Consider the following 115,343-nt stretch of genomic DNA (forward strand, 5'->3'; position numbering starts at 1 on the left):
CACCTTTGTTTCATTAAGGGATAAAAAATTCATTTCTATTTTATCTCAAAATGAAGCTAATCCTCTGCTACCTATTTTTAAACGTATTGAAACACAAATGGCTATAGGCAAAACACCTAATACACTCGCAGACCTTTTCTTTATTGAGCATAAGCGAAAGAAGGCACAACAAGCTAGAATGGATACTAATAATGGATAATAACAAGCGATTAGCTGGTAGCGAATTAGATAAGTACAATAATACGTTGTACTGGGACTCACGCCGATTGAGACAACATTGAAGACTTGAGGTATTATAACGTTATTGAAGACTGATGTTGGTATGAAAAAGGGTAAATATGCGAATCAATCAAATTGAGCTGAGTAATTTTAGGAAATACGCGTCAGCACGTATTAATTTTCACCCACAATTTACACTCCTGATCGGTAATAACGCATCAGGTAAAACAACGATTCTAGATGCGCTTGCAATGTTACTTTCGACCTATTTTCAAGGTGCACGAATCACTACTGGTGGAGCAACATTAAAGAAATCCGATGCTCGGTACATCGTTGTTGAAAAAGAGGGACAGGTTTTCCTCGAACCGCAACCTAACGTCTGGTTAAAAGCAACAGCAGTTCTTTCTGAAGTAGAAAATTATGTTGAGTGGATTCGTGAACTGGGTGATCGCGGAGGTAAAGCTAAAGAATTAATAGCACATGGTGCTGATATTAGAAAAAAAATTGCAAAAGGATATAGCCCCGACCTACCATTACTTTGTTATTACGGATCCGGTCGTTTGTGGGAACTTCACCGGGATATGAAAACTGGACATCCCGGTTCGCAACTGGATGCTTACCGCTATTGCCTTGACCCAAAGTCCGATCAGTACGTTTTTCAAAAATGGTTTAAACGTTTAACTCTATCTGAATTGCAGCGTAAAACTGAAATACCTGCCTTACAGGTTGTAAGAAATGCCATAATTCAGTGTATTCCTGGCGCAAAAAATTTTATTTTTGACATTAATGAAGATACTTTATTGATTGAACTTAAAAGAGAAGGAATTGTTAGGTTTAGTGATCTGAGTGATGGTTTTCGTAATATGGTGGCGATGGTGGCGGATATTGCTCATCGTTGTGCCAAACTTAACCCGCACTTTGGCCATACAGCCGCGCAACTGACGCAAGGTACAATTCTTATTGATGAACTTGATCTGCATTTACATCCCAAATGGCAGCGCCGGGTCATCCCTGATTTGAGATCAACATTCCCTAAAATTCAATTTATAGCAACGACACATTCCCCTTTCATTATTCAATCTGCAAATGTTGGTGAAGTTATTGATCTTGATAGTTTTGAGAATATGCAAAATGACACCAAGGCTCTTAACAACGTTGCTACAGTTGTTCCTGAAGCGCTTTATACCGGTAAATCTATTGAAGATATAGTTGAGGCAATTATGGATGTACCCGTACCTCAACGCAGCCAACGATATCAGGAAATGTATGATGCGGCTAAAGAGTATTACGCACTGCTTGAGGGAGGAAAAAATGCAACAAATGATGAGAGAAATGAGATAAAACGAAAGCTTGATAAACTTACTGCGCCATTCAGCGATAATGTTGCGTATCACGCATTTCTCGAAATGGAAAGGGTAAATGCAGGGCTAGGACGAACCCAACAAGGTAATGATGAGTGAGACCAGTTAATAGGGGGCCATGTCCCAAAAAAGACGACGGAACCGATGTTGCCTATACAGAATATAAAAATGCGCGTAGGGCCTTAATTAATAGAATGGGTGAATATTGTTCTTATTGCGAGGCGCGCCTTTCTGCAAGTCTTGCTGTTGAGCATGTTAGGCCCAAAAAGCCCCAAGGAGCAACACAAGTCGATCTGACTCGGTTATTGTCCTGGGATAATTTTCTTCTAGCTTGTACTAACTGCAATTCAACAAAAGGTAATACTGATGTTGTGATTACCGATTATCTCTGGCCAGACTGTGACAATACTTTTTCTGCTTTTATATATTCTGAAGGAGGAATCGTCAGTGCCAGAGAGTCAACCGTTACTATCAAGGCTCAAAATATGATTACTCTGGTTGGTCTTGATAAACGTCCGGATACAACAGATGCTTCAGATCGACGATGGCTGAATCGAAAAGAAGTTTGGGACATTGCTGTATTGTCCAGAGAACGACTTGCAAATAACGATATCATCGCTCTTCGTGAACAAATTATTGAGACTGCCAAAGGTTATGGGTATTGGAGTGTTTGGATGACGGTTTTTGCAAATGATGCAGACATGCTGGCACGTTTTTTTGTATGCTTTCCTGGTACTAGCCCTGAATGTTTTGATAATCATTATGCGCCGGTTACAAGGCCTGGTGGGCAATGTTGATTTGTTTATAGTCATCCTTTTCTATGACGAGCCCCCGTCAACTCGCATTTTAGTCGTGTAAACAACGTCGGCTTTTGGCACAGAGCGGCCTTTCAGATTAGGATACCTTAAAAGCAAAAATGGCTTCGACATTTTTGCTTTTCCTATGATTTATGGCTTTAGGCTGTTTACTTAAACATAAAATCACCCATTTTACGGGGAGCTAGTGCAAAATCTGTTTATTGTATACCATATTTCAGCTCACGAGCTTCGAAAGCATGCTGCCCACCTTCTAACACATCACAGATAGCCTTACGCATGCTATTTTCTTGTCCATAATCGCCATACTCAAGCGCACCGCTACGATAAGTGATTACCTCATCTGTATTACTAGCAATTATCACTTGTTCCGCATCACAGTTCACAACAAGATTAGCATTATGTGTGACAATAATTACCTGACGGTATTCCTTTATTTTACGAAAAAGAGGGACAAGTTGACGCATAATAAATTCATTATCGAGGTCATCCTCAGGTTGATCAAACACAAAAGGAGAACCAAACGTATCTGTTGCAAGTTTGAGACAAACATAAAAGGTACCACGTTGTCCTGCAGAAAGTTTCTCGACTGTTTTTCCCTTATATTCAAATTCTGCTCGGACTGTAAGATAACGTGATACTTGCTCAGGGCTATATAAAAAAGCTAATAGAGCGAACGGTCCCTGGCTGTTGAAATAATCAGACCGCCAAAAAAAGGTCTCTAGTGTGATTTTTTTACCCGGCTCTTCAGGTAGCTCAATAATTTCCTTTCCTTCAATTAACGCTATAAAATCGTTAATAGTTTCAACACCGAAAACAACCGAAAGTTTTTCAACACTGGACTGCTCACTTGAAGTCCTAAATCGACTTCGGTTAACTCTTTCAAGGATTCCATTATAAAAAACAGTTAAATCAAAGTAAGGTTGCCCATAAATACGAATGTCTGTAAGTATTTCCCTTATCAGCTCTTTTTGATCAGTCGTAAAGTGCTCCTTTTCAGCTAATGAAGCAAAACTTGTATCAATCGTATTTTTTTGTTCTAAAAATTGATGGACAAAGGCCCCCATCATTTTTTCTCGTTTGCCTACATCTTCACCTGCCTGAGTGATCCGGCTCTGAATTTCTTCTACTTTTAATTTTGCTTGCTCGATCTGAGATTGATAACCACGAATTTTATCTAACACACCAGAAATATCCTGCTCAATGCCTTGAGATCTAAATTCGCCAATTATGCGGGTATTATCCTCGTTGACTAATTTAAGTTGACCTTGAATAGTTGATACATAGTTTGTGGTGTGATCTTTTAGCTCTTTCAGCTCTATTTGCGGTATGAGAACAACTCCTGTAGGGATCGAGTTCATTTGCATAATTCGGGTGTTAAGATTTTTTTCTACTTCTTCAGTGTCTTTCAATAAAAGCTCACCAGAACTTATAGCCTGCGTGAATTCAGCTATCCGGGTACTATTTATCTGAAACTTTTCAATTAGAGCCTTATTTTTTTCACTAGTTAGTGTTTTGATTTTTTCTTGTGCAACTCTTATGATTTCGGAGTGATATTCCCGTGTATTTACTTTTTGGTTGTATCCATCGCAATAAGAGTAATAATCTCGGAAGCTTTTGTAGTTATTAAGGTTTTGGTCAAGTTCATTGCGAAGAGATTCAGGAATATGTTCATCGGGCAGCCGTAGCATTTTTTTTATTTCATCACTAATTAGACCTGGTTGCTGGCAAAGGGTTTTGATTTCACCTTGTGATACATGAAGATAGTCATAGCTTTCTGTACATGAGTCAAACAGAATTTTCTCTCCATTTGCCTTATCTAGCTCTATGGTCAATTGTTCTACATTTACTGCCCTTTCTTCACTTCCGCGAGTTGCTGAGCCAATGAAATGTGATCGAATTGCATCTAGCAGTAGACTTTTTCCAGTACCACGTCCTCCTATAATGGCTACCATATATGGACTTAAAGGAATATTTAATTTTTTAAATCGAATCGATTGACCATCGAATATAGAGCCGCCAACCTCAATGCGGCTGAAATGCACTTTAGAAAGATGCTGATCTATCCAACTCTCTTTTAATCGTATGCGGGAACTAGGCTCTAAAGTAGCCTGCCGTAGCCCTTCAAATGTTGGTAGTGCTTTAACCCAAGTATACTTACTACCGATATCTTCTAGGCAGTGGGCATCTGAGCAATGAAAAACAGGCTTACTACTTGCGCCTGGATAGCGGTCAGTCTTCAAAAAAAACTCTCTATCTCGTAAGTTTCCGAAAATAATCTGTCCTTGTCTGTCTATCCATGTGGCAAGTTCTCTGGAGCGACCATTAGCATCAGGGCGATACCCTCCATAGCCATTTGGGCATATTGCAATAAAAAAATCTCGATATGGTTCCAAGGTAGAATTTAAATGCTCAAGCAGTTGACTATAGTCAATCACAATAGTTTCGACACTTAATCCGCTAGATAGCACATCTTTTTCGCAACAATATAGTATTCTCCCACTACCATCAGTAAGCTTCAATCGCAATCTAGCCAATACTTCATTAATACGGCTAGTACTTAATTTATCCGAAAATAGGACGTGAATATTGATGTATTCACCTTCCTTATTTTGTTGATCTAAACGTAGTTCTATGTTTCCCAAAACCTTGATGTCGAGCCCCTGTCTGGTAATTTCATCTCGGATAGTTTCGAGCTCATTCTGTCGAAAATAGAAGTAATTGGTTACACCTATCAAAGAAAGTTGCTGTTCACCAAGTTTTTTAACATAGGCTTCGACATTATCATTATTGGTAAAATTGTTAGCCAACCACGTCATTGGACTGTGAATATGTAAATCCCATTTATTCCATGTTGATCCTTTCACTCAAACAACCTTCTTTTTTATTAGATAGATGAACTAATGGTATTGGATATAGACATTATTATCTAGTGGAAATATGTACTTAGTGATGCAGCTCACTATCTGATATCAAAACCAATATTCCAGCAAACAACTTGAGCTTCCAATGGTTTTTATGCGCCTTACATATGTTATATTTATCATGTTCACCATATAACGAATACAGGATACATATTTATGATAAATGAAAATGATTTAAGAGACCTTATTTGTGAAAATATCACTATACTTGGGGACGATCTAGAACTTCTTAATAAAGAAAAATATATTCCAAATACTTTAGGTACGAGAGGTTTTATCGATATATATGCTAAAGATAGAAATAATAATCATGTGCTGATTGAGTTAAAGCGAAGTGACCAAGCATCAAGACAGGCAATCCATGAGGTTATTAAATATGCTGAGGGTGTAAAATCACATTTTGGTGCTAATGATGACGAAATAAAATTAATCATTGCCTCAACAGAATGGAAAGAGTTATTAGTACCGTTTTCAAGTCTAGTATACAATACTCCCTTTTCTCTAAAGGGAATTAAACTACAACTAAGCAATGAAGAAATAACAACAGAAATAATGAAACCTCTTATTTATAATAAAGGACGTTTCATTTCTCCAAAATATGAAGTTTTTTGGTATAAAGATGAATCAAGTTTAAATCAAGGGATTAATTCAATAAATAAAGAGTTAAATAAAATTGGAATTAACAATTACTTACTAAGTATATTAAAATCTTCTAACCCAATTATTTCACCATCCAAAGAAAGACGGATAGAGGTTTTAAAAGAATTAGCTCATATTATGGGGACTGAAACGAAAAATGTCCCTACCGATTTTTTTTCGTATATTGTTTTTCTTTCAACGCAAATAATGTCATCAACCAAGCAGCTAGCTATAATCAAAAAAAATCATTCTGAAGAGACCATTCAGGAAGTTATGGGTTATATTGATGGTATGACTGAGGAGGAGATGGTTGATGTATTACACGATTATACGCTCGAATTAAAAGATATACATAGTGATGATATGGAGATTGGAGATCCTGCAAAATTTTCACTTTATCTAAATGATAGTGAAATTAGTCTTAATAAATTGGTTAGGAAAGGTTTTTTCGAACTAAATACTAATTTGACAGATGAGAATCTTATAACTGAACTTACGGGAAACAAAGGAAATTCAATACAAAAATTAGAAATTAGTATATTGACCAGTGATAAACAACAACTTAGTAGTTTAAAAGATAAAATTAAAACTCTATTAGAAACAAATGTGGTTTGGAAAAATCAATTATTACAAATCTTAAATGAAATAGAGAGTAATCATGATTCTTCAAAAATTGAACTGACCATATACCACCCAAGAATGGCTTTGTTTTCCATTTATTATTCAATTAAAAAACAAACAGATATGGAGAGTTATATACCATACTATACCCTTGCAACTAAAGACGCTAATGATAATCCTATTAAAATATATTACGGTTGCTTACAAAATAATGGTTCAGGTATTTCATTTAAAGAATTACTATTAAAATATTATAGTAATAACATCCATAACTTGATTCATACTATAACATGGGGTGGGACTGACAATCGTGACAATGAGATTCTTGATGATGTTGGTTTGTCTTATATGAGTTTTCATCATGATTTATTAACCGATAAAAAATATTCACTTATTAATAATAAATGGCGAGAGCAACGGATAAATACAATTACAGGTTACTTTGATGAATTCATTAAAAACCATTTGGAATTAATTAATGAAATTATGGATGAAATCTCATTTTTTGATATGGAAAATAGATTTTCAACTCCTAATATAGATACTCATATAATAATAGAAAAGAATGAGGTTCAATCACTTGATATATCTAAGCTTCATGAGTTCTTTGAGTTTGCCACATCAACCATCCCACATATTCGATTTTTTCAAGGGAAAGTTGACGTGACATTTAACGGCTATGACTCTGATGATGAACTTTACATGATTGATGAAGTAAGGCAATTCATACGTAAGGTTAATAATGAAATAAATTATTTATTCTTTTTTATAAACCCAAATGGAATAAGCCAAATTTTAAGAATCTTCTTTCTTTCTTTTTGCGAAATAAATAGTCAGATACGTAATTCAAATGGAAGAATAGAATTAGATCTAAACTTTGCAGATTCACCAAATTTTATTGAAAATCAATTTAATGGGTTAAATGAACTTACTGAAGCATGCGGTCTGAGTATTGATGATAATAAAAAAATAACTTACTCTATACTCGATAGCATAGGAATACCTTACGAATAAATATTTTGTATATACCCATAGATTTATGCATCAAGCTCCCAATATATAATATTTAGGGGGGCTATTTCGCTAATATACATATTTCCTTCACTGCATATCAATTTTTATTTGCGACATATATTAAGTCAGATTGCAAATTCAACCATCAAAACGGTGAGTAAAATCACATTATCATTAAATTATATAAAAAATAAACTCATGAACTATTGATTGTCATATCACCTTAAAAACAAGCAAAAATTGACATCTCATGAACTAAAATTCACTTCGCGAATGGTAACGATATAATATTTAAAGAAAAATAGGCGTGAACCTCATCAAATTCCGTAGAAGTTAAATAGAATATAGTGACTCAATAAATGCCATAACATGGCTTACTCCAAGTACACATCTTCATCCCTATCGGTCCGATAGCCTATTTTAAAAATTGAATAACTTAATCTTCACAAATGTATCCTTGGCATCTAAAACCTTTCCATCTTTACTTACTGGTAATATCAATCCAATTTCTGAATGCGTCTCCTTATCTACTAATATGGAACGTGGCTTATTAGACTCAAAAATAGATAAAAGCGGCTAACAAAATTGTTGCCGCTTGGTCATATAAAAATCTTTAATTCTCTATAAGAAAGTCTTTTCTCATCGGGACAAATATATCTAATATTTCCCCGCTCTCTAAACATTCACATTGGTGTTTTTCATTAGATGGAATATAAATAACATCACCACTATTAACTCTATTTTCTATTAAACCAACACGATAATTAAATGAGCCGGATATGATATAACTCATCTGTTCGTGTGGATGTTCGTGAAGTTCACCAATTGTTCCTGTAGTTAATGACACCTTTGCTATCATAATGTTTTCACTACCAAAAAATACCTTCCGTAATGTTCCAGGCGAAATATTCTTGGCATTTATAGTCTTATCGAATAAACATTATTTAAAATCCAATATTTTTGTTCTGCGGTCATTTATTTTATATTAACGCACTTGTTCTTCATTGTTTTCGATGGGTACAATTGGCTTAATATCTCTTAACATAATTAAATAAACCAATGCGCCTATAGCACAAGCAATTCCTGAAACAATTAAAGCCCATATAAATGATCCCGTTGCTGCAATAATATACCCTGTTACTATTGGGCCTAATATTCCACCGCAGTTAGATACAGCACTTTGCATGCCACCTAATACTGAAGTCATATTGCGTGGGGCGACATCTCCCGGTAAAGACCAAATAGCAGATGCGGCAAATGCAAGAGCAGCGTAAGATAAACATAATAATGTCATCATTAACGTCACTGATTCAACTAAGCCTGAAAATGCAATACTCGTAGCAATTAACATTCCTCCTACAATCGGGATTTTGCGAGCGAGGCTGACATTATTATATTTGATAAACAAATAGTCAGTAACCCAACCGCCCAACCACTGCCCAGCAATACCACATAGTGGAGGGAGCATTGCTGCAAACCCCATTTCTTCAAGGCTCATCCCCCGCTCCATCATTAAATAAGCAGGAAACCAAGTAATAAAGAAATAAATAGCATAATCCAACATGAAAAAACCAATACACATTGCTTGAACATTACGATAGCGAATTAATTGGTACCATTTCATTGGTTGGATATTATCGATGCCTTCTTTTTTAACTTGCCCTTCTCGAATATAAGCAAGTTCTTCGGCACTAATTTTAGGATGTTGTTCAGGATCGTGATAAACCTTAAGCCAAGCAAATACCCAAATAACGCCTAGGGCTCCACAAATAATAAATGCCGCTTCCCAGCCCCATTTAGCAATAATCCACACCACTAATGGCATAGCAAAAGCAGTACCAAATTTAGCGAGCTTCTCGATATCCAACTCAATACCCAGACCTGGTGTATTTGGTATTGTAAGGTAACCTTGTTCGTCAACCTTGAAAGGCGTTTTAACGATGCCATCAATATATTGGCTACCACCAATAAATTCGACATAATCCACTTGTGGGAAAGCGGCTGCCATTTGTAAGTCAGCAGCAAGCCCCATTGCCGTATTCCAGCCATGGCCGACATATTTCACGCCAAACTCATCCGCTAGCCATGCGATTCGGCGTTGCTCAGAAATTCCACCGACTTTAGTCACATCCGGCTGAACAATATCAAACGCTCCTTGCGATAACCATGGCAAGAAAGCTTGACGGCGAGTTAACACTTCACCTCCTGCAATGGCTACAGGGCTCTCTTTACGCAGCACTTTGAAGTCTTCAATATCATCAGGTCGTAAAGCTTCTTCAAACCAACCTACCTGATATTCAGCTAACATGTGTGAGGTTTGGATTGCCCATTTTAAGCCATTCGGCCAATATGCATCGCTCGCTCCTGCATCAACAAATAGTTGGGAATCTTGCCCTGCTGCATCCCTTGCAGCTTCAACAATTGCGCGGTCTAATTGTTGGTCATTACAGCGGCCAAAAGGTCCCCAACCAATTTTGAATGCTTTAAATCCTAATGACTTATATTCTAGGATCACCTTGTGCATAACATCTGGCTTTTCCATCAGCAACGAACAATAAGGTTGAACTTTTGACCGGTAGTTCCCTCCTAATAGAGTGCTTACTGGTAGCCCTGTTGCTTTACCTAGAATATCCCACAGTGCAATGTCGATCCCACTAATTGTGTGTGTTAGTGTACCTCCACGTCCCATCCAAAAAGTATTTTGTCTTAACTTTTCAGATACTCGCTCCGGCTGCAATGCACTTTCACCAAGACACAAAGACGCTAATACTGGGATAGCAGCTTCAACCAAACGACCATCAGTAAATACACTGCCATAGCCTGTAATACCCGCATCAGTATGAACTGCAATGATGGCATGAATAGGATCTTCTGGCTTTATTTCATTTGACCAGCCCCCCTTAGGGCTTTCTCCAAATAGTGGAACGGCAACAATCTCAGTAATTTTTATCTCTTCCAATCGTTTATCCATCATTTTTTCCTTCACTCTTTCTTTCAATAACAGCTTATTAATTGGGTGCATTAAACTAGATTGTAAGATTGTATACAATATTCAATTGCTTTAATTGTGATCTAAATCGAGTTTGTTCGATATAGCTTCTGACTGCCATTCTTATGTTTTTGTGGTCTATGATTTGATGATGTGGTAGTTTTATTAGAGCAAATTTTGAATAACTAAAATCATTACTACTTGATTAATAAAAATTTTATAGGCATTCACGATGACTGATAGTAAAAAAAATCTTTTTTTAGATAAAACGGCAAAAGACGATTACTGGCAGCCTATTAAAGCAAGAACACTGACTGACGATGTAGTTGACAGGTTGGTTGAAGCTGCCACTCGTGGTTATATTTTGCCCGGTGATCGTATTGTTGAAAAAGAAATAGCTGAAAAAATGAACGTAAGCCGCGTTCCAGTTAGAGAAGCTCTCCGCGTTCTCGAAAGTCAAGGTATTGTTATCAACGAGCCTTTTAAAGGCATTCGCATGGCACCCGTTTCTGAAGCACGTCTTGATGAGCTTATAGAGGTAAGAGTTCTATTAGAGTTACATGCCGTCAGGCGATTTATTTCTCAGGAAAAACATTTAGATACGCAATGTATTACTGAGTTAACAGAATGCATTAATCAAATGACCAAAGCGGCAACACTCGAAGATAGCTATCTTTTTTCTTTAAGCGATGTCCATTTTCATCGTACATTATGTGAACTAAGCGGTAATAAGACATTAACGTCTTTATGGGAAAATGTGGCAAAACAACTCACTATTATTATTGGAATATCAACATTCACTAAGCCAATGGAAGAAATTATCCAAGAACACCATGTGCTATTAGACAAAATTCGTACGGGTGATTTACCTCTATTAGAGAAAGAAATTAAAGAACATATCCGTAATCAGAATAAAAAAGTTAATTTCAATCTAGCCGTCAATAAAAAAAGAGAACAATAGAGCCACCAGCAATAACAGTCGACGACTTTTTTAAGGTCGTTTCATAATTTTGATTGAGCGAGTTTTTTGGCTATATCCTAGCGTATTGTGCGAACCGCCCATCTCTGTATGGTATTTGCCAGTATAATTATCGCCTTCGTAAAAACGGACAATCCAGCCGTCAGGGATAGTATAAGAGGCTATTTTATCTGAGAAATGGTGACGGGAAAGATACGGAATATCGTCAAATACTTCAATATAATCGCCCTTTTGCCAGGATTTAGCGTAAACAATTAGGCTTTCTTCAATATATTGATCACCAAACGATAATTTACTGGTGCTGCATTTCGCATCTTGAGCTTTACAAAAAATACTACCTTGCCCTTGCCCTAATTCACAGCGTCGAGAGGTTTTGTGTCGCGCTGTTTGTTCAGACATTGCAGCTTCTGCATAGAAATTAGAAAAAGGAGATAAAGCGCAAACATGCACAACAACAGAATCATTACGGGATGGTTTCCCATGATAATTAGATTTTGCGACAGTAAAACTACTGAATAACAATAATAATAACGCAATCTTTTTCATTTTTGAGGTCTTTTAATGATTTGAATAGCGTAAAATTACAATTACTTAATGCAAATCACTAGCGGAACACTCTGATTAAAAATTAGCGATACCCTCTTTTATGATTTTGAGAAGACCAACTGTAACTTGCATCGCTGGGAACTAACTTATCTTTTTTCTTTTCTGCCCGTAATTTTTTCGCTTGCTTTTCGACTTCTTGAGATATTTCGGTAATGATTTGTTTCCTTACTTTGCTCTGCTCGGAATTTGTTAATTCACGGCCAAGTTTTTTCCTTTCTTGAGCAAGCCTTGTACGCACTTGGATTTTTTGAGTTTCGGTCATTTCTTGAATCGTTAACATCTTCATTGTATTACCCCTTACTCATATTAAAATACCTAACAACAATATATCATTATTAGGCAATAAAACACTAACCATTGTTTTAAGCCTAACATTAATGCCAAGCAATAGGATTAAGAGTATAGTAACCTCATTGCAACTTTAAAGAATCTCGCTGTTATTATGGAATTAACCTCGTCTTCGCAAAATATTCGCCAAATCTTAACTACTGACACACCACTCATCGATGTCAGAGCTCCTATCGAATTTCAACAAGGGTCGATGCCTAATGCGATTAACCTTCCGTTGATGAATGATGATGAACGTGCTGCCGTTGGTACATGCTATAAACAACAAGGTTCTACTAAAGCCGTTGAGTTAGGCCACCAACTTGTCAGTGGTGATATTAAAATTGCGCGGATCACAGCGTGGAAAGAAGCCTGCCAACAAAATACCCATGGTTATATTTGCTGTGCGCGTGGTGGAATGCGCTCCCATATCGTGCAATTTTGGCTAAAAGAGGTGGGAATTGAATACCCTCTTATTAACGGTGGATATAAAGCTTTACGACAAACCGCAATTGATGCCATCAATGAACTGGTCCAGCGCCCTATCATTTTAGTGGGCGGCTGTACCGGTAATGGTAAAACCACTTTAGTCCATCAACTCGCGAACGGAATTGATTTAGAAGGTCTCGCACACCACCGTGGCTCTTCTTTTGGCCGTACATTACAACAACAACACTCACAGGCCACATTTGAAAATTATTTAGCGGTCGCTTTATTGAAGAAAGCCCAACACTGTCAGCGTTGGGTACTGGAAGATGAAGGACGTGCCATTGGTGCGAATAGCCTACCTCTTGAACTACGCACACAAATGGAAAAAGCGCCAATCGCTATTATCGAAGACCCCTTTGAGCTACGTCTTGAGCGTTTAAAATATGAATATTTTGACCGTATGACGCAAGATTTTTTAGCAACTTTTGGTTTCGAACGAGGCTGGCAGGAATATAGTGACTATCTACACCATGGCTTATTAGCCATTCGCAAACGTTTAGGCTCACAGCGGACAATCGAATTAACCCATTTACTTGATCTTGCTTTAGCAGACCAAAAAACAACCGGTGATACCCAAACACATTTTTCGTGGTTAATTCCATTGTTGAATGAATACTATGACCCAATGTATTGCTATCAATTAAGTAAAAAGCAGCATCGCATCATTTTCCGTGGTAATTATAAAGAAGTTGAACATTGGCTAGCTCATCAACAATGATGCATTTTCTTTCACTGCAAATAGCCTCATCGTATGGGGTCTGAGGCTATTTTATATCGTAATGGCTTGAACATGATCATAAAACCTAGAATGGTGATTTTTTTACTACCAGCTCGCTAACCCCTTGGTAAATCAACCTTGTTGCCAATCCTCCAAGAATTAGCCCGACGCCTTTGCCGACAACTTTATGAACGCGTGAATAAGTTCTACGCACAGAGGTTAAAGAGAATGTTTGGCATAAAATTATCCGCCAAATTAGTGATGCAATAACAATTCCCATCCAAATAACTAACTTAGTCCATAATGGTGTTGATGGGGAAATTGTCGTTGAAAAAATACTCATAAAAAATAAAACGGTTTGTGGGTTTGATAAATCAGAAATCAAACCCCGTCTAAAGTAGACACCTGATGGAAAACTTTCCATGGTATTTTCGGTGGACAGATTGAGTTGTGTTTTGTTATTGAAAACACTCACTGCGTAATAAAGTAAATATAAACCACCCAGAATCTTAATGAGTGAGAATAATGAGCCGAACTCCGCCATTAATGTGACCAAACCAAATAAACCGAGACCTGAATAAATGGCATTGCCTAATACCACGCCATAGCCACAGGTTAACCCCGCTTTTTTACCTGAGCTTAATGTGGTTTGCACCACAATAAACAAATTTGCCCCAGGATTAAAAAAGGTCAGTATAAATAAGAATAGCGTGATGATAATGCTGTGTAATGGATCCATTATTTTTCTTCAAAAATTTAAGGTTAACCATTATAGTCACGGCATAGAGAGTAATTCTGTTTTACTATGCACATTTTCTGAGCTTAAATCAGAAAATGTGCTGGCTTATGATGACGCTAATGATTTTTTACGTTGCAACAACCATTTATCTAATTCATTAGCAAATTGCTGCCTGTCTTTCTGGTTTAAACTTGCAGGCCCACCCGTTTGGATGCCACTGGCTCTCATGGTATCCATAAAATCACGAATATTAAGGCGCTCACGAATGGTAGCTTCGCTATAGCGTTCTCCTCGAGGGTTTAATGCATTTGCGCCCTTTTCTATAACCTCTGCGGCCAATGGGATATCTGCGGTGATCACTAAATCATCTTTTTGGGCTCGCAACACAATTTCATTATCAGCTACATCAAACCCTGCAGGTACCTGTAAGGTTTTTAAAAAAGGTGACGGAGGTACCGTTAAACGCTGGTTTGCAACAAATGTTATTTGCACTTTTTCTCTATCTGCTGCGCGGTATAAAACTTCTTTAATTACTTTTGGACATGCATCCGCGTCAACCCAAATTATCATTATGATTTCCCAAATAGTGATTATATATAATGAGATATGATACCAGACAACAAAATAACGGGCTTAAGAAAATACATTTTACAATTTCATCACCATTTCATGCCACGTCATTCCACCATGATCAGATTCTGACGGTTTAACATATTGATAGCCAAAATGCTTATACAGGTCAATATGGCGTTCTTTGCACATAAGATGAATTGTTTCTTTACTCTTCTCCTTCATGGAGTTAATAAATGTTTTCATCAGTAAAGACGAATAACCTTTACCTTGATATTTGGGATGCACGACCACTGACATAATAACGACATTCGGTGCTTTTGGGTCATGTCCAATGAGTTCTTTAAATTCCTCATCAGACATCACAACATCCCATGCACAACCCGCATTAATAAAACCAACTACTTCTCCAGCTAATTCCATACATAAAAAACCGTCTGGATATTGTTGGATACGCGTGGCTATTTTTTCTCTTGTCGCCGCTTCATCCCCTTCATAGGATTCGACTTCAATCGCATAACAGGAGTCAACATCACCGAGTGTGGCCGCTCGAAATACTGGAGAGTGCATTAGGTTACCTCATTAAATTATTTTTTATGATTTTATCACTACATGGTTTATTTTTTCGTTGTTTTTAATGGCCATTTTCGCATTCAACTGCTACTTTTTGTTGGGTTTTATCGCGTAAGTAACTCAACCATGTTGAAATTAAAACTAAAACACCGCCAGAGATAGCAACGGCATAACCTGCGTAAGGACCGTAGGTATCCACCATTTTACCCGTTAACATTGCACCAATTGCAACACCGATATTTAACCCAGCAAGTAACCAGGTCATTCCTTCTGTTAATTTATTTTGCGGAACAATTTTCTCAACTAATGTCATCGCAATGATCATCGTCGGTGCAAAGAACAACCCGGAAATAAACACCACCACAGATAAAGAATAAACCCCTACGACCCACCACATTGGCACAATAGAAAGAAACGTCATTAAGCCGCTGAGGAATAGTAAACGTGGCAAAGGCGTGTTAAAGGTTAACACCCCAAATACGATCCCCATTGCACATGAACCGACTGCATAGGCCGATAACACTAAACTGGCCATCGCCGGTTGCTGTTGTAATTGAGCCAAAGTGACACTCAAGATATCCACACTGCCAACAATCACACCTAAAGCAATCATCAAAACAATCAATAACTGCAATCCAACCATTGAAATAATTGATTTATTCGGCATTACAAGATGATCAGATACAACTACTTTAGGTTCAGTGCTGCGTTGTGAAATAAACAATGCCATCCCCACAGCGAGTAGAATCGCTGCAACCAGTAAACCTGCTTGAGGAAATAAAGCAACACTGATCCCGACAGATAACGGTGGGCCAACAATAAAAGTGGCATCATCAAATACGGTTTCTAATGAATACGCCGTTTGTAATATGGGCTGATCTTTATACTGTGCTGTCCACCTTGCCCTCACCATGGCAGACATACTTGGCATTGCTCCCGTTAACAACGCCCCGATAAATAAGCCAATATCGGGTAATGATAACCACGTATTGATGATGATGATAAATACACCGAGTACACTGACAACAGTTACCACCGGCAAGACGCGAAATTGACCAAATTTATCCACTAAGCGGGAGACTTGTGGAGATAGCAACGCATAAGTTAATACAAAAGTTGCAGAAACAAGCCCTGCCAAGGTATAGCTCCCTTTCAATTGTGCTAACAGGGTAATGATCCCGATCCCCATCATTGGTAACGCTAAACGTGCCAATAACCCTGCTATCACAAAGTGCTGGTTTTCTTTTGCCTGAAATAACTGCTGATAGCGACCTATCATATGAACTCCAAAATGAAATTTAATTATACATACGATGCGTATGTATAATTATGATATAATCATACACATTGAATGTAAATAATTATACGCCATGTATGTAAGAGGTTTTTAATGGCAAGAAGAACACAAGCGCAAATGGCGGAAACACGTGCAAATTTGCTAACTACAGCACAAGAGCACTTTAGCCGGCTCGGCTATGCAGAAACTTCAATGGATGAAATTGCAGCAAGCGTTAATCTCACACGCGGTGCCCTTTACCACCACTTTGGCGACAAACAAGGCTTATTTACTGCCGTTGTTGAGCAAATCGACTCACAAATGAACGCACGGTTACAAGGAATTACTCGCCATACTGAAGACTTATGGAACAGTTTTTGTCAACGCTGTCATGCTTACTTAGAAATGGCATTAGAGCCTGAATATCAACAAATTATTTTGCGTGATGCGAAAGCTGTATTAGGCGATTTTTTAGCTAAATCAAACTTACAGTGTACCGAACAGATTGAACGCTTACTTTATGAGCTTGCCAAAAAAGGCATTATTAAAGATATTGATACCCATGCATTGGCTTTTTTAATTAATGGCGGTCTCGCAGAAGCAGCATATTGGATTTCACAAAGTGATAGTCAACAGCGATTAAAGAAAAGTATCGCTGCCATCGATATCATGTTATCAGGGTTATTACTCACGAAAGGCTAACTTTGCGTGGCCTTTCGCTGGCGCTGATATTTTATCAGTGCAAACAATATACTTGCTGTAAAAAAAACAGGAACTAGCAGTGTTAGCTCTAAATATACAAAGCGATTGAAACTAAGCACATCCCCTTTCATGGCTAATTTATAGGCAAATGGTAAGGAAATACATCCTGAAACAATGGCAATCTTGAGTAATGCCATTAACTTTTTCGCATACTCTTGCTGCTGAATTGCAGATTGCCGACGGTAGTACTGCGTGTATTTTATCAACAAGTACAACGCTCCCAATAAAGAGCCAAGGTGTTGCAGTAATTTATAAATAGCAATTTCTTGGCTATCCGTCATGTTAAATACGACAAGCTGCAAAAACTCAGCGTGCCGAACAAAAGCCCCTGACTGATGAGTAAAAGCATCCCAGATAATATGGCTTGCCGCACCGATATAAAAGGAAAGCACGACAATACAAAATTGTCGAAATGAACCTACACTCCTGTTTTTCAAGGGAAATGGCACAGCATAGTGGAGATAAAAAACACTTTTTTGTACAAAAATAGTGATGAGTAAACATAATGGTAAGCCAGTATATAACCAGCCTATCAAGTCATGAGCCGTAGTGGCTGCCGAGTACCACATCATTGAATAAAATAGATCTGGGCTTAGGCTACCTAAAATTAAGGCAGGTAAGCTTAAAAAATGCCCAAATCGACTTTGTTTTATCGGAAAAACGACTGCAGGATGGGAAAAAGTCCAAGGCATGGTAAATTGCTCATTAACGTCATCAATAAGCCACTATCATGATAAATAAAACCCAATAAATATAGGCGAAATATCGGAAATATTTACTGGGATGATAATTACCTAAAGTAAAGCTTGGAAAGTCTGCTTTAATTTGTCTACATCTTGCTGAGTTGTTGACCACGAGGTACAAAAACGAATACACGTGGTTTCCGGTGTCGGCTTACAAATTAAGCTTAACTGATAGTGTGTTAATAATTTATTCGCCAGTGCATTTGGGAAAATAACGAAAACTTGGTTTGACTCTACGGGCGCAAGAAATTGGAATCCCTTTTCAGCAAAAAATGAAGCGAGTTGTGATGCCATCTCATTAAGATGACTTCCCAATTTAAAATACAAATCATCATTAAACAGTGGTTCGAACTGGGCGGCGAGCAGCCAACCTTTTGCTTGTAGCCCACCTTTTTGCTTAATACTAAAACGGAAATCTGATTGCAATGCAGGGTTTACAAGCACCAAAATCTCCCCAGTTAATGCACCTATTTTCGTTCCACCGATGTAAAAAATATCGGTCAACTTCGCGACATCTTCAATGGTTAAATCACTATATTTCGACATTAAACCAGAAGACAAGCGAGCACCATCCATAAATAACAGTAAGTTATGAGCGTCACAAACCTCGCGTAGCGCAACTAACTCTTGTTTACGGTAAACAGTGCCAATTTCGGTTGAATTACTGATATAAACAAGCTTAGGCTGGACAGTATGTTCATCATTATGTTCAGACAGCACCTTGATGATATGCTCTGGTGCTAGTTTTCCTGATGGTGAGTCAACAGTAATAACTTTATGTCCTGTCGCTTCAATTGCCCCCGTTTCATGAACGGCGATATGCCCACTATCTACGGTGATAACCGCTTGGTGAGGTCGTAAAACGTGGGAAATCGTTGTCAGATTAGTAATTGTACCGCCATTAAAGAAATGAATATCCGCACTAGGTTGGCCAATTCTCAATCTAATTTGAGCTGCAACCCTGCTACAAACCTCATCAGTGCCATAACCTTTGAAACGTTTCCCTGATAAATCATTTAAAGTCTGCATAACTGCAGGGTGAGCTATTTCATTATAATCATTTAAAAAGCTATACATTCACTTACCTACCAATACCTAGTTATATTAATTTATAACCATCATTTATAGGTGCATCTAATTTATTATTCAATGATATTTTTTCTATATAAATACTAAATTTAACGATTAGTATTATTTAATCTACTGAGATGAAATATTAAGTCATTCATGGTCTATTTAATTGATAAATTGGAATATTGTAAAAGGCGAATTTAAGGTTGAGAACGCCTAAACGTCAAGTTATAGCGGTAAGGCCCTAACAACGGGTGTACACCTGATTTAATACGACGTACTCCATGATAATTTAACCGTGACCGACCGCCCCATACCAAGACATCCCCATGTTCTAAATAAACAGCGATTTTAGGCGCATCACGGGTTGCCCCACCAAAATCAAATATTGTGGGTAGCCCTAAAGAAAAAGAAACAATTGGATGAGTGAAATCGGCTTCGTCTTTGTCTTGGTGCAATGACATTGCAGCGCCAACTGCATACCGGTTAATTAAGCAAGCATCAGGGATAAAATGTTCGAAGCCAGCGGTACTCGCTGCTGAAGTTGCCAATTGAACAAACGAAATAGGCATAGGTTGCCACGGCTGGTTCGTGACAGGGTCACGCTGACTGTAACGATAACCCTTTTTATCTGTCACCCAACCCCAGTCGCCGCAGTTAGTCATTGCTGCCGACATTTGATAACCATTGGGTGTTGCCATATGCCTTAATGGATTAGCAGTAATAACGTTGCTTAATGACTGCAATAATGCATCACTTTGCCCCAGTAAAAAACCTTTGAGTAAAAAAGCCTCTGGTGCAATTTGTACGATATTATCTTCATCAGGAAATAACATATTAGTCACTAGTCACTTTTTTATAATCCAAGTGAATACTCTAATGGATATTAACACAGGAAAAAAGGTTGCTTAGCACAACAAATAAGCAACCATCAAAATACCTTTAACGTTGATAAGCTAAAGTGACTTTTCTTGTTTCCGCTCGTTGGCTCGCCCACACACTGAGTAAAATGACAACCATACCAATAAATTGCAAGGTGCTAAGTTGTTGATTGAGATAAAACCACCCTAAAACCACCGCACTCACAGGGCTTAAGAAACCCAGTGACGCAACTGAACTTGGGCCTAATATTGCAAGCCCACGGAACCATAAAGCGTAAGTCAATGCTCCACCAATAAGCGTTAGATACCCCAACCCGATTAAATTTAATGAACTTAACGGTGGCAAAGCCGGCTCAAACACAATGGCAAATGGTAATAAAACTAAGCCTCCCGCCGTTAATTGCCATGAAGTAAAGGTTAAAGCGCTCACTGGTGGCTGCCAGCGGCGACTCAAAACCGTCCCTGCGGCCATTGAAAATGCGCCTGCTAACCCTGCAACAATGCCTAGAGGGTCTAAGGCGGCATTCGGTGTTAAAAGTAATATTGCTACCCCGAATACCCCCGCTATTGATGCGATAATGGATACCGCTGATAACCGATTATTTAACAACCAGTAGCTTAGAAATAGTACAATTAATGGCTGTACGACGCCAACCGTTGCAGCTACACCACCAGGTAAGCGATACGCAGCAATAAACAGTAACCACCAAAATAAAGAAAAATTTAAAACACCTAATATCACCACACGTAACCACCAAATACCCTCGGGAAGTTTTCGCAGCACGAGTATCAATAGTAACCCTGCGGGTAAAGCGCGCAATACCGCCAATGTTAATGGTATCCCTGCGGGTAACATTTCTGTTGTCACTAAGTATGTGCTCCCCCATACAATCGGTGCCAATGCAGTCAATCCTAAAACTGTTATACGACCCATATTTCTACTCTCTTAATTTATCTTGACCTCAAGATATGTGCATTTTACCTTGACGTCAAGATAAATAACCGCCATTATTTACCTATGGATAGAATAGATAAAATCACTCAACAGTGGGAAAGAGAACGCCCTGACCTCGATATTAGCCCAATGGGATTAATTGGTCGGTTGGGTAATGTCGCGTACCACTTAACTCGGGAAATGGAAAAGGTCTTCGCTCAGTTTGGTCTTAACCGTTCAAGTTTTGATGTGCTTGCAACTTTGCGCCGTGCAGGAGCCCCCTATACGCTAAGCCCAGGGGAAATGCTCTCAACGTTGATGGTTACATCGGGGACAATGACTAACCGAATAGACCAATTAGAAAAAGCGGGGTTAGTCATCCGCCATACCAACCCGGATGATGGCCGCGGTTTTTTGGTTTCATTAACAACTGAAGGCTTAACGCTAATCAACCAACTTATTGAAGTACATACACAAAACCAAGCTCGCCTCGTTGCTAAATTGTCACCACAAGAGCAACAAGCATTGAATCAGTTATTGCGGACATTCTTAGCGTCATTTGAGCCTAATGAAAAATAACACGCAGTCTTGAGCGTAATACAAGGGGAAAAAGTCCCCCTTTGTATTATTCATTGAATTGAAAAGGCAATGGCATTTGTAACCTTTCAAAACGGTCACATAAATAGACTAACCGCAATATTACTTGGGGTTGTAAGTCACTGGAGGTAATCAATGGCTTGAACTGATTAGCCAGCCAAAGAGCCCCCAAATCCTCAAGCGTTGTAATGACATACGTGACTTCACTTTGTTGAGTTTGGGATAAACATTGCCTTCCTGTACACGCTTGCGTTTCTAGTACTGAAAGTATCGGCCGAACAAGTTGGCTAGCTAACGTTAATTCAGGCACAAAAGTTTGGCTTTTTTGCTGTTTTTTCGCCATATATTCGATAATTTTATTAAAAAAACCGGAACGTTGCTTCTTACGTGGTGTACTTTCAAAGTCTAAGTAAAACAACTCAATGCCGTGTTCCTTTTTTAACCATAGCGTTTTAGGTACCAACTGAATCGCCTCTTGCGAATGATTTACCTGCACCGTAACAGCACAAATTGGCCATTGCTGTTTTGTAATGAAACGCAATTCTTCAATTTTATGGTCATCACTCCCTTGCCAATTTAACCGTAAAAATGCTCGATTTTTGTGTGTGTCAGTCACCACCCATAAGACACATTGTTCCGTTTCATCCCAATAAAGCGGCTCATAGTCATCAATATGCAATAAAACGGGGGAAAACCTGTTGTCTTGTATGAGTGTTGGCAACTCATTCGCCGCTAACTGCCAATCGGTATAACCAAATTCAGCTTTAATGTTAAGGTAATCATTGGTTGTTATCCCATTTTCTTGACTGCTAACGGCATAGCTTTCGCCAGTGGCTGATAATTTCCCCTCCTCTGATAACCGTGGTGAATGCAATTTAAAGGGAGTTTTCATCAAACTCTCGGCGGTATATTTCCATAACGCCAGAGTTTGCCAAACGTTTTGTCGATTAAACGTTGGGTCAAGGCTATTACTACGACCTTGCGTGCATTGAATGATTTTTTTATTTTGTCGATCCCAAAAACTCAATGTAGCACCAATCGCACCACTTTCGGTTTTCCACCAATTTGCATCGATAGGCAATAAATCAAATTCTATGGGTTGATCGCTATACTGCCGCCTTTGCAACCCTTTGAGTTCAATAAGCTGATGTTCATTTGCTACTAATAATTGATGCAAATAAGCTGATATTTCAGCTATCAACCGTAAAACTTGCCCTTCATCCATTGTAAAGTGCTTATCAGCTAGTCGTTTGACTTGCTGGCTAAGGCGTCTCATATAATTGGCTAAGCGAGGCAACCCTTCCGCACGCGCTGACATATTCAGTAATTGCAACTGGCTAGCACTGCTTTGGCTAATATGCGATAGCCCTTGTCGTAACATATCCTGAATGAATTGTTCTATTGAACTCATCACCATTTTATCATCTTGGCTAAGCACCTGTTGATGAGTTTGACTTGCGGTTAGTTCCTCAGGCCAACGCCACTCTTGGCCATGCTGAAGCATTAATTTTGCAATAATAGCGAGATGAACCGCATTTTTTTGTTTTTCGGGTAATGATGAAATCATACCCTGCAAACCACTACCACGCATATAAATAATTGGCTCATCATATTCTGGTAGAATGATTTTTAACTGGTTCGATTGCGCTTCATAAACTAATTCTTTTTCTTGCCACTCCTGTATAAATCTAAACGCTAAACGCATATCAGGCTTAGAAGCCTGCTTGATTAGGCTTTCTGGTAACAATGCTAATAATTCGCTTAGCACCGTTTCACTGGCTATCGGCTCCGCTGAATCAATTTCTGTGGTTGCATTCGATTGTACCCACAAAACGGCCGCTAAAATGTGTTTACAGCACCCTGTTGCTGGGCAATCACAAGTGGCTTTTTGGATCCCTTGTGCATCTAAAGAAACACGTTGCCCATCACTCGTGAATGTTCCAGCGTCTAAGTCTGTTGGGTTAACTTTTTGGTTTTCAACGTCTTTACGTGCACGTCGAAGTAACCCCACATTCGCAAATACGGCTAATGCATCGTCGTCATACTGTAAGTAACTGTTTTGCCAGCTCATTGCATGACCTCTGCTAACCATTGTGCAAAATGTTCCGGTGTTAATGCCGCAACATGCATCCCTCTATCTGCAAGTTTTTGGGCAATGTCTGGATCATAAACGGGCAGTGCCTCATCATCCAACGCCGCTAGACCCAATAACTTCACTTGTTGGCTATGTAGGCGTTGTGTGCAATTGAGTAAATGATTGAGGGCGCCCCCCTCTTCAAAATCACTGATTAAGCTAATCACGGTACGTTTTGGATTGCGGATTAAACTTTCGCAATATTGCATAGCTTTAGCGATATCCGTTCCGCCCCCCAATTGCACTGTCATTAACACTTCAACAGGATCATGAGCAAGGTGGCTTAAATCAACCACTTGAGTATCAAAAATCACTAAAGATACACGTACTGCTGGTAATGCCGCTAATATACTCGCGCATACAGCCGCATACATAATAGAACTCGCCATCGAGCCACTCTGGTCCACACACAGGATCACATCCCACGGTAAGTGTTGTTGTTGACGAGAATTAAAGTGAGGCGTTTTTATCACTAATCGTTGATTTTGTTTATCATAATTTTTCAAGTTGGCGGCAATAGTTCCTCGCCAATCAAAATTACGGCTGTTTGGTACCAGTGAGCGTCGAAAACGGTTACGCCGCCCTGTTAATGCATGACGAAATTGGTTACGCATTTGACTCAAAATATCATCCACCACTTTGCGTATAATATTTTTAACGGCATCACGGGTTTCTTCGTTCATCTTCCCGCGTAGGCTTAACAAAGCTTTTGCGAGAGATTTTGTTGGCTCCATGGCATTTAGCGCTTGTGGGTCCTTTAATAAGCTACTGATCTCATAACGTTCTAATGCTTGGGATTGCATGCGCTCAAAGGTACTATTGGGGAACAATTTACGCGCTTGGTTTAACCAATTAACCGCCGTTAATTGAGAAGCATCTAAGGAACCATGGCGCCCAGCTTCTTGCTTTAAACCTCGGCGTTGGTATTCCCGACGATATAAAAAGTCCAAAGAACGTTCTATTTTTAACTCTTCAGCACTAAAGGTGGCCTGACCAAGTGCGTTATCGGCATATTGCCCAAGTATTAAACGCCAGCGCTTAGCCAATTGAAGCTGTACAGAGGTTAATGTGACATTTTTTTGACTCATTATTTACCTTCCCGAGCGTGAGCAAACCAATTTTGTAACCCTAATTCAGTGAGCTGACTTTGTAATTGTTGTTCGAGTTGAATCACTTGCATCATTTGTTGTTCATTAAATTCTGTTTGGTGCAGTGTGAGTTCTTTTGCCTCAATCGCTAAGTCTTGTGCCACATATTGTGCCATTTGTGCATTTTGTTTAGGTGTTAGCTGGCTAAACGCAAACCGTAAATCAGGTAAAACCTGAATAAAACGCCCTTCATCCCATTCACTAAGTAACTGATTTAACATATCAATGAGTAATGGTATGCGTAAGACTAACTCGGGTGCAGTTCGCATCACACCAATAAAATAGCCAATTGCCATTTCGGGATCACTACCGGTGCTGAACGCGCGTTTAATTTCCTCTATCAAGATGGTTTCATCAATTTTCGCCCCAAGGTAACGCAAAGCATCAACGGCACCTTTTAAAAGAGGCGCATGGCTTAACTGCCCTTCACAGCGGTCTAATTCATGATAAAAATCGATGCTATAATCATGATTTTTATTAATTTCAGGCATAAAAGTGATTAATTCACGGCAAGCAAGTAATGCTGAAAAATGGTGTTCCTGCTGCTGTTCATCCCCTTGTGTAATTTGTGCAAAACAATAAAACGCTTGTTGCAACAGGGCATCTAAACGTGCTTCGATAGCAAAACCATCTTCAATATCAAAGAATTGGCGCCCTCGCCACAGATGAACAAGCTTATGACCACAAGCTATCAAGGATTCAAACTTTGCATCCTGTTGAATATAGCCATCCAACAATGAAAATAATGCAGGCATCCGTTGATGCAGCCCAATTAATGCAGCTTGCATAAGTAGTGCGACCGCACTTTGGCTTGAACGACTAACGCCTTGCTGTTCTAGGTTTTTTTCCATTTCAAACAAACGGTTTAGCGCGATAGTTTTTAATTGTGTTCCTTGTTCCGATAAGGCAATCAATTCCCCTTCAACATTGGGCGTCCACGCGTATTGCCATTCTTCAAACAATAAATCCATTTGGTTACCAGACAAAAAGTTTGGCCCAGATAGATGCTTAGCAAAATGGATATCAAGAAATGCTAATAAATGCAGGAATCGGCTACGCGCACGATGTTGTTGATTACGATAGACATCTAAGCGACTCACCTTACTTAAGGTGTCATCAAGCTTGAAACGAAAACTTTTTGCTATTTCATAAGTTTCAGTGACCAACGGAGGCGTTGCTGTCCCTTTGGGGATTTTCCCGAGTAAAAAGCCAGAGAAACAAGTTTTTATTTCCTGCCAAAGCTCAATTTGGCTTTCATCTAAGCTACCTTTGATAAAAACACTTTGTAACCCATCTAACAGATCATATCGCCCAGGGCCTGCATGCCCACGAAAGGCGGCAAGACGAATGCTTTGCTCTGCGGCCAGTTTAACCGATAAAAAACCAGGAGCAGCTTCAAATTGCTTTTCACGTAAAACATTCGCAACTTTAGAAAGATAGGCAACACCTAGACGATTTCGATAAGCTTGCGTAGGCTGGTTATCTCCTGCTATCTGCGCTTGGCGTTGTTGTAACAATGACAACCATGATTGTTGGTAAAATGCGGGGGACGGCATTCCTGATGCATAGCCATTTAATGCATCGAGTTTGTCATAGCTATAGCGAATGAACCAAGCCTTGTCTTGTTCACCCAGTTTTTGCTGTTGGATAAACGTTTTTTGTTGTGCCGCAGAAAGCTTAAATTGTTGTTTGTGAGCCACTTCCAACCCTTCAAGAAGAGCAAGGGTATGGAAGCCCCCCGTTACCACCACAATTTTAGCCTGTGGATGTTGGGCTTTAATGGTTTGGATATGCGCTTGCATATATTGCTCACGCTGTATAGAACCTTCTGACTCAAGGACTTGGGGTTCATAATCAAGTCGTGCCAATGCACACCATATAAAGCTGTCCATAAAAAATGCAGGCCAATCTGCCAGTTGTTCAATCGTTCTTAATTCAAAAATTTGTTCCCATAATTCATCATGGTCACGGCAACCACTTTTCTTCGCAAGCTGGCTAATAAATAAGCTATGTGCTAAGTAACGCTCTTTCTGCAAACTTTGAGATTGCATATCATTAGCTTCGTCTTCATTAACTTGCGCTGTCCATGGTAAGTCAATAAAACGTAGCTGGGCTTGGTATTGCTGACCTATTTGTAAAGCCTGCCATTCTGGGGAATACTCACAGAATGGGAAATAGGCAGAACGAGTGACAGTGTCACTTTTATCATCTGTCTGTGTCGGTTTTAATTCTGTTTGCGCCATAATGGCGACGGGGGGCTGGGTATCATGATGTAATAAGCTCGTCAGTAGCTCATTAAAACTATCGGGTCCCTCGATTAAAACATAGTCAGGTTTGATTTGTTCAATCAAAGACAACGTGCTGTATGCACATGCGGGACTATGATGCCGAATAGGTGCAAAGTAGATACCGGCTGATTCAAGTTGTTGCCTGTCGTGTAATGCATTTTCAATGCGTTCTGGTAAAGGTATAGATAGCAAGCTCACCGCTGATTTCCCTAAGGGTTATTCGCCTTGAATGGCCTTTGCTGATTTAATCATCGTGACAATAAATGGGTAGAACCATAGCGGTTCTACCCTTGTTATGAAAACTTATTGCCAAAATGCCCTCGATGCATCAAAAAAGGCTTTCCAGTCTTGGCTATGTTTTGCCCTTTCTCTCGCGACATTATCAATGTAATAACGCATCCGTTTAATATCATCAGGGTTATCTTTTAAAACCACGCCAATGAGCTGCCGTGCAACTGCTCCTGCATTGAGCGTACCATCACCTAAGTAATGGGCTTCAAGCGCACATGCATAAGCAATATTAACGGCCTCGGCTGTCGACATAACCGCGTCTGGCGTTTTAATATTGCCACCATCTTTAGTATTTCCTGAGCGCAATTCTTGAAATGTCGTAACCAACAGTTCGATCACGTTGCTTGGGATCGTCACTTGGCCGTTCAGGTCAGCTAACTCTGTGGCTAATTGCTTATTAATCAGTTCAATTTCAAATGCAGGGTCTTGGATTGGCCGCACGGTTTCAAAATTAAATCGGCGTTTTAGTGCTGATGACATCTCATGAACACCGCGATCACGCAAGTTTGCTGTACCAATTAAATTAAAGCCTTGTTTCGCGCTGATCCGTGCATTGTCTTTCATTTCAGGGATCATCATTTGCTTTTCTGACATCAAGCTCACCAGCACATCTTGTATTTCAGGGGGGCAGCGTGTGATCTCTTCAAAACGCACAATTTTACCTTCTTGCATACCTTGGTATAACGGCGAACTAACCAGTGCTTTCTCCGTCGGGCCTTCCGCCAATAACAATGCATAATTCCATGAGTACTTAATGTGATCTTCTGTTGTGCCCGCGGTTCCTTGAATGGTTAAACCTGAATCACCACTAATTGCAGCAGCTAATAATTCAGATAACATGGATTTTGCCGTCCCGGGTTCCCCTACTAGCATTAGTCCTTGCTTACCTAGTAACGTCACAATTGCACGGTCAACCAAAGCATCATCACCGAAAAACTTTGCAGAAATATTGAGTGATTCATCACCTAAAATAAATTGCCTAACGGCACGAGGTGAACGCAGCCACCCTTGTGGTTTCGGGTTTTGTTTATCCGCTTCGGTTAAACGTGCCAATTCATCGGCAAAACGAATTTCTGCGCTTTCACGCAGAACATTCCCTTGTGTTGTTTTATTTTTAGTCATTCCAAAATCCTACGTTAAACCCGCTTACCAAGGTGTTTTCTTTTCCCACTCAGGGTCAAAACCTGCACACGCATCCGCAACTTTTAAATAATCCGCATAGCTTTCAGCTAATAAAATAGGCGGGATATCTTTTAACTCGATATAGCTGCGGTTCCATGAGCTTTGTTGTGATTTTTCAAAGCTTAGTGAAAATAAGACGGCTGGGATATTTTCCTCTGGCACATAGCTACCACTAAACTCGATATAGACATAAAAACCTAAACTAGCGAAATGTTTTGCATAATGGGTAAAGCTTCCACCATCTTCCGCTTGCCCACGTTGGTAACCCATTTTTGTCAAGACGCCACGCAAGGTATAGGTGTCGGTTAACCAGCCTTTACGGTCTTCAATTTCAGTTAATTTCAGATCCAGTTCAGGGATTTTATGTTCCATCTGCGAGAATAAAAATTTCACTTTGTAATCTTTAAAATGCGCTATCCACGCTTTTCGCTCATCTTCACTGACCAATGCCGCATGGGCTAATTTGATATAAGAATCAGTGGATAACGTAATTTCATCGTCATCTAAATTTAATAAACTGCCATCGTCTGATGGACGAAATACATTTAGAATGTTGTTGTCTTTCGTTTCTATCCAAACTAATTTTTCGATAAGCCCACGCATCACTGGGTGTGCTTGAATATATTCCTGCCAGTCTGCGGTTGTCCAAAGGCGCTCTGCACACATCGCTTCGTACAAACGTGCAGTTTGTAATTCAATCACTTGCTTGAGTTCTTTTTTACTCGCAGTAAATAGTTTTTTAGATTCTTTAGCTAATTCTTCATTGTCTGTTTTGCGTGCAGCAGGTAATGCTTTGATTTCTTTACCTTCAGGATTAAACAAGACGAGTTTTTGCTGTGCGTCCAGTTTCGCAGTAAACGTACGGTCACCATATTCAAGTGCCAAGATACCTGTTTCATCCATTCCGGCTGTCGGTATTGTTCTATCTGCGAGTTCATCTGCGCTCCAACCATTACGTTCGGCAATTTGAGCAACAAGCCCGCGTGCTTTTTCCTGAACTGACGCGGTACGATAACGACGAGACAGAGACAATAATAGTTGGATAATCAGTGGGTCATTACTCGCTGCAACCGCATCAATCATGGCTTCAATTTGTGCACGGCGCTGGTAGTGATCACGCATATAGTTACGCAATGTGGTCACGGCAAGGTGCCCTTCAATACCACAGATCAGGGCTAACATTCCTTTATCACTAATAGCGGAACCTAAATAACGGCGCAGAACTTCATTTTTTATCTCATTAAATGTCTGTTCTAAAGTATAGTTTTCATACTGACTATAATATTCAGGCCAGCGTTTCACCCAATCTTGATAATTAGCTAAGCGTTTTGGCGCATCACGTTCTGCTTCCGCCATTGCCATTTCTAATGACGGCCCAGCAATATCTTGGCCGATAAAGCTATTTAAAATAAAACTGCCTAGTTTCTTTTGGCTCTCCACCGAAAGCAAACCAATATAACGTTGTAGCAGCCCATTCCCTGCTGGCATTTTTAATTTAACCGCTAGGATCACCCACCAGCGAATAATATCTGCTTCTACGGGTTTATTATTTTGCCAAGTTAATGCCGGCAAAGAATCTAGGTTAAACCATGCCATGCTGGCAGGCGCTTTCGCTTTTAGCCCTTTTTGCGCTTCAGCTAATAACACTTTAGGTGCAAGGTAACCAGAAATATCTTCCCCAAATTGTTCCAAAGCGGTTAATAAGGCCGCCCGCACAACTTCCCGTTTTTCTTTCTTTAATAAGGCGTAGAGTGGTTTTAATGAATCTGGATTATTCAAGCGTGCCAGCCATTCAATGGCAGTGACACGAATTTCTTGTTTGCCTGAGTCTAACCCTTCTGCCGCATTAAGATGAATATTCGGTAATGTCTCTAGTAGTTTCTGCGCACTCAGACGATGGGTTTTATTTTCCCCTAGGGCCAACTCCATAATACGTGGAATAAATCGCGCAGGAATGGTCGGCAACATTGCAAGCACATCAATTCCACTCGCCGCATCATATTCTTGGTAATAGCGCTGAGTTTCTTGTTGAGGGATTAAACCCAATGCTTCTGCAATAAAATCTGGGTGTTGAATGAAAAACGGCCAAACTTGTGCTGGCTGGTTAAAAATGGCTAACCCATTGGCATATGAGCGTAAGCAAAGGTCTGCAATCAACCGTGTTGCGTTTTTAAAATGACATTGTGTTAACGTTTTTTCTAATTGGCGCAATTCTATTTGCCCAAGAATTCTTGGTGGAACTTCCCGAGTAAGATGATAATGGGATAAATGCTCTTCATTTGTTCGGTTATGGCTAATCAGACGTAATGCATGGAATAACGTAAACTCAGGCAAGTTAGTAATACGTTCTTTAAATTTCACCACGCTATATTCATGGTCAGTAATAATTTCTTTACCTGAATTCAGTTTATCAATCACTTTGCAACAAGCTTGCGCATTGAGTTTTTGGAATTCTTTGTAATGGCGTTGCGCCCAATTGTAGCTGTGCTTCTGTTTCTTATTTTCTTCAATTTCGTTTTCTGCATTTTCTTTTGCTTTTTGCAGCATTTCATTGAAATTATTAACTAAAATTTCTTTTGCACTTTCAGGCAGTGGTGTATCTTCTAATTCAACGAGTTCAGGTAACTCAGTCTCTTCAACTTGGCTGGCAGTATCCATGACTGAGAATCTCGAAATCGCACTTTCAATACTTTTAAGTACCGTTTTATTGGTTTCAGTTGTTAGTGCAGCTTCTAATATCTCACGGTGTTCCCCTATACGGGCAAATAAATCCGCGGCTTGGGTACGCTGTTTTGGTGTTCCCTCTGTTAGAATTTTTGTTAAATGTTGTGTGACCGATTGCGCAGGTAAAATTGCCATTGTCGGTTCCGCAGCCGAACGTACTGTTTTTAAAGAACTAGTAGCAAAAGCAACTAATATATCTGCGAAAAGCGTATAAAGCTCAACATCTTTCTTCAAAGTGTTGATTAATTGAATTTGCCCAGCAGCGGATAAATGATTGGCTAACGTATGCTTAATAAATGCTTGCTCTGCGATTAAATACGCTTTGAAACCTGGAATGGAAAATAGCCGATTTAAGTTATCATAATGGTAATCGGATAAATGATGACGGTCGAAAATAATATATAAAATAGTGTTAGCCGGTTTATCAGTCTCTTTTGCGATGATTTCCGTTAATAGGTCAAAATGCCAATGTTTTCGATGTTCTAACTTAGTATCTCGCGAATTATCATAGGTTTTTGCAAAAGCATCGCCCATTAAATAACTCATCCATGACGGTAATTCAGGTGTTAATACTTTGATATTGATATCTTGGCATGCCGCCGCTAACACTTTAGCAAAACGGGCTATCTGTGATGCAGTAATGCCATCACCCACTTTTGAATATAATTTATGCCTTGCGTTTGCCCCTTGGCGAATTAATTTATTATATTGGCTCGAGTTAAAGTTATTTCCCCCCCACCACCAATCTACGGTGCCAGGTTTATCGAGTAAAATAACCGCTTTTTCGTTATCCAATTGGCTTAGTTGAACCAATACTTCTGGCGATTTTCCATCTAGCACATACTCTAAAACAGTTTTAGGCAATGCTTCATCTAATACTGACAAAGGCAAAAGCGCTTCTTGTAAATATTGTTCTGCAACAGGTGATTCTTTTTTCCCAAAAATTGAAAGAAGATTAAATGTGAACTTCGCCATGTGATATCCCTAAAAGTATTTATATAACAACTTCTTATCATTTTAATGATATCGTCACAATTTGATTATTCTTAATCATTTTTAATTAAGATATATCGCTCAATCTGCCCTGCCAATTTAAATTCTGCCTATAGGAATATCCCAGTGGATTTACTCTTGATAATTAACTTTTGCCCAGTAAATAATTTAATTAACTGTCTTATATCTCTATTTTTCTTTTTATTATGTTGATGGCAATTCTGATAACAGTTTGTTGTTATTTACATCAAATTTATTTCGCGAAGAAAAGCGTTGACTAAACATATAATCTAATATTAGACTAAAAATCCAATCAGGGTATTTTATGCATAATGAGGTAAATATGAGTCAACGGATTGAGTGTGTGAATGCACCGACACTCATTGCCCCCAAAGGGCATTATTCACACTGTGTTACTGCAAACGGTTTGGTTTTTATCTCAGGACAATTACCGGTTGATAAGCTCGGGAATGCGGTGATTGACGTGTCATTCCAAAAGCAAGCCTCGCTTGTGCTTGATAATTTACAAGCATGTTTAGATGCCGTTAACTGTAGTAAAGCACAGTTGGTTCAAGTCCGAGTTTATATCGCAGATATGGAAAATTGGCCGTTGTTTAACCAGATTTATGCTAATTGGATAGGTGACCATCGCCCAGCCCGTGCTGTCGCAGGTGTTGCTGAACTGCATTTTGGTGCAGCCTTAGAAATTGAAGCCGTTGCAGTGTCTGCTTAATTAATTATTATTCATTGGGGTTATATATGTCAGAATTAATATTACCGACTTATCAAGATGTGGAAGCAGCTGCACGACGCATTGCGGGTTTTGCGCATAAAACCCCTGTTCTCACATCAACCACCGCAAATAAAGAATTTGGGGGTGAACTGTTTTTTAAATGCGAAAACTTCCAGCGTATGGGGGCTTTTAAATTTCGTGGAGCCTTTAATGCCTTGAGCTTGTTAAGTCCCGAGCAGAAAAAAGCAGGCGTTATTGCATTTTCTTCTGGTAACCATGCGCAAGGTATCGCTTTAGCCGCGCAACTTTTGCGTATTCCAGCCACCATTCTGATGCCCAATGATGCACCTGCCGTTAAAGTTGCAGCTACGCAAGGTTACGGGGCCACCGTTATCCGCTTTGATCGTTATAAAGAAGATAGAGAAATACTTTGCCAGCAACTCGCAGCCCAACAGGGGTTAACCATTATTCCACCTTATGATCACCCTGATATCATCTCTGGCCAAGGCACAGCAGCCAAAGAACTGATTGAAGAAGTGGGTGAATTAGATGCCCTATTCGTTTGCTTAGGTGGAGGAGGTTTACTCTCAGGGTGTGCCATTGCAACCAGAGAATTATCGCCTAATTGCCAAATTTATGGGGTTGAACCTTTAGCGGGCAATGATGCACAACAATCATTTCGTCGAGGGGAAATTGTACATATAGACACGCCAAAAACTATCGCAGACGGTGCCCAAACCCAACATCTAGGTAACTACACCTTTGCAGTAATCAAAAATAAGGTTGATGATATTTTCACTGTAACCGATGAACAGCTAATTGACCGCATGAAATTTTATGCAGAGCGCATGAAAATTATCGTTGAGCCGACAGGTTGCTTGTCCTATGCTGCTGCCCTTGCCCACAAAGAACAGTTCCAAGGTAAGCGCGTGGGGATCATTGTCAGCGGTGGCAATGTTGATATTCAGCACTTTGCACAATTAGTTTCATAAGTAGCTAACTAGTTTTATAAAGAATTAGTTTCATAATGATCACCACCCTTCATCTATTAGCAATACGAAAAATAGGTTAAAATTAGGGATTAACGCTTGATAGATGAAGGGAAATTGCATGTCAGATCAAAAAAATAATTCATTACTGGCTCAAGTTGAAATTATTGCAAAAGGTCTTAGTGAAACATTCGCCCCTTTTTGTGAGGTTGTTGTACACGACCTTAAAAATCCAGAGCACTCAATCCTGTCGATTCATAATAACTTATCTGGTCGCCAAGTTGGTGAGCCGACTACCGAACTCGGCCATGCAAGAATTGAATCTGCAGATTTTCCGAACATCATAGCCAATTATACCAACCAATTTTCCGATGGGCGCCCAGTAAAAAGTACTTCGATTGGTATTAAAGATGAGTCAGGGAAATATATCGCAGCATTGTGCTTAAATCTGGATATGACGTTATTTAGAAGTATGCAAAGTATGTTATCGCAATTTATTGATGTGGGAAATAGCCCAATAAAAGAGCATATTGAGCCTAATGGGACCGAAGCGATTCGCATACGTATTGACCAATATGCAGCAGCCTTAGCAGCAACCCCACGCACATTGAAAGCGGACGAAAGAAAAAACTTAATTGAAGTGCTACGCAATGAAGGCCTGTTAGATGTAAAAAAATCCATGGAAACGGTGGCACAGCACTTAGGGATATCAAGGGCTTCAGTTTATTTGTATGCCAAAAAAGAAAGTTAACTATTTGCCTTTCTTAATATCTGTTTAATACTGATAGGGAGAAAATCATTCACATCTACGCCGACATTAATGGCTCGGGGCCCTAATACCGCTAAACGCTTAAACTGCTCAGGGTCTTTACCTGAATTATGAACATGTCCATATAAATGAATCGCATCACGGAAGAAGCCTTGCCATTCTAATATTGGGTAATGAAATAACACTAATTTCTGTTTTTGATATTCCAACTCATAATAGCTTTTAACCCATTCAAACAATGATTGGTCGAATTCAGGGTCGTCTAAAAATTTATCATGATTGCCGCGGATCAAATATTTTTTCCCCGCTAAACGGCGTAATATTTTATTGGCATCCGCACCACTACCCTTGTATAAAAAATCACCTAGTATGTAAATCTCATCATGATCAGTAACATACGCATTCCAGTTATGAATTAATGTATCATTCATGTGACTGGTGCTTTTAAACGGGCGATCACATAGGTTAATAATGTTCGAATGGCAAAAATGGGTATCTGAAATAAAGTAAATCATATAAAACCTAAAAATATATTAATAATTATTCTACTCAAGCAAACGATTTGCTTGCTAGTTATCATATCTCAATGCTTTTTAATTGCTTTACAGAATTGACTGAAAAACAGACTTATATTGCGTTGCCATGGTATATTTCAATTATATCATAGGTAATCATTGCTAATTTTTATGGCTCGCAATTGCAACGAAACTACGGCATATAAATAGTACTATTCATTAATAACGATTCCGGAAGAAAAATGACTAAAACCAATTCAGTTCCGCTTTTTTACGATTCATTTGGTACACCAAATAACCCCACTATTGTTCTGATCCCTGGCTTAGGTGGCCATAACATTAGTTGGACGTCAGACTTTTGTCAGGAGATTGCAGATGCCGGTTTTTATCTCTTACGTATAGATAACCGTGATGCGGGTTTATCTCATCATATCAATGAGTTCCCACCTATTGATTTAGGGGTATTGATTGAAAAAATGCAAAAAGGTGAACCTTTCCCTATTCCTTATACTTTATTCGATATGGCTGAGGATATTATCCACTTCTTGGATACATTATCTATTGATAAAGCCCACTTTATCGGCCGTTCCATGGGCGGAATGATAGCCCAAATAGTAGCCGCAAAATTTCCTGAGCGCACACTCTCTCTTTGCGCGATCATGTCATCAACAGGGAACCCAGCACTGCCACAAAGTGCTCCCGATGTTATGCAAATGCTAATGAGCCCAAGTGCTAACCCAAAAGAAGATTTAGAAGGGTATTTATCAGGACAGCTCGCGTTTTATCGCCGGATCAGCTCAACGTTTGGCCCATTTGATGAAAGTTATTACCGTGAATATATACTGCAATCACTCGCACGCAATCATTCACCAGAAGGAACTAAACGCCAAATTGTTGCAGTTGCTGTCACCGGAGATCTGCGTCCTTACATTCAGAAAATCAACGTACCAACATTGGTTATTCATGGTTCAATTGATCCGCTCTTTCCTTTAGCTGCTGGAAAAGATATTGCTGATAATATTCCTAATGCAAAATTGGAGATTATTGACGGTATGGGCCATGAAACGCCACCGATGATTAATCCACTAATCGCTAAATTGATAATTAATCATTTAAACCAATAGATTAGCGAACTAAGGCTCTAAAAATGAGCCTTAGTTACCCTTATAACCAACCTTGTTTCTTATGCTGTGCACAAATTGGGCAAGTATGGGTATTTTCTTCCCAAGAAGAAAAAGGTAAATGGCAGGTATGACACTGCGCATCATAATAATGGAAGATTTTCGACACGTTATTTTTAGCTGTATAGCTTTGTACATGAATAGATTTAGGAAAACAAACGACTTGGCAACTCATACAACCAGTACAACGTTTTTCATCTATCAAAAATTGGTTATTTTCAATTTCTATCGCATGCTCATCACACATCTTGGCACAAGCGCCACAAAGAATGCATTTTTCCGTGTCTAGTTCGACCTTAAACCAGCTATCTTCAGGGTAAAATTGTTTTCTTGCATTTAATCCTGTTTTCACCTGCCCCTTATCTAACGGCTTTGAATCCAATTTTTGACGAAATAGCATCATCCGACGACCGCTATCGACTTGTTCAGGCTGAACAATACGTAATTGCCAAATAGGTTCTTGTAATGTTTTGAGTTTTAAATTTAATGCCGCAATCGTTGGCAACCATTTATCAACCCAGGGTTCAGCAATTTGCATACCACGAATACCATATTGCCGGTGCCAAACAATCAGTTCGTCCGCATTAGCAATCGGCTCATCATGGTTTACTATCAAAAATTCCCCTTGATAACTACGTTCATGGGGTTTGATATTTTCAATGGCATCGACAGGGCAAGCAAATAAACAATTACCACATTGAAAACATAATTCATTATTAATTTCTGCATCCATATGGCTAAACGATACCGCCCCCACAGGACAACTGGTGGCACAATTATCACAGATGCTATTTTTCAGGCGTTTTCTTACGCACTGACCGTTAATTATGGGTTCAGGAGGCAGCTCTAAACTAATAAAACGTCTCATTGCTCTACACTCTCCCGTTACAACAAAAATAACTTATTTAAAAATTGTTATATTTAATAGTTAAATTCTAGCATTAATTTTTACACTATTTTAGTACAACACTCTGTAGATAAAGATGATTTGGGCTAAATAATTACTTAAAAACCACAAAACTCTCTGTATTTTGGAGCCTTGTGGTTTACGCCTCCTTTCTAACTCGCTTTTTTCATATAATTATCAACAAGGTTGGTGGGCTCCCAATTCTTCTGTAAATATTCAATATCCTGAATACCAATACAGTTTTCTTCGTCTTGTAGGCGTAGTGTCGCTAACGTCTCCACTAAATGATTCAATTTTTGTTGGGTGGAATGCTCATTTTGCCCCTCTAAAGACTGCACATGAACTACAGTGGGAGCTATCGTATTCGGATACTGAAATATTTTCACACTACGTCCCTGATCTGAAGTATAAATATATCGAGTTGCATTACTTCGGTGGTCAGGTTCTTCTCGAATAACGTTCTTATTAAAATTAATGAGGTAAATCGTGTTTTCACCGCCAAGGCTATACAACGAATTCCAGCCTACAATTTCGCCATTGATAATAAAACTATTTTTTCCGCTAGCGTCTGTTAACAACCCATTTGAACCATTAGAGATGAAGACATCATTCCCTTCACCTCCATATAAATTGGTATCACTTGTTGATGCATAAAGAACATTATTTCCGTAAATACCATCTGGAATTGAAATGGCTCCAGTTACCGCTTGCGCTTTAAATACTCGCCCGAACCCACTTTTATCCCAAACTTTTTGTTCTGCTCCTCTTGTCCGAATAAACAAACGCCTAAATGGCGTATTTTCACTAATACGTATATTTTTTGTCTTTGTATCAAGAATTGATGGAAAACTTAACTCGTTAGAAAAACGTTTAAACTCATCCATAGGATGCCAAATCTGTTCTGGCGCTAATTCTTTTTTATATTGACGCTGTTCAGCAAGGTAGCGAACTAGATGTGCCATACCATCATTATGAATATGGGCGGGCATATGGGAGGGTAACCGCTGATGATGATAAACTTGATTATTGCTATTTTTATTATTTTGGGGCATTTTTACTTTGACTGTACGCAAATTAGATTGCGATGTGTAAAGATGATAAGTATCTTCCCGTTCGTCTATGACTTCATACTGTGTTTTAAAATTAAATAAATGAATATTATTAAATCCAACTTGATCTAATATTTCTGTATTACCGCCCCCTTTACTTCCATCAATTAAATAGTGGTCATCCCCTCCTTGTCCATCAAGTTTGTCATTACCCAAGTCAGATAGAATTAAATCACTATTTTCACCACCATATACATAATCATCACCGTTACCTCCATACAAAACATTCCCTCCTCCATTTGTAATAATAATATCATTACCTTCCCCTGAATTTATGATATTTCCTATCATACTGTTGTCTTCAATTAAGTCATCACCATTATTTGCATCTAGAATAGGATAACGAAAATTATATCCCTTAGGAATTTTTATGTAATCATCATTTTCTGTGGGTAATTCCAAACATTCAATTGGTTCAATGTTATAATAATCCCTCCCCATTTTTATCCTAAATAAATTTCCATGACCGTCTTTAATATAAATTCCTTTACTTATTGGGTATGATAAATTAATGAAGCTAATTTCAATTTTTTCATTACTGAATTTATCATATAAAAATATTGATGTTCCCAGTGCCTTGATATCAAATCCATTCTCATAAGGTAATAAAATGGTCATATCAAACTCATTTTCCATTTCTGATTTAATATTTGAAAAGTCAAAAATGATTTTACCTTGAAAAATCTGATCTGGGTTAACTTGATAAACATCTCTTCCTTTAGTAACCATAATATGACTGTTTCTACTGACCATTAAAAGGTGGTCATCATTACTCTTTCCTTTATATTCTAACTTACTCGCTAAACCATGAAATTTAAAATCTCCCCATAAAGGTTGACCATATATTTTATTATCAACTGAAATTGTTTTTTCACTCTCATCGATACTTATTGTAGAGCTAGCGCCTCCCTGATAAGTAATATTAAAAATATTTTCACTTATAATGTGTGAAGCACTTGAATCCAAATGGTTTAGCTTAGTATTTAATACAAATCCGTCCTTTGTATATAATTGATATCTATGAAATATTTCCCTACCATTATTATCTATTTTATACGTGTTTTTTAAAGTAACATTCAGTGTTAAAACTTTCGTTTCTGACTCTGCCGATTTTATTTCAATATTTAATATGAGATCATTACCAGAAATACTGGCATCCTTTATTTCGCTTAACATATACCCTAAATTTACTCGGCTTTGGCCTTGTGTATTTTCAATAATTACAGCTGATAATTCTAATAAATTATCATTTAATTCATCTTGATTATTGTGCCAATCAACACGACGTAGAAAATAACTATCATTACCTTCTCCACCATTGACTATCCCTGATTCAAATATTAATTGATCATCCCCCTCCATACCTTGAATAAATGCAGTCATTGCCCCTGCATCTAATGTGTTGGATTCTTTATTACCTAATAATTCTGCTGTCGTAGAGCTATCTCCAATTAGCATCACATCATTAACATTGCGTAAATGAATCTTCTTAACTTTATGATTAATGAAGGCCACCTCTGACGTTATATTGTTCAAATCGATATCTATTTTACTGTTGGATGGAATATCTTTAATGATTATACTATTATCCCCCCCATTGCCATCAAAATAAATTTCGTTACTTTCTTCAATGTTATTATCAAATAATAATGATAAGTTTATAATATCATCTTTTTCGCCGCCTACGAGAAATTTACTCCCTGCATTGATGTTAAATAAATTTTTTGAATTTTTTTTCCCAACGATAATATCTGTTCCATTCCCTGGGTTAAAACTAATGTTTTTTTGCTTTGCTTCATTTTCATACCGGTAACCAATATTTTGCATGCCTTCATAAATAACCCTAGGCTTCTCACTTAATAATTCTCTTGCAATATCAATAGGCTGGTTTAAAAATTCATTCCCTAGTCTATTCACTCTGATATCATTATTTATATCAGGGTGAATCGTATTGGTATAATTATTTCTGGCCTGGAATAGCCGTAGCTCTGATGCTGATAATGAACTTAGTTGTGTAGCAACCGACTGTTTTTTCTTTATGTTATAAAAAGTAGTTAGTTCGTTTTTATGTAAAAATTGTTTTAGTAATAAGCTATCATACTCAGGATTAAGTACAATAATGTCATTGGCAACCTCCTCGCCAATATTTTTATAAGCGATAGGAGCCGTTTTATTCACTAGTCTAAAACGATAATTAAAATTCAGTTCATTGACCCTCTGTGTTTGAAAGCTTTTTACCCAACGATTATCTTGAGAGTCATAATGATAATTTTCCCGAATAAAATTAATTTGCTCGATGGTATAGTAAGGCCCTATTTCATCACTATCAATATGACTAAGAGGTCCACGGTTATCCACATCAGCAAACTCTGCACTACTAATTATTTTTGAGTTATTTCTATAATAAATATAATGTTTGATATGTTCAACAAGGATCGGTTTACCAACCAATTGTAAGTGTTCATCAAAACCTTGATATAAAAATGACGACTTGAACGTATCTAAGTCTTGCTGCCAATTTATATTTTTGAAGTATGCTAAATGCTGTTTATAACTAAATCGATTTAATATATTGTCTGATGGAGGAAAACCAAGTGCAGCACGAATACCTTCTCTGGCTTTTTCATCCCAGCCTAGAGATTCACCGAGTTCCTCTTCAATTTTTTCTACTGCGCGAATACCTGTATATACCATCCCTCCAATTAATAAGGAACCCGCAACAATTAAACCAACGACAGGTATTGCCGATGAACCAATGATTATACCGATCATGGTTACACCCCCCACAATAATGTTAGCAATTGACAAAGAACCATTCACAATTAAGTCTTGGCGCTCTTTATCATTTGTAACCCTGTCTAGTTGTTCAAATGCTTCACAAGCTTGATAAATATCTAACCCCATTCCAATTAAATTAAATATAATTGTAATACGAGCTGTAATTTTTGATGATACATTAAACGATCCAGCTTGTTTATAAGCGAGCTTAAGTAGAATAGGTTGTAAGACCATATCCCCATAATTAAAGAATGCATTTGCGCAGGCTAGATCAAGGTTTTTCTGTATTTCTCGTCTTTCTTTTTCTGATAGATTAGGATTATCTAATTCATCTATTAACTGGTAAACAGAGTTGATTGTTAGAAATATCCCTGTAGAACCAATTCCTTGCCCAAAATAATTAGCTATTTTTGCATAAGTTGGTAATTTAATACCGATGCGTCGTAAATCTTCTATAGTCTTATTCATACCAACTGGATTATCGAGTTGTGATTTCTGAATAATTTGGAGCTGTTCTTGTAGTACGGCCCTTGGTTGGATCATTGAATTAACATCAATTCGTCTTGTTATATGATCATCTTGTAAACTCTTATTAATCATTTTAATTAAATTAATGTCTTTTTCATTTTCAGTTAAAAAGGTTAACTGAAATGCTAATTTATCAGGATTAAATTTAACATTATCCTCCCAGTTTGGAAGCTGAGTATGTTTAAAATCTAATGGTTCGCTATTTATTGTAGCCCCAATATCTCTAAGTTTTTTTAATGATGTTACCTGCTCGCCAAAAATAATTTCCGAGTCATTAGTCACTGATATTTCTGATGACTTGAAAAAGGTATCCAGCTCACTCATAATGCTTTGCCGCATACTGAGGTATGCTTCGCTCTCTGTATTTATGATTTGCACTTCACCAAACAGGGCTTCGCCTACTTTGTGTTTAAATCCCGCAATACTTCCTCTGGTTAATACTGAGCCATCCTCTTGCGTTATTTCTTGGTTAATATAATCATTAAAAACATTAGATAAGTGTTTCTTTGCTTGGCTAAATTCTGAATGACTAATAATAAGCTCAACACCAGTAGTATCGGATAAAGTTAAAAAGTACTTATCATTACGAGAATAGCTTGTAACTGTATATATTTCTTCATCACTTTGAAAAGTGATAATCTGATTATTCCCTATACTTTCAAATAATAATATGTGAGATTGCTCGTTTATTTCATTAGAAACAGCTCCTAATAAATCAAAATTCGATTGATATATTTCATCAAATCTATTGAGAACTTCTTGTTCTTTATCAGTAACATTATCTATCTTTTGTTTTCGTGTTAGTTTGGTTAAAACTTCAAATTTTTCCTTAAGTTGTGAACTTTGTTCGTTAGTTAAATTACTATGCTGCAAAAGGCGTAAAAAGCAGATATTCTCAAATGAATGTATTTCAACTGGCAATTTATTTACTGTAACATCGAACCCCTCTTTATATGATAACTGAGATAATGCTGCATAATTAGATTTTAGTTTTTCATGTAAATCTAAAATTAATCTAAATTCTTTTTTTAATGACTTTTCGTTTCCAAATGGGGTTTCAATATCTATATAGAGCATTAATAAATCATCAATATATTGATTATATTCTCTTAATTTTATTGGATCTTGGACTAATTTTAAAACTTCTGCATGATTAAAGCCTTGCCCACTAGGAAATAACGCACTCAAACGGTTTATAGACAGCTGACTTAGGTAGTTTAGTTTTTCAGGCTGGTGGCTCAAAAATTCTAAAATATCTTTTGCTTCAATGGCTTGCTGTTTAATTCTAGTGGTGTCATCATCAATAAATATTGAATTCCACATATGAGAGAAATCATTTTCATTCTCAGCGTCACAAATTTTATTAATTTTTTTACTGATAATGGGGTCATATGCTGCAATATTTAATTTGTTCTTATCGACACTTCCATCTTGGAATGTAAAATACCCTTTTAAATAAAGGTGTTTATTAATATCAATATGCTCTGCTAGTAAATTACCTATACTAATATCTTCGAGTAATGCTTTTATTTTATGTCTTGGTTCAAAATTATTTTCTAAAAAAATTTTAGTATATATCCCATTTATTTTTAGCTTACTCGTCAACTCCTCGCCAAAAATCGCCTTTTCTTCTTTTGTCAAAAGTGCCTTTTTATCGGTTAAATATAGAATAATATTTCCTGGCATTTTAAAAGCATATCTTGTTTTCAATACATTCAATGAGTTAGCATAGTTTTGAATAAAACCAGGTTCAGAATGAAGATTATCTATTAATATCCACTGTTGTTTAGATGCTTTTAGTAAATGTTCTATATCTCCATACTCTGAAAAAAATTCCATCGAATTCGGGTTTACCTGAAACACTAGTGTATTATCGGGGGAATATTTTACTAGTTCTTCTGCATATTTTTTGCCTATAGAGCCTCTCCCTGAACGAATAATAATTTTGACAGTATCATTAAATTTCTGTGGATTAGCATTGACATCGTTTTTATTAATCATTAACCATAATGGTGTTTCTAATATTCCAACATTTTCATATTCACGAATTAGTTCACTTCTAAAATCACTATTAAATTGAGTATCTTCCGCATTTAACTTCTGTTTAAAAATAGCGTATGCATCATGATTAAAAGCCACTTTTTTAATCAAATCAATATCGATTTTATACTCATTATTTGGATCCCTAAAAATATCCATAGTAATAGAATGGTCATCTTTGATTAATTGCCAAACTTCTAACTCACCACTTCTTAGCTCATCGATAAAATATAAACTGGCATGCTTTCCATTAATATAGCTCTGTTGGTTAGTTTGGTTAACATTAATTTCCAACCGCCAATTCTTAGTAGACTGTTTTTCCCCTGCTAAATTATATGGCCAAGTTATTTTTTTACTGTCACTCGTGACACCGATAGGTCGATTATAACCTACTACTGGAAGATATATTCCATGCTTAGCTAATTCGACACTTGCCCTAAAAACAAAGTTTTCATTTACCCCCCCGCGTCCTAATTGGCAGCCTGCCAAAACAATCTTATTAGGTGGATATACCTTCAGTACATCATTTTTAAGATACTTCAACCCTGTAATAAGTTGGTAAGCTTGGTACCCCTCAAAGAGACTTTGCTGGTTATGCCCGTTATACTGACCATGACCGATAACCGTCCAACGTATTTTTCCGTTAACTTTCGTTTGTAAATCACCATGTAGCACTTTCCACTGCTCACTCTCAATATCAAACTGTATCACAAGTGAATTACTAGGAAATTTTGCTAATAATCTCCCCGTTGATTTAGCTGCTGTGTCATCACCACCTATTTGGATTAAAACATGATAATTATATGTCGAGTCACTTGTAGGCCGACTCATTAAATGATGAAAAATTGTAAGCCTTGTGAATTCATCTATAGGATTAAACCAGTTAGATATATTTTTAAGTTCGGAGGACTGCTCCCCTACTAATGGCCTACCATCTATGTGTTCCGTTAAAAATATCAAATCATCATCTTTATTAATTATTTTATCATTAGTTTTCTTATCATTTACATTTATCATCTGAATTTTCTTTCCATGTCAAATTAAAGCCCACCTTCAACTTAACAAGATTGCCACATCAGTAAAATATATAAAAAAACAATTAAGATTAACTACAATTAACAACGCTCAAGATAATTTCCCTATTAAAATATAAACCATCAAATCGATATGATACACAATCATTTTAAGATTATATTATGTTTACTTGTAATTATATTATATGCATGTAATTATTTGGATTCATTTCTACTTTCTACGAAGGCCATATATGAACAATTTCGAATTTTATAACCCCACTCGTATCATGTTTGGTGAAGGTAAAATCAGTGAACTTGACCGAGTTGTCCCTAAAAATGCTAAGGTTCTTATTTTATTTGGCGGTGAAAGTGCAAGAAAAACAGGAACCTTAAATGAAGTTGAGCAAGCTTTAGGATCTCGAACATTCGATCATTTTGGTGGAATTGAGGCCAATCCTCGCTATGAAACATTGATAAAAGCTGTCGATAAAATTGAAAAAGAAGGTTTCGATTTCTTGCTGGCGGTGGGTGGTGGCTCCGTCATTGATGGTGTTAAATTTATCGCAGCCGCGGTAAATTACCCAGGCGATAAATGGGAGGTGGTCACAAATAGAGGCTCGACTATAAAAACTGCGCTGCCCTTCGGTACAGTGTTAACATTACCTGCTACTGGTTCCGAAATGAACAAGGGTTCTGTAATTACTCGTGAAGAACTGCATTCTAAACTTGCTTTTATGAGCGACCATGTATTTCCTCAATTCTCTATTCTTGACCCAGTAAAAACCTATACTTTACCGACTCGCCAAATAAGTAATGGTGTTGTTGACGCTTTCGTTCATGTTATTGAACAATATTTGACTTACCCAGTGAATGCTTACGTACAAGATGCATTCGCAGAAGGCTTATTGAAAACATTAATAGAGATTGGACCTAAAGCGCTTGAGACTCCAAAAGATTATGATATTAGAGCCAATTTAATGTGGACAGCCACCTTGGCTTTAAATGGTTTAATTGGTGTTGGGGTACCACAAGACTGGTCTACTCACATGTTAGGCCATGAAATCACTGTGCTGTATGGTTTGGATCATGCACAAACACTCGCTATTGTTCTACCATCCATGCTGACGGAAAAATTAGCCCAAAAACAGGCCAAATTAGTGCAATATGCAGAACGAGTTTGGGGAATTACGTCAGGTTCTGACCAAGAGAAAGCATTAAAAGCCATTGAGTTAACTCGAGAGTTCTTTGAAAAAATGCAAGTAGGTACTCGTTTTAGTGACTACCAACTGACCCAAGAGGTTATTGAACCATTAGTTAATAGCTTAGCTGCACACAATATGGTGAAATTAGGTGAGCACCAAGATATTAACTTAGAGGTTAGCCGCCGCGTATATACGGCCGCTTTATAATCTCCTCCCTCTCGAAAAGGTGCAAACTTGCACCTTTTTCTTTTTTATCACCGAAAGCGCTTTTCCTTATAAGTCATTTAAATTTATCGGTTATTACAACAGCATATAACGTTTAATTGGCTAGATTGTATTTCATATTGCCAGATTTTTAATTGAGAATGGCACATTAGCATCAGCAAAATATTGTTTTCAATTTTGAGCATCAATCACCATATCTCACCACTGTAAATTTAGGTATTTTATAGCTTACAGATAGTCCGAAACAAATATATAACAACAATTAATAAGTTAGGTTGTGAGCCATGTTATCTAAATTTAATATATCAAACAGTGCATTACTTGCATCATCTCTGCTCTTAACGATTGGGCGTGGTGCAACATTGCCCTTCATGGCTATTTACCTAACCCGTGAATATAAGATGGCTATTGATATTGTCGGTGTTGCAATGTCAATGGCTATGGTGGTTGGTGTTTTATTTAGTATGGGCTTTGGTATGTTAGCAGACCGCGTTGATAAAAAACGCTGTATGCTATTCGCAGTTATCGCCTTTATTTGTGGGTTTATTGCGATACCTATCGTGAATAATGCTATTTTAGTCATTATTTTCTTTTCGTTAATAAATTGCTCTTATTCCGTATTCTCAACGGTACTAAAAGCCTATTTTGCAGATACCCTTACGGTTACATTAAAAGCAAAAATATTTTCCTTAAATTATACCTTCATTAATATAGGCTGGACTGTTGGCCCGCCCATTGGCACCTGGTTATTAATGTATAGTATTAACTTACCATTCTATTTAGCTGCAATTTCAGCCGCTTTTCCAATCTTTTTTATACAACGGTTTGTACAGAGCATAAAACCGACACCATTAGAAGAAGGCCAGATCCGCAAATGGAATCCTGTCTCTATGCTACGAGACCAAGTGCTGGCATGGTTTATTTTATCAACTTTCTTAGGTTCATTAGTTTTTGGAACTTTTACCACTTGGATATCCCAATATGCCATCACCGTTGCTAACAGTGATTTTGCCCAAGTGGTTATCGGTGTTATTTTGCCCGTAAATGCTATTGTCGTAGTGACGTTACAATATACAGTTGGCAAACGTATCACTCCAGATAACTTAAGAAAATTGATGACATTAGGTAGTCTATTTTTTATTTTAGGGTTGGCAACCTTTATGTATGCCCATGAAAACTTATACCTATGGGCTCTTGGCGCCTTTATTTTCACTTTAGGTGAGTTAATCTACGCCCCTGGCGAATACATGTTAATTGATAGTATTGCTCCAGACGGAATGAAGGCCAGTTATTTTTCGGCTCAATCTTTAGGGCTACTTGGCGGTGCATTTAATCCGATGTTAACAGGAGTTGTATTAACTGAACTTCCCCCCTATTTTATTTTCATTATTCTTATGTTTATTACATTTTTAGCCTGGCTATCCATGCTAAATGGAATGCGTCTAAGAAAAAAACAATTATTAGTTACCCAATAGCATTTTTTCTCCACTGAAAAACATTTTCGGTGGAGAAAAATGACAAATCTACTGCCTTTTTATTCTCTTTCTTGTCGGTAAAACTAAACAAATAGCTGAACTCAATAATACAATAGTCATGATTATAGAAACGTTAAGATAACTTTTCGAAAAGAGTAAAGAAAATATTGGTAATGCAGATAATAAAACCAAGTTGTTAACACTCTCGGATATAGACAAGACAAAACCTTTATTCTCTGCACTTTGCCTTGCTAACATTGCGGTGCTTATCGGGGAGGCCAATCCTAACATCCCACCAATAATAGTTAAGCATAATCCATGACCAATTAACGAAAGCCACCCACTAAGAAATAAGATAATCGTTACTATGATTATTAAAATAATAACCACGAGTTTTGTATTATTTGATACTTTAATTTTTTCAATTTTTGCAACGAATCCATTACCAAATAATAATCCCATCCCAAATAATCCCATTAAGCTACCAACCTCCGCGCTTTCTAAGTGGGATCGTAGCCTTAATATTTCACCTGCAAGCAAAAACATACAAACTGATACCCCATTCCATAAACCTTTCGCTAATATGAGTCTGGTAATACCTACATGTTTAATCGCTTTAAAAGATAATTTTTTTCCGACAGTTTTTTGAGAGTGCGGCAGTATAAATAGCCCTATAATGAATACGACTAAGCATCCTATCGCGGTATAAATAAAAGGGGCGTACCAAGCAAAATACTGGACTAATATCCCTGCAATGATTGGCCCCGTAATAATACCGACAGTCATTCCCACCATAATACTCCCCATTGCTGTAGCTTGTTTACTTTCACTAATTACATCAGCAATAAGTGCGAAGATAACGGGAACAAGTGCAGCAGAAGCCAATCCTCCGAAGCCCCTTAAAACAAGTGCAGTCAATAGATTAGGTGAAAAAATAATGACTAAACTATCGAGTGATAATAGTAAAAGAGCCATAAGCACAATTTTTCGTCTATCAATTCTATCTGATAAAAAACCAATAATAGGAGCTGCCAAGGTATAGGCCAACGCATAAGCCGATACCAACCACGTAATTTGGTCAGGTTGAACATGAAATACCGTTGCTAACGGCGATAAAATAGCCGATAACATAAATTCTGCGGTACCAACAAGGTATACCGCTACTGCCGACAAAAGCAGTAAGTAATGAGTAGAAGTCATAGTTCTCTCGTTTTGATATATATTGAATATTCTAATCACTTGTTATAATTGAATTTTTCAATTCATTGATTTATAAGTGAATTTTTTTAGAATCGTAAACTACTAGGACGCAAAGAAAGTTTAAGTATTGGAGATATTGAAATAGTTAATTGGATAGTGAATTTGAAGAGGCGGGTGACTAGACGTAGATTAAAACTTAAAACTTAATGCATTTCAACACTTAAAAGTTAAATATATATTAACTATTTTTCCACTATCTTAAATTTAAAAATGCTAATGATAACCTGATTTTATTATTCCCAAGCATTTTTATACGTGACAACACTTATAAAATAATACTAATTCCGACTATTAATCGACGCTTAGCCACTTCTATATCAAAAAAAACTCTCATTATCTATTTTATAATGCACAAACAATAATATGATAGATGCTTCAATATTTAGTTATTAAATCAATTAAAAGAACAGTTTATTTAATAATTACATTCAAGCATGTTTAGGCTAACGGAAGGTATATAAACATGAATATTATCACTCGGCTTAAATTCGTTTCATTTCTACAATTTTTTATCTGGGGATCATGGCTAGTTACTTTTGCATCTTACCTCTTCAATACATTACATTTCAAAGGCGGTGAAATTGGCTTAATTTTTAGTACATTAGGTATCTCAGCCTTATGCTCACCGATTATCATCGGATTTATCGCAGATAAAATTAATAACAGAAAACTGGTATACATTACATCACATATTATTTCTGCTGTATTTTTAATCTCAATGGCTCATAGTGATTCAATAACCCTACTATTTATTGTGACATTAGTTCATCTAATGTTTTATATGCCGACTATTTCTGTTTGTAATAGTATTGTTTTTGAAATGTTGAGCGCTGAAAAACTCGATTCTGATGTTTACTTTCCCAAAATACGCGTTTACGGTACCTTAGGCTTTATTGTCGCTATGTGGACAATTAGCTTATTAAAATTGGAAATGAGTTTTTATCAATTATATATAGGTGCTATTGCATCGATTGTACTCAGTATTTTTTCTATTTTCTTTATTGCAACACAGAGCTGTAAAATTGAGAGAAAAGAAGAAAAACCCAGCTTTAGTTGTCAAAATATTATTTTACTCTTTAAAAAAGGACGAGTTGCAGTATTTCTATTCTTTGCCATGTTATTAGGCTCTGTTTTACAAATTACCAATACCTTTGGCGTTCCCTTCTTACAAGATATGGCATTAATGCCTGAAGCAAGAGGCTCGGTTTTTTCTGAATACCCCACAATTTTTTTATCAATATCGCAATTTTCAGAAATTATATTTATTTTGCTTTTACCGTTATTACTCAAAAAATTCAAAATTGAAGCTATCCTATTTATGAGTATGATTGCGTGGATTTTACGATTAGGTTTATTTGCTTACGGTGATTTCACTGTGATTGGTACTATCGCTTTATTTTTATCCATGGTTGTATACGGCTGCGCATTTGATTTCTTTAATATCGCGGGAGCACTATTTTTGGAAAAAGAAATTGCACCTGAGTTTCGCTCAACTGCTCAAGGTGTATTCACCACATTAGTCAATGGTTTTGGCACATTTTTAGGTGCTGTATTATGTGGCTGGGTTATCGAACTTAATACGGTCAATGGCGTGGTGGATTGGAAAACTTTCTGGATGATTTTTACGGGTTACACAACCAGTTTTACGCTTCTTTATGTGATTTACTTATTCTATTCTAAAAATAGCCAACCGAAAGCAACTATTTAACCACTGATAGCCCCCTTATTCATTAGATATGTTCATAGAATAAGGGGTTTTATATTATTTCAAATATATGATTTTGAAATAATCATATTAAGGTTACTCTTCATTTTTAGTGCGATTTAATTATTATCTGCCTTAAACTTCGCCTCTTTTAGCAATAGCGCTTGTTTTCGGTCAATACCCCAACGGTAGCCAGAAAGGTCACCATTACTTCTAACAACACGGTGGCATGGTATTGCTACCGCTAACATATTTGCACCACAGGCATTAGCGACTGCTCTGACAGCATTAGGCTGGCCAATTTTTTCTGCAATATCACTGTAACTCTTTGTTTCCCCAACTGGGATATTACGTAATGTTTGCCAAACGCGTTGTTGAAATGCAGTACCTTGAATGTCCAGTGGTAAATTTAAACCAATTTCAGGTGCTTCGATAAAACCCACCACCTGAGCTACCAGTTGCTCAAAGCCGTCATCTCCTCCGATCAGCTCTGCTTTTGGGAATTTATCCTGTAAATTATTCAATAACTGCTCAGGGTCATCCCCTAACAAAATGGCACAAACACCTATCGGACTTTGTGCAACTAATAATGTTCCTAATGAGCAAACCGCAAGAGCAAAATAAATTTTACTGCCTACCCCTCCTGATTTCCATTCACTCGGCGTCATACCTAGTCGTTGAGATGAGGCTTCATAGAAACGACTATTTGATTGATAACCCGCATCATAAATAGCATCCGTAATTCGCTTTTTTTCTTGAAGCCGTTGTTGCAATGTTTTATGCCGAAATGCATCCGCATAGGCTTTTGGTGTTAACCCTGTTTGCGCTTTAAACAAACGGTGGAAATGGTAGCGACTCATACCAATATAATCAGCTAAATCTGCTAAGCTCACCGTTTGCACCTGCTGCTCAATATAACGGCAAGCCTTTTCAATTTGTTCTTGATAGAACTGGGTTAATTGTGACGTTTCTGTCCGAAAGCGTTTTCCAGCACGGTAGCCTTGTTCAATAGCTTGCTGCTCATTATCGAAAAACTCAACATTCTCTCTATTTGGTAAACGCCCTGCCGCAGATGGATGGCAATAAATAGCAGAGGTTCTTACACCGTAAATAAAATGACCATCTGCGGATTTATTCCTTTCAACCACCGCTTGCCATCTCTGTTCTGGCGTTTTCCACAAATTATTATTTGTCATCATGTCACCCTGCACTGGTTAATTACATTAATTATGACAAACTACAATTGTAAAAAACTCCGAACATTGCTTTTTAATTCAAGCTTTATCCATTCAGGTAGATAATCATCTTAATCCACTTAATGGTGATTTTACAATAGTCATCAATTGAAGAAAGAATGCAGTAAAATTAACTACATGTAACTTCATCCGTTATTCTAATATCAGATTTTTTGCGAAAAATGACTAGAATAACCAAAATACCTAAAACACCAACTATTGCTCCCATAAAACTAATCATTGAATAACTATAACCATAAGATAAAACTATTCCACCAATTGCTGCACCAATGGCATTTCCTAGATTAAAAGCTCCAATATTAACAGAGGAAGCTAAAGCTTGAGCCCCTGTAGCTGCATTCATAACTAACATTTGAATTGGTGGCACAATACCAAAACTAAAAATACTCCATATCATTAGGCCGACACCCGCACCAAATTCATTTACAGCAATAAATGGGAATATAGCCATACTTAATGCCAACATAATGAAAAATATTATTAAAGTGCCAAAGAGTGACTTATCTGCAAATAATCCACCAATATAATTACCAATAGTAAAACCTACACCGATAATCACTAACATCATCGTGATCATTTGGTCTGAAGCCTGGATAAAATTCATTAACATTGGTGTAATATAGGTATACAACGTAAACATTGCGCTCGCACCTAATACAGTAGATAACATGCCTAATAGGACTTGAGGGCGTCGTAAAATACGCAATTCATTTTTTACATTTACTTTTGTCCCCATGAGATGGTTTGGTAACGCCAAAATTAGGCTAATAATGGTTAACACTCCCAAAGCAGAAATAAAATAAAACGCCTGACGCCATCCCACAACTTGAGTCAACTTAGTCATCAATGGCACGCCACCAATGTTAGCAATCGTTAGCCCCATAAACATAGCTGCAATCGCACTAGCTTGTTTGCCTGCAGGTACTACACTCGCGGCAACAATGGCTCCTAAACCAAAAAATGCACCATGATTCAAACTCGTCACAAATCGTGAAAGTGACAGCGTCACTAAATCAGGTGACATTGCGGAAAGTAAATTTCCGACAGTAAATATCAACATCAAAAAAACCAAGGCGGACTTTGGCCGACGATTAGCTAATAACAGTGTCATGATGGGGGCACCAACCATAACGCCAAGGGCATAAATAACCACTATCACACCCACAGATGGAATACTTTCTTGTATATTATCAGCAATATAAGGAAGCATTCCCATTGGCGAAAACTCTGTTGCTCCAATAGCAAAAGCCCCTATTGCTAATGCTAGTAATGCCGTGTTAATTCTCATATAAAAACCTTATTGAAATAAATTATTAACATTTTTATTAATGTGCAGGATTTTTTCACATTGATACTCAATGAAAAAGGCGTTAAGGTGAAAATAACTTTTGCCGGATATGCAATAATGAAAATAACTTTTGAAGAGCTTCAGGCCTTTATTAGCGTTGTAGATTGTGGTTCTATCACCGCAGCAGCAGAGCAATTAAACATGACAATATCGACAGTAAGTCGTTTATTACTCAGGCTTGAAGAAAAAATAAATACGACGTTAATCTACCGAACAACTCGTTCGATTAAACTTAGTGATGAAGGCGCTGCATTTTTGCAGAAATCGCGAAAAATAGTTGAGCTAGCTCAAGAAGCTGAAGATATGCTCTCAATACGACAAGCTGTTCCTTCAGGTAAGTTACGTATAGATGCATCAACCCCCTTCTTGACTCATGTTATTGCCCCGTTAATTCCACAGTTTTATGCACTTTATCCACAAATCGAACTGGAGATCCATAACTATGAAGGAATTACTAATCTGTTAGAAAAACGAATTGATGTCGCATTTCGTATTGGCACACTCAAGGATTCATCGCTCAATGCAACTTTACTGGGCTTTAGCCAGAAGCGTTTAGTTGCTAGCCCTTCCTATTTAGAAAAATATGGCGTACCACAGAACGTTGATGAATTGAAAAAACATTACCTATTAGGTTTTACTCAACCAGAGTCCCTAAATACATGGCCTATCAAGTTGCATGATGGACAGTTATTAAAAATTACCCCCGATATTGCTGGCACCAGTGGTGAAGTTTTATTTCACCTTGCTATTCAAGGTTCTGGAATTCTATGTTCTGCTGATTTCGTCACGAAAGATGCCTTCGCTAGTGGGGAATTAGTACAAGTGTTAACAAAAGAAACTATTGAGATCCGTCAGCCCATAAATGCAGTTTATTACCGTAACCAAGCTGTTTCGCCACGACTACGTTGTTTTATTGAATTTATAAAAAAATACTCAACAAAAATTGAACCGCATTAGTCTTATTTATTTTTCCGCTCTTTCTGTGCAATGCGTTTTTTAAACCCTGTTAACGTCATCCCTGTATGCCGTTTAAAGTAACGGCATAAATAAGATGTATCTTCAAAATTTAATTCATCAGCAATTTGCTTAATGGGTAGACTACCAATTTCTAATAATGCTTTTATTTCTAGGATAACTTGCCTATCTATTAATACTTTTGGTGGGTCATTAAAAAAATTTTGACTAATTTTGGACAAGTAGAATGGTGTAATAGACAATTGTTCAGCATAAAATTTCACTTCTTTATGCTGCTTACAGTGAGTTGTAATTAAGTCCCAAAAACGCCAACACAGCTGCTCTTGGCGGCTTTTATTTTCTGGTTTTATAGAAATGTGTTGTGCATGATTACTGATTTCTAAAAATAAATTTTGTAAATGGTTTTTTAATTGTAATACCCCATATTTACCCCAATTAGACACTATAGCTAAAAGAATATATCTCCAGCTTTCAAACAGTGCAACTTTTTCTAATGGCATTGAAATAATAGGAAAATCATTAAAAAAAGCAAATAATTGATTTGGTAATACATAGGCAATTTCTGTTGCTAGCTTTTTATCAATCAACCAATATTCCAAACGAAATTTACGTGATTTGGCTTGCAGCATTGCAAAAGAATCATCGTATAAAATGATAATATCGTTTTTGCGTATCAGATGCCGTTTGAAATTAATATTGAATACTCCATATCCTTGCTTGCACACACAAACCGCCACATAGGATGTTTTAATTGGTTTAAATTGCATTTCATCCATATCGCTTTCGCCAATCCGAATGGCTTCCGGTAAATCAATTTGATGATTTTTTAAATGCTGCATGATTGTTGTGCTTTGATTTGCTTCATATAACGCAATCATAACAAAAAAGTTGTCATAAGTACCAATAATGTACAAGTTATGCCCTTATTTTATTTTCATAAATACCTAAAATAGCCTTCAAATTAAGGGATACCATAACGGGGGAGATTAGAAAATGGTACTTGCAACAAATAGGTTAGTATTGCGTCCTTGGCAAGAAACAGATGCAGCTGATTTATATTTCTATGCAAAAGATGAAAGAGTTGGCCCTATCGCAGGTTGGCCTGCCCACAAAAATGAAGAAGAGAGTCTTTCTATCATCAAGAATATTTTTATGCGAGATGAAATTTACGCGGTAACGTTAAAAAATGAAAACCAAGCTATTGGCCTGATTGGATTATCATTTAGCCATGAAAGTAATTTTCCCATTGGGAAAAATGATGCAGAAGTCAGTTATTGGATTGGTGTACCGTTCTGGGGTAAAGGCCTTATACCAGAGTCAATTAACGCCATAATGCACCATGCATTCACTAATTTGAAATTAGATAATTTATGGTGTGGTTACTTTCAAGGTAACGAACAATCTAAAATTGCCCAAGAAAAATGCGGCTTCAAATATTATGCAACTCTTGAACCACAATTTATTGAATTAATTGGTGAAACTAAGACAGAAGATATTAGTAAAATAACCGCTAAAGAGTGGCAAGCTCGACAGTAATATTTGATTCTATCTATACATGTGGCCAGCATTTATCTGTTTGGCCTTTTTCTTATTAATTTATTGTCACAACTCATTTCAATGATGAATAAAATTATTCTACCGTGTTCCTATTAATGCTATGATTTTTCAATAATTATAAAATTCATACTTTCACTAGGATCACAGGTAAACACATGCAGGACTATGGTATTTGGACCGTTATCACTCCCATTGTGACTATAATTTTGGCGATATTAACTCGCCAAGTCATGCTTTCATTAATGCTAGGAATATTCGTTGGTTTTACTGTCATTAACGATCACAACCTATTATTAGGTGTGCAAGGTACCGTTGATGGTATTATTGATACATTTTCATCTGCAGGGAATACGCGAACAATTGTCTTTATGGTCATGATCGGAGGGATAATGAGGCTTGTTGTTGTGACAGGCGGAGTTCGAGCATTAGTTCAGCTACTAACCAATAAGACAAAACTGATTAAAAACCGTAAATCTACCCAGTTTCTTGCCATTATCATTACTTCTCTTATTTTTATTGAAAGCTCAATTAACCAATTAGTCGCTGGCGCCTCAACTAAAAATCTAGCACGACAATATGGTGTTGCTCCTGAAAAAATGTCCTATATTATCCAAACAGCATGTGTTTCTGTTTGTTCCTCCGCCATCATCAATGGTTGGGGTGCAGTAATAATGGGGTTAATCGGGGTACAAATTTCCCAAGGTCTGATTCAAGGCGAGCCCTTTGATATTTTAATTACTTCGATTGGTTACAATTTAATGGCATGGTTATCTATTATAACTATCCTATTCTATGTATTTACCAATATTTCATGGGGTCCCATGAAAAAAGCTGAAGATAAATATCAACAAAATTTTATTGAGGGGAATATTTCCCAGTTACAAAGCCAAGATAATGAAGAAGAGATTATTGATCACCCTAACGCTCATTCTTCATTAAACTTCTTTATTCCTATTTTATCTACGGTGTTAATGGTCCCTATCGCACTATATATCACTGGTGACGGTGACTTTAGCAAAGGAAGTGGTTCGACATCCGTATATTGGGGAGTCATGTTTGGTACTGTGGTATCTTTCTGTTGGTTTATCGGTCGACGGTTACTAAATATTGATGAATTCTTTAAAGAATTATTTATCGGCTACGCCAATATGCTAAAAATCAGCTCAATTATGATCTTAGCGTTCTTGATGGGAAATGTCTCTGCTGAGTTAAACACGGGAGCCTATATTGCTGAAGTCACTCAAGGAGTTATGGCCCCAGGTTTTTCTATTGGATTTATCTTTATAATTAGCGCCATTATGTCTTTAGCAACAGGCACCTCTTGGGGAACTTTCGCGATAATGATACCTATCGGGGTTCAATTAGGTTTATCTGTAGGAATGCCTGTTGAATATATGATTGGTGCAGCAATTTCTGGCTCAATATTTGGCGATATGACCTCCCCAATTTCTGCGGATGCTATTGTTGCTTCAATGGCGACAGACTGCGAACATATTGAGCATATTCGTACTCAAATGCCTTATGCGTTAGTAACTGCCAGTATTGTTCTTGCTATTTACCTTTACCTTGGTTTTTCTTATTAATTATTGGGAGTTTAGATGTCTATCCAACAACAACTAACACAGTACGCAAAAATAGATTTACTTAACTCGTCGACTCCACTTAATCGATTGAATAATTTATCGCATAAGTTTGGTCGTGAGATTTATATAAAACGTGATGATATGACTCCCCTTGCTATGGGGGGAAATAAACTGCGTAAACTAGAATTTTTAATGGCTGATGCATTAGCCAAAAAAGCAAAAATTATTGTTACCGCGGGGGCAATTCAATCAAACCATGTCCGCCAAACTGCAGCTGTTGCTGCCATGTATGGGCTTGAATGCGTTGCGTTATTAGAAAATCCAATTAAAAGTGATAACCCTAACTTTCTGCATAATGGTAATAAATTATTAACTGACTTATTTTCCACCCGTTGTGTGATGTGTGATGAATTAACCGACCCACAATCCCAAATGGAAGCGCTAATTAAAACACTTTCTCTTAAAGATGCCTATATTGTCCCTGTGGGTGGGTCAAATACATTAGGTGCTTTAGGCTATGTCCAATGCGCTATTGAGATAGCTCAACAGAAGCCAGAACATATTGAATTTGATAAAATTATTGTTGCTTCAGGAAGTGCTGGAACCCATGCAGGGCTTGCCATTGGTTTACAAGAATTACTACCACAGAGCCAAGTAATTGGCGTGACAGTGTCACGAAAGCAACAAGACCAAGCCCCTAAAGTTGAAAAATTGCAATCCGAACTGGCTCAATGGTTGGGTCTAGCTAAAACACCTGAAGTACAATTATGGGATAACTTTTTTGCTCCCATGTATGGAATGCCAAACCAAAAAGGCCTCGCCGCAATCAACTTATTAGCGCGGCAAGAAGGTATTTTATTAGACCCAGTTTATACCGGTAAAGCCATGGCTGGGTTAATTGACTACTTGGAAAGCTCTGAAGAAAAAACTCCCGTTCTGTTTATTCATACGGGTGGATCCCAAGCATTATTTGCTTACTCAGATATTAGCCAAACAATTAAGTAATCATCATCAGATAAAAGGGCCAGATTGCCCTTTTATCTTCCATTGTAAAGCTAAAATACTCGACTTCCTTCTTTATTATTGTTGATTAGTCTGTACTATTCAATAATTGGTAAGTGATTACGTATAAATATTGTTCGTTTGGGTAAATCTCTTTGATAAGCGCTTTCAACGTTTCTAGACTCATGGCTTCTTGCTTAGCATGGTATTCAGAAATGTCATCATAAGAAATTGGCTCTACTGACAATATTTTAATATCAGTATAATATTCACCTGTTTCCAGCGCGTATACCTTCACAATAGTCCCAGGAATATAATGGCTCTCGCTTTTATCACGGATAGTGATAATTTTTTTACCGGAAACCACCAATGGAAGTAAACGCTCAAAAAAGGTTATCGTGTCAGGGGCGTTATTCATAATATTTCTCTTATTTCTTATGCAATGCCTTTGTTTGGAGCCCCTATTTTCTTATAAACCTAATAAATTGCAATAAAATGGTTCTTTTTGTGCTTCCAATTATACGAACACTATAGCGATCATTGCGTTTTATATACAATCAGGCCATAAAAATATTATCTACGTCTATAAACTGAGTACACATAATGGATAACAATGAAAATTTGTTCTATCAACAAGAATACTATTTTTGGTCTGCGATATGTGCAAATACGGTGAAAATTAGCAACCAAACTAGTGCTTATTTTTCTGAGCTACCATTGCCTATATTTAATTATATTTACCTCCACCAAGGCGCACTCATTTCAGATTACGAGAAGGCTGAAGCGCTATTCAAACAACAAGCTAAGCCTTATGTACTGGTTATTCATGACCAAATACTTTCACTATTTGAGTCAGAAATAATAGCACGGAGATTAGTCTTTGATGGTGAATCAACTGCAATGATTTTGCCACAAGGGGCTCTGTCTCAATACAATTCACCACCACCGCTTAATACTGATTTTCAGATAATACAGAGTAATGAACGACTCGAAGATTGGGCTCAGCCGTTAATTACAGCATTCCCTGTCGATTCTGATACAGATGAAAGTGACTCAACTGTTACTGACGAGTATATTCGTTATCACCAAAGAGCACTTGATAAACAAACTAATATGGTGCATTTAGTCTTATTTGCAGATCAGCAACCAGTCTCAACCTTAACTATGACATTTAATAATCAAACAGCTCGACTTGATGATATTGGCACCGATATTCAATACCAAGGTAAAGGGCTCGCGACTTTACTTATTAAACATGCACTATACCTTTGCCATCAACAAGGGATTAAACAGTGTGTATTGGAGTCATCCAGCGATGGATTATCTATCTACAAAAAGCTGGGTTTTGAACCTATATTTAATTACTACAGCTATATTGCAGAGTGATTTTATTAAATGCATCTTAATAACGAGGTGCCTAATTGTACGGGGTGACATAATAATGGGAGTAATCCCACTAATATATCCACTTTATTTTGTCACCGTTTGGTACCACTGTTGAATGTCTCTCACAATTTGTTCAGTGTGCAACTGCCCATCTTTATCTTTGAAATAATGGTCTAAATCTTGATAAGAACGGTAACTAACATGGGTATTACGAACTTGTTTCATCATATTATCTGTACCATGAGCATCCACGTTGGTATCCGCCATCGTTTGTATCACCAAATGTGGGGTTTTAACTGACTGGATAAGTTTTAAATTGTCAATGGTGAGCATCTCATACCACCATTTCGAGCCATGGCCGCTGACAAATTGGTCGTTATTTAATTGCTTTTGTTTTACCGCTTCTGCAAATTGTTTAAAACCTTCCTTTGAGTTAGCAATTTCTTCTTTAGGTGTATTATTTTCAATACTATATAGAACATCATTAATGAAGTATTGGCCGCCAACATTCAATGCAACGGATGCGGTAATAAAGTTTTCTTGTGCAACAATTAAATTAGTTACCAGCGCACCTTCACTTCCGCCTAATAGCACTATGTGTTGGTAATCATTTTTTAATTGCTTTAATACTGCTACATAATTATTGGCGCGTTCTAATGGCGAGTCTTTCGACATGTAGTCAACAGGACATTCTTCTTCTGAAGCTTCTTCGCCATTAACCCCCACTTGGCTGTTTAATCCTGTTTTTTCAACTAATAAAATATCATTATGAGGAAATACAACCCCGAAATTTTTCAACATATTGGGGTTATTAATGACGCTTTTACAATCTGAGCCTTGTAATAAAACTAATAAATCCTTTGATTTTTTGGCTTGTTTTTGGATTAAATAATAATTTATATCTTTGCCTGCAAAGTGCATAGTTTGCATACTCACAGGTAAATTCTGTGCAAATACACTTAATGGATAAATTGAAAACAACAAAGGCATAATTTTTAGTTTCATTGCACACTCATCATGTTCTATAAGGACCTTTCGACGATATTATATTGAGTTTTTTATAACAAATAGCGCCTAAAGTGCCCTCGTAAAACAAGATTAAATATAGATATACGGTTTAGACCTGTACAATTTTTTTATGGCGCTTGAGAAACAAGTATTAATGACTCGCTATGGGGGAGAATGCTATGCAATGGCAATGTTAGCAGCGGGTAGAATCGATATTTGTGTCGAATTCGCACTGGAACCTTATGATATTGTTCCACTAATCCCTATTATAGAACGTGCTATTGGCAAAGTGACTACATTAGATGGTTGCTGAGCTGAAATTGGTGGTACGGTTGTAGCAACAGGCTACCCAAACCTTCATGAACAAATTCTGGCTATCTTAATACAGGTAGTTAATTTTATCTTTTAAGAAGTATTATAAAATGCAATCTACTCAACAAGTTAATAGTCATGTTTCCTTTATGCCTGCGAAAAGGGAACAAGTTTCTACTCGAATTATTTTTTTTATTGCCGGTTTTGTTACCGCGGCCTGGGCAGCCATTGTTCCTTATGTCAAACTTAACACAGGGGCAAATGATGCCACCCTTGGCATGCTACTATTATGTTTCGGTGGAGGAGCACTTATTGCTATGCCAGTAACTGGTGCATTAGCTGCCAAATTTGGTTGCCGCCGTTTAATGGTGTTTTCTACCATCGCCTTTAGTTTGTTATTCCCCATTTTATCCTCTTTATCGCAAATTAACTTTATTATCATTGCCTTATTATTATTTGGAATTTTCATTGGCTTAACAGATTGCGCGATGAATGTTCAAGCGGTGATTGTTGAAAAATCATCTGATAAACCAATCATGTCTGGCTTTCATGGTTTTTATAGTATCGGTGGCATCGCGGGTGCAGGTACCATGAGTTTAGTTTTGCTACTTGGTTCTTCCGCAACAATGTCATCAATCATCATTTCAGTTGTTGCAGTGGTTTTGTTAGCTATTTGCTATAACGGTTTAATCCCTTACGCTAATGCCCCAACTGGCCCGCTTATCGCTATCCCAAAAGGCGTTGTTTTGGTGATTGGCATCGTCTGTTTTGCCGTTTTTCTTGCTGAAGGCGCAGTACTTGACTGGGGCGCTGTATTCTTAATTGAACACCATGGATTAAAAGAGACTTTAGGCGGTTTAGGTTTTGCGGCATTCGCCACAACCATGACTATTGGCCGATTACTGGGCGACAAAATTGTTATGCGAGTCGGTTCCGCACGTGTCGTATTTTTAGGTGCTTTACTTGCCTGCCTCGGTTTTGTTATTGCTGTTTTATCTCCTCATCTCATATTGGCCATCATGGGTTTTGCATTAGTCGGTGCGGGTTCATCTAATATAGTACCAGTGATGTTTTCTGCTGTAGGGAAGCAAAAAACGATGCCAGAGGCTCTTGCCGTGCCTGCAATTTCAACTTTAGGCTATTTAGGTATTTTGGCGGGACCAGCTGCTATTGGTTTTGTTGCTTTTCAACTGTCCCTGGCAACTGCATTATTATTAATTTCTGCATTATTAGTTATTATTGCTTTTGTGACTCGCTTTATCCGTGTGTGATTTTTTGAATCTCATAAGGCTACTGGGTTGTAGCCTTATTCTATGTTTCTCCTCATCAATTGCTTGTCTCTTATAAAAATGGTGGCAATTATGCTCTATTTATAGGTTTTATCTATATAATCATTTTTTAAACTATTAAAATTCAATCTAATTTTTTAGCTAATAACTTCCATGTAAGTACTGAGGCGTAATGACCCCTACTCATAAGAAAAACATTATTATTATTATTGGTGCTGGTTTTGTTGGTACAACATTAGCTTGGTATTTATCAAAAAAATCTGATGCACAAGTCATTTTGCTTGATAAAGCACACGCAGGCCAAGGTGTTACACAGCACGCTTTCGCTTGGTTGAATGTGTCATATGGAAGGCCTGATGCATATAGCCAACTTCGCCAACAGGCGCTTGTTGCATGGCATGAACTCGATAAATACACCGATGGAAAGTTGAATATCCAATGGACAGGCGCTCTCAGCTGGCAAGAAACAGAGGCCGCAACGGCAGAATATGTCTACCTCCACCAACAGAGTGGATTTAATGTCGAATTATTGGACAAGTCAACCGTTCACAAGATGGAACCTTACTTATCTGTTTTACCTGAACTCGCTGCATTTTGCCCAGATGAAGGTAGTGTTGACCCCATTCATGCAACAAAAACGCTATTATCCTTTGCTATTGAACAAGGCGTTATTTACTTACCTGAACAGGAAGTTCAAGCTATCTTGCAGGAAGGTGGACGCATCATTGGCGTAAAGACTCAAACAGATACTTTTGGGGCTGAACAGGTTATCGTGACTGCGGGTACAGACGCGACTACACTTATGCAATCGCTACATGTTGAATTACCTGTTATAGCCTCTCCCTCTATCATTGTGCATATCAATGATTCTACAGAGCAAACATTGGTTCAACATATCATTTCGACGCCACAAATGGAGCTGCGGCCTGCAGGTTCAGGTAAAATACTCTGTGTTGAAGATTATATTGATGATAAGCCTGAACACAACGCGTTAGCTATCGCACAAAACGCCCTTACAACAATTAAAAATTCATTTATAGGTAGTAACACGCTAAATCTTGAAAACGCTTTCACAGGAATGCGACCTATGCCTAAAGATGAGATGCCAATTGTCGGAAAAGTTGCTGATTTCGAAGGTTTATATATTATCAGTATGCACGCTGCGATTACGCTAGCGCCTTTGATATGCCAATTGGCTCAAGATGAAATCTTGCATGGGATAGAACAAGCCGCATTAGGTCCATATCGATTAACTCGTTTTGTATCAGGTAACTGACAAATGAATATTCCGTTGTACTATTTAAGACATTATCAATCGATTGAAAAAACATTCTGGACATCTATTTGTGAACATAGTATCCAGATTGCACAACACACAATTTGCTATTTAACGCCCCTTAATTCGCCAGCGTTTAACTTTATCTATTTACAGCCTGACTCGACCAGCCACGCCTTTATGCAGGCTCACAACCTGTTTGTTTCACAGAAGAAAAACCATACCTTAGTGATCCCCGAAGAGATGCTCCCGCAGGTGGTAACTGAGGCTGAGTCATTAGGGTATAAACGTGACAGTGTCACGACTGCAATGGCGCTGACCTTAGTAAAGCAAAATGAAGTTGAACTGCCTGATAACCAAGTTGATATCGTCTTAGCGAATCACGATTTGTCCTTGTGGGCAAAGCCTCTGGTTTCTGCGTTTTACCTGTCTGAAGAGCACGACCAGGTTATTCAGGAATATGTGCGTTATCATGAGGATGCATTACAACAAGGCGCCCCGCAGTTTCACCTTGTGTTACTCGTTAATGGTGAACCAGCGACCTCCATGACGGTGACGATCGAAGGTACGTTAGCGCGTTTTGATGATATTGGTACCGAGCCAAGCCATCAAGGTAATGGTTACGCTTCACAACTTATTGATTATGCGTTAGCATTTTGCCGCCAACAAGGTGTAGAACACTGTTTCCTAGATGCGTCTGAAGCGGGATTTGATTTGTATAAAAAATTTGGATTTGAACCTCTCTTTCGCTATATCAATTATGTTTGGTGCAAATAATTTATAACCATAATGTTATTTGTAGAGCTATCTGAAGTGGGATCATTGTTCACACAGTGGTTCCAAGCTCAGTCATTCCAGATTAATCATAATGACAAAATTATCTAATATTTACATATGAAAATTAATATTATTGGCACTAGTGGTAGCGGTAAAAGTACCCTTTGCCAACAACTTTCGCTGTTGTTAAACGTCCCTTCTATCGAATTGGATAGCTTATATTGGTTAGCGAATTGGCAAGGTTCTTCGGATGATGCGCTTAACCAGAAACTCACCGCTGCATTAGATAAAGCGGTATCTGGATGGGTTCTTGATGGAAACTATACTCGAACCCAACCCATTAAATGGAAAGAGGTTGATATGGTGGTATGGCTGGATTACTCCTTACCAAGAACGCTTTATCAGTCGATTACGCGCACATTGTCGCGCATTCGTTCAGGGCAAGAGTTGTGGGCAAATACAGGTAATAAAGAACGTTGGAAAAATGCTTTTTTCAGTCGTGACTCGATAATTCTGTGGCTACTAAAGACTTACTATCCAAATAAGAAAAGAAATCTAAGTCATATGGCAAATATCAACTTACGCCATATTCAGTTTGTTCGACTCACCTCACCAAAAGAAACAAACTTATTTTTACAACAAATGAAAGCTCAAGTTCAGGGTAAATAAACATCTCGGTAGCCATAAAAACTACCGAGATAGTATTTTTTCAGCAATTAAAGCTCATCACATGCCGTTTTCAACATCGCAGTTTGTTGGAATTTTTCAATTCCTAACTCAATCAAGCGGCTGATTAATTGCGGGTATGTCATACCCGCTTGTTGCCACAATTTGGGGTACATACTGATGTTCGTAAAGCCAGGCAATGTGTTGATTTCATTGATAACTACGTCGTTGTTTTCCGTTAAAAAAACATCCACACGGGACATTCCACTGCAATTTAATGCGCGATACGCGGATAAGGCAATCTCGCGTATTTTATCACTCACCGCAGCATCTAACTGTGCAGGAGCCACGACAGAGGCGCCATTCTCATCAATATACTTAGTGTGGTACGCATAGAAACTATCGTGTAATACGATTTCACCACAAGGGCTGGCAAGAGGTTCTTCATTACCCAATACGGCGCATTCAATCTCACGCCCTTTAACTGCACTTTCAATAAGGACTTTCATATCAAATAAGAAAGCAAAGTCCAGTGCCGCGTCAAATTCCGATTCAGTGCTGACTTTACTGATCCCGACAGATGAACCTTGATTTGCTGGTTTAATAAAAAGTGGTAGGCCTAATTGCGCCACGGTCGCTTCATATTCAGTTGTTGCGCGCTCATTTTTGAGCACTGTTATAAACGGAGCAATATTTAAGCCTGCATCTCTAAGTAATCTTTTGGTAACGTCTTTATCCATACAGGCAGAGGAACCTAAAACCCCCGGACCGACAAATGGTAAATTCGCCATGCGCAATAAACCTTGTAACGAGCCGTCTTCACCTAAGTTACCGTGAACAATAGGGAAAATAACATCGATTTGTGGCAATGGCTTAGCATCTTCTAACGAAATAAACTGTTCGCTTGTTTTACCTGGAACAAGTGCGATAGCTCGCTTAGGCGTATTCAACGCAATACGAGAGGGATCATCACCATGCAATAAAAAATCAGATTCGTTATATTCATGCCATTGCCCTTCTTTATTAATCCCTAAAAGGCATACATCAAATTTATTGCGATCTAACCCATTGATAATATTTTTAGCAGATTGTAGTGAAACTTCATGTTCTGTTGATCGGCCACCAAAAATAACACCGACTCGTATTTTGCTCATTATTTGCTCCGACATAAAACACCAAACCTAGCCGAGAAATATAGCACGCAAAGAAAAGGTTATGGCATAAATTATTTATTTTTCATTAAGATTAGCTGGCTTTATGACCAAACCTTCTTTTTTTGATAGCTAATTATCTTTTATCTATCAGAGTTTCAATACTGATATTCACCTGTTCAATTAGCCACTGCGTAAAAATAGCCGCTGCACTGCCTTGCTCTACAGGTTTAGATGACAATAAATAATATGCTGAATTATCTTCAATAAAGCCATATGGCGCGGTTAATTGTTTCGATTTTACTTCATCTGCAACCATCAAAAATGACGCAAGCGCCGCCCCTTGCCCAGCCAAAGCCGCTTGTATACACAAATAAAAGTGTTCATATGTAATAGTTTTATTATTTTGAAGCGCTATTTCTTTTATATTTTGCCAAGTTTCCCATGCAGTTGGCCTAGATAGAGTTGACAGTAGCGTTATATGACTAAAGTTTTCTTTAAAATCAAGTTCAGGCCGAACCACGACGCCCATACATTCTGAGCACACTTTCACCGCGCAAAGGTTGTCATTCCATTTGAAATCATTACGCCTCAATGCTAAATCAACATTCGTTTTTGTGAAATCGATAACACCACCTGCCGCCACTAAATGCACTGTAATATGGGGATATTGTTGATAAAAATGTGTAAGCCGAGGAATTAACCACTTCATTGCGATTGTAGGTTCACAAGACAAACTAACAACATCAGGAAAGGTATTGTTTTTTATCTTTTCAACCCCCTCCTTAAGCTGTTCAAATATTGCACTAGTTGTTTGTAACAATATTCGTCCATTAGCCGTTAAAAAAACAGCACGGTTCCTTCGTTCGAATAGCTCAACACCAAGGTGTTCTTCTAATAAACGAATTTGTCGGCTAATCGCGCTATGAGTCACATTCAGCTCTTGAGCCGCTTGCACAAAGCTACCTGCTTTCGCAGCAGTGTCAAAAAAACGTAATGACGTTAACGGTGGTAGTTTCATATATAGGTAATAAAAACTGACAGATTTATGTCAGGATAAATCGCTTTTTAGTTTTATTCAATCTATTGATAATAAAAACAATAAATGAACAAACAATTTCAGAATAAATCTGTTTTGGTCTGTTTTTATTACCTTTTAGGAAATTAATATGAATGAAATCATTGCGGTTGCAACCATTACCATTTTAGCTGTCATTAGTCCGGGGCCAGACTTTGCTATGGTAACTCGTAGTAGTTATACCTATGGCATTAAAACAGGCTTATTGTGTGCGCTAGGTATTGCTGTTGGTGTGCAGGTTCATGTGTTTTATACCATTTTTGGCATCACTTTGGTCATTATGAGTTCACCAACATTATTCTTAATCGTTAAACTTATTGGGGTGTTTTACTTGGTATACATCGGATTTAAATCATTAACAAATAAAGTAAAAATATCCTCAGATAAAGCCGTATCAAAGCCATTATCGGCCCTAAATGCGTTTAAAAATGGTTTTCTGACAAATGCTTTAAACCCAAAAACCATGTTTTTTGTGATTTCTGTGTATAGCCAAGTTATTAGTACACAAAATTCAATTTGGTTAAATTTAAGTTATGGCTTATTTATTTCCTTTGCCCATTGGCTATGGTTTAGCCTAATTGCTATTTTTTTTGCAACGCCGGCAGTCAGAAACAAAATTCTTAACTACCAATTTATTATGGACCGAATGATTGGAATTCTACTGATTTTATTGGGATTATCTCTACTATTCTTTAATATAAACTAACCCCACATTCACATTCATGGTAGTTATTTACCCTGCAACCGATAATATTCATTGACCACTTTCGCCAACTCAACCACATCGGTTGGAATATTAAGTTTGGCGAGTTGGTCAAATGGCACCCATTCAAATGGGGCAAAAGGCGGTTGTGATGAGGGCAATAACTCACATAAGTAAATCATATCAATATGCCAATGGTTCCCTTTCTTTTTATCCGCAATAAATTCTTTCAAGATAGCGATGGGCAACGGTAATACTTGTGTATGGGATGAATCCTGCACTTGCGATACAAAGGGGAAACCGCAACTGACCACTTGGCACTCTAACCCTGTTTCTTCAAGAACCTCTCGGAAAACAGCATGTTGTGGTTCTTCGTTTGCTTCAATATGGCCACCTGGCGGTAACCAAAAACCAAGTTTTTGATGTTCGTGTAATAAAAACTCACCATGCTCATTACGGATCATTGCTGTTGCCGTAAAATGTTTAACTTCCTCTCTCATCTCACCACATCCTTTTTTTATTTTGTTATTCTTACATTAAGTTTCTGGTGGTGAGCCTAACACCTTGTTGCCTTCCAGTCACGGTAACCATTTCAACTTACATGAGGCATTCAAAGCGCAGTCAGCGGAAAGAAATTATCATATGCTTAGCTGATGGCGATTGGTTATTAACTCGGGGTGGTTAAATTGAAAAAAGAATTTGATTTTTATAAGCAACAAGCTATGAACTTTGAGAATGGGAAAAAAATAAAAACCCATGAGATTTGTTATTGTTCATCATAAAGATGCGCAATAAATTGAACAAATTAGAGGAATAGCCAGCACATAGACCGGCTATTTCTGATAAAACTATTAAGCGGTTAGTGCCAGTTTTGCTCCAAACATCAAGAATACAGCACCAATACAGCTATTAGAGAACTTCGAAAGCTTTTTATTATGTTTAACCATATTCGTTACGGCAACAGCACCAAAAATTAGCAGTGATAAATAAATCATGCTACAAGTTTCTAAAATTAGGCCAAGTATGAAAAATGGCACACCTGCACTTGGGTAAGCTGGGTCAATAAATTGGATAAAAAATGAAACATAGAAAATGATCATCTTAGGATTTAGTAAACTTAAAAAAACGGCTTTCTTATAGGTGCCCTTGGTTTCTAAGATAATTGAATCAACATCACCTGTATTTTCTTTCTTATGCAATACGCTATACAGGGTTTTAATCCCTAAATAAAATAAATAAGCCGCCCCTACGTATTTTATAACACTAAAAAAGATAGGTGATGTTTTTACTAAAGATGCAACGCCTAAAAATGATAGAAAAATGAGCACAGCATCCCCGGTAAAGACACCTAATGCGGCTTTATAACCATTTTTCACACCATATTTTGCACTGCTAGTTAAAACAAATAAAGAATTAGGGCCTGGTACCAATGTAATAAAAATAACACCGATAAGATAAGTCCATAAGTTTGTAATACCGAGATTTTCAAGCATAGGAAACCCGCTAACTCAATAAAAGTTATAACAAAAAATTCACATCATTTATTTATGACTATATGATACAGGCTTTACATTACTTATAAAAGATATCACCATATAATAATGTCAATATAAAATATAAATCCAAATAACATTAAAACACTAGATAAACAACAATGAATAAAGATCAAAAAACAGAATAACAACCCAAAACAAGAGCCTTAGTTAGAAGCTAACTATAAATAGCCAACCAAGTAGTTGTAAATGCTAAAATAGATAATTAAATCAGCATTTAATTTTATAGAATAAATAAAAGTAGTAGTGATTTGATTAAGGTTTCGCGTTATAACATAAAAGTTCGTGCTATTTAAAAGTAAAATTGGATCAAGCCAGTATAAAACTAAAATAGCCCATTACTAATATTTCATCTCTTTAAAATCAATCAAGTTATATAAGTGTTCAAAATTACAATAAGGTTAGCTTAAATGGTGTCACAACAAAGTAATCAATGGCAAAAAGCAATGATGGCAGGCGCTGTTCATACCGCTCCTCTTAATCTTGCTGTTATTCCTTGGGGAGTTTTAGCAGGTTCAATGGCGGTCGAAACTGGTCTCGATTTCTGGCAAAGCGTAGCGATGTCCGCGATGGTATTTGCAGGTGCGGCACAATTAGTCACTCTTGGGTTGCTTAACTCGGGTGCTGGCTATATCACGATTGTTATTTCTGTTTTTTTTATCACTTCCCAGCATTTACTTTATGGACTGACATTACGCCCCCAAGTTAAAGACTTTACAACTCCTCAGCGCCTTAGTATCGGTTTCTTATTAACAGATGAATTATTTGCGATTAGCGCTGCTAAACGTCAGAGTTTAAGCTTTCCTTATTTGTTTGGTGCGGGGTTTAGTTTTTATCTCGTTTGGTTAATTACTAGTCTTTGTGGGATTGCAATGGCCAATATTGTGGGCGATTTGAGCCGCTTACATCTCGACTTTTCTGTCGTGGCAACTTTGCTTGCAATCGTCGTTCCATTAACAAAAAAATAAGTACGTTGTGTGGCGTGATCTTTTCACTCGTTGTCGCTATCGTACTTTCAATGTACTCCTTCAGTAGTGCTATTGTTATCGCAGGTGTGGGTGGGATGTTTGTTTCGGTAGCCGTTTCACGTTTATTGAAGGAGGAAAAATGATTTGGCTTTTAATTATTACCTTAACAGCGGTTGTTTTTACTCTACGTTATATTTTTCTAATACCACAGTTGCCAATACGCCTTCCTCTTGTGGTTCGTCAAGCACTAGGGTATTCAGCACCTTGTTTATTAACCGCAATTTGTGCCCCTGTTATCCTATTAGAAAACCATGAATTGCGATCCTTCCCTGATAATCCTTATTTATGGGGGGCGCTATTCTGTGTCATCGTGGCTTCTGTATTAAAAAACATGCTGCTAACTGTCGGCCTTACCTTAGTATTTTTCTATTCTCTTATTTATTTTATCGGTTAACTTATTATTTAAGATAAAGCATCGTTCAGCGCTTTGCTTTATCTTGGTTAATCCCTCATAATATGGCCCTCTCAAAATACATTCCTTTTCAATTTCACCCTGTCATTGATTGTCATAGTGAATACTTTATTGGCCTTACTCAATAAATAGCCAATTAACCTTTATAGATAATGGATAATACAATACCATGCTTAATAATTATGTTTTACGCAGCGTTCGCTATATGTTGGACTTAAGCGACGCCCAAATGGTTAAAATCGTAAAACTCGCAGATTTGGCTGTAACAAAAGAAGAAATGGTGGCTTGGTTAAAAAAAGATAATGAACCTGAATATGTTGAATGTAACGATAATATAATGGGGCATTTTCTAAATGGCTTAATCTATCACCGCCGTGGTAAAGATGAAAACCACCCCGCTCCCGAAGTCGATAGCCGACTTAATAACAATATTATGCTCAAAAAATTACGCGTGGCTTTTGAATTAAAAGATACGGATATGATTGAAATTTATCAGCTTGTTGATTTTCGTGTATCCAAGCCTGAGCTTAACGCAGTTTTCCGTAAACCTGGGCATAAAAACTATCGCGAATGTGGAGACCAATTACTGCGTTACTTCCTAAAAGGCCTGACAATTCGCCTACGTGGTGATAAATAACCGTTATTTTTGTTTGTTTTTTATTCATTAATTTTGCATTCTCCTGACATTTGTCTATAATATAAGTGACAAATGTCAGGAGGTTCAAATGAGAAACTATATCCCCACAGCCCCACTTCAACCGACTGCTTCATCCTTTAAACCACTGTGGCGCCATGTAGGGTTACCCGCAGAACGTGGTATTGAGTTAACTCATTTCTTGCGTCAAGGCCTATCTGTCTCTGTCTTAGACAATATCCAAGAATGGTCAGGAATGAGCAAAACTGAATTATTGCGAATATCCGGCATTAATGAGCGCAATATTGCGCGACGTAAAAATGCTGGCCAGCCCCTTAATGCTGATGAAAGTGAGAGAATTGCTCGTCTAGTGCGGGTATTCGATGCTGCGGTGCGTTTATTTAATGGAGATAAGCACGCGGCAAGTGATTGGCTTAACCACCCAGTTAAAGGGTTAGGACATTTACGCCCTATTGAGCTTATTGCGACAGAAAGCGGAGCCATTGAAGTGATTGATTTGATTGGCCGTATTGAACATGGCGTATTCTCATGATTTTATATCGATTGGTTAAATCCAATTTTGCGCATGATGCATGGTCAGGCCAAGGAGCCATGCTCTACGGCGGACGTTGGAATCATAAAGGGACTCCTGCTGTTTATACTTCAACGAGTATTTCATTAGCAACCCTTGAAATACTCGTTCACATCAATCAAGACAGACTATTGAACCAGTTCAGCTTACTATCCATAGATATCAATGATAAGTATGTGATGAAATTGTCGTTAGACCACCTTCCGACAGATTGGCAACAAGACCCCGCACCAACCTCCACCATGGATATTGGCACTATATGGCTTAATAACCAAGATAGTCTAGCATTATTAATTCCCTCTTGTATTGTTCCCTATGAATACAACGCAATTATTAACCCGTTACATCCGCAATTTCAAAAAGCTTTACATACCGTTAAATCACTAGATTTTAGTGTTGACCCGCGCTTAGCATAATTAGATATTTGCTAATAAATACTGTAAAAAAGCATCTATTTTCGGTGATAATGCACTACGGCTCGCATAAACCGCGCGAAGTTCTATAGGCGCTGGCGATACTTCATCGAATGCTATCCGCACTAATTTTTTCTGTTTAATCTGTTCTTCGCATGCATCTAACGCCAAAATAGCATAACCTACCCCATTCACTGCAGCAGCATGAGCCAAAATACCACTATTCACTCGGTAGCTGCTGTTAATTATCACTTTTTTCTGTAAGCCAGATGAATCAATAAATATCCACGGTTGCCCCTGTAATGCACTCAAGCTCGAAATGCACGGCATATTGGCTAAGTCAGAGTATGAACACGGTTTTCCTACTTTTTCAATTAATTGGGGTGATGCAACAACAACGCTTTGCCATGATTTGATCAGACGTGAGTGATAGCTACTGTCTTCAAGATGACCACGATGAAAAGTGAGTAACAAATCAATATCATCACTAATAACATCTTGAGGTATTAATTGTGTATCACAGTGAATATTCAATTGTGGGTGAGATAATGCAAACTTCGCTAATAAATCTGCTAATAATAAACTACCGGATTCACTGGGAATAGTTAGCCTTAACGTGCCTGTAATTTGTTGTGGATGACATATTTGCACTACAACTTGCTCTAATTCACTGACTAGTTTTTGGCTTTGTTCAAATAAAATATTTCCTGTTTCCGTTAGCCGCATTTGCCGGGTTGTACGTTCAATTAACTGGCTATTAAGTTGTTGTTCCAACTGTTTAATATAACGACTCACATTCGATGTTGGCATTGAAAGTAACTTTGCCGCATTGACAAAATTTCCTTGTGTCGCGACGGCAATAAACACTTTCAATAAATTCAGGTCAACAGCCATTTCTAATTCCTACAGTTCACGCGCTATTAACTTGAACTAATAGCACTAGCAGTAACCAAAATCCATTATTTTTTGATACCGCTGTGCCAGTAATTCGTCTATGTCTAATTGAGTTAGCTCATTTAAATCAGTGAGTAACTGTTGTTTTAATTGTTGTGCAGCTAACTGATAGTCGCGGTGAGCTCCACCCAAAGGCTCAGGTATAATAGTATCGATAATACCTAACTCTTTTAACCGTGGAGCGGTCATTCCCATTACTTCCGCTGCAATTTGTGCCTTCTGGGAATCTTTCCATAAAATAGAGGCACAACCTTCTGGAGATATCGCCGCATAAGTACTGTATTCCAACATATTAATACGATCCCCCACACCAATCCCTAATGCACCACCAGAACAACCTTCACCTGTAATGACACAAATAATAGGGGTTTTTAAATGAGACATTTCTATAATATTGCGTGCAATAGCTTCTGCTTGCCCGCGCTCTTCAGCACCAACACCGGGGTAAGCCCCAGCAGAATCAATAAATACCATCACTGGTAAGTGGAAACGTTCCGCCATTTTCATTAAACGAAGTGCTTTACGGTAGCCTTCTGGCGATGGCATCCCAAAATTACGCATAACTTTCTCTTTTGTTGTCCGCCCTTTTTGTTGCCCAAGCACCATAACCGGCCTACCATCTAAACGAGCAAGGCCACCCACCAGCGCTTTGTCATCAGCAAAAGCTCTGTCACCCGCTAATTCCTGAAACTCAGTAAATATTAATGGAATATAATCAAGGGGATAAGGCCTTAATGGGTGTCTCGCTAATTGGACAATCTCCCATGCCCCAAGCGATGTAAATATGGTTTTCGTAAGTGAATGACTCTTTTTTCTCAAGAGCTGGATTTCTTCTTCTAATTTAATCTCTGATGGATGTCCTTTTTGCTTGAAGGCTATAAGCGCTTCAATTTTGTCATTGAGTTCAACGATAGGTTTCTCAAATGCAAGAAAATGATTAGTCATAACGTTCCTAAAATGGTAACAGCAATCTTAGGAGTGTAATCAGAGAATCAATCCCATTCTATGCTTAAAAATAGGATTGATTGTTATCAAGAATGGGATAATGTTTTAACGCTGACTTTTCTTTAGCGAATTTGATTTTAAGCTGTTTTCCATAATCTTTTGAAAATTAGGGCATAAAAAGTGATTTTCTTCAGGACAATTCGCAATATGCAAAATACCCTTTTTTAAGGCTAGTAACCCCTGTATGGTTTGCTCAATTTCTTCTGCTTTTTCAAGTAGGCTCGCACGTTCAATATTAGGGCCATCCTTATGGTTGAGCATGCTAGCAATTTCATCGAGTGAAAATTTAGCTTCTTGCCCCAATGCAATTAAAGACAAACGGGTTATTACGTCTTTCCCGTGATAAACCCGTTTTAACCCTTTACGCCCTATCGGCTTAATCAGCCCTCTCTCTTCATAATAACGTAGGGTTGATGCTGCTAAACCTGATAATTGGCTAACTTGAGAAATATCTAACTCATCATACATGAAATACTAACCCGCTATAATACTCGCTAATCAGGCTAATTGTTGGCGCAGTAACACCGTAATCGTGCCATTCATAAAAATTTCACGGTCAACAACGTAACCTAACTTTTCAGCCACACGTAAAGAAGCTAAGTTCCTCGGTTCAATAAAACAAATAGATTGCCGATACTTATTTTCTTTCGTCAACCAAGACAATGCAGCCTGCATAGCCTCTGTTGCATAGCCTTTTCCTTGATATTCAGGTGCAATGACCCAACCCGCTTCTGGAATGCCTTTAACATGGGGTTCGACCATTCGATGAAAATCCGCGAAACCTAAATCACCAATATATTGACCACTCGCTTTTTCACGGACAGCCCAATAGCCAAAGCCTAGTAATGGCCATAAACCACCATAAGCTAACATTCTCATCCATGATTCGCGCTCACTAGAAGGCATACCCCCAATGTAACGAACCATTGACTCAATCGCCCATAACTTCGCAAGTGCAGGAAAATCACTTACTTGGTGTTTATTTAATATCAGTCTATCTGTTTCAAGTTCAGGTATTACAGCCATTGATTGCTTCTCCTTGCTATCTAAATGGGGGTTCATCGAACGTTCTTAATTTCCTTGAATGCAATTTATCCCCTTCTTTCCTCAATAAATCAATAGCACGAATACCTATTTGCAAATGTTCTGAGATTGCACCTTCATAAAAACTGTTTGCTTGACCGGGCAATTTAATTTCACCATGCAGAGGCTTATCAGAAACACATAACAGCGTGCCATAAGGAACCCTGAAGCGATACCCCTGAGCTGCAATTGTGGCACTTTCCATATCCACGGCAACCGCGCGGCTTAAACTAAAACGGCGAGCTGTTGCAAAAAAACGTAATTCCCAATTTCTGTCATCTGTTGTAACAACGGTTCCAGTTCGTAGACGTTGTTTTACCAATTCCCCAGGCATATTGCTAACTTGTTTTGTAGCGTCATATAGCGCACGCTGGACTTCCGCAATACTTGGAATAGGAATATCTGGCGGTAATACATCATCAAGAATATGGTCATCACGCAAATAAGCATGGGCCAAAACATAATCGCCAATTTTTTGGCTTTCTCTTAACCCACCACAATGGCCAATCATCAACCAAGCATGTGGTCGTAAAACGGCTAAATGATCGCAAATATTCTTTGCATTTGAAGGCCCAACACCGATATTTACTAAAGTAATTCCTGCCCCATCTCTAGCGATTAGATGATATGCAGGCATTTGAAATTTTTTCCATGTTAAATCAGAAGTCGCAATTTGTGGATCTGCATTCTCAGCGGTTAAATAATTATGTCCAACACAAGATAATGCAATATAACGACTTTCAGGATCACGTACCTGTTCACATGCCCAATTCACAAATTCATCGACATAACGGTTATAATTAGTGAAAAGAATGTACGGTTGAACATGTTCAGGTGGGGTTCCTGTATAATGCTTTAATCGCGCTAATGAAAAATCCACACGTAATGCATCAAAATGAGACAGCGGCATTTCATCCGTAGCAGAGTTCAAACCATCTGTAATATCATCACTGATATGAGATAAATCGGTTATCGGAAAATGTGCAGCTAAATTACTGCTCATACTCCTATCTAATGCTAAATCTGAACCATCAATGACAAAAGGATAAGGAATTTCAATTTTTGAAGGGCGAACGGAAAAAGTGACATCATAATCCTGTTGTAGGATAGATAATTGCTCAACTAAATAAGCACGGAATAGTTCTGGCTGAGTCACCGTAATGGTGTAATCACCCCGTTTAACAAAACGTGCATAAGCACGGGTTTTTTCGCAATGATCAACTTTGCCTTCCCATGTAACACACAGTTCGGGATAAGCAAATAACCCATTTTCCCTTTCTGTAATATCGGGTATGCGGCCTTCTTTTACATAAATAGCGATAGCATCTCTTAATGAATCAATCGCATTGCTATATAACAACGAAAGTTTATCTAAAACATCTTCAATAGATAAGTTTTCATATTTCTGGCATTTTTCCAAAGACACACACAACTCCTTATCATCAGATGAAATTATCTCCGATAACATAGAGTATCAATGTGACAGTTGCAAAATATATTGCGATTAACGTACTTATATCACAGTTAATGTACTACAAAGGATAAAACAATTGGTAATGTAAATACCGCAGCCACGGTTTGTAATGTAATTATACCTGCCATTAGTTGGCTGTCCCCATTTAACTGACGCGTTAAAATATAAGCGGTTGGCGCAGTAGGAATAGCAAAAAATAGTACTAATAGAATTGTTTCAAGGTTTGGCAAAGAAAATAAGCCCGCCACTGTTAATGCTAAAATAGGCATAAGAAGTAAACGTAACAATGTTGACGCCATAATAGGCTTAAATTCATTTCTTAGTGTTGAGGTTTGTAATGCGGCTCCAATACAGATTAAGCCTAATGGTAAGCTGGCAGCTGCGAGCAGTTTTAAAAATTGGTCCGAGCCAAAGGGTAATCCCACTGGGGATATATTCAATAACACGCCAACGACACAGGAAATGATTAATGGATTTTTTATGATCGGTAATAAAATTTGCTTAACTGAAATCTTTTGCCCTGAAGATAACGAAAGCACAGCAATGACATTACAGCTTGGTACTAAAACAGCCATAATTACCGCAGCAATAGCGATCCCTTCTTTGCCAAATAAATCAGCAACAATTGCCAACCCTAAATAAGTATTAAAACGCGTGATTCCTTGGATATGCGCGCCAAATCTCGGAATAGGTATTTTGAATAAATATTTACAACCTAGAACTAACACTGAACTAATCGCTAAAACACAAAGGATGGCGCTCGCTAAATAGGGTAATTTAGGGTTGTTCAAAGGTGCCGTTGCGAGACTGTTAATTAATAATGCAGGAAACAAAATAAAATAGTTTAATTTTTCAGCACTCGGCCAAAAATCAGCGGTGAATATTGTCGAGCGACGCAATACAAATCCCATTGTAATCAGAGCAAATAATGGCCACAAAACTAATAGAATCTTATCCATGAGAACGTAATCTGTTTTTATTTGAGCATTAAGTGAGTTTGTTAATCAGTCTATCGTTAAATTTTTGTAGCTGATAGGTAAAAAAAGCGCTATTCCCATATTTTGCTTTTCTTAGCTTATTTTCGATTAAATCGAGATTGCATCGACTTTCTCTTATTTATATTTAAATAATATATTTTTCCGCCCTTAAAACACAAGCTCCTAAACTTATCTCACTTCGGCATATAAAAATCATTTGCTTAGGAGTTCAATATTATGTATTTTTATTCATTATAAATGCATAATTAAAGAGGTTGGTATGTTTAAAAAATTAGTTTTTGCTGGCTGTATGTCATTGGCAGCCTTCGCGGGGAATGTTTACGCAAAAGAAAGCTATACCGTTGGTGCTGGTGGGACTTACCGTCCGTTTGAATATGAAAATAGCCAAAAACAGCTCGAAGGCTTTGATATTGACATCATTAAAGCAATTGCAGAAGCAGAAGGTTTTGACGTTAAACTTGTCAATACCCCTTGGGAAGGGATTTTTGCGACCTTATCGTCTGGTGATAGAGATATTTTAATTTCGGGGATCACAATTACAGATAAACGCAAAAATATGGTTGATTTCTCTAACCCCTATTTCCCGGCTGAGCAAGCGATCGTCATCAGTGAAACATCTGATGTTAAAGACTTAAATAGCTTAAAAGACCTGAATGTAGGTGTTGTGAACTCCAGCACTGGTGATATTGTTGTTTCTGATGTAATAGGTAAAAACAGTACAGCAATCAAACGTTTTGACAATACTCCTCTTTTATTACAAGAACTATTCGAAGATGGCATTGACGCTGCAGTTGGTGATGTCGGCGTAATTAAGTATTATATAAAAACGCACCCTGAGAAAAAATTTAAACTGATTTACGATAACCATTTCGAAAAACAATATTTTGGTATTGCTGTCGCTAAAGGGAATAGTGAATTACAGCAAAAAATAAATAATGGCTTAGATAAGATTATTGCAGACGGTACATACAATAAAATTTACCAAAAATGGTTTGATGAAAATGTTCCTCAATTACCAAAACAATAATTAAATTTAACTTAAAGCCATCTATGGATGGCTTTTTCACGTTTTAAATCAGGGTGAAAATTAAGATGTCTGCGTTTCGTTGGGAAATAATTGAAGAGTATGCTCCATTATTTGCTGAAGGCGCAATGATGACGATAAAAGCAACCATCATTTGCGTTATTTTAGGCTCACTATGGGGATTAACCCTCGGTTTAGGCAGAACTGCCAAAGCTGAACAAGGGATTTGGAAACCTATTTTACACTATTTTGTACAGTGGCCAGTTCGCTTCTATGTCAGTGCCTTTCGTGGTACTCCACTATTTGTTCAAATAATGGTTGTTCACTTTGCCTTAGTGCCACTGTTTATTAACCCTCGTGATGGCTTATTTGTTACATCAGGGTTAATGTCTGTTGATACCGCTAAAATGCTCCGCTCCGATTACGGTGCATTTCTATCTTGCGTCATTGCAATTACTTTAAACTCAGGAGCTTATGTCTCTGAAATATTCCGTGCGGGTATTCAATCCATTGATAAAGGGCAAATGGAAGCTTCGCGTGCGCTTGGTATGAGTTGGGCAAAAACAATGCGCAAGGTGATTCTTCCGCAAGCTTTTCGGCGCATTCTTCCCCCACTGGGAAATAATGCCATCGCAATTGTCAAGGACTCATCCCTCGCTTCCGCAATCGGTTTGGCCGATCTCGCCTATACTGCAAGAACAGTCTCCGGCGCTTACGCAACTTACTGGGAACCCTACTTAACAATATCTGTGATTTATTGGATGCTGACATTTATACTTGCTCAGTTGGTGCAATATATGGAAAGAAGGTTGGGCAGAAGTGATTTACGTTAATAATTTACAGAAAAAATTTGGTGATGCTCATGTACTTAGAGGCATTTCTTGTGAAGTTAAACCTCAAGAAGTGATTTGTGTCATTGGCCCTTCTGGTTCAGGAAAAAGTACCTTTTTACGTTGTTTGAATGCGCTAGAACGCCCTGATGGGGGCGAAATTCAAGTTAATGGTTTTAACGTTCATGACCCTAAAACTGATTTAAATAAAATGAGAGAAAATGTGGGAATGGTGTTTCAGCGTTTTAACCTATTCCCGCATATGACCGTGTTAGAAAACTTGATGATGGCGCCAACCTTAGTGAAAGGAATAAAAAAGGAATTGGCACTTAAACAAGCGGAACAACTTCTGATCAAGGTAGGACTGTTAGATAAAATTGATGCATGGCCAGCCAGTTTATCCGGTGGGCAGCAACAACGAGTCGCTATTGCTAGAGCGTTAGCCATGCAACCATCCATTTTGTTATTTGATGAGCCGACTTCTGCACTTGACCCCGAATTAGTTGGTGAGGTTCTTTCAGTGATGAAAACCCTTGCAAATGAAGGTATGACAATGGTTATCGTCACCCATGAAATGGGGTTTGCACGTGAAGTTGCCGACCGAGTCTTGTTTATTGACCAAGGTATAATTCAAGAAGAAGGCACGCCAGAACAACTCTTTACTGCACCTAAAAACCCACGGACTGCGGAGTTTCTAAGTAAAGTACTTTAATTTTATAGCCTGCTTAGTATGCTAAGCAGGTTTTTCTGATAGCCAGGTCTTTTTATTATCGATACGCTAAGAATATTCGCTCTTAATAAAGATTAATTTATGGATATCAAAAGCCTCTGCAAACAATACCGCTCAGGGAAAAAATTTAAATATGTTTTCTTCTGGGGCCACCAAACCAAACAAAATCAAATTACAAAAAGCTGCTTCAGCCAATGGTACCCTTCCCCATTTATTGTTAATAACCACCGCTTTGCCAGTGCAGAACATTTCATGATGGCCGAAAAAGCACGCTTATTTGGTGATTTAGAAACATTGGATAAAATCATTCATGCACCAAATCCCGGAGCGGCTAAAGCATTTGGTCGTGAAGTTCGTGGGTTTAAGCAAGATGTTTGGGATGAAAACCGTTTTGCTATTGTTGTCAGCGCTAATATGGCAAAATTCTCTCAACATGAAGAATTAAAACAGTTTTTACTCTCCACAAACGAACGTGTTCTAGTTGAAGCTAGCCCCGTCGATAAAATTTGGGGAATAGGCCTTGCCGAAGATACTGAAAATATTGAGAATCCATTAACATGGAAAGGGTTAAATCTTCTCGGTTTCGCATTAATGGATGTTAGAAGTCAGCTAGCCAATTAACTCTCTAATTTTTGCTTATTTTCTGATAAAACGAAAAACCCGTTGTTATTAAACAGCGGGCCTGTCATTATTTTATCAAAATATAGAATATACTACTGAGCTTTATTATAAAGGCATTCTGTATTCAATTACCCCAGGCTTTTCTGCCACCCAGTTATACAATTTTTGGCCTCGCAAATTGGTTTCTTGTGTATGCCAATATAGACGGCCACATTGTTTCTCTTGCGCTTGTGCGTGTACAAATTCAATTAATTGTTTTCCTACATGACGCCCTCTCATTTCTGGCGTCACATATAAATCTTCAAGGTAGCAAAAATCATTTTCAGCCCATGTTGAGCGGTGAAATAAATAATTCACAAAACCAACAACTTTTCCATTTTCCAACGCAACAGCACAGTACATCGGCTCACTCTTATCAAAAAAGCGCTCCCATGCTTTTAAGGTAATTTCTTCACTTAAATCTACCTGATAAAATTTCTGATACTCTAACCAATACACTAACCACTCTGGGTAATGTTCTGGCGCAACAAATTCCACTGTAACTGGTAATGCTGTTTTATTCATAATAACCCTTCCATTTGTAGACATATTACATAATGGCGCTATAGTACCTAGCAATCTGGCTCTATATAAGAGACACTTTTGTTATTTATTTAGGATCCACTTTATGCGACGCCAACAGCATGCCCAGTTCCCATTACTATTACTTGAAAAAGGTTACATTAAAGAAAATGTTTATCACACAATACGTAATGCCATCTTAGATGGACGTATTGCTGCTGGAATTAAACTTCCTTCCTCTAGAGCATTAGCAGAAATGATGGCGATCTCACGAAATTCGGTAATTGCTGGGTTTGAACGACTAATTGATGAAGGATACCTTTATTCCCAAAAAGGCTCAGGGACTTATGTTTCCCCCCATATTCCTGATGAATTAATTGGTGCCATAAGTAGCACTCAACAGGGTGACCAATCTGGATATCCTGCATTAAATCTGAATCCTAGAGTTTCCACTTTATCGAATTTATGGGAAAAATCGCGTCCAAATACCAACAAATACCAAATGTTTAATATCGGTATTGGTTGTGTGGACCAATTTCCGCATGAATTATGGGGAAGATTATTAGGTCGAGTTTGGCGTAAGTCCAAACAAATTATTACGCATTTTAATCACCCTGATGGGTATACACCACTAAAAGATTTATTGGTAGATTACGTCCGTTCGACTCGTGGGGTTCATTGTAAACAGCAACAAATTATTATTGTTAATGGAACACAACAAGCCATTAATTTAGCGGCAAAAGTCTTATTACAGCATGGGGATAATGTATGGTTAGATGACCCTGGCTATGACAGTGCGAGAGCAATTTTAACTGCTGCAGGCGCTGATATTGCCGCTATCCCATCCGACAAAGAAGGAATGGATATTATATATGGTGCTAAACACCATAAAACAGCAAAATTAATTTATACCACGCCATCTCACCAGTTCCCTCTAGGCACAACCCTCAGCTTACCACGGCGTTTAGCATTATTAGATTGGGCACAACAAAACAACGCATGGATTTTTGAGGATGACTACAATAGTGAATTTCGCTTTTTATCAAAGCCAATTCAAGCATTGCAAGGCTTAGATAATCATCAACGTGTTATTTATGCAGGGACATTTTCTAAAATGATGTACCCCGGCTTTCGTTTAGGTTTTTTAATAGTGCCAGAAATTCTGAGTGAGGCATTCACCATGATGAAATATTATAGTGATAGCCACTGTGGTTATTTAGAACAGGCCGCTTTAGCTCAGTTTATCCAAGAAGGCCACTATGCACGCCATGTCAGAAAAATACGGAAGATATGTTACGAGAGGCAAAATACTTTTATCAATGCCATCAATCACTATCTCCCTCACCTATTTAATGTACAGATGACGGATTCAGGCATTCATACTGTTTGTTGGGTGAAAGACGGTTATGATATTAACGTGATCCTTAACCAATGCCGTCTGTTGGGCTTTGGCGCACAACCGTTATCGCGCTACTGTATTCAAAGTACTCACCAAAATGCAATTCTATTTGGCTATGCTGCTCATTGTGAAAATGAGATAATTAACAATATAAAATTACTCAGTGAACAATTGAGTAATATATACCCTAGTTAAACAAAAATGATTTTCAGCGTTTATCCGATAGCGCGAATTCTTCTAATCTTTATAACTATACCTTAATAGCATTGTTTATATTGAGGTACTTTTATGACAAAAATAAATTATCCCCATGAGTACGAAGTTGGCGATGTTGTCTTTACCAGTATTGGGACTGAGCTATTTCGCCAAATAGCCTCGGCATCTTTATGTTGGAGTAATCATGTTGGCATGATTGTAGGTCACAATGGTGAAGATTATTTAATTGCAGAAAGTCGCGTTCCCCTTTCAACAACCACGACCTTATCGCGGTTTATTGCCCGTTCGTCTGACAATCGTTACAGTGTACGCCGATTTTCCCATACATTAACAAGTGAACAAAAATCCGCATTAGTCGCCGAAGTTCCTGCTCGTTTAAATAAGTTTTATCACACGGGATTTAATTATGAGTCTTCTAGGCAGTTTTGTTCAAAGTTTGTTTTCGATATTTATCAATCTGCGTTATCAGTTCAAATAGGGGAATTAGAAACCTTCAAGGAATTATTAACTAAAAACCCGAATGCAAAATTAAATTTTTGGAAGTTATGGTTTATTGGGCAAATTCCATGGGAACGTAAAACTGTTACTCCTGCAAGTTTATGGCATCACCCTGAATTATCATTAATTTATCGCAGCCATGATGACATTCATTAATTAGCGATATTGATATTTGACTAAGCCACTCAACGTATATAAGAGTGGCTTAACATGATGCCTTAATCTTTATCAATCAATAAGCATTGCATCGCCATTAAACAAATTTGCTGTAATAGCCAGTTATTATAGTAAAGCCTCTTCTATTAGAGACTTTACTTTGCCTACCTGTACTGGAATTGCGTGGGTTATCGCGATTATTTTTTCTTATTTAGCATCGATTTCAAGTCAGCAAACGGGTTATAAGTTGCTGCTTCAATATCATTTTGTGCATCTTCCCCTGCCACGACATTAGTGCCATACATTTCAGCTTCTGTGTACTTCGAATGCTCATGATCATGGCAAAATAAACACAATAGTTCCCAATTGCTGCCATCTTCAGGGTTATTGGTATGATCATGGTCGATATGATGCACAGTTAATTCACGTAAATTTGAATACACAAACTCACGAGTACAGCGTCCACAAACCCATGGGTAAATTTTAAGTGCTTTTTCACGATAGCCACTTTCTAATCGCGCATAGTTTTTAGGGATCAAAGCCATTGCCGATATTCCTATTAAAAATAGTAATTTTGAGATAATACGCCTAATATACCTCAATTCAGAGCAAAAAAAGAAACTCAAAACAACAAAAAACCCCAGATATGATGACATCGCCAACTTTATAGGGCATGTCATCAACTCCGGGCTAATTTATTAGTTAGTTTTTACTTAGATTACTTATTCAACAATTCTGTACGGATAATCTCAGCCCCTGCACTTAATGCATTAAGTTTACCCGTTGCGACCCGTCGAGATAATGGTGCCATACCACAGTTTGTTGATGGATAAAGTTTATCAGCATCCACAAATTGCAGCGCTTTACGTAACGTATTGGCGACTTCTTCTGGTGTTTCGATGATATTGCTAGCCACATCAATCGCCCCCACCATCACTTTTTTACCGCGAATAAGCTCAATTAAATCCATAGGAACATGGGAGTTATGACATTCTAAGGAGATAATATCAATATTTGAAGTTTGCAATTTTGGGAAAGCCTCTTCATATTGCCGCCACTCAGAACCTAGTGTCTTTTTCCAGTCAGTATTAGCTTTGATGCCGTATCCATAACAGATGTGAACTGCTGTTTCGCATTTCAGCCCTTCAATGGCTCTTTCTAACGCAGCCACCCCCCAATCGTTTACTTCATCAAAAAACACATTAAAAGCTGGCTCATCAAACTGAATAATATCAACGCCCGCGGCTTCAAGCTCTTTTGCTTCTTGATTCAATATTTTAGCGAACTCCCATGCCAGTTTTTCACGACTTTTATAATGGTTATCATACAGTGTATCAATCATCGTCATCGGCCCAGGAAGCGCCCATTTAATCGGCTGTTTTGTTAGCTTACGTAAAAATTTAGCATCTTCCACAAAAACAGGTTTTTGGCGTTCAACCGCTCCAACTACCGTCGGCACGCTCGCATCATAACGATCACGAATTTTAACCACTTCACGCTTTGCAAAATCAACACCACTGAGGTGTTCAATAAATGTCGTCACAAAATGCTGGCGTGTTTGCTCGCCATCGCTAACAATATCAATCCCAGCACGTAGTTGATCTTCAAGGGATAAGCGCAATGCGTCTTGTTTTCCCTCGATGAGTTCTTCATTTTGCAACTTCCAAGGAGACCAAAGCGTCTCAGGTTCAGCAAGCCAAGAAGGTTTTGGTAAGCTGCCCGCGGTAGATGTTGGTAATAATGTTTTCATAATAATTGACCTTAAATTTTTATAATTAATCAAAGCGCGTAGTTAGCAGACCATTGCTCTAGAATATGCTTATAGGGTTCAATAAAGTGTTCTTCCGTATATTTTCCTTGCTCAATAGCCAATCGGCTACGTTCTTCGCGGTCATAAACAATTTTTGTTAATGAATAATCTTGGTTCGTCAAACTCGGTTGATAGCATGGTCCCGCAACGGAGTTCGCATTGTAAATCTCTGGGCGATAAATCTTCTGGAATGTTTCCATCGTGCTAATCGTACTAATTAATTCAATATTGCTGTAATCGCTCAGCAGATCTCCCGTAAAATAAAATGCCAGCGGTGCAACACTATTTTGAGGCATGAAATAACGAACCTGTAATCCCATCTTTTTAAAATATTGATCTGTTAATGAAGCCCCATTTTGCTGATATTCAATCCCCAATATAGGATGTTGATTCCCAGTTCTATGGTAGATATCTTTATTTGAGACACTTAGACATATCACTGGCGCCTTACTAAAATGCGCTTTATATTCACTAGAATTTACAAAATATTTAAAGATATTCCCATGCAAGTCACCAAAGTTTTCTGGAATACTAAAGCTTGCTTGGTCCTTATTGTGGTCTAACAATAAAACACTAAAATCATAATCACGCACATAAGATGAAAAGTTATTTCCGACAATACCCTCAGTTCGTTCACCTGTTTTATGATCAATAATATTAGTTTTTAATATTTCAATCACAGGGAACCTATTACTATTTTCCTCAACACTCATCTCGACAGAAATAATTTCCAACTCGATTGAATAACGGTCGCTTTTAGGGTTATCCCAATAGGCTAATGTATTGAAACGGTTGTTCATCATGACAAGCGTGTTACGCAAATTTTCTTGGCGATTTTCCCCTCTGGCTAAATTAGCAAAGTTAGTTGTAATACGTGTATTTTCAGAAGGATTATAATTTTCATCAAAAAGACTACTTTTAATCGTAAATGTAAAATTTTTGTTCATTGTCTCGTCACACCCTAAATTCCAAGATGGAAACTCAATTGACTTCTTGATTTTTTAGAAGTTTTAGTTGCCCATTCATCAATCTTTATGTTGTAGATAAGTTAATTTTCCTCGTTAGCTAATTTATGCCAGAGCTGTTGATTGAGTGAAAGCGACTTAATTTCATTTCGAACATGAACGATTTTCATGATCATCTATTTCACTTATTTTAATTATGTGACGAAGAACTAAGAAATATTATTTTTCATTATAATTCATGATGTTAAGTGTATTATATGGACAATTTCCTAGAGGGGATGAATATTCGACTCGAAGACTTAAACATTGGTTAGTGAAATAAATTTATTTAGTGCATTTAGAAAACACTTAGGTCATACAGTCTAAGTTACTAACTAAAATTAACTACAATAATAAAAGGTGGCACAGTATTATGCACAAAAAAAAGGCACTCGCCCCGAGTGCCTTTTGACTACAACTCACTGAATATAAAGTAAATTACACCTATTCAGCGGTTCTGGTACTTGTGCGGATTAGGTAATCAAAGGCGCTAAGTGCGGCTTTTGCCCCTTCTCCAGCTGAAATAATAATTTGCTTATAAGGGACTGTAGTACAGTCACCGGCAGCAAAAATACCTTTAATACTGGTTTCGTTACGTGCATCGATCTCGATTTCGCCCATACGGTTTCTAGCAACTGTGTCGCCTAGCCAATTAGTATTAGGCAATAAACCTATTTGCACGAATGCTCCCGCCACTTCTAATAAATGTACGCTATCATCAGTACGGTCTTTATATTCGAGACCCGTCATTTTACTGCCATCACCTTTTACTTCTAAGGTTTGTGCATTGACGATAATATCGACATTTTTCAGGCTACGTGCTTTTTGCTGTAATACAGAATCTGCTTTCAGTTCCGGAGCAAACTCCAGTACGGTCACATGCTCAACGACACCGGCTAAGTCAATAGCCGCTTCAATACCTGAGTTACCGCCACCAATAACGGCAACACGTTTACCTTTAAATAACGGACCATCACAGTGTGGGCAGAATGTTACACCCTTAGTACGGTATTCTTGTTCCCCCGGAACACCCATATTTCTCCAGCGAGCACCTGTTGAAATAATAATACTGCGTGATTTTAAGATCCCACCCGATGCAGTTTCGATTTGGTGTAATCCACCTTCTTCTGCCGCTGGGATCAGTTTTGCAACTGATTGGCCATCAATGACATCAACATCATAGCTGTCCACGTGGTTCTTCAATGCGCCTGCAAAAATAGCCCCTTCCGTTTTGATAACTGAAATATAGTTTTCAATATCAACCGTATCCATAACTTGGCCACCAAAACGCTCGCCAATTACGCCAGTACGGATCCCTTTACGTGCGGTATAGATTGCCGCTGAAGCCCCTGCTGGGCCACTACCAATAACAAGAACTTCAAAAGGCTCACGCTCTGTGAGTGATTTCGCTGCACGCGCATCTGCGTTGGTATCAACTTTGCTAACAATTTCACTTAACGTCATACGCCCTTGGCCAAACTCTTTTCCATTCAGGAAAACCGCAGGAACGCCCATCACATTACGTTCATCAATCTCATTTTGGAAAAGTGCACCATCAATAGCCGTATGGCTAATATTTGGATTTAAAACTGCCATTAAGTTCAACGCCTGAACAACATCTGGGCAGTTATGGCAAGATAAAGAGTAATAAGTCTCAAAGTGGAATTCGCCTTCAAGGCCTTTAACCTGCTCTAATAACTCTTGCGCTTCTTTAGATGGATGACCACCGATTTGCAATAATGCCAGCACAAGAGAGGTAAATTCATGCCCCAAAGGTGAGCCTGCAAAACGCAAACCACTATCTGTACCTGGGTTAGTAATTAAAAAAGACGGTGTTCTTAGTGCGCTATTGCGCTCTTCACGTACAGTGACTTTATCTGACAGAGATGCAATTTGTTCTAACAGCTGCTTGATTTCATTTGATTTTTCGCTGTCATCTATATTAGCAACTAATTCAACGGGTTTAGTTAAACGTTCTAAGTAGGCTTTCAACTGTGCCTGTAAATTATTGTCGAGCATGTAATCCCCTTTAATTTTTATCATAAAATCGGGTACATATACCCGTCGTGATCCAAGTTGCAGGCCTAAACACCTGCAACCTGAATTATTCAGTATTAATCAATTGAGTTAGATTAATTAGATTTTGCCGACTAAGTCCAAAGATGGAGACAGTGTTGCATCACCTTCTTTCCATTTAGCTGGGCAAACTTCACCTGGGTGGCTTGCAACATATTGTGCTGCTTTAACTTTACGTAACAGGTCAGCTGCATCACGACCGATACCTTCAGCAGTAATTTCGATTGCCTGAATGATACCTTGTGGGTCAACAACGAAAGTGCCGCGGTCTGCTAAGCCTTCGTTTTCACGCATATTTTCAAAGTTACGTGTTAATGCGCCAGTTGGGTCACCGATCATGGCATATTTGATTTTACCGATAGTTTCTGAACTTGCATGCCATGCTTTATGGGTAAAATGTGTGTCAGTAGAAACAGAGAAAATTTCAACACCTAATTTTTGGAATTCTTCATAATGGTCAGCAATGTCACCCAGTTCAGTTGGGCAAACAAAGGTAAAGTCAGCTGGATAGAAGAAGAAAACGCTCCATTTACCTGCAACATCTTTTTCAGAAACTTCGATAAATTGGCCATCTTTAAATGCTTGGTTAGTAAATGGTTTGATTTGAGTATTAATTAATGACATATGATGTTCTCCTGTTTGGTTGCCTATTAAGTTACTGTTTTACAGCAGCTTAATCCAATCATTACCCACTATTGATTTGATAGGTACAACCTAATCATGCACCAATAATTAATAGGTGAAGCATTAGAACGCTTACTGAAAAATTCAGCAAGCGTTTTATGCATTAATGGATATTTTATGTACAGTAGGTTATGCCATGGTGGCAATCGTTTTGCGAAAACGAATGAGTGCGAGAGAAAAGAATACAGCACCAATAACAACAAGAACCGCAAATTGAGGCCAAACAATTTGGAAGCCAGCTCCGCGATATAAAATCGCTTGAGCAAGGCTAACAAAGTGCGTTGTCGGCATGGTTAACATAATGTCTTGAACAAGCTGAGGCATACTTTCTCGTGCTGTCATTCCGCCAGAAAGCATATTTAATGGCAATAACACTAAGATCATCAACAAACCAAACTGAGGCATGGAGCGTGCAATCGTCCCCATAAAAATACCAATCGACGTTGTCGCAAATAAACTCAAAGCCACCCCACACATAAACAATAAGATAGAGCCTTCGATTGGTACTTGTAGCAATGTTTTTACGACCAAAATTAAGGAAACACCAGATGCAATCAATACCACCAGCCCCATTGACCATATTTTCGACATCATAATTTCAAATGGCGTTAGTGGCATGACCATCAAATGTTCGACTGTACCGTGTTCCCGTTCGCGGATTAGTGCAGCGCCCGTTAAAACAATCGATAACATCGTAATATTATTAATGATTGCCATAACAGAACCAAACCATGACTGTGTCAAGTTAGGGTTAAAGCGCATCCTCACTTCCAAATCAACAGGTAAACTTGCATTACTACGGTATTTTGCTAAAAATTCATTCACTTCCCCTAAGGTAATATTTTGAATATAACTATTTCCTAAGAAGGCTTGGCTCATCCTTGTTGCATCAATATTTACCTGAATTTCAGGATGCCGTCCTGCAAGCACATCACGTTGAAAATTAGGCGGAATATCTAGCGCAAAAGTATATGAACCACGATTTAACAAACCATCAATTTGATCTGGCGTGATATCCGCGGGTGGTAAGAAATAAGGCGCATAAAAGCTATTGATTATCCGATTTGATAACTGTGACTTATCTTGGTCAGCAATCGCAATGGGCGCATTATGTAAAGAGCCAGGAGTTACCGTTGCGGACGAATAGATCGATACCGTAAAAGCAAAGACAATCAACGCTAGCATTGCTTTATCGCGGCCTAAACTGCGTAACTCTTTGACTCCTAGGTTAAAAATATTCTGAATTTTACGTATCATCGCTATGCCTCCTGCTTTTTCAGGAATAAAACACTGAGCCCAATAACCAATGGAACAGTGATCAGTAATGGGATAAACGATGACTGTAAATCGAATAAATTTAGTCCCTTAGAGAAGGTTCCTCGCGTGATAGTTAAAAAGTGTGATGTTGGATAAACCATCCCAACCCAGCGGCCAATACCTTCCAATGATGAAACTGGGTCAATCATTCCTGAAAATTGTGTTGCTGGTATCAGAGTGATGATAGAAGTACCAAAAATTGCTGCAATTTGGCTTTTCATAAAGCATGAAATTAATAACCCCATTCCTGTTGCAATACTGATATACAAAAATGCGGCCAAGGTTAACGTCAGAAAACTACCTTTAAATTCAACACCAAATATATAGACGGACAGTATGCAAAGTAATACAAAGTTAAACATGCCTAATAAAATATAAGGGAGCTGCTTTCCAAGTAAAAACTCTAATTTGGTGATCGGGGTGACATAAAGATTGATAATCGAACCAAGCTCTTTTTCCCGAACAACACTCAACGCGCTAAGCATTGCGGGGATCATCATTAATAATAATGGAATAACTGCGGGAACAATCGCCGGTAAACTACGAACATCTGGGTTATAACGATATCGGGTTTCAATGTCGATAGCTGGCATACCAGCAACGCCAACGGGTTGGCGAGCAGCCATCGTACTTAGCCATGCTAAGTGCATCGCTTGCACATAACCACGCACAGTTTCAGCGCGGTTTGGCATCGCACCATCAATCCACACGCCAATTTTAACGTTATTGCCGCGTGCAACGTCCCTTGCGAAGTTAGGCGGAATTTCAATCGCAACGGTAATCTTACCGCTACGCATACCAGCCTCTAAATCATCATAATCCTTGATTGGTGGTTGTTCGATAAAGTAACGTGAACCTGCTAAGTTCAGTGTATATCCCTGACTTAACCCTGTTTGGTCGCGATCTAGTACGGAAAAACGTAAATTTTCGACATCCATACTAATACCGTAACCCATAATAAACATAAGAATTACAGTCCCTAATAACGCGAGTGTTGAACGCACTGGGTCACGACGTAATTCCATCCCTTCTCGAATGGAATAACTGAATAACCGGCGTAAACTAAAACGTTTTTTTAACGCTTCGGTCGCTTGTTCTTTCAGTTCAGGGTCAACATGGAACTCAGGGGCAGTTTCTTGCCCTTGTCCTGCATCCCCCACAGCATCCTGTAAATAAGCAATAAAGGTTTCTTCAAGCGTGCCAAGGCCTCTTTTTTTGGTCAGGTTAGCAGGGGTATCACAATCTAAGACTTTACCTGCATGCATGAGTGAAATACGGTCACAGCGCTCTGCTTCATTCATAAAGTGCGTAGAAATAAAAATTGTGACACCGTCACGTCTTGATAGATCGACCATCAAATTCCAGAACATATCTCTGGCAACGGGGTCTACTCCCGAAGTTGGCTCATCGAGGATTAACATTTCAGGTTCATGAATAACTGCGACAGCTAAAGATAACCTTTGCCGGATCCCCAAAGGTAAATCGTCAGGCATTACGTCTCGCACATCATCAAGTTCAAAACGCTGGCACATTTCGTCCACTCGCTGGGGAATTTTGTCCTCAGCTATATGAAAAAGCTTGGCGTGAAGTACGAGATTTTGCTCAACACTCAATTCACTATATAGTGAAAATGCTTGCGACATGTAGCCGACACGCTTGCGTGTTTCGATATCTTTCGGATCTATTTCTTGACCAAATAGCCATGCTTGCCCTTCACTGGCTTGTAATAAGCCCGTCAACATTTTCATAGTGGTTGATTTACCACAGCCATTAGACCCTAAGAAACCAAAAATCTCCCCTTTTGGGATCTTAAAATTCACATGGTCAACAGCGACGAAGTTACCAAAACGCATAGTTAGGTCTTGGGCTTCAATAGCAATAATATTGTCTTCTGTGGTATCACGTGGAGGGATCACGACTTTTTTGTGGCCACTGCGTTTTTCTTCAGGTAGTAATTCAATAAACGCAGCTTCAAGATCATCACATTGAGTTTGGGCTTTTAATTCAGATGCATGACCTGTAGCGAGCACCTTGCCATCATCCATTGCCACTAACCAATCAAAGCGTTCGGCCTCTTCCATATAAGCCGTTGCGACCAAAACGCTCATATTGGTTTGTCGCAAACGAATGCGGTCAATTAAATCCCAAAATTGCGCACGAGATAACGGGTCAACCCCTGTAGTAGGTTCATCCAAAATTAATAAATCGGGATCATGAATTAGCGCACAGCATAACCCAAGCTTTTGTTTCATCCCTCCTGATAACTTGCCTGCTGGACGGTCTTTAAATGGCGCAAGCCCTGTACTTTCAAGCAAATCCTGAATCCGATATTCACGCTCAGCTTTTGATTGGCCAAATAAGCGGCCAAAAAAGTCGACGTTTTCATAAACAGATAACGTATGGTAGAGGTTCTTCCCTAAACCTTGCGGCATGTAGGCGATGCGAGGGCAAACAGCTCTACGATGCTCAATATCACTCATATCACCGTCAAGTACCGTTATTTGGCCTTGTTGAATCACTCTTGCCCCTGCAATCAGGGAGATCAGGCTTGATTTTCCTACACCATCAGGGCCAATCAACCCAACCATTTTTCTTGCTGGGATGGAAAGTACTATGTCATCCAACGCACAATTGTCACCATAATGTTGGCTGACATGTTGTATATCGATAATCACATCATCCATCAGTTTATTGGTCATTGTGGTAATCTCACCTCTAATTCAGCAGGCCAAGATTCATTAGGGTCTAAACGCACATAAGCTTTTCCGGGCAGCCCTGTTTTCACATATTCTAGATGTTGCTCTAATAATTCAGGCGAAATTCGTGCACGCACTCTGAACATTAATTTTAGGCGTTCATTTTGTGTTTCTACGGTTTTCGGTGTGAATTGAGCAACACTCGCCACGAAAGTGGTTTTGGCTGGGATCACGATATTTGGTGCAGCGTCAAGTATGATGTGAACATCACTGCCTAAGGCAACTTTTCCTGCATCTTCAGTCGGTAAGAAAAATGTCATATACACATCACTTAAATCGACCATGTTCAAGACTCGTCCGCCAGCGCCAAGTACCTCTCCAGGCTCAGCGACACGATATTGAATACGCCCGTTTCTTGGCGCTTTTAGAATACTGTCATCTAAGTCCGCAATAATACGGCGTTCCGTTGCTGTCGCTGCATCAACACGGTTTTTCGCTTGGACTATACCAGCGCTTGCAGAATCAATGGCTGATGTCGCGGCGGCAACTTGAGCTTTTGACGCTTCCAGTGCTGCACGAGAGCCTTGCATCTGTGCTGTATCATCATCGACTTGTTGCTGAGATACGGCGTTGGTTCTCACCAAAGCTCTAGAACGATTTAACCGTTTTTGCGCTGCGTCTAACTCCGCTTCACGTTGACGAACAACAGCCTGGGCTGCAACTTTTTCGCTTTTACGTTGCGCTAAAGCAGACTCGGCAGTGGTCACTGCACTGATGGCTTGGCGTAATTGTGCCTGTACTTCATGGAGTTGCTCTTGGAGTGCTCGCGTATCCATGCGAGCAAGTTCTTGCCCTTCTTTAACAAAATCCCCTTCTTTTACATTAATCGTTTCAATACGTCCTGCCGTCTTAGTGGCAATATCAATTTCTGTTGCTTCTATACGGCCGTTACTTTGAGCGAATCCAGCGGGTAGACCACCTGAATTAACATTCCAGTAATAGAAACCACCCGCAACAATAATTAATATTAAAATGATGTAAAAAGATACTTTTTGTTTATTTATTTTCATACCATCCCTTTCCATTAAATGAGAAAACAAGGAACAACAATTATTTTGATTATTAACCTGGTGATTATTAATAAAATGACATAACTGTCTCTATACGAAATAAATACCCTTAAAACTAAAAATATTATTTTTATTTAAAACTTGGCCAAGTAAGTGTTAGCACTACCATTAAATTGGCTATCTATTTAATTTAATGGCATTTTATCAACATTTGGTTTAAGTTTAGTTGCCTTATGTCACAAAAAAACAGAATAAACTCACAAAAATCAGGATAAGGCATTAATTGTACATATTTAATTCAAAATAAAAAAATAAAGCCAGTAACTTAATTTACTGGCTTTATTCAACGATGTTTGAATATGAATAAATATTAGCTTGCGAATGCAGCAATCACTTTTTCATCCATTCGGTAACGAACCCATTCATCTTGCGGTTCTGCGCCAATACTTTTATAAAAATCAATTGCTGGCTGGTTCCAATCTAAAACACTCCATTCCAGCCGTTGGCACTTTCGTTCTACGGCTAACACTGCAATATGCTTGAGTAACTTCTTTCCTGCACCCGCGCCACGAAAATCTGGGGAGACATACAAATCTTCTAAATAAATACCATTATTCCCTAACCATGTTGAATAACTCGTAAAAAATACGGCATACCCTGCTGGCTGGCCATCCACATAACAGATTAAGGCTTCTGTGCTTGAATTCGCTCCAAATAAGGAATTTTCAATATCAGCTACCGTGGCTTTAACTTCGTGACGTGCTTTTTCATAATCTGCCAATTCAATGATCATATCTAATATCAAAGCAGCGTCATCACATGTTGCGGGTTTTATTTCTACGTTCATTTGGGGCTCTCTTGTTTTTTGAATCATGATTTTAAACGCTACATAGCAAGAACCCAATTCACAGCAATATTATTCATTTCTTCGCGCATGATATAAGTAACATTTATACCTGTATATGCTTTTTCCCATAATAATCAGAGAGCGCATTTTCGGACCTTGTTGGTTAAATAACATATTAGCTATAATTCTCTCATCAATTAACTAAATGAATATTAAGGAGGCTAATTTATGTTGTTGTGTGATCTTATTGAATATTCACACTTCTTTGGTAATCGCCAGAGCTCAGGCTTTCACAGTTTTATACTGCGATAACCCTGCCTGAGCGAAGCCACTAAAGAAAATCTTCCCTCAGCTTACTGGGTTGTCGTTGCGACTATACCCTGGCGTTTTTTCGCCTAAAATTTGAGTAAGCTATGAGCACTTTATTAACTGTAAAATCATTAAATTACGATACTTCAACCTCTACCTTATTAAGCGATATTTCTTTTACCATCCAACAAGGTGACCGCATTGGTTTAATTGGCCATAACGGGAGTGGAAAAAGTACATTATTGAAGCTAATAACCCAACAACTGTTTCCTAATAGTGGCAGTATTACCTATGCAAATCATTGTGTTACTGCTTATATTGAACAACATTTACCCGATGAAATCGCTTGTTTGACTCTGATTGATGCACTTGTTCAAAAACTCCCTGAACAAGATAAAGTCACTGAGCGCTGGCGGGCTGAAGTTTTATTATCAGAATTAGGTTTTACACCTGAACAATGGGAACAAAAAGCGAATGCCATCAGTGGAGGACAACATACACGTTTGCTGCTGGGGCGTGCTTTAATTGAACAACCCGATTTACTGTTACTCGATGAACCTAGTAATCATTTAGATTTGCCCACACTTATTTGGTTAGGTAATTTCTTACAGTCATGGAAAGGGAGTTTTGTGCTAGTTTCCCATGACCAATCGTTATTAGATAAAGTCAGTAACTGTACTTGGATTTTACGAGATAAATCATTACATTTTTATCGGTTACCTTGCAGTGCAGCACGGCAAGCATTAAGTGAAAAAGACATCACTGACGCACGCCGTAATCAAGCAGAGCAAAAAGAAATTGACCGTATTGCATCAAGTGCCAAGCGCTTAGCTATTTGGGGGCATGTGTATGACAATGAAGCCTTATCACGCAAAGCTAAACAGATGGAAAAACATATTGACCGTCTTAAAGATGCCCAAACTGAGCTAACTGAAGGCTATCAATGGAAGCTTGCTTTAAATGGCAAAGCTATTCCTGCAGATAGAGTTTTAGAGTTGGAAAACACCGTTGTTTCAACACCGAATGGAAATCAGTTATTTAAAACGGCATTTCATCAAGTGAAAAGTGGTGATCGTATCGCTATCATGGGAGCCAATGGCTGTGGTAAATCAACACTATTACGTCTACTTTGGCAACATCATCAACAAAATTTACGCTATAGCTCACAATTGAAGTTTCATCCAGCAATTCGTGCTGGTTATTATGACCAACAATTAGAGCAGTTAAATGATAATGATAGCCTATTAGATGCACTACGTCATTTTTCACCTTTAACCGATGAACAACGAAAAATGGCATTGATTGGAGCGGGGTTTGCCTATAATCGTCACCAACAGAAAGTGGCAACACTGAGCGGTGGTGAACGCGCTAGATTATTGTTTATTGGTTTAAGTTTAGCTCAGTATGAGTTGATTTTGTTAGACGAACCTACCAATCACCTTGATCTAGAAGGCAAGGAAGCGCTTTGTGAGCAAATTAGCTTATTTTCTGGGGCATTATTGGTTGTAAGCCATGATAAATGGCTCATTGAAAATAGCTGCCAACGCTTCTGGTTTATCGATGATAATCGGCTAGAGGAATACCTTAATGCTGATGATATTTATCATAAAATCGAGCAGCAATCCCAGCAAGTGTTAACGTCTACGCTTGGGGAAAATGGCCCTTCTAAATCAACGATTGAAATTCTCAGTAAGGAAACTACTCATGAAGATGAGTTGTTAGAAACATTGCTGATATTGGAGCAAAAGCTACTTGCGGATCAAAAACGCAAATTAAGCCACCAAAAACCGCAATTACAGCAGCAGTGGATCAACGAAATAGCCCAAATACGCGCTAAATTGGGCTTGTAACCGATACCCCTGGTTACGTTAAGTGATCAGGGGATTTTTTATGAAGTTATATATTGATATAGGTTCATAGCTAAAGTTTACAAAATAATTATATGCACCCTAAAATTTACCTTATTGATGGAATAATAGAAGACTGAGTCGCGTTATTCATCAATAAGAAAATAAATAAGGTTTATTCTTTATGTCTTTTAAGTGAATAAAAATTTTGTAAACTATCTAATTGGTTATTTTATTTTTTGTTTCTTTGCTCGCTTAAAATATGAAGTTGGCACATTAGGGCATACAACCTCTTTAAATTTAACGTCTTTATTCGCCTTCACAGACGGTTCATTTTCAGATGAAACCGGGGCGTTGCTCTGTGGTATTTTGCTTGTCTCTTTCATATATAAACGCTCTTTTGCTTGTATAATATCATTCGTTTTAGCCATTTGATTTTCCCTCTGCCACTAACACTGCATTGACTTGCTCAATACGTTCCACTGCTCGGTTAATGATCTCAACGACTCTTGTTGTCTCTTCTTTCGTCAACTGTTGTATCACGATTTGGTGTCTCAACAATGACTTAAATTTATCTACAGCGCATTCAATTTCATTAGCGAATTGATTACCTGCTTTTAATTCCTGAGCATATTTTAATTTTAGTTGAACTTCTGCCAATATTTCAGCTTTGAGTAATAAAAAACAGCGACCTTCTGGCGTTATGACATAACACTTACGCCCTTTTCCATTATCTTTACCCGCCGAAATAAACCCTAACTCCTCTAATAACGTCAAAGTTGGATATATCACACCTGGGCTTGGGCAATAAAAACCTGCCGTTTCTTCTGCAATTTTTTTTATTAACTCATAACCGTAATTAATTCCCCCTGTCAGTAAATGTAGGATATAAATCCTTAACTGTTTAGGGTTAAACATACGACTGACACTTTTACCGTTGCACAAACACGGCTCGAGTTGTTGTTCATTTGCCATTAAAATTCTCAGTGGTTATTTATATAAAAACCGATATATCTAATATGATAGTTACTTTTACAGAAAATGCCAGCTTTAGATATATCTATTTTTGTGCATAACGTGCTAATGATAATCATTCTTATATGGATTATACCGACTAAATGTCGACACAACAGTAAAAAATGTGCGGTAAATTGTCTAACTGAGTAAAGTTGGCAATAGATATGAAATTAACCTATTTTTGAAGTGATAAAGCCAGCCGTCGGTATGTTGGCTGGCTATAGAAGCGAAGTGCAATTACCCAATATTAGGTAATATGTTGAAAACAATCCCTAACTGAACACCAATGACTATAATTCCACAAATAAATACTAATGAAAGACCTAATCCACCGCCTAACACTTGATATTTCCGTTGGTTTAATGTTCTTGATTTAAATGCCATAGCACTAGGTAATAATAAAGCCAGTATTGAAAGTGCGATTGCGGCATACCCTAACGCCATCACAAACCCTTTAGGATAAAATAAAGCAAAAACTAGTGGTGGTCCAAAGGTGAGCAAACCTGTTTGTAGACGCCCTGACGCATTATCTTGACGTTTAAATAAATCCGCTAGAAAGTCAAATAACCCCAAAGCAACACCAAGGAAAGATGTCGCAAGCGCCAAACTCATAAACATTTGTGCAATTAACTCTGTTTTTCCTGATTGAGCCACATCTTTAATTGCATCTAATAATCCATTAAGCCCTGCGTTTTCCGCCAAAATACCAACAAATGTGGTTGTACCAATACTCCCTAATGTTGCGATTTGCCATAAAATATAAGCAATCAACGGGATAGCACTTCCGATAATAAAAATAACCCGCAATTTTTTGACATCTCCCCCCATGTATTTAACGATACTGGGGACGCTACCATGAAAACCAAAGGAGGTAAAAAACACCGGTATAGCAGATAAAATAAGTACTTTTTCAGTTGGGGCAGCTAATAAATTTTGTTGCTCAACATGCGGCATCATTAATGCCAATATAATGACTAAGAAAACAATTTTTGCAGCAAATAAAATACGGTTGATAAAATCTACGGATGAAGTCCCGAAACATACAACTCCCCCACCAATGACGGTAAATACAACAATTCCCATCCAATCTGCCATTTCAATAGCAAAACTACTTTTCAAATTTGATGTAATGATTTCCCCTGCTCCACTGACATAAGCTGCTGTCAATGCATACATCAGGAACATCATACTAAAACCCGTAATAAATTTGCCACTAGAGCCTAAATACCGTTGTGCAACACTACCAATCCCAGTTTCGTGAGATTCATGTTGATAAACTTCGACCAAAAGTAACGCCGTGTAGCACATCAATGCCCACAACACTAATAACATAGCGAGGCTCACTAAGAAACCATTACCCGCGGCAGCGATAGGCATGGCTAACATACCTGCGCCAATCGTAGTACCTGCAACAATAAATACACTACCAAGTGTGCGATTTTTCATATTGAGATCCTAACAATCAATTAAATATTAATTTTATAATTAGAGTGATTTAACTTATTTTCTTCATTAATGAGTTGCTGTAATTTGTCTTCAAAAATATTTTTTAACTCTGCCCAATAGGTTTCAAAATGTGCCCTATCACGCAGGCAATGTGTCATGACTGCCGCCCGTAGCACATAAATCGACCGTACTTTATGCCATTCACTATCAGAGAATTGTGCATCTCGACATAGATTCAATGGGTTATCGCCATATTCTTCATAAGTTAGCGAGGTTGATGAGGTGAGAAAATCATTAGAATAACTCCGGCCTGCCGCATAAGAGCATAATTCATATAACCGTTTATTTAATTGATTTTGTTTTTCTAAAGAGGTGTTTCCAATTTCACGAAACATAAAGTTAATCATGTGAAAATCAGGCGTTGGCATCGCTATAATTGAAAATTGACGTTCCTCAATAATAAAAGGCTCACATTGATTAATTTTATCAATCATCCAATTGGCAGTGATGACCCCAGCCGCAATCACTTTTCCATACCCTAAAACATTTAACGGAACTAAGCGATGTGCCGCCCATACCGCTGCTGCGGTTGCGCCCGCTTTTGACCCTTCCATAATAGATGAGCCCAATAATACATTTTGTGTTTTTTCTGTTTTACGCTGCTTTTCTTGAACTTCTTCAAATACATAAGCGGCATGGTAAGAAACTAAATCCACAATCCGCTTATCTTTCATACAAATTGCACCTGCCGCATAAGGAATAAACCCCACCTTATGAGGGTCAACGGTAATCGAGTCCGCTTGGCTTAATGCTTTAAAGCTTTCATAAACATCACGTTTTGGCCACACCATATTTTCAGGGAAAATCCCTTCACTATGATAGCGTTGGAGTAAATTCTCATACTCCATAAATTGGTTTTCTTCATCGCGAAACATCGCACAAGCGTATCCCGCGTAAGCAGCATCGATATGCACATAAAAAGAAACCCCAAAACGTTGCTCGCATTCACGTCGTAGCTCAATAACTTCTCTGACATTGTCTATTGCGCCAGTTTCTGTGGTGCCAACAACGGCAACTACCGCTAAAATTGGCTCCCCTTGCTCAATTAATGCAAATATCGTTTCACGCATTTTACGCACATCTGTTCGATAACTTGCATCAACGGGTAATTGCACAATATTCTGTTGGCCTAAACCAAGAATATCCATCGCTTTCATCCATGAATAGTGTTTAGACTGCGGTACCAATAACTTACCGAGTTTTCCTTGTTCTATTCCAACACCACGGCAGGTTAAATCACGAATTTCCTCAAAAATTTGTTGTTTCTTTAACTCGTCAATTAAATCTAGAACCGCGGAAACTGAGAGATTGAGTAACTCTTTTTCAGTTTTATCCTTTAGCAAGTATTGGGATTTTGGATGCTGCATAATCGCTAACGGCAACGTTTTAATATTTCTAGCTACCCATAAACCTTCGTAGTTAGCAACCGTTCCACCAGATGTAATATGTCCCCAAGCATGTTGTACGTCATAACCAAACATGGCACATAAATCTAACCCGGCTTCTATTTCTAAAACTGTTGTCGTTGGTGAAGATTCTTGTGCACAATTATTGGGGTTGTACATCATCGCCATGACATAAGCCAAATTAGAAATCATCAGTGTATCTGCATTCATATGCCCCATATAACGGGGGGAGAACCATGGAACCGATGTTGTTTTTAATTTTGAAGAGAGTTGATTAAGAATGCCTTCAGTACGATAAAGCGTATCTCGGTACTCGGGAGCATAACGGTCAACAGTAGAGATAAGATCAGGGTCTTCAGGATGATAGCTGGAACGCCAATGCATATGTTCACTAACTGAATACTCCATCATTTCTTTGAAAAAGACAGCATTTTCAGATTTAGGACCTAAAAATAATGCATCTACATTTATTTTTGAATTTTTAAAATTATTTATCATTACTACACCTTCAAACTACAATTAACGGGTGCTAATTGCACTTAAGTTACTTAACTTAATATCATTGGAAAGTGCATAACGGGCTGTGTTTATATAAAAGATATCAATATATTAATGATATACATTTAAAAATATCATTTAAGCATTAATTATTGATAAACAAACCGTTAATGGCCAACTTATTTATAGATATAATCTATTTCTATTAAATTATTAATAAACTAATGGGAATTTCATTCTGATTTGTGGACAAGCACAAAAAAACAAAATTTATTCAACTGTAAAGAGATTTTTACGCTGAAAAAGCTTGAATATGTAAAAAATTTGTTATAGATGGTGCGATTTTCACTGCTCTTAAAGAACTAAAGTTAAATAGTGAAAACCGCAGAAAGTAAATCCAATTAACTGTTTAGCAAAACAATTTTCCCAACAAGATCACCTGATTCCATATATTCATGGGCACTCCGCACCTGAGACAAGTGATATGTTTTGTTAATAATAGGTTTTATTTCACCATTTTGTAACAACCCCCAGACTTGTTTCTTTAGTTCTTGGGCAATCACTGCTTTTTCCTCAATAGTTCGAGAACGCATTGTTGATCCCGTATGAGTTAATCTTTTTACCATTAAAGGCATCATATTTAACTCTTTAGGGTTACCTTTCATCATACCAATTTGAATTATTCGTCCAAATTTAGCTGCAACTTGATAATTTTTCGCAACATAATCACCACCGATAATATCTACGACCATATCAACACCTCGAGAAGAGGTATAATTGAGTGTTGCTTCAACAAAATCATCGTTTCTGTAGTTAATAACACAATTTGCGCCTAACGATTTTGCAACTTGAACTTTGTCTTCTGAACCAACAGTAGTAATCACTGTTGCGCCAAAGGCTTTTGCTAACATAATCGCCACACTACCAATTCCCGATGTTCCACCGTGAATAAGTACCGTTTCGTCTTTTTTAAGTTTGCCTATTTGAAAAACATTTGCCCAAACAGTGAAAAAGTTTTCAGGTATCGCTGCACCCTCGATAAAAGATAAATTCCCTAACGGTAAGGCTATGTTTTTATGCACTAAACAATATTCTGCATAACCTCCCCCGGCAACCAGTCCACAAACTTTGTCTCCGAGCTGCCATTCCTCTACATCATCCGCCTTGGCAACTATAGTTCCTGCAATTTCAAGCCCCATAATCGGAGAAGCATCTGCCGGTGGAGGATAAGACCCCTTACGCTGAAAAATATCAGGGCGATTAACCCCCGCAGCTTCCACCTTAACGAGCAAATACCCTGCAGAAATTCTAGGTAACGGTATATCAATTAATCGCAGCTTTTCTGGTCCACCAGGTTCTATAATGTCTACAACTGTCATCGAGGTGGGTAAAGACTGTTGGATAAGTGCCATTATATTCTCCTTTTTGAGGTTAATTTGAAAAATTGATATTCCTAAATTTATTTTTGTGTTAAATTAATGCTAATTAGTTTAATATTTCGTGCTTAATTACGACAGTTTAGAGTAGTAACTACTATGATGATGTAAGTCATCTTTTTATCGTTTAGAGGCTAAAATTTAATCTATATCAAATTATATACTTAGTAATCTTCTTTAATTTAGCATGAATATCTAAATTCACTAATTTCTCACATGCCTTCTGATTGGCTTTTTTGTTTATTAAGTCGATTCTGTCATACATTACTACTTACTAGTTGCATTATCTTATGTTAAAATTGACTCATATCAATAATTTTAACTTGATTGAGCCTTAAATATGATCCCAGAAAAAAGAGTTGTTCGTCGCATCCAGTCTGGTGGTTGTGCTATTCATTGTCAGGATTGCAGTATTAGCCAACTTTGCATTCCTTTTACGCTGAATGAACATGAACTGGATCAACTTGATAATATCATCGAACGCAAAAAACCAATTCAAAAAGGCCAAGCTTTATTTAAAGCAGGCGATGAATTGCGTTCATTATATGCCATCCGCTCAGGTACAATAAAAAGCTATACAATAACCGAAGAAGGCGATGAGCAAATTACTGGTTTTCACTTAGCAGGAGACCTTGTTGGCTTTGATGCTATCATTCATACACAGCACCCAAGTTTTGCACAAGCACTTGAAACCTCAATGGTTTGTGAAATACCTTTTGAAACCTTAGACGACTTATCAGGCAAGATGCCTAATTTACGTCAGCAAATTATGCGTTTAATGAGCGGTGAAATTAAAGGTGATCAAGAAATGATCCTTTTATTATCTAAGAAAAATGCGGAAGAGCGTTTAGCTGCATTTATTCTTAACCTCTCTCACCGCTTTGCGGAACGTGGTTTTTCACCAAGAGAATTTAGATTAACCATGACTCGTGGAGATATCGGTAATTATCTTGGCTTAACAGTTGAAACCATTAGTCGCCTTTTAGGACGTTTCCAAAAAAGTGGCATGCTAAGTGTTAAAGGTAAGTACATCACTATCGAGGATATGGCTAAACTGACTGATATCGCTGGTAAAGTTTCAGCAATTACATGCTAATATCCCTAAACGGATCACGTTATCAGTGATCCGTTTTCATTTTTTTCTCCAGATTTCTTGCCTATTTAATCTCAATATCATAGTTTATCTATATGGAAATATCCGTGTATCGAGAGGATTTCAATATGGCAAACTATAAAAACCTGCTAGTTGCAATTGACCCAAATCAGGATGATCAACCTGCATTAAGACGTGCTGTCTACATCGTGCAGCGTAATGGTGGACGGATAAAAGCGTTTTTGCCTATCTACGACCTTTCCTATGACATGACAACCTTACTTTCTCCTGAAGAACGTAATGCCATGCGCAAAGGTGTAATAAGCCAAAAAGCAGCGTGGATCAAACAACAAGCTCATTTCTATCTTGAAGCGGGCATTGATATTGAAATTAAAGTTATTTGGCATAACAAGCCATATGAGGCCATTATTCAGGAAGTAATAAATGGTGAACATGACCTGTTACTGAAAATGGCGCATCAAACCGATAATTTTGAGTCGATTATTTTTACCCCACTAGACTGGCATTTACTCCGAAAATGCCCTGCTCCCGTTTGGATGGTAAAAGACAAAGTATGGCCTGATCACGGTTCAGTGGTTGTCGCCGTTAACTTATCAAATGAGGAATCTTATCACGATGACCTCAATATCAAATTGGTCGAAAAAACAAAAGATTTAGCAACTCGCATTATTAAGGAACAGGAAATCCATTTAGTGAGTGCATATCCTGTTGCTCCTATGAATATTGCCATAGAGTTACCTGATTTCGACCCGAGCCTATATAACAACGCACTACGCGGCCAACATTTAATTGCGATGAAAGAGTTGCGGCAAAAATTTGGGATTGATGAAAAATATACCCATGTCCGTGAAGGCTTACCTGAAAAAATTATTCCAGATATGTGTGAAGAATTGCACGCTGGGGTTGTGGTACTGGGTATTTTAGGCCGCACAGGCATTTCAGCGGCTTTTTTGGGGAATACCGCGGAGCATGTCATCGATAAGCTAAAATGTGATTTATTAGCGATTAAACCTGACGGTTTTGTTTGTCCTATCAACCCTGCTGATGATGATTAGCTAATCATCTAAAACTTATTAAGCCCCAATAATATTTATGTTATTGGGGCTTAATTTAATCATGGCTAAGTTATTGCTGAACTGAACTTTGACTAAGTATCGGCCAAGCTTGCATAGCATTAAAAATGACTTGATTAAGTCTTTCAAGATCAATTCCATCACAAGCTTGTATGGTAAAACCATCAATTACCGTTATATAAAAATCAACGATAGCTTCAATCGGCGCATCTGGAGCAACATCACCATCATCAATGCCTTTACGCATACGCGCCAGTAGAATTTCCTGATAACTTTTCCGTTTTTCTTGGACGTTTAATTGCACATCTTCGATTTGCTTTGACCCATTCATTGTCGCTGTAATCAGCATACAACCTGCAGGCTTATTTGGCTGAATTAGCCTTTTAGCGCTTTCATACATCAGCAATTCAATTGCAATTTTCGCTGTTTTGGCTTGCTTTACAATAGACAAAATAGGACAAGCTTCATTCATCAAATAATAATCAATACATTGATTAAACAACGATGCTTTATCACCAAAAGCACAGTAAAGGCTAGGCGCTGTGATACCTAGCTCTTGAGTTAAATCGCTAATTGAGGTTGCAACATAGCCATTTCGCCAAAACAATAGCATGGCTTTAGCTAGTGCATCTTGTTGGTCAAAGCCTTTAGGCCGCCCGCGTTTTATTTGATTCATATTCTCACTTTACTCGCAGTCAATTCACTATACCACAACTATTTTATAGTGATCATTATAAAAATAATTGACAACGTCTAAATTCACATAAACAATAGCGCCATGATTTTATAGCGGTCACTATAAAATTATTCTTTTTTGTAAACTACTTAACTTTCATGGAAAGCGCATGACAACAACTCATATTTCTTCGCATAATGGTAACTGGCTTTCACTATTATCTGCAACTTTTGCTTGCTTCATTATTGTTACTGGTGAGTTTTTAGCCATTAGCGTGCTAAATAACATCGCTTATGATTTTCAAATATCAACAGGTACCGCAGGGCTTACAGTCACTGTCACATCTATCGCAGGTATGGCATCCTCCCTATTTGTCCCCATTTATGCAAAAAATATCGATAGACGCCAAGTTTTACTTTTCTTAGTTGCTCTCATGATATTAGCTAATGCAATTACGGCTTTCGCGTCTAATTTTAGTTTAGTTTTATTAGGTCGATTCGCATTAGGAATTGCACTAGGGGGTTTTTGGGGAGTTGCAGCAGGCTTAGTGATACGTCTAGCACCTAAAAATATGTCAATAACCACATCCGTAACAATATTCTTTTCAGCCGTCACATTAGTCACCGTGCTCGGAGTACCTCTAGGCGCTTGGTTATCTGATAATTATGGTTGGAGAATGCCTTATATTGCGCTGGTTATTGCAGGTGCTGTCGCGTTTTTAATGCAGTATTTCTCTTTACCATCATTAAAACCTTCTTCGTCTATGCAATGGAAGGAATTGTTATTGATGCCTTCGCACCCTATTGCGCGTAAAGGGTTAATTATATTCACACTGATTTTTTTAGCACATTTCTCTGCGTATAATTATTTTACGGTGTTCTTTAAACAAACCGCAGGTTTTATCGAAGGACAAATTTCAGCATTATTGCTCTTTTTTGGAGTGGCTAGCGTCGTTGGCAATATACTGGCAGGTTATGTCGGAAAACATAATGTTCGTTATAATTTTGCGATTAGTGCACTTTTATTGGCCTTAGCTTTTCTCGCATTATCTGTTTTAGATTTTAATTGGGCAACCAGTATCATATTTGTTTTTTCATGGGGAGTTGCTGCGGGTATGGTTCCTGCAACAATCAACATGTGGATGCACGTTCATGTTCCAGAATTAACCGAAAAAGGTTCAGCTTTGATTACCTTTATGTTTTTAATTTTAATTACTATTGGTAGCTTAGTGGGAGGATATGTCATGGATAATTTCAATGGCGGAGTTCTCATGATGAGCATGCTCATAATATCAACACTAGCGTTTTTATTAGTGTTTACCTTTGCTCGAGGGCTAACCAATTGCGCTCGATTTTGCCTCAAATGATGCGTTTATAAGACTGCATCACATAAACTGATTTAACTCTCAAATATCAAGAAGGGGTGACTGGAATTAACCAATCACCCCTTCTTATTTACTTTGCTAATTTTTTTGAAATGAATTAGTAACTCATTAAATTACAATGCACGTAAGATTGCATCAACGCTATCTTTCGCATCACCAAACAACATCTGCGTATTTTCTTTGAAAAATAATGGGTTTTGCACCCCAGCATAGCCAGTATTCATTGAACGTTTAAATACAATGACATTGCTTGCTTTCCAAACTTCAAGAACTGGCATACCTGCAATTGGGCTGTTTGGATCTTCTTGAGCCGCTGGGTTAACCGTATCGTTAGCACCAATAACAAGAACGGTATCGGTATCAGAGAAATCATCATTAATTTCATCCATTTCCAATACGATATCATAAGGTACTTTAGCTTCGGCTAATAATACGTTCATATGGCCAGGTAAACGCCCAGCTACAGGGTGAATACCAAAACGCACATTAATACCACGTTCACGTAATTTAGTGGTGATATCCGCAACAGGGTATTGTGCTTGTGCTACCGCCATACCATACCCCGGAGTGATAATTACTGATGTTGAGTTTTTCAACATTTCAGCGACTTCCTCTGCGGTGCTTTCGCGATACTCACCCATTTCTTCTTCTGTGCCTGTTGAAGAGCCATCTGTACCGAAGCCTCCTGCAATAACACTGATAAACGAACGGTTCATCGCCTTACACATAATATAGGATAGAATCGCACCTGAAGAACCGACCAATGCCCCTGTGACAATCAGTAAGTCATTGCTTAACATAAAACCTGCCGCTGCAGCAGCCCAACCTGAATACGAATTCAGCATTGAAACCACCACTGGCATATCCGCTCCACCAATTGAAGCGACTAAATGCCAGCCAAAAGCTAAAGCTATCGCGGTCATAATTAGCATCAAGAAGACTTGCAAGCCGACACTTTCTGTTTTAACAAAAATCACTAACAGAATAAATGAAACCACTAACGCCGCCAAATTCAGTTTATGGCGATTAGGTAACATCATCGGTTTTGATGACATTTTCCCTGATAATTTACCATAAGCGACTACTGAACCAGTGAAGGTAACTGCACCAATGAAGATCCCTAAGAAAACTTCAGTTAAGTGAATGTTTTCCATCACAACATCAGCATGCCCTTCACTGGCGATAAAGCTGTTAAAACCAACCAGCACTGCAGCTAAACCGACGAAACTATGTAAAATAGCCACCAGCTCAGGCATTTCTGTCATTTCAACTTTTTTCGCTAAGCGAATACCAATGACAGCACCAATGACCATCGCAACGATCATCCAGCCCACATTAGCACTGTGAGGACCTAAAATAGTGGCTATCAAGGCGATAGCCATCCCGATAATGCCATAAGTATTCCCACGTTGGGAACTTTCATGACGGGATAGCCCCGCAAGGCTGAAAATAAATAGGATAGCAGCAACTATGTAAGCTGCTGTCACAATTCCACTCGACAACATAAGTTACCCCTTACCCTTTACGAAACATTTTTAACATGCGTTGAGTTACAGTGAACCCACCGAAAATATTGATACTCGCGATCAATATGGCGATAAAGGATAAGAAGCTTACCCAGCCACCGCTGCCAATCTGGAGCAAGGCGCCCACGACGATGATCCCTGAAATAGCGTTAGTGACTGACATTAACGGTGTATGCAATGCATGAGTCACATTCCACACCACGTAATAACCAACCACACAAGCTAAAGCAAATACAGTAAAGTGCGATAAAAACTCTTTTGGTGCTGAATTAGCAAACCAACCAAACAAGATGATAGCTAATGCCATCAAGCCATATTTTACCGTTGGTGACATCTTTTTCTCAGGCGCTTTAACTTTTTCCACCGCTTGCGGTTTCGCCTGCGGCTGAGCAGATACCTGAATTGGGGGCGCTGGCCAAGTGATTTCACCTTGTTTAATCACAGTGACCCCACGAATTACCAGATCTTCAAAATCAATGTCTATTTCACCATTTTTCTCTTTGCACAATAACTTCATCAAGTTAACGAGGTTTGTTCCATATAACTGCGATGATTGTGTTGGTAAACGGCTTGGTAAGTCGGTATAACCAATGATTTTTACGCCATTGTCAGTCACAACCAGCTTGTCAGCTTGGGTTAACTCACAGTTCCCCCCAGTTTGCGCCGCTAAGTCTACAATCACACTCCCCGGCTTCATTGATTCAACCATTTCCTTGGTAATCAATTTAGGTGCAGGCTTACCTGGAATCAGTGCCGTAGTTACAATGATATCGACTTCTTTCGCTTGTGCAGCGAACAGTTCCATCTCAGCTTTAATAAATGCTTCTGACATTACTTTGGCGTAGCCATCGCCACTACCGGCCTCTTCTTTGAAATCTAATTCAAGGAATTCAGCCCCCATACTCTGAACTTGCTCTTTCACCTCAGGACGAGTGTCAAAGGCACGCACAATGGCACCTAAACTACCAGCAGCGCCAATCGCAGCAAGGCCTGCAACCCCAGCCCCGATGATCATGACTTTCGCTGGAGGAACTTTACCTGCGGCCGTAATTTGCCCCGTAAAGAAACGGCCAAATTCGTGAGCAGCTTCAACAATTGCACGGTAGCCGGCAATATTCGCCATTGAGCTAAGCGCATCAAGTGATTGAGCACGTGAAATGCGTGGTACCGCATCCATCGCCATCACGTTAATTTTCCTAGCTTTTAAAGCTTCCATTAGCTCAGCATTCTGTGCTGGCCAAATGAAACTCACCAGAGTCGCTCCTTCTTTTAATAGAGGAATTTCATCATCCAGTGGCGCGTTGACTTTAAAAACGATATCCGCAGCAAATGCAGTATCACGATCAACGATTTCCGCCCCCGCTTGTTCGTATGCTACATCGTCAAAACTGGCTAAATGACCCGCATTTTGTTCTACACAGACAGAAAAACCTAACTTAAGAAGTTGAGTTACTGTAGATGGTGTAGCTGCAACACGCGCTTCATTGGCAAGTCGTTCTCTTGGTATACCAATACGCATAATGTTCCCTTTTTAATGCCTAACGTAATGTTGTTAATAGAGTGTTTGCTAAAATAATGACTGTCATCACAGAGAAAAGTCTTATTTTGTGCCTAAACAGATTTTTAATGTTCTAATAACCTACTGAAAATAAGCTTCTTGATCCATAATTGATCACGATTCTTAGACAGTAAATGGAATTCGCAGTGAAAATCTTAGTTTTAGGTCAATAAAATACTGGATACTTTAAAAAATCTGGTAAATTTAACTAGTCAATAATTATTTATTTCTCATAAAAATAAAATCATGAGACAACAGGTTCCGTTACGTGTAATAATCACGTACATGTGATACAACTAAGATTCAGCATGTTTATAATAAATTGCGCAAGGCGGAAGGATTTTGTATGAAGCTGAAAACTACGGTCATCGCAGCCGCGGTGTTATCATTAACTAGTATAACTGCTACTCAGGCGGCTGTTGAATTGACGCCAAAACAGGCTACTGAATTAAAACCTTATGAGCGTATAACAGTCACCGGGCGCTTTAATGCTATTTATGAAGCATCCGATGCAGTCTCCCGTAGGGCTGATAAAATGGGGGCATATGCCTTTTACATTCAAAGCCTTGATGATGTAGGTGATAGCGGCAACATGCGTGTTGTTGCTGATGTCTACGCAAAAGACGCACCACAAGTTGATACACCAAAACGTCGTGTATTCGGTGGTGTTGAGGAAATGTCAAAAACTGACGCAACAGAATATGAGCCTTTTGATACTGTTACTGTAAGCGGTTTTTACCCTTCTCAACCAGACCTATATGAGGCTATCGCCAAAAAAGCACTTGAGAAAAATGCTGCCTCGTTCTATGTGGTTCGTAATATCGCAATGAATGATGGTGGAAATACATTAGCAACTGCTTATATCTATAAGAAAGATGCACCGAAACGACAAGTTCTTAATGAAGACGCAGTGGTTCCTGCCGATTCTGACGCTGGTCGTGCTCTGTTAGCAGAGGGCGGTGAAGCGGCTAAAAAAGTTCGCATTCCTGGTGTTGCATCTTCTGAAGAACCAACAACCGCAGTCGGACGCTTCTTTGAAACCTCTAGCAGTCAACCGGGTCGTACTAGTGTGACTCTGCCAAGTGGTTATGTTATCGAAGAGGTCAACAAAACAGCAGCTGCACAAATGGTCCCATTTGACTCTATTACATTCTCTGGATATTACACCAATACACCTGAAGTACGTTACCAAATAGCAAAACGTGCGGAAGCGAAAGGGGCTAAATATTTTCATATTACAAGAGAATGGCAATCTAATGGTGGCAGTGTCACTATCAGTGCTGACTTGTTTAAATAGTCCTAATTTATGTGATGTTAAAACCAGCCTACTCGGCTGGTTTTTTTGTTTTTAGACTCTCACTTTAGATTATATCTCGTCCTTTACTCTATTCATCCTCACTCTTTTGAAAAAGTGCATAAAACATCTTAAAAAATGCATACATTATCATTGCATATCTGTCATTTCGTTCGTAGAATCCACACTCTGAAAACATGCAGTCATTCTATCTGCTTTTTTAATGGCTACTAGTTAAACTCATTATTGTAATGGCACTTTAACGTCATTTTAACTTTTGATTTCTGAACGTTCAGGATTTACTTTGAAAAATACTTTGAGTCTTACCGCACTAACTGCGCTAGTTCTTAGCTCAATGGTTGGCGCCGGTGTTTTTAGTCTCCCTCAAAATATGGCTGAAGTGGCTAGCCCTCTCGCATTAATAATCGGTTGGTCAATTACCGGTGTGGGCATCCTTTTTTTAGCATTTGCCTTATTGTTGCTTTCTCGCATACGACCTGACCTTGACGGTGGGATATTTACTTACGCCAAAGTCGGCTTCGGGGAATTAATTGGTTTTTGCTCGGCGTGGGGTTATTGGCTATGTGCAGTAGTTGCGAATGTGTCTTATCTTGTTATCGTATTCGCAGCAATCAGTTTTTTTACTGATACTCCTGACAACATTATTTTTGGTGATGGGAATACATGGCAAGCCCTAGTCGGAGAATCAATACTCCTCTGGTTTGTGCACTATTTAGTTCTTCGTGGAGTACAAACAGCCGCTGGAATTAATAAACTTGCCACAATGGCAAAACTGGTTCCTCTTGGCTTATTTATTGTATTGGCTTTTTTTGCGTTTAAACTTGATATTTTCAATGCAGATTTTAGTGGTATCGAATTTGGTGTTCCTGTTTGGGAACAAGTCAAAGATACCATGCTGATTACACTATGGGTATTTATTGGTATCGAAGGTGCCGTTGTCGTCTCTGCTCGAGCGAAAAACCGCCGCGATGTTGGCTTAGCAACAATTTTCGCTGTAAGTTCTGCTTTAATTATCTATATTCTAGTGACCTTACTTTCTTTAGGTATTATGCCTAGAGCTGAACTTGCAGAAATAAAAAATCCATCCATGGCCCCACTCATGATAAGTTTAATTGGTTCGAGTGGTGATATTATTATTGCAGCGGGCCTAATTATTTCTGTTTGTGGAGCTTACCTAAGTTGGACTATTATGGCCGCTGAAGTACCTTATATTGCAGCCCAATACCAATCATTTCCTAAAATATTCAATAAATTAAATAAGAATGATGCCCCATCATCTTCTTTATGGCTCACTAATGGTGCAGTACAGCTATCTTTGGTTCTTATTTGGCTTAGTGGGAGTAATTACAATACATTGCTTACCATTGCCTCTGAAATGATTTTAGTCCCCTATTTCCTTGTTGGTGCATTTTTAGTAAAAGTAGCTTTTGAACGTCATAATAAGGCATTACTTGCCGTTGGAGCTATTGCCAGTCTTTATGGTCTATGGTTGCTTTATGCATCAGGGTTAATCAATTTGCTATTATCCGTCGTTTTATATGCCCCTGGTATTTTGGTATTTTTCTATGCTCGCCAACAGCAAACCAACCAAATGCCATTAAAAGCGATTGAAAAAATCATGGCATATGCCATTGCTATCGGCGCTATCCCAGCGCTCTATTATTTGGTTGCCTAGTTTTAGAAACGAGGGCTTAATTTTAATCCATAAATTTAAGCCCTCATTTACTGCAACATCCTGTTTTTTTTAATTACTAAATCATTCAATAATTTTCTAGTCGTAATTTCCTTCACAATTTTCACCCTCCTTTACAATTTCCCCTCTCCTTTGTTGGTTAAAATTTCTGTTGTATGAGCTTCGATGCTTATATTTTTATCATTCATTAGTATGTTGTAACTAAATGATTAAGGCCAACTAAAAATGAAAAGCGCTTCACATACAGAATACGTGAAGCGCTAATTAGTCAAAATAAGGCTTACAGTTGTTGAGATAACTGTTCCATCGCCTGCATAATTCGCTTATCCGAAATTGGATATGGCGTTCCAAGCTGCTGGGCAAACAGACTGACTCTCAGTTCTTCAATCATCCAGCGAATTTCTTGGACTTCTGGCATATTTCTCTGAACTGGAGATAATTTTACTAACCATTGCTGCCACATATTCTGAACATGCTCTACTTTACTCAGTTGTGCACGATCTCGGTTAGGATCAATAGCTAGTTTTTCTAATCGCCGCTCTATTCCATTTAAATAACGAAGAATATCAGGTAAGCGTTTCCAACCATGAGTAGTCACAAAACCTTTAAACACTAAGTTCGACATTTGTGTTTTTATATCCGATAACGCTATTGCCATCGAAAAATCAACCCGCCCTTTTAGACGTTTATTGATTGCAAACACCGCCGTTAATATTTGTTCAACTTGCTTAGCAATATTAACAACCACATCATTTAATTCTGCCCGTGCAAGCTCTTTCAGTTTTTCAAACTGTTCTTCATTCCATACCGCGCCACCAAAATCAGAGATTATTTGGTCGACACCACAAGCAATACAATCATCTATTAACTCCAATACCTTGCCATAGGGGTTAA

Annotated in this window: 97 protein-coding genes and 2 pseudogenes (1 of these 99 running past the window's edge); 43 read left to right on the forward strand and 56 right to left on the reverse strand. The window is 38.2% G+C overall.

Annotated features, from left to right (window positions below; translation table 11 throughout):
• From PSF31_RS09685 to PSF31_RS09695, 3 genes are all read left to right on the forward strand, one after another.
• Positions 1 to 199, forward strand: a 199-nt coding sequence (locus PSF31_RS09685) for a hypothetical protein (RefSeq protein WP_272683190.1), incomplete at its 5' end; no start/stop codon positions are given.
• A gap of 139 nt (positions 200 to 338) precedes the next feature.
• On the forward strand, positions 339 to 1,679 hold the full coding sequence (locus tag PSF31_RS09690; RefSeq protein WP_042843729.1) for an AAA family ATPase: 1,341 nt from the start codon (positions 339 to 341) through the stop codon (positions 1,677 to 1,679).
• Positions 1,676 to 2,377 carry an HNH endonuclease gene (locus PSF31_RS09695; RefSeq protein WP_042843730.1) on the forward strand — a complete coding sequence of 234 codons (702 nt, stop codon included), beginning with the start codon at positions 1,676 to 1,678 and terminating at the stop codon, positions 2,375 to 2,377. Before PSF31_RS09690 ends, PSF31_RS09695 begins: the two co-directional genes overlap by 4 nt.
• Before the next feature lie 218 nt (positions 2,378 to 2,595).
• On the opposite strand, the gene PSF31_RS09700 is transcribed toward PSF31_RS09695, so the two are convergent.
• The gene (locus PSF31_RS09700; protein ID WP_164561006.1) at positions 2,596 to 5,262 is read right to left on the reverse strand and encodes a TrlF family AAA-like ATPase; all 2,667 of its coding nucleotides are present in this window, start codon (positions 5,260 to 5,262) and stop codon (positions 2,596 to 2,598) included.
• A gap of 213 nt (positions 5,263 to 5,475) precedes the next feature.
• Here PSF31_RS09700 and PSF31_RS09705 point away from each other — a divergent pair, with 213 nt between their 5' ends.
• Positions 5,476 to 7,593 carry an endonuclease NucS domain-containing protein gene (locus tag PSF31_RS09705; RefSeq protein ID WP_164561007.1) on the forward strand — a complete coding sequence of 706 codons (2,118 nt, stop codon included), beginning with the start codon at positions 5,476 to 5,478 and terminating at the stop codon, positions 7,591 to 7,593.
• 613 nt (positions 7,594 to 8,206) lie between these two features.
• Here the strand turns inward: PSF31_RS09705 and PSF31_RS09710 are convergent.
• Positions 8,207 to 8,452: a cupin domain-containing protein gene (locus PSF31_RS09710; RefSeq protein ID WP_232062959.1), complete on the reverse strand. Its 246-nt coding sequence runs from the start codon at positions 8,450 to 8,452 to the stop codon at positions 8,207 to 8,209.
• A gap of 126 nt (positions 8,453 to 8,578) precedes the next feature.
• Positions 8,579 to 10,567: an MFS transporter gene (locus tag PSF31_RS09715; protein WP_257474432.1), complete on the reverse strand. Its 1,989-nt coding sequence runs from the start codon at positions 10,565 to 10,567 to the stop codon at positions 8,579 to 8,581.
• Between the two features lie 247 nt (positions 10,568 to 10,814).
• Here PSF31_RS09715 and PSF31_RS09720 point away from each other — a divergent pair, with 247 nt between their 5' ends.
• Positions 10,815 to 11,543 carry a GntR family transcriptional regulator gene (locus tag PSF31_RS09720; protein ID WP_164561009.1) on the forward strand — a complete coding sequence of 243 codons (729 nt, stop codon included), beginning with the start codon at positions 10,815 to 10,817 and terminating at the stop codon, positions 11,541 to 11,543.
• A gap of 30 nt (positions 11,544 to 11,573) precedes the next feature.
• Here the strand turns inward: PSF31_RS09720 and PSF31_RS09725 are convergent, their stop codons facing one another.
• Both PSF31_RS09725 and PSF31_RS09730 read right to left on the reverse strand, forming a co-directional pair.
• Positions 11,574 to 12,107, reverse strand: a complete 534-nt coding sequence (locus tag PSF31_RS09725) for a beta/gamma crystallin-related protein (RefSeq protein ID WP_094960555.1) — start codon at positions 12,105 to 12,107, stop codon at positions 11,574 to 11,576.
• An 82-nt stretch (positions 12,108 to 12,189) separates the two neighbouring features.
• The gene (locus PSF31_RS09730; protein WP_102138563.1) at positions 12,190 to 12,453 is read right to left on the reverse strand and encodes a DUF3811 domain-containing protein; all 264 of its coding nucleotides are present in this window, start codon (positions 12,451 to 12,453) and stop codon (positions 12,190 to 12,192) included.
• Between the two features lie 156 nt (positions 12,454 to 12,609).
• On the opposite strand from PSF31_RS09730, the gene mnmH reads away from it, so the two are divergent.
• Positions 12,610 to 13,701 carry a tRNA 2-selenouridine(34) synthase MnmH gene (gene mnmH, locus PSF31_RS09735; protein ID WP_164561010.1) on the forward strand — a complete coding sequence of 364 codons (1,092 nt, stop codon included), beginning with the start codon at positions 12,610 to 12,612 and terminating at the stop codon, positions 13,699 to 13,701.
• 85 nt (positions 13,702 to 13,786) lie between these two features.
• Here mnmH and PSF31_RS09740 read toward each other — a convergent pair whose 3' ends face one another.
• The 4 genes from PSF31_RS09740 to PSF31_RS09755 all read right to left on the reverse strand — a co-directional run bounded on the left by PSF31_RS09740 (position 13,787) and on the right by PSF31_RS09755 (position 16,862).
• A complete protein-coding gene (locus PSF31_RS09740) occupies positions 13,787 to 14,440 on the reverse strand; it encodes a LysE family transporter (protein WP_004254329.1) in 654 nt (217 codons plus the stop codon).
• Between the two features lie 105 nt (positions 14,441 to 14,545).
• Positions 14,546 to 15,010 carry a YaiI/YqxD family protein gene (locus PSF31_RS09745; protein WP_004254330.1) on the reverse strand — a complete coding sequence of 155 codons (465 nt, stop codon included), beginning with the start codon at positions 15,008 to 15,010 and terminating at the stop codon, positions 14,546 to 14,548.
• A gap of 78 nt (positions 15,011 to 15,088) precedes the next feature.
• Positions 15,089 to 15,580, reverse strand: coding sequence for a GNAT family N-acetyltransferase (locus PSF31_RS09750; protein WP_164561011.1), 492 nt, complete (start codon positions 15,578 to 15,580; stop codon positions 15,089 to 15,091).
• Positions 15,581 to 15,644: 64 nt separating this feature from the next.
• On the reverse strand, positions 15,645 to 16,862 hold the full coding sequence (locus tag PSF31_RS09755) for an MFS transporter (RefSeq protein WP_164561012.1): 1,218 nt from the start codon (positions 16,860 to 16,862) through the stop codon (positions 15,645 to 15,647).
• A gap of 111 nt (positions 16,863 to 16,973) precedes the next feature.
• Between PSF31_RS09755 and PSF31_RS09760 the strand changes: the two genes are divergently transcribed.
• On the forward strand, positions 16,974 to 17,561 hold the full coding sequence (locus PSF31_RS09760; protein ID WP_164561013.1) for a TetR/AcrR family transcriptional regulator: 588 nt from the start codon (positions 16,974 to 16,976) through the stop codon (positions 17,559 to 17,561).
• Here PSF31_RS09760 and PSF31_RS09765 read toward each other — a convergent pair.
• The 4 genes from PSF31_RS09765 to PSF31_RS09780 form a co-directional block, all read right to left on the reverse strand.
• Positions 17,558 to 18,313, reverse strand: coding sequence for a DUF4184 family protein (locus PSF31_RS09765; protein WP_140172170.1), 756 nt, complete (start codon positions 18,311 to 18,313; stop codon positions 17,558 to 17,560). The genes PSF31_RS09760 and PSF31_RS09765 overlap by 4 nt on opposite strands.
• 102 nt (positions 18,314 to 18,415) lie before the next feature.
• Positions 18,416 to 19,441 carry a threonine aldolase family protein gene (locus tag PSF31_RS09770; protein ID WP_164561014.1) on the reverse strand — a complete coding sequence of 342 codons (1,026 nt, stop codon included), beginning with the start codon at positions 19,439 to 19,441 and terminating at the stop codon, positions 18,416 to 18,418.
• Between the two features lie 194 nt (positions 19,442 to 19,635).
• Positions 19,636 to 20,271: a DNA oxidative demethylase AlkB gene (gene alkB, locus PSF31_RS09775; RefSeq protein WP_080544462.1), complete on the reverse strand. Its 636-nt coding sequence runs from the start codon at positions 20,269 to 20,271 to the stop codon at positions 19,636 to 19,638.
• A 106-nt stretch (positions 20,272 to 20,377) separates the two neighbouring features.
• Positions 20,378 to 21,250, reverse strand: coding sequence for an EamA family transporter (locus PSF31_RS09780; RefSeq protein ID WP_164561015.1), 873 nt, complete (start codon positions 21,248 to 21,250; stop codon positions 20,378 to 20,380).
• Between the two features lie 84 nt (positions 21,251 to 21,334).
• Between PSF31_RS09780 and PSF31_RS09785 the strand changes: the two genes are divergently transcribed.
• Entirely contained in the window at positions 21,335 to 21,829 is a 495-nt protein-coding gene (locus PSF31_RS09785) for a MarR family winged helix-turn-helix transcriptional regulator (RefSeq protein ID WP_004254353.1), read from the forward strand.
• Positions 21,830 to 21,875: 46 nt separating this feature from the next.
• On the opposite strand, the gene PSF31_RS09790 is transcribed toward PSF31_RS09785, so the two are convergent.
• The 5 genes from PSF31_RS09790 to PSF31_RS09810 form a co-directional block, all read right to left on the reverse strand.
• Positions 21,876 to 23,918, reverse strand: coding sequence for an SWIM zinc finger family protein (locus PSF31_RS09790; RefSeq protein WP_164561016.1), 2,043 nt, complete (start codon positions 23,916 to 23,918; stop codon positions 21,876 to 21,878).
• Positions 23,915 to 25,069 (reverse strand): VWA domain-containing protein, encoded by a 1,155-nt coding sequence (locus PSF31_RS09795; protein ID WP_164561017.1) that lies wholly within the window; start codon positions 25,067 to 25,069, stop codon positions 23,915 to 23,917. Before PSF31_RS09795 ends, PSF31_RS09790 begins: the two co-directional genes overlap by 4 nt.
• Positions 25,069 to 27,615: a DUF5682 family protein gene (locus PSF31_RS09800; RefSeq protein ID WP_164561018.1), complete on the reverse strand. Its 2,547-nt coding sequence runs from the start codon at positions 27,613 to 27,615 to the stop codon at positions 25,069 to 25,071. Before PSF31_RS09800 ends, PSF31_RS09795 begins: the two co-directional genes overlap by 1 nt.
• A gap of 105 nt (positions 27,616 to 27,720) precedes the next feature.
• A complete protein-coding gene (locus PSF31_RS09805; protein ID WP_112307106.1) occupies positions 27,721 to 28,830 on the reverse strand; it encodes an ATP-binding protein in 1,110 nt (369 codons plus the stop codon).
• A 24-nt stretch (positions 28,831 to 28,854) separates the two neighbouring features.
• A complete protein-coding gene (locus PSF31_RS09810) occupies positions 28,855 to 32,589 on the reverse strand; it encodes a DUF4132 domain-containing protein (RefSeq protein ID WP_164561019.1) in 3,735 nt (1,244 codons plus the stop codon).
• Positions 32,590 to 32,950: 361 nt separating this feature from the next.
• On the opposite strand from PSF31_RS09810, the gene PSF31_RS09815 reads away from it, so the two are divergent.
• From PSF31_RS09815 to PSF31_RS09825, 3 genes are all read left to right on the forward strand, one after another.
• Positions 32,951 to 33,340: a RidA family protein gene (locus PSF31_RS09815; RefSeq protein ID WP_164561020.1), complete on the forward strand. Its 390-nt coding sequence runs from the start codon at positions 32,951 to 32,953 to the stop codon at positions 33,338 to 33,340.
• A 26-nt stretch (positions 33,341 to 33,366) separates the two neighbouring features.
• The gene (locus tag PSF31_RS09820) at positions 33,367 to 34,332 is read left to right on the forward strand and encodes a threo-3-hydroxy-L-aspartate ammonia-lyase (protein WP_112307104.1); all 966 of its coding nucleotides are present in this window, start codon (positions 33,367 to 33,369) and stop codon (positions 34,330 to 34,332) included.
• 118 nt (positions 34,333 to 34,450) lie between these two features.
• Positions 34,451 to 35,080: a helix-turn-helix transcriptional regulator gene (locus PSF31_RS09825; protein ID WP_036957733.1), complete on the forward strand. Its 630-nt coding sequence runs from the start codon at positions 34,451 to 34,453 to the stop codon at positions 35,078 to 35,080.
• Here PSF31_RS09825 and PSF31_RS09830 read toward each other — a convergent pair.
• On the reverse strand, positions 35,077 to 35,613 hold the full coding sequence (locus PSF31_RS09830) for a metallophosphoesterase (protein WP_036957734.1): 537 nt from the start codon (positions 35,611 to 35,613) through the stop codon (positions 35,077 to 35,079). The two genes, PSF31_RS09825 and PSF31_RS09830, sit on opposite strands and share 4 nt — an antisense overlap.
• A 242-nt stretch (positions 35,614 to 35,855) precedes the next feature.
• Between PSF31_RS09830 and PSF31_RS09835 the strand changes: the two genes are divergently transcribed.
• Complete coding sequence (locus PSF31_RS09835; protein WP_164561021.1) at positions 35,856 to 36,737, forward strand: alpha/beta fold hydrolase; 882 nt, start codon at positions 35,856 to 35,858, stop codon at positions 36,735 to 36,737.
• Positions 36,738 to 36,777: 40 nt separating this feature from the next.
• Here the strand turns inward: PSF31_RS09835 and PSF31_RS09840 are convergent, their stop codons facing one another.
• Positions 36,778 to 37,662 (reverse strand): DUF362 domain-containing protein, encoded by an 885-nt coding sequence (locus tag PSF31_RS09840; protein WP_164561022.1) that lies wholly within the window; start codon positions 37,660 to 37,662, stop codon positions 36,778 to 36,780.
• 191 nt (positions 37,663 to 37,853) lie between these two features.
• Positions 37,854 to 45,173, reverse strand: coding sequence for a C80 family cysteine peptidase (locus tag PSF31_RS09845; RefSeq protein ID WP_164561023.1), 7,320 nt, complete (start codon positions 45,171 to 45,173; stop codon positions 37,854 to 37,856).
• Between the two features lie 250 nt (positions 45,174 to 45,423).
• On the opposite strand from PSF31_RS09845, the gene PSF31_RS09850 reads away from it, so the two are divergent.
• Together PSF31_RS09850 and ydeE are read left to right on the forward strand one after the other, a co-directional pair.
• A complete protein-coding gene (locus tag PSF31_RS09850; protein ID WP_164561024.1) occupies positions 45,424 to 46,581 on the forward strand; it encodes an iron-containing alcohol dehydrogenase in 1,158 nt (385 codons plus the stop codon).
• 302 nt (positions 46,582 to 46,883) lie between these two features.
• Positions 46,884 to 48,074 (forward strand): efflux MFS transporter YdeE, encoded by a 1,191-nt coding sequence (ydeE, locus tag PSF31_RS09855; RefSeq protein WP_164561025.1) that lies wholly within the window; start codon positions 46,884 to 46,886, stop codon positions 48,072 to 48,074.
• Positions 48,075 to 48,122: 48 nt separating this feature from the next.
• On the opposite strand, the gene PSF31_RS09860 is transcribed toward ydeE, so the two are convergent.
• Positions 48,123 to 49,274, reverse strand: coding sequence for an MFS transporter (locus tag PSF31_RS09860; protein ID WP_164561026.1), 1,152 nt, complete (start codon positions 49,272 to 49,274; stop codon positions 48,123 to 48,125).
• A gap of 523 nt (positions 49,275 to 49,797) precedes the next feature.
• Here PSF31_RS09860 and PSF31_RS09865 point away from each other — a divergent pair.
• Positions 49,798 to 51,042, forward strand: a complete 1,245-nt coding sequence (locus PSF31_RS09865) for an MFS transporter (RefSeq protein ID WP_164561027.1) — start codon at positions 49,798 to 49,800, stop codon at positions 51,040 to 51,042.
• Positions 51,043 to 51,158: 116 nt separating this feature from the next.
• Here PSF31_RS09865 and ada read toward each other — a convergent pair whose 3' ends face one another.
• Both ada and PSF31_RS09875 read right to left on the reverse strand, forming a co-directional pair.
• Positions 51,159 to 52,235, reverse strand: a complete 1,077-nt coding sequence (ada, locus tag PSF31_RS09870) for a bifunctional DNA-binding transcriptional regulator/O6-methylguanine-DNA methyltransferase Ada (protein WP_164561028.1) — start codon at positions 52,233 to 52,235, stop codon at positions 51,159 to 51,161.
• A gap of 169 nt (positions 52,236 to 52,404) precedes the next feature.
• Complete coding sequence (locus PSF31_RS09875; protein ID WP_164561029.1) at positions 52,405 to 53,583, reverse strand: MFS transporter; 1,179 nt, start codon at positions 53,581 to 53,583, stop codon at positions 52,405 to 52,407.
• A 117-nt stretch (positions 53,584 to 53,700) separates the two neighbouring features.
• Here PSF31_RS09875 and PSF31_RS09880 point away from each other — a divergent pair, with 117 nt between their 5' ends.
• Positions 53,701 to 54,600 (forward strand): LysR family transcriptional regulator, encoded by a 900-nt coding sequence (locus tag PSF31_RS09880; protein ID WP_197739775.1) that lies wholly within the window; start codon positions 53,701 to 53,703, stop codon positions 54,598 to 54,600.
• 2 nt (positions 54,601 to 54,602) lie between these two features.
• Here PSF31_RS09880 and PSF31_RS09885 read toward each other — a convergent pair whose 3' ends face one another.
• Positions 54,603 to 55,532 (reverse strand): helix-turn-helix domain-containing protein, encoded by a 930-nt coding sequence (locus PSF31_RS09885; RefSeq protein WP_232062960.1) that lies wholly within the window; start codon positions 55,530 to 55,532, stop codon positions 54,603 to 54,605.
• A gap of 79 nt (positions 55,533 to 55,611) precedes the next feature.
• Here PSF31_RS09885 and PSF31_RS09890 point away from each other — a divergent pair, with 79 nt between their 5' ends.
• The 3 genes from PSF31_RS09890 to PSF31_RS09900 all read left to right on the forward strand — a co-directional run bounded on the left by PSF31_RS09890 (position 55,612) and on the right by PSF31_RS09900 (position 58,763).
• Positions 55,612 to 56,154, forward strand: a complete 543-nt coding sequence (locus PSF31_RS09890; RefSeq protein WP_164561030.1) for a GNAT family N-acetyltransferase — start codon at positions 55,612 to 55,614, stop codon at positions 56,152 to 56,154.
• 176 nt (positions 56,155 to 56,330) lie between these two features.
• Complete coding sequence (locus PSF31_RS09895; protein WP_004254427.1) at positions 56,331 to 57,758, forward strand: Na+/H+ antiporter NhaC family protein; 1,428 nt, start codon at positions 56,331 to 56,333, stop codon at positions 57,756 to 57,758.
• A gap of 15 nt (positions 57,759 to 57,773) precedes the next feature.
• Positions 57,774 to 58,763, forward strand: a complete 990-nt coding sequence (locus PSF31_RS09900) for a D-cysteine desulfhydrase (protein WP_164561031.1) — start codon at positions 57,774 to 57,776, stop codon at positions 58,761 to 58,763.
• A gap of 85 nt (positions 58,764 to 58,848) precedes the next feature.
• Here PSF31_RS09900 and yqfB read toward each other — a convergent pair whose 3' ends face one another.
• A complete protein-coding gene (yqfB, locus tag PSF31_RS09905; RefSeq protein WP_164561032.1) occupies positions 58,849 to 59,178 on the reverse strand; it encodes a N(4)-acetylcytidine aminohydrolase in 330 nt (109 codons plus the stop codon).
• Positions 59,179 to 59,363: 185 nt separating this feature from the next.
• Here yqfB and PSF31_RS09910 point away from each other — a divergent pair, with 185 nt between their 5' ends.
• Positions 59,364 to 60,146 carry a GNAT family N-acetyltransferase gene (locus PSF31_RS09910; RefSeq protein WP_096863746.1) on the forward strand — a complete coding sequence of 261 codons (783 nt, stop codon included), beginning with the start codon at positions 59,364 to 59,366 and terminating at the stop codon, positions 60,144 to 60,146.
• Positions 60,147 to 60,230: 84 nt separating this feature from the next.
• Here the strand turns inward: PSF31_RS09910 and PSF31_RS09915 are convergent, their stop codons facing one another.
• Positions 60,231 to 61,151, reverse strand: coding sequence for an alpha/beta hydrolase family protein (locus PSF31_RS09915; protein ID WP_096863744.1), 921 nt, complete (start codon positions 61,149 to 61,151; stop codon positions 60,231 to 60,233).
• A gap of 148 nt (positions 61,152 to 61,299) precedes the next feature.
• On the opposite strand from PSF31_RS09915, the pseudogene PSF31_RS09920 reads away from it, so the two are divergent.
• The 5 genes and pseudogenes from PSF31_RS09920 to PSF31_RS09940 all read left to right on the forward strand — a co-directional run.
• Positions 61,300 to 61,563, forward strand: a pseudogene (locus tag PSF31_RS09920) (inositol monophosphatase family protein); the annotation flags it as partial.
• 13 nt (positions 61,564 to 61,576) lie between these two features.
• On the forward strand, positions 61,577 to 62,737 hold the full coding sequence (locus PSF31_RS09925) for an MFS transporter (RefSeq protein ID WP_164561033.1): 1,161 nt from the start codon (positions 61,577 to 61,579) through the stop codon (positions 62,735 to 62,737).
• A gap of 190 nt (positions 62,738 to 62,927) precedes the next feature.
• Positions 62,928 to 64,031 (forward strand): NAD(P)/FAD-dependent oxidoreductase, encoded by a 1,104-nt coding sequence (locus PSF31_RS09930; RefSeq protein WP_272683191.1) that lies wholly within the window; start codon positions 62,928 to 62,930, stop codon positions 64,029 to 64,031.
• A 3-nt stretch (positions 64,032 to 64,034) separates the two neighbouring features.
• On the forward strand, positions 64,035 to 64,808 hold the full coding sequence (locus tag PSF31_RS09935) for a GNAT family N-acetyltransferase (protein ID WP_036957743.1): 774 nt from the start codon (positions 64,035 to 64,037) through the stop codon (positions 64,806 to 64,808).
• Between the two features lie 117 nt (positions 64,809 to 64,925).
• Entirely contained in the window at positions 64,926 to 65,477 is a 552-nt protein-coding gene (locus tag PSF31_RS09940) for a hypothetical protein (protein ID WP_004254476.1), read from the forward strand.
• 47 nt (positions 65,478 to 65,524) lie between these two features.
• On the opposite strand, the gene ddlA is transcribed toward PSF31_RS09940, so the two are convergent.
• Positions 65,525 to 66,628: a D-alanine--D-alanine ligase gene (ddlA, locus tag PSF31_RS09945; protein WP_096863740.1), complete on the reverse strand. Its 1,104-nt coding sequence runs from the start codon at positions 66,626 to 66,628 to the stop codon at positions 65,525 to 65,527.
• 133 nt (positions 66,629 to 66,761) lie between these two features.
• Positions 66,762 to 67,646 carry a LysR family transcriptional regulator gene (locus PSF31_RS09950; protein WP_096863738.1) on the reverse strand — a complete coding sequence of 295 codons (885 nt, stop codon included), beginning with the start codon at positions 67,644 to 67,646 and terminating at the stop codon, positions 66,762 to 66,764.
• A gap of 148 nt (positions 67,647 to 67,794) precedes the next feature.
• Here PSF31_RS09950 and PSF31_RS09955 point away from each other — a divergent pair, with 148 nt between their 5' ends.
• A complete protein-coding gene (locus tag PSF31_RS09955) occupies positions 67,795 to 68,409 on the forward strand; it encodes a LysE family translocator (protein ID WP_164561034.1) in 615 nt (204 codons plus the stop codon).
• A 23-nt stretch (positions 68,410 to 68,432) separates the two neighbouring features.
• Here PSF31_RS09955 and PSF31_RS09960 read toward each other — a convergent pair whose 3' ends face one another.
• Positions 68,433 to 68,906: an NUDIX hydrolase gene (locus PSF31_RS09960; protein ID WP_096863737.1), complete on the reverse strand. Its 474-nt coding sequence runs from the start codon at positions 68,904 to 68,906 to the stop codon at positions 68,433 to 68,435.
• 351 nt (positions 68,907 to 69,257) lie between these two features.
• Positions 69,258 to 69,899, reverse strand: coding sequence for a leucine efflux protein LeuE (gene leuE, locus PSF31_RS09965; protein WP_096863735.1), 642 nt, complete (start codon positions 69,897 to 69,899; stop codon positions 69,258 to 69,260).
• Between the two features lie 470 nt (positions 69,900 to 70,369).
• Between leuE and PSF31_RS09970 the strand changes: the two are divergent.
• From PSF31_RS09970 to PSF31_RS09990, 5 genes and pseudogenes are all read left to right on the forward strand, one after another.
• Positions 70,370 to 71,070: pseudogene (locus PSF31_RS09970) on the forward strand (AzlC family ABC transporter permease).
• Positions 71,067 to 71,381 carry an AzlD domain-containing protein gene (locus PSF31_RS09975; RefSeq protein WP_004254498.1) on the forward strand — a complete coding sequence of 105 codons (315 nt, stop codon included), beginning with the start codon at positions 71,067 to 71,069 and terminating at the stop codon, positions 71,379 to 71,381. The pseudogene PSF31_RS09970 and the gene PSF31_RS09975 overlap by 4 nt, the downstream one beginning before the upstream one ends.
• A 187-nt stretch (positions 71,382 to 71,568) precedes the next feature.
• Positions 71,569 to 72,036 (forward strand): DUF1456 family protein, encoded by a 468-nt coding sequence (locus PSF31_RS09980; protein WP_094960596.1) that lies wholly within the window; start codon positions 71,569 to 71,571, stop codon positions 72,034 to 72,036.
• An 88-nt stretch (positions 72,037 to 72,124) separates the two neighbouring features.
• Positions 72,125 to 72,586: a type II RES/Xre toxin-antitoxin system antitoxin gene (gene parS, locus PSF31_RS09985; RefSeq protein ID WP_096863734.1), complete on the forward strand. Its 462-nt coding sequence runs from the start codon at positions 72,125 to 72,127 to the stop codon at positions 72,584 to 72,586.
• On the forward strand, positions 72,583 to 73,041 hold the full coding sequence (locus tag PSF31_RS09990; RefSeq protein ID WP_096863732.1) for an RES family NAD+ phosphorylase: 459 nt from the start codon (positions 72,583 to 72,585) through the stop codon (positions 73,039 to 73,041). Before parS ends, PSF31_RS09990 begins: the two co-directional genes overlap by 4 nt.
• Here PSF31_RS09990 and PSF31_RS09995 read toward each other — a convergent pair whose 3' ends face one another.
• The 6 genes from PSF31_RS09995 to PSF31_RS10020 form a co-directional block, all read right to left on the reverse strand.
• The gene (locus tag PSF31_RS09995) at positions 73,042 to 73,932 is read right to left on the reverse strand and encodes a LysR family transcriptional regulator (RefSeq protein ID WP_096863730.1); all 891 of its coding nucleotides are present in this window, start codon (positions 73,930 to 73,932) and stop codon (positions 73,042 to 73,044) included.
• A gap of 45 nt (positions 73,933 to 73,977) precedes the next feature.
• Positions 73,978 to 74,937, reverse strand: a complete 960-nt coding sequence (gene accA / locus PSF31_RS10000; protein ID WP_096863728.1) for an acetyl-CoA carboxylase carboxyl transferase subunit alpha — start codon at positions 74,935 to 74,937, stop codon at positions 73,978 to 73,980.
• Positions 74,938 to 75,042: 105 nt separating this feature from the next.
• Positions 75,043 to 75,465 (reverse strand): helix-turn-helix domain-containing protein, encoded by a 423-nt coding sequence (locus PSF31_RS10005; protein ID WP_096863726.1) that lies wholly within the window; start codon positions 75,463 to 75,465, stop codon positions 75,043 to 75,045.
• Positions 75,466 to 75,495: 30 nt separating this feature from the next.
• Positions 75,496 to 76,059, reverse strand: a complete 564-nt coding sequence (locus PSF31_RS10010; RefSeq protein WP_096863725.1) for a GNAT family N-acetyltransferase — start codon at positions 76,057 to 76,059, stop codon at positions 75,496 to 75,498.
• Positions 76,040 to 77,500 (reverse strand): AMP nucleosidase, encoded by a 1,461-nt coding sequence (locus PSF31_RS10015; protein ID WP_377146078.1) that lies wholly within the window; start codon positions 77,498 to 77,500, stop codon positions 76,040 to 76,042. Before PSF31_RS10015 ends, PSF31_RS10010 begins: the two co-directional genes overlap by 20 nt.
• A gap of 104 nt (positions 77,501 to 77,604) precedes the next feature.
• A complete protein-coding gene (locus PSF31_RS10020; protein ID WP_096863723.1) occupies positions 77,605 to 78,513 on the reverse strand; it encodes an AEC family transporter in 909 nt (302 codons plus the stop codon).
• A gap of 298 nt (positions 78,514 to 78,811) precedes the next feature.
• On the opposite strand from PSF31_RS10020, the gene PSF31_RS10025 reads away from it, so the two are divergent.
• The 4 genes from PSF31_RS10025 to PSF31_RS10040 all read left to right on the forward strand — a co-directional run bounded on the left by PSF31_RS10025 (position 78,812) and on the right by PSF31_RS10040 (position 81,757).
• Positions 78,812 to 79,579 carry a basic amino acid ABC transporter substrate-binding protein gene (locus tag PSF31_RS10025; protein ID WP_004254527.1) on the forward strand — a complete coding sequence of 256 codons (768 nt, stop codon included), beginning with the start codon at positions 78,812 to 78,814 and terminating at the stop codon, positions 79,577 to 79,579.
• 65 nt (positions 79,580 to 79,644) lie between these two features.
• On the forward strand, positions 79,645 to 80,409 hold the full coding sequence (locus tag PSF31_RS10030) for an amino acid ABC transporter permease (RefSeq protein ID WP_096863721.1): 765 nt from the start codon (positions 79,645 to 79,647) through the stop codon (positions 80,407 to 80,409).
• Complete coding sequence (locus PSF31_RS10035) at positions 80,396 to 81,118, forward strand: amino acid ABC transporter ATP-binding protein (protein WP_004254533.1); 723 nt, start codon at positions 80,396 to 80,398, stop codon at positions 81,116 to 81,118. The genes PSF31_RS10030 and PSF31_RS10035 overlap by 14 nt, the downstream gene beginning before the upstream one ends.
• A gap of 99 nt (positions 81,119 to 81,217) precedes the next feature.
• On the forward strand, positions 81,218 to 81,757 hold the full coding sequence (locus PSF31_RS10040; protein WP_096863719.1) for an NADAR family protein: 540 nt from the start codon (positions 81,218 to 81,220) through the stop codon (positions 81,755 to 81,757).
• Positions 81,758 to 81,862: 105 nt separating this feature from the next.
• On the opposite strand, the gene PSF31_RS10045 is transcribed toward PSF31_RS10040, so the two are convergent.
• Positions 81,863 to 82,321 (reverse strand): GNAT family N-acetyltransferase, encoded by a 459-nt coding sequence (locus tag PSF31_RS10045; protein ID WP_096863718.1) that lies wholly within the window; start codon positions 82,319 to 82,321, stop codon positions 81,863 to 81,865.
• A gap of 103 nt (positions 82,322 to 82,424) precedes the next feature.
• On the opposite strand from PSF31_RS10045, the gene pdxR reads away from it, so the two are divergent.
• On the forward strand, positions 82,425 to 83,912 hold the full coding sequence (gene pdxR / locus PSF31_RS10050) for a MocR-like pyridoxine biosynthesis transcription factor PdxR (protein ID WP_096863717.1): 1,488 nt from the start codon (positions 82,425 to 82,427) through the stop codon (positions 83,910 to 83,912).
• Between the two features lie 93 nt (positions 83,913 to 84,005).
• Positions 84,006 to 84,587, forward strand: a complete 582-nt coding sequence (locus tag PSF31_RS10055) for a YebB family permuted papain-like enzyme (protein WP_004254550.1) — start codon at positions 84,006 to 84,008, stop codon at positions 84,585 to 84,587.
• A 197-nt stretch (positions 84,588 to 84,784) separates the two neighbouring features.
• On the opposite strand, the gene yajD is transcribed toward PSF31_RS10055, so the two are convergent.
• From yajD to PSF31_RS10100, 9 genes are all read right to left on the reverse strand, one after another.
• Positions 84,785 to 85,132 carry an HNH nuclease YajD gene (yajD, locus tag PSF31_RS10060; RefSeq protein WP_004254555.1) on the reverse strand — a complete coding sequence of 116 codons (348 nt, stop codon included), beginning with the start codon at positions 85,130 to 85,132 and terminating at the stop codon, positions 84,785 to 84,787.
• A gap of 173 nt (positions 85,133 to 85,305) precedes the next feature.
• On the reverse strand, positions 85,306 to 86,337 hold the full coding sequence (locus PSF31_RS10065; protein ID WP_096863716.1) for a methionine synthase: 1,032 nt from the start codon (positions 86,335 to 86,337) through the stop codon (positions 85,306 to 85,308).
• Positions 86,338 to 86,366: 29 nt separating this feature from the next.
• Positions 86,367 to 87,344 (reverse strand): DUF1852 domain-containing protein, encoded by a 978-nt coding sequence (locus tag PSF31_RS10070; protein ID WP_096863714.1) that lies wholly within the window; start codon positions 87,342 to 87,344, stop codon positions 86,367 to 86,369.
• Between the two features lie 501 nt (positions 87,345 to 87,845).
• The gene (gene ahpF, locus PSF31_RS10075) at positions 87,846 to 89,420 is read right to left on the reverse strand and encodes an alkyl hydroperoxide reductase subunit F (RefSeq protein ID WP_096863713.1); all 1,575 of its coding nucleotides are present in this window, start codon (positions 89,418 to 89,420) and stop codon (positions 87,846 to 87,848) included.
• Between the two features lie 117 nt (positions 89,421 to 89,537).
• On the reverse strand, positions 89,538 to 90,101 hold the full coding sequence (ahpC, locus tag PSF31_RS10080) for an alkyl hydroperoxide reductase subunit C (protein WP_004254784.1): 564 nt from the start codon (positions 90,099 to 90,101) through the stop codon (positions 89,538 to 89,540).
• Between the two features lie 189 nt (positions 90,102 to 90,290).
• Complete coding sequence (locus PSF31_RS10085; protein ID WP_164456325.1) at positions 90,291 to 91,415, reverse strand: ABC transporter permease; 1,125 nt, start codon at positions 91,413 to 91,415, stop codon at positions 90,291 to 90,293.
• A 5-nt stretch (positions 91,416 to 91,420) separates the two neighbouring features.
• Complete coding sequence (gene rbbA, locus PSF31_RS10090) at positions 91,421 to 94,177, reverse strand: ribosome-associated ATPase/putative transporter RbbA (protein ID WP_096863711.1); 2,757 nt, start codon at positions 94,175 to 94,177, stop codon at positions 91,421 to 91,423.
• Positions 94,174 to 95,244 carry an HlyD family secretion protein gene (locus PSF31_RS10095; RefSeq protein ID WP_036957769.1) on the reverse strand — a complete coding sequence of 357 codons (1,071 nt, stop codon included), beginning with the start codon at positions 95,242 to 95,244 and terminating at the stop codon, positions 94,174 to 94,176. The genes rbbA and PSF31_RS10095 overlap by 4 nt, the downstream gene beginning before the upstream one ends.
• A gap of 370 nt (positions 95,245 to 95,614) precedes the next feature.
• On the reverse strand, positions 95,615 to 96,091 hold the full coding sequence (locus tag PSF31_RS10100; RefSeq protein WP_036957770.1) for a GNAT family N-acetyltransferase: 477 nt from the start codon (positions 96,089 to 96,091) through the stop codon (positions 95,615 to 95,617).
• 413 nt (positions 96,092 to 96,504) lie between these two features.
• Between PSF31_RS10100 and PSF31_RS10105 the strand changes: the two genes are divergently transcribed.
• Positions 96,505 to 98,250 carry an ABC-F family ATP-binding cassette domain-containing protein gene (locus tag PSF31_RS10105; protein WP_096863709.1) on the forward strand — a complete coding sequence of 582 codons (1,746 nt, stop codon included), beginning with the start codon at positions 96,505 to 96,507 and terminating at the stop codon, positions 98,248 to 98,250.
• A gap of 224 nt (positions 98,251 to 98,474) precedes the next feature.
• On the opposite strand, the gene PSF31_RS10110 is transcribed toward PSF31_RS10105, so the two are convergent.
• From PSF31_RS10110 to PSF31_RS10130, 5 genes are all read right to left on the reverse strand, one after another.
• On the reverse strand, positions 98,475 to 98,678 hold the full coding sequence (locus tag PSF31_RS10110) for a DEAD/DEAH box helicase (protein ID WP_096863708.1): 204 nt from the start codon (positions 98,676 to 98,678) through the stop codon (positions 98,475 to 98,477).
• On the reverse strand, positions 98,671 to 99,222 hold the full coding sequence (locus tag PSF31_RS10115; RefSeq protein ID WP_004254808.1) for a PadR family transcriptional regulator: 552 nt from the start codon (positions 99,220 to 99,222) through the stop codon (positions 98,671 to 98,673). The genes PSF31_RS10110 and PSF31_RS10115 overlap by 8 nt, the downstream gene beginning before the upstream one ends.
• A gap of 279 nt (positions 99,223 to 99,501) precedes the next feature.
• A complete protein-coding gene (tyrP, locus tag PSF31_RS10120) occupies positions 99,502 to 100,710 on the reverse strand; it encodes a tyrosine transporter TyrP (protein ID WP_004254811.1) in 1,209 nt (402 codons plus the stop codon).
• Between the two features lie 20 nt (positions 100,711 to 100,730).
• Positions 100,731 to 102,671, reverse strand: coding sequence for a pyridoxal phosphate-dependent decarboxylase family protein (locus tag PSF31_RS10125; RefSeq protein ID WP_096863807.1), 1,941 nt, complete (start codon positions 102,669 to 102,671; stop codon positions 100,731 to 100,733).
• Positions 102,672 to 103,075: 404 nt separating this feature from the next.
• Positions 103,076 to 104,086: an NAD(P)H-quinone oxidoreductase gene (locus tag PSF31_RS10130; protein ID WP_094960611.1), complete on the reverse strand. Its 1,011-nt coding sequence runs from the start codon at positions 104,084 to 104,086 to the stop codon at positions 103,076 to 103,078.
• A gap of 364 nt (positions 104,087 to 104,450) precedes the next feature.
• On the opposite strand from PSF31_RS10130, the gene PSF31_RS10135 reads away from it, so the two are divergent.
• A complete protein-coding gene (locus PSF31_RS10135; protein ID WP_004254821.1) occupies positions 104,451 to 105,206 on the forward strand; it encodes an FNR family transcription factor in 756 nt (251 codons plus the stop codon).
• A 125-nt stretch (positions 105,207 to 105,331) separates the two neighbouring features.
• Entirely contained in the window at positions 105,332 to 106,279 is a 948-nt protein-coding gene (gene uspE, locus PSF31_RS10140) for a universal stress protein UspE (RefSeq protein WP_036957775.1), read from the forward strand.
• Positions 106,280 to 106,349: 70 nt separating this feature from the next.
• Here the strand turns inward: uspE and PSF31_RS10145 are convergent, their stop codons facing one another.
• Positions 106,350 to 106,973 (reverse strand): TetR/AcrR family transcriptional regulator, encoded by a 624-nt coding sequence (locus PSF31_RS10145; protein WP_004254827.1) that lies wholly within the window; start codon positions 106,971 to 106,973, stop codon positions 106,350 to 106,352.
• Positions 106,974 to 107,142: 169 nt separating this feature from the next.
• On the opposite strand from PSF31_RS10145, the gene PSF31_RS10150 reads away from it, so the two are divergent.
• Positions 107,143 to 108,339, forward strand: coding sequence for an MFS transporter (locus PSF31_RS10150; RefSeq protein ID WP_096863706.1), 1,197 nt, complete (start codon positions 107,143 to 107,145; stop codon positions 108,337 to 108,339).
• 131 nt (positions 108,340 to 108,470) lie between these two features.
• On the opposite strand, the gene pntB is transcribed toward PSF31_RS10150, so the two are convergent.
• Together pntB and pntA are read right to left on the reverse strand one after the other, a co-directional pair.
• On the reverse strand, positions 108,471 to 109,859 hold the full coding sequence (gene pntB / locus PSF31_RS10155; RefSeq protein WP_094960629.1) for a Re/Si-specific NAD(P)(+) transhydrogenase subunit beta: 1,389 nt from the start codon (positions 109,857 to 109,859) through the stop codon (positions 108,471 to 108,473).
• A 13-nt stretch (positions 109,860 to 109,872) separates the two neighbouring features.
• Complete coding sequence (gene pntA, locus PSF31_RS10160; RefSeq protein ID WP_004254837.1) at positions 109,873 to 111,402, reverse strand: Re/Si-specific NAD(P)(+) transhydrogenase subunit alpha; 1,530 nt, start codon at positions 111,400 to 111,402, stop codon at positions 109,873 to 109,875.
• A gap of 385 nt (positions 111,403 to 111,787) precedes the next feature.
• Here pntA and ydgH point away from each other — a divergent pair, with 385 nt between their 5' ends.
• Both ydgH and PSF31_RS10170 read left to right on the forward strand, forming a co-directional pair.
• The gene (ydgH, locus tag PSF31_RS10165; RefSeq protein WP_004254841.1) at positions 111,788 to 112,738 is read left to right on the forward strand and encodes a DUF1471 family protein YdgH; all 951 of its coding nucleotides are present in this window, start codon (positions 111,788 to 111,790) and stop codon (positions 112,736 to 112,738) included.
• A 352-nt stretch (positions 112,739 to 113,090) separates the two neighbouring features.
• Positions 113,091 to 114,431, forward strand: a complete 1,341-nt coding sequence (locus PSF31_RS10170) for a basic amino acid/polyamine antiporter (RefSeq protein ID WP_004254844.1) — start codon at positions 113,091 to 113,093, stop codon at positions 114,429 to 114,431.
• 298 nt (positions 114,432 to 114,729) lie between these two features.
• On the opposite strand, the gene hrpA is transcribed toward PSF31_RS10170, so the two are convergent.
• Positions 114,730 to 115,343, reverse strand: partial view of an ATP-dependent RNA helicase HrpA gene (hrpA, locus tag PSF31_RS10175; protein WP_096863705.1) — the 3' portion only. The gene runs 3,286 nt beyond the window's last position; 614 of the gene's 3,900 nt are visible here — the last part of the coding sequence; the start codon falls outside the window, past its right edge — the gene reads right to left on this strand; its stop codon occupies positions 114,730 to 114,732.

Origin of the sequence: Providencia sp. PROV156 (assembly GCF_028480905.1) — a bacterium.
Lineage (GTDB): Bacteria > Pseudomonadota > Gammaproteobacteria > Enterobacterales > Enterobacteriaceae > Providencia > Providencia hangzhouensis.

Bases quoted from the DNA above. Each gene is read 5' to 3' on its own strand.
- PSF31_RS10170 (WP_004254844.1), top strand. From the start codon at position 113,091: ATGGTTGGCGCCGGTGTTTTTAGTCTCCCTCAAAATATGGCTGAAGTG.
- mnmH (WP_164561010.1), top strand. From the start codon at position 12,610: ATGGAATTAACCTCGTCTTCGCAAAATATTCGCCAAATCTTAACTACT.
- PSF31_RS09910 (WP_096863746.1), top strand. From the start codon at position 59,364: ATGGATAACAATGAAAATTTGTTCTATCAACAAGAATACTATTTTTGG.
- PSF31_RS09720 (WP_164561009.1), top strand. From the start codon at position 10,815: ATGACTGATAGTAAAAAAAATCTTTTTTTAGATAAAACGGCAAAAGAC.
- ydgH (WP_004254841.1), top strand. From the start codon at position 111,788: ATGAAGCTGAAAACTACGGTCATCGCAGCCGCGGTGTTATCATTAACT.
- PSF31_RS10010 (WP_096863725.1), bottom strand. From the start codon at position 76,059: ATGAACCCCCATTTAGATAGCAAGGAGAAGCAATCAATGGCTGTAATA.
- PSF31_RS10115 (WP_004254808.1), bottom strand. From the start codon at position 99,222: ATGGCAAATGAACAACAACTCGAGCCGTGTTTGTGCAACGGTAAAAGT.
- PSF31_RS09955 (WP_164561034.1), top strand. From the start codon at position 67,795: ATGAATGAAATCATTGCGGTTGCAACCATTACCATTTTAGCTGTCATT.
- PSF31_RS09760 (WP_164561013.1), top strand. From the start codon at position 16,974: ATGGCAAGAAGAACACAAGCGCAAATGGCGGAAACACGTGCAAATTTG.
- PSF31_RS10040 (WP_096863719.1), top strand. From the start codon at position 81,218: ATGGATATCAAAAGCCTCTGCAAACAATACCGCTCAGGGAAAAAATTT.
- PSF31_RS09890 (WP_164561030.1), top strand. From the start codon at position 55,612: ATGGTACTTGCAACAAATAGGTTAGTATTGCGTCCTTGGCAAGAAACA.
- PSF31_RS09780 (WP_164561015.1), bottom strand. From the start codon at position 21,250: ATGGGTCGTATAACAGTTTTAGGATTGACTGCATTGGCACCGATTGTA.
- pntA (WP_004254837.1), bottom strand. From the start codon at position 111,402: ATGCGTATTGGTATACCAAGAGAACGACTTGCCAATGAAGCGCGTGTT.
- yajD (WP_004254555.1), bottom strand. From the start codon at position 85,132: ATGGCTTTGATCCCTAAAAACTATGCGCGATTAGAAAGTGGCTATCGT.
- PSF31_RS09755 (WP_164561012.1), bottom strand. From the start codon at position 16,862: ATGATAGGTCGCTATCAGCAGTTATTTCAGGCAAAAGAAAACCAGCAC.
- alkB (WP_080544462.1), bottom strand. From the start codon at position 20,271: ATGTTATTTCCTGATGAAGATAATATCGTACAAATTGCACCAGAGGCT.
- PSF31_RS09705 (WP_164561007.1), top strand. From the start codon at position 5,476: ATGATAAATGAAAATGATTTAAGAGACCTTATTTGTGAAAATATCACT.
- PSF31_RS09725 (WP_094960555.1), bottom strand. From the start codon at position 12,107: ATGAAAAAGATTGCGTTATTATTATTGTTATTCAGTAGTTTTACTGTC.
- PSF31_RS09710 (WP_232062959.1), bottom strand. From the start codon at position 8,452: ATGATAGCAAAGGTGTCATTAACTACAGGAACAATTGGTGAACTTCAC.
- ada (WP_164561028.1), bottom strand. From the start codon at position 52,235: ATGACAAATAATAATTTGTGGAAAACGCCAGAACAGAGATGGCAAGCG.
- PSF31_RS10130 (WP_094960611.1), bottom strand. From the start codon at position 104,086: ATGGCACTTATCCAACAGTCTTTACCCACCTCGATGACAGTTGTAGAC.
- ydeE (WP_164561025.1), top strand. From the start codon at position 46,884: ATGTTATCTAAATTTAATATATCAAACAGTGCATTACTTGCATCATCT.
- PSF31_RS09865 (WP_164561027.1), top strand. From the start codon at position 49,798: ATGAATATTATCACTCGGCTTAAATTCGTTTCATTTCTACAATTTTTT.
- PSF31_RS09980 (WP_094960596.1), top strand. From the start codon at position 71,569: ATGCTTAATAATTATGTTTTACGCAGCGTTCGCTATATGTTGGACTTA.
- PSF31_RS09950 (WP_096863738.1), bottom strand. From the start codon at position 67,646: ATGAAACTACCACCGTTAACGTCATTACGTTTTTTTGACACTGCTGCG.
- PSF31_RS09805 (WP_112307106.1), bottom strand. From the start codon at position 28,830: ATGACTAAAAATAAAACAACACAAGGGAATGTTCTGCGTGAAAGCGCA.
- PSF31_RS09900 (WP_164561031.1), top strand. From the start codon at position 57,774: ATGTCTATCCAACAACAACTAACACAGTACGCAAAAATAGATTTACTT.
- accA (WP_096863728.1), bottom strand. From the start codon at position 74,937: ATGACTAATCATTTTCTTGCATTTGAGAAACCTATCGTTGAACTCAAT.
- parS (WP_096863734.1), top strand. From the start codon at position 72,125: ATGAGAAACTATATCCCCACAGCCCCACTTCAACCGACTGCTTCATCC.
- PSF31_RS09745 (WP_004254330.1), bottom strand. From the start codon at position 15,010: ATGATAATTTGGGTTGACGCGGATGCATGTCCAAAAGTAATTAAAGAA.
- PSF31_RS09880 (WP_197739775.1), top strand. From the start codon at position 53,701: ATGAAAATAACTTTTGAAGAGCTTCAGGCCTTTATTAGCGTTGTAGAT.
- PSF31_RS09860 (WP_164561026.1), bottom strand. From the start codon at position 49,274: ATGACTTCTACTCATTACTTACTGCTTTTGTCGGCAGTAGCGGTATAC.
- PSF31_RS09875 (WP_164561029.1), bottom strand. From the start codon at position 53,583: ATGAGAATTAACACGGCATTACTAGCATTAGCAATAGGGGCTTTTGCT.
- PSF31_RS09960 (WP_096863737.1), bottom strand. From the start codon at position 68,906: ATGAGAGAGGAAGTTAAACATTTTACGGCAACAGCAATGATCCGTAAT.
- PSF31_RS09825 (WP_036957733.1), top strand. From the start codon at position 34,451: ATGTCAGATCAAAAAAATAATTCATTACTGGCTCAAGTTGAAATTATT.
- PSF31_RS10065 (WP_096863716.1), bottom strand. From the start codon at position 86,337: ATGAAAACATTATTACCAACATCTACCGCGGGCAGCTTACCAAAACCT.
- PSF31_RS09990 (WP_096863732.1), top strand. From the start codon at position 72,583: ATGATTTTATATCGATTGGTTAAATCCAATTTTGCGCATGATGCATGG.
- PSF31_RS10020 (WP_096863723.1), bottom strand. From the start codon at position 78,513: ATGGATAAGATTCTATTAGTTTTGTGGCCATTATTTGCTCTGATTACA.
- PSF31_RS09895 (WP_004254427.1), top strand. From the start codon at position 56,331: ATGCAGGACTATGGTATTTGGACCGTTATCACTCCCATTGTGACTATA.
- PSF31_RS09940 (WP_004254476.1), top strand. From the start codon at position 64,926: ATGAAAATTAATATTATTGGCACTAGTGGTAGCGGTAAAAGTACCCTT.
- PSF31_RS10005 (WP_096863726.1), bottom strand. From the start codon at position 75,465: ATGTATGATGAGTTAGATATTTCTCAAGTTAGCCAATTATCAGGTTTA.
- PSF31_RS10145 (WP_004254827.1), bottom strand. From the start codon at position 106,973: ATGAATCAAATAAAACGCGGGCGGCCTAAAGGCTTTGACCAACAAGAT.
- ddlA (WP_096863740.1), bottom strand. From the start codon at position 66,628: ATGAGCAAAATACGAGTCGGTGTTATTTTTGGTGGCCGATCAACAGAA.
- PSF31_RS10025 (WP_004254527.1), top strand. From the start codon at position 78,812: ATGTTTAAAAAATTAGTTTTTGCTGGCTGTATGTCATTGGCAGCCTTC.
- PSF31_RS10110 (WP_096863708.1), bottom strand. From the start codon at position 98,678: ATGGCTAAAACGAATGATATTATACAAGCAAAAGAGCGTTTATATATG.
- PSF31_RS10100 (WP_036957770.1), bottom strand. From the start codon at position 96,091: ATGAACGTAGAAATAAAACCCGCAACATGTGATGACGCTGCTTTGATA.
- rbbA (WP_096863711.1), bottom strand. From the start codon at position 94,177: ATGACCAATAAACTGATGGATGATGTGATTATCGATATACAACATGTC.
- PSF31_RS09975 (WP_004254498.1), top strand. From the start codon at position 71,067: ATGATTTGGCTTTTAATTATTACCTTAACAGCGGTTGTTTTTACTCTA.
- PSF31_RS10150 (WP_096863706.1), top strand. From the start codon at position 107,143: ATGACAACAACTCATATTTCTTCGCATAATGGTAACTGGCTTTCACTA.
- PSF31_RS09925 (WP_164561033.1), top strand. From the start codon at position 61,577: ATGCAATCTACTCAACAAGTTAATAGTCATGTTTCCTTTATGCCTGCG.
- PSF31_RS09845 (WP_164561023.1), bottom strand. From the start codon at position 45,173: ATGATAAATGTAAATGATAAGAAAACTAATGATAAAATAATTAATAAA.
- PSF31_RS09740 (WP_004254329.1), bottom strand. From the start codon at position 14,440: ATGGATCCATTACACAGCATTATCATCACGCTATTCTTATTTATACTG.
- PSF31_RS10095 (WP_036957769.1), bottom strand. From the start codon at position 95,244: ATGAAAATAAATAAACAAAAAGTATCTTTTTACATCATTTTAATATTA.
- PSF31_RS09765 (WP_140172170.1), bottom strand. From the start codon at position 18,313: ATGCCTTGGACTTTTTCCCATCCTGCAGTCGTTTTTCCGATAAAACAA.
- PSF31_RS10030 (WP_096863721.1), top strand. From the start codon at position 79,645: ATGTCTGCGTTTCGTTGGGAAATAATTGAAGAGTATGCTCCATTATTT.
- PSF31_RS09915 (WP_096863744.1), bottom strand. From the start codon at position 61,151: ATGAAACTAAAAATTATGCCTTTGTTGTTTTCAATTTATCCATTAAGT.
- ahpC (WP_004254784.1), bottom strand. From the start codon at position 90,101: ATGTCATTAATTAATACTCAAATCAAACCATTTACTAACCAAGCATTT.
- PSF31_RS09820 (WP_112307104.1), top strand. From the start codon at position 33,367: ATGTCAGAATTAATATTACCGACTTATCAAGATGTGGAAGCAGCTGCA.
- PSF31_RS09840 (WP_164561022.1), bottom strand. From the start codon at position 37,662: ATGAGACGTTTTATTAGTTTAGAGCTGCCTCCTGAACCCATAATTAAC.
- pdxR (WP_096863717.1), top strand. From the start codon at position 82,425: ATGCGACGCCAACAGCATGCCCAGTTCCCATTACTATTACTTGAAAAA.
- PSF31_RS09785 (WP_004254353.1), top strand. From the start codon at position 21,335: ATGGATAGAATAGATAAAATCACTCAACAGTGGGAAAGAGAACGCCCT.
- PSF31_RS10135 (WP_004254821.1), top strand. From the start codon at position 104,451: ATGATCCCAGAAAAAAGAGTTGTTCGTCGCATCCAGTCTGGTGGTTGT.
- PSF31_RS09995 (WP_096863730.1), bottom strand. From the start codon at position 73,932: ATGGCTGTTGACCTGAATTTATTGAAAGTGTTTATTGCCGTCGCGACA.
- PSF31_RS09835 (WP_164561021.1), top strand. From the start codon at position 35,856: ATGACTAAAACCAATTCAGTTCCGCTTTTTTACGATTCATTTGGTACA.
- PSF31_RS09795 (WP_164561017.1), bottom strand. From the start codon at position 25,069: ATGAGTCAAAAAAATGTCACATTAACCTCTGTACAGCTTCAATTGGCT.
- tyrP (WP_004254811.1), bottom strand. From the start codon at position 100,710: ATGAAAAATCGCACACTTGGTAGTGTATTTATTGTTGCAGGTACTACG.
- PSF31_RS09730 (WP_102138563.1), bottom strand. From the start codon at position 12,453: ATGAAGATGTTAACGATTCAAGAAATGACCGAAACTCAAAAAATCCAA.
- PSF31_RS09810 (WP_164561019.1), bottom strand. From the start codon at position 32,589: ATGGCGAAGTTCACATTTAATCTTCTTTCAATTTTTGGGAAAAAAGAA.
- PSF31_RS09690 (WP_042843729.1), top strand. From the start codon at position 339: ATGCGAATCAATCAAATTGAGCTGAGTAATTTTAGGAAATACGCGTCA.
- PSF31_RS09790 (WP_164561016.1), bottom strand. From the start codon at position 23,918: ATGAGCTGGCAAAACAGTTACTTACAGTATGACGACGATGCATTAGCC.
- PSF31_RS10070 (WP_096863714.1), bottom strand. From the start codon at position 87,344: ATGAACAAAAATTTTACATTTACGATTAAAAGTAGTCTTTTTGATGAA.
- PSF31_RS09815 (WP_164561020.1), top strand. From the start codon at position 32,951: ATGAGTCAACGGATTGAGTGTGTGAATGCACCGACACTCATTGCCCCC.
- PSF31_RS09770 (WP_164561014.1), bottom strand. From the start codon at position 19,441: ATGTATAGCTTTTTAAATGATTATAATGAAATAGCTCACCCTGCAGTT.
- PSF31_RS09715 (WP_257474432.1), bottom strand. From the start codon at position 10,567: ATGATGGATAAACGATTGGAAGAGATAAAAATTACTGAGATTGTTGCC.
- leuE (WP_096863735.1), bottom strand. From the start codon at position 69,899: ATGCTTGAAAATCTCGGTATTACAAACTTATGGACTTATCTTATCGGT.
- PSF31_RS10055 (WP_004254550.1), top strand. From the start codon at position 84,006: ATGACAAAAATAAATTATCCCCATGAGTACGAAGTTGGCGATGTTGTC.
- ahpF (WP_096863713.1), bottom strand. From the start codon at position 89,420: ATGCTCGACAATAATTTACAGGCACAGTTGAAAGCCTACTTAGAACGT.
- uspE (WP_036957775.1), top strand. From the start codon at position 105,332: ATGGCAAACTATAAAAACCTGCTAGTTGCAATTGACCCAAATCAGGAT.
- PSF31_RS09930 (WP_272683191.1), top strand. From the start codon at position 62,928: ATGACCCCTACTCATAAGAAAAACATTATTATTATTATTGGTGCTGGT.
- PSF31_RS09935 (WP_036957743.1), top strand. From the start codon at position 64,035: ATGAATATTCCGTTGTACTATTTAAGACATTATCAATCGATTGAAAAA.
- PSF31_RS09850 (WP_164561024.1), top strand. From the start codon at position 45,424: ATGAACAATTTCGAATTTTATAACCCCACTCGTATCATGTTTGGTGAA.
- PSF31_RS10105 (WP_096863709.1), top strand. From the start codon at position 96,505: ATGAGCACTTTATTAACTGTAAAATCATTAAATTACGATACTTCAACC.
- PSF31_RS09750 (WP_164561011.1), bottom strand. From the start codon at position 15,580: ATGCACTCTCCAGTATTTCGAGCGGCCACACTCGGTGATGTTGACTCC.
- yqfB (WP_164561032.1), bottom strand. From the start codon at position 59,178: ATGAATAACGCCCCTGACACGATAACCTTTTTTGAGCGTTTACTTCCA.
- PSF31_RS09830 (WP_036957734.1), bottom strand. From the start codon at position 35,613: ATGATTTACTTTATTTCAGATACCCATTTTTGCCATTCGAACATTATT.
- PSF31_RS10045 (WP_096863718.1), bottom strand. From the start codon at position 82,321: ATGAATAAAACAGCATTACCAGTTACAGTGGAATTTGTTGCGCCAGAA.